Origin of the sequence: Woronichinia naegeliana WA131, from assembly GCA_025370055.1 — a bacterium.
GTDB classification, from domain to species: Bacteria; Cyanobacteriota; Cyanobacteriia; order Cyanobacteriales; family Microcystaceae; genus Woronichinia; species Woronichinia naegeliana.
On sequence record CP073041.1, the window covers coordinates 865,074 to 980,416 of the forward strand.

Annotated in this window: 101 protein-coding genes, 1 tRNA gene and 23 pseudogenes (1 of these 125 only partly in view); 74 read left to right on the top strand and 51 right to left on the bottom strand. The window is 41.7% G+C overall.

Going from position 1 to position 115,343, the window contains the following annotated elements; all coding sequences use genetic code 11:
* A protein-coding gene (locus tag KA717_04570; GenBank protein UXE62134.1) for a SpoIID/LytB domain-containing protein crosses the window boundary here: on the bottom strand, positions 1-275 show its beginning. 961 nt of this gene lie to the left of the window's left edge; the window shows 275 of its 1,236 coding nt (coding positions 1-275); it begins with the start codon at positions 273-275; the stop codon falls past the left edge of the window.
* Between the two features lie 239 nt (positions 276-514).
* Here KA717_04570 and KA717_04575 point away from each other — a divergent pair, with 239 nt between their 5' ends.
* From KA717_04575 to KA717_04595, 5 genes are all read left to right on the top strand, one after another.
* Positions 515-916 (top strand): DUF3119 family protein, encoded by a 402-nt coding sequence (locus KA717_04575; protein UXE62135.1) that lies wholly within the window; start codon positions 515-517, stop codon positions 914-916.
* Positions 917-949: 33 nt separating this feature from the next.
* Positions 950-2,236 (top strand): DUF3086 domain-containing protein, encoded by a 1,287-nt coding sequence (locus KA717_04580; protein UXE62136.1) that lies wholly within the window; start codon positions 950-952, stop codon positions 2,234-2,236.
* A 25-nt stretch (positions 2,237-2,261) separates the two neighbouring features.
* The gene (plsY, locus tag KA717_04585) at positions 2,262-2,909 is read left to right on the top strand and encodes a glycerol-3-phosphate 1-O-acyltransferase PlsY (GenBank protein ID UXE62137.1); all 648 of its coding nucleotides are present in this window, start codon (positions 2,262-2,264) and stop codon (positions 2,907-2,909) included.
* A 364-nt stretch (positions 2,910-3,273) separates the two neighbouring features.
* On the top strand, positions 3,274-4,269 hold the full coding sequence (locus KA717_04590; protein UXE62138.1) for a hypothetical protein: 996 nt from the start codon (positions 3,274-3,276) through the stop codon (positions 4,267-4,269).
* Positions 4,270-4,468: 199 nt separating this feature from the next.
* Positions 4,469-4,807 carry a hypothetical protein gene (locus tag KA717_04595; GenBank protein UXE62139.1) on the top strand — a complete coding sequence of 113 codons (339 nt, stop codon included), beginning with the start codon at positions 4,469-4,471 and terminating at the stop codon, positions 4,805-4,807.
* Here the strand turns inward: KA717_04595 and KA717_04600 are convergent.
* Positions 4,799-6,124, bottom strand: a pseudogene (locus tag KA717_04600) (IS4 family transposase). The gene KA717_04595 and the pseudogene KA717_04600 overlap by 9 nt on opposite strands.
* Positions 6,125-6,278: 154 nt before the next feature.
* A pseudogene (locus KA717_04605) lies at positions 6,279-6,476 on the bottom strand (hypothetical protein).
* 146 nt (positions 6,477-6,622) lie between these two features.
* Between KA717_04605 and KA717_04610 the strand changes: the two are divergent.
* Positions 6,623-6,763 carry a hypothetical protein gene (locus tag KA717_04610; GenBank protein UXE62140.1) on the top strand — a complete coding sequence of 47 codons (141 nt, stop codon included), beginning with the start codon at positions 6,623-6,625 and terminating at the stop codon, positions 6,761-6,763.
* Positions 6,764-6,767: 4 nt separating this feature from the next.
* Complete coding sequence (locus tag KA717_04615) at positions 6,768-7,625, top strand: serine/threonine protein kinase (GenBank protein ID UXE62141.1); 858 nt, start codon at positions 6,768-6,770, stop codon at positions 7,623-7,625.
* Between the two features lie 17 nt (positions 7,626-7,642).
* Here the strand turns inward: KA717_04615 and KA717_04620 are convergent.
* A pseudogene (locus tag KA717_04620) lies at positions 7,643-7,840 on the bottom strand (ISKra4 family transposase).
* Between the two features lie 134 nt (positions 7,841-7,974).
* On the opposite strand from KA717_04620, the gene KA717_04625 reads away from it, so the two are divergent.
* Positions 7,975-9,054: an IS1 family transposase gene (locus tag KA717_04625; protein UXE62142.1), complete on the top strand. Its 1,080-nt coding sequence runs from the start codon at positions 7,975-7,977 to the stop codon at positions 9,052-9,054.
* A 50-nt stretch (positions 9,055-9,104) separates the two neighbouring features.
* On the opposite strand, the pseudogene KA717_04630 reads toward KA717_04625, so the two are convergent.
* Positions 9,105-9,377: pseudogene (locus KA717_04630) on the bottom strand (ISKra4 family transposase).
* Between the two features lie 250 nt (positions 9,378-9,627).
* On the opposite strand from KA717_04630, the gene KA717_04635 reads away from it, so the two are divergent.
* The 8 genes from KA717_04635 (at position 9,628) to KA717_04670 (ending at position 14,457) form a co-directional block, all read left to right on the top strand.
* Complete coding sequence (locus KA717_04635) at positions 9,628-9,783, top strand: hypothetical protein (GenBank protein UXE62143.1); 156 nt, start codon at positions 9,628-9,630, stop codon at positions 9,781-9,783.
* A gap of 129 nt (positions 9,784-9,912) precedes the next feature.
* Positions 9,913-10,296 (top strand): hypothetical protein, encoded by a 384-nt coding sequence (locus tag KA717_04640; protein ID UXE62144.1) that lies wholly within the window; start codon positions 9,913-9,915, stop codon positions 10,294-10,296.
* Positions 10,297-10,373: 77 nt separating this feature from the next.
* A complete protein-coding gene (locus KA717_04645) occupies positions 10,374-11,417 on the top strand; it encodes an IS630 family transposase (protein ID UXE62145.1) in 1,044 nt (347 codons plus the stop codon).
* A 283-nt stretch (positions 11,418-11,700) separates the two neighbouring features.
* The gene (locus KA717_04650; protein ID UXE62146.1) at positions 11,701-11,856 is read left to right on the top strand and encodes a hypothetical protein; all 156 of its coding nucleotides are present in this window, start codon (positions 11,701-11,703) and stop codon (positions 11,854-11,856) included.
* Between the two features lie 129 nt (positions 11,857-11,985).
* Positions 11,986-13,128 (top strand): transposase, encoded by a 1,143-nt coding sequence (locus KA717_04655; GenBank protein ID UXE62147.1) that lies wholly within the window; start codon positions 11,986-11,988, stop codon positions 13,126-13,128.
* Between the two features lie 112 nt (positions 13,129-13,240).
* Positions 13,241-13,768 carry a hypothetical protein gene (locus KA717_04660; GenBank protein ID UXE62148.1) on the top strand — a complete coding sequence of 176 codons (528 nt, stop codon included), beginning with the start codon at positions 13,241-13,243 and terminating at the stop codon, positions 13,766-13,768.
* Positions 13,769-13,796: 28 nt separating this feature from the next.
* Positions 13,797-14,225, top strand: coding sequence for a hypothetical protein (locus KA717_04665; protein UXE62149.1), 429 nt, complete (start codon positions 13,797-13,799; stop codon positions 14,223-14,225).
* Complete coding sequence (locus tag KA717_04670) at positions 14,191-14,457, top strand: hypothetical protein (GenBank protein UXE62150.1); 267 nt, start codon at positions 14,191-14,193, stop codon at positions 14,455-14,457. Before KA717_04665 ends, KA717_04670 begins: the two co-directional genes overlap by 35 nt.
* Positions 14,458-14,496: 39 nt before the next feature.
* Here KA717_04670 and KA717_04675 read toward each other — a convergent pair.
* A protein-coding gene (locus KA717_04675; protein UXE62151.1) for an IS630 family transposase occupies positions 14,497-15,629 on the bottom strand; the annotation gives its coding sequence in 2 pieces (ribosomal slippage) (positions 14,497-15,209 and positions 15,209-15,629; 1,134 coding nt in all).
* Between the two features lie 176 nt (positions 15,630-15,805).
* Here KA717_04675 and KA717_04680 point away from each other — a divergent pair.
* Positions 15,806-16,339: a hypothetical protein gene (locus tag KA717_04680; protein UXE62152.1), complete on the top strand. Its 534-nt coding sequence runs from the start codon at positions 15,806-15,808 to the stop codon at positions 16,337-16,339.
* A 50-nt stretch (positions 16,340-16,389) separates the two neighbouring features.
* Positions 16,390-17,235 carry a hypothetical protein gene (locus KA717_04685; protein ID UXE62153.1) on the top strand — a complete coding sequence of 282 codons (846 nt, stop codon included), beginning with the start codon at positions 16,390-16,392 and terminating at the stop codon, positions 17,233-17,235.
* A gap of 98 nt (positions 17,236-17,333) precedes the next feature.
* Here the strand turns inward: KA717_04685 and KA717_04690 are convergent.
* Together KA717_04690 and KA717_04695 are read right to left on the bottom strand one after the other, a co-directional pair.
* Positions 17,334-17,672: pseudogene (locus KA717_04690) on the bottom strand (IS1634 family transposase).
* Positions 17,673-17,924: 252 nt separating this feature from the next.
* Positions 17,925-19,049: an IS1634 family transposase gene (locus KA717_04695; GenBank protein UXE62154.1), complete on the bottom strand. Its 1,125-nt coding sequence runs from the start codon at positions 19,047-19,049 to the stop codon at positions 17,925-17,927.
* A gap of 254 nt (positions 19,050-19,303) precedes the next feature.
* On the opposite strand from KA717_04695, the pseudogene KA717_04700 reads away from it, so the two are divergent.
* From KA717_04700 to KA717_04715, 4 genes and pseudogenes are all read left to right on the top strand, one after another.
* Positions 19,304-19,591: pseudogene (locus tag KA717_04700) on the top strand (ISNCY family transposase).
* Positions 19,592-19,787: 196 nt separating this feature from the next.
* Positions 19,788-20,414 carry a ParA family protein gene (locus tag KA717_04705; protein UXE62155.1) on the top strand — a complete coding sequence of 209 codons (627 nt, stop codon included), beginning with the start codon at positions 19,788-19,790 and terminating at the stop codon, positions 20,412-20,414.
* A 538-nt stretch (positions 20,415-20,952) separates the two neighbouring features.
* Positions 20,953-21,105 carry a hypothetical protein gene (locus tag KA717_04710; protein UXE62156.1) on the top strand — a complete coding sequence of 51 codons (153 nt, stop codon included), beginning with the start codon at positions 20,953-20,955 and terminating at the stop codon, positions 21,103-21,105.
* 223 nt (positions 21,106-21,328) lie between these two features.
* Positions 21,329-21,544 (top strand): hypothetical protein, encoded by a 216-nt coding sequence (locus KA717_04715; protein ID UXE62157.1) that lies wholly within the window; start codon positions 21,329-21,331, stop codon positions 21,542-21,544.
* A gap of 325 nt (positions 21,545-21,869) precedes the next feature.
* Here KA717_04715 and KA717_04720 read toward each other — a convergent pair whose 3' ends face one another.
* Positions 21,870-22,157 carry a hypothetical protein gene (locus KA717_04720; GenBank protein ID UXE62158.1) on the bottom strand — a complete coding sequence of 96 codons (288 nt, stop codon included), beginning with the start codon at positions 22,155-22,157 and terminating at the stop codon, positions 21,870-21,872.
* 134 nt (positions 22,158-22,291) lie between these two features.
* On the opposite strand from KA717_04720, the pseudogene KA717_04725 reads away from it, so the two are divergent.
* A pseudogene (locus tag KA717_04725) lies at positions 22,292-23,629 on the top strand (IS5 family transposase).
* Positions 23,630-23,994: 365 nt separating this feature from the next.
* Here KA717_04725 and KA717_04730 read toward each other — a convergent pair.
* The 4 genes and pseudogenes from KA717_04730 to KA717_04745 form a co-directional block, all read right to left on the bottom strand.
* Positions 23,995-24,846: pseudogene (locus KA717_04730) on the bottom strand (ISKra4 family transposase).
* Between the two features lie 49 nt (positions 24,847-24,895).
* Positions 24,896-26,299 (bottom strand): annotated as a pseudogene (locus tag KA717_04735) (IS66 family transposase).
* A 246-nt stretch (positions 26,300-26,545) separates the two neighbouring features.
* Entirely contained in the window at positions 26,546-27,154 is a 609-nt protein-coding gene (locus tag KA717_04740; protein ID UXE62159.1) for an IS1634 family transposase, read from the bottom strand.
* Between the two features lie 616 nt (positions 27,155-27,770).
* A complete protein-coding gene (locus tag KA717_04745) occupies positions 27,771-29,009 on the bottom strand; it encodes a glycosyltransferase family 4 protein (protein ID UXE62160.1) in 1,239 nt (412 codons plus the stop codon).
* A 454-nt stretch (positions 29,010-29,463) separates the two neighbouring features.
* Between KA717_04745 and KA717_04750 the strand changes: the two genes are divergently transcribed.
* The 3 genes from KA717_04750 to KA717_04760 all read left to right on the top strand — a co-directional run bounded on the left by KA717_04750 (position 29,464) and on the right by KA717_04760 (position 32,310).
* Positions 29,464-30,192 (top strand): Bax inhibitor-1 family protein, encoded by a 729-nt coding sequence (locus KA717_04750; GenBank protein UXE62161.1) that lies wholly within the window; start codon positions 29,464-29,466, stop codon positions 30,190-30,192.
* 202 nt (positions 30,193-30,394) lie between these two features.
* A complete protein-coding gene (gene hemJ, locus KA717_04755; protein ID UXE62162.1) occupies positions 30,395-30,973 on the top strand; it encodes a protoporphyrinogen oxidase HemJ in 579 nt (192 codons plus the stop codon).
* Between the two features lie 14 nt (positions 30,974-30,987).
* Positions 30,988-32,310 (top strand): O-antigen ligase family protein, encoded by a 1,323-nt coding sequence (locus KA717_04760; protein ID UXE62163.1) that lies wholly within the window; start codon positions 30,988-30,990, stop codon positions 32,308-32,310.
* On the opposite strand, the gene clpX is transcribed toward KA717_04760, so the two are convergent.
* From clpX to tig, 3 genes are all read right to left on the bottom strand, one after another.
* Positions 32,287-33,624, bottom strand: coding sequence for an ATP-dependent protease ATP-binding subunit ClpX (clpX, locus tag KA717_04765; protein ID UXE62164.1), 1,338 nt, complete (start codon positions 33,622-33,624; stop codon positions 32,287-32,289). The two genes, KA717_04760 and clpX, sit on opposite strands and share 24 nt — an antisense overlap.
* A 4-nt stretch (positions 33,625-33,628) precedes the next feature.
* Positions 33,629-34,306 carry an ATP-dependent Clp endopeptidase proteolytic subunit ClpP gene (gene clpP / locus KA717_04770; protein UXE62165.1) on the bottom strand — a complete coding sequence of 226 codons (678 nt, stop codon included), beginning with the start codon at positions 34,304-34,306 and terminating at the stop codon, positions 33,629-33,631.
* A gap of 177 nt (positions 34,307-34,483) precedes the next feature.
* The gene (gene tig, locus KA717_04775; protein UXE62166.1) at positions 34,484-35,947 is read right to left on the bottom strand and encodes a trigger factor; all 1,464 of its coding nucleotides are present in this window, start codon (positions 35,945-35,947) and stop codon (positions 34,484-34,486) included.
* Positions 35,948-36,618: 671 nt separating this feature from the next.
* Here tig and KA717_04780 point away from each other — a divergent pair.
* The 6 genes from KA717_04780 to KA717_04805 all read left to right on the top strand — a co-directional run bounded on the left by KA717_04780 (position 36,619) and on the right by KA717_04805 (position 44,285).
* A complete protein-coding gene (locus KA717_04780; protein UXE62167.1) occupies positions 36,619-37,656 on the top strand; it encodes an aspartate-semialdehyde dehydrogenase in 1,038 nt (345 codons plus the stop codon).
* A 50-nt stretch (positions 37,657-37,706) separates the two neighbouring features.
* Positions 37,707-38,597 carry a 4-hydroxy-tetrahydrodipicolinate synthase gene (dapA, locus tag KA717_04785; GenBank protein UXE62168.1) on the top strand — a complete coding sequence of 297 codons (891 nt, stop codon included), beginning with the start codon at positions 37,707-37,709 and terminating at the stop codon, positions 38,595-38,597.
* 757 nt (positions 38,598-39,354) lie between these two features.
* The gene (locus KA717_04790) at positions 39,355-41,247 is read left to right on the top strand and encodes a ribonuclease J (protein UXE62169.1); all 1,893 of its coding nucleotides are present in this window, start codon (positions 39,355-39,357) and stop codon (positions 41,245-41,247) included.
* Positions 41,248-41,355: 108 nt separating this feature from the next.
* Positions 41,356-42,084 carry a hypothetical protein gene (locus KA717_04795; protein UXE62170.1) on the top strand — a complete coding sequence of 243 codons (729 nt, stop codon included), beginning with the start codon at positions 41,356-41,358 and terminating at the stop codon, positions 42,082-42,084.
* A 435-nt stretch (positions 42,085-42,519) separates the two neighbouring features.
* The gene (bchI, locus tag KA717_04800) at positions 42,520-43,584 is read left to right on the top strand and encodes a magnesium chelatase ATPase subunit I (protein UXE62171.1); all 1,065 of its coding nucleotides are present in this window, start codon (positions 42,520-42,522) and stop codon (positions 43,582-43,584) included.
* Between the two features lie 32 nt (positions 43,585-43,616).
* On the top strand, positions 43,617-44,285 hold the full coding sequence (locus KA717_04805; GenBank protein UXE62172.1) for an ATP-binding cassette domain-containing protein: 669 nt from the start codon (positions 43,617-43,619) through the stop codon (positions 44,283-44,285).
* 226 nt (positions 44,286-44,511) lie between these two features.
* On the opposite strand, the gene KA717_04810 is transcribed toward KA717_04805, so the two are convergent.
* Positions 44,512-44,613: a cytochrome B6 gene (locus KA717_04810; GenBank protein UXE62173.1), complete on the bottom strand. Its 102-nt coding sequence runs from the start codon at positions 44,611-44,613 to the stop codon at positions 44,512-44,514.
* A 76-nt stretch (positions 44,614-44,689) separates the two neighbouring features.
* Here KA717_04810 and aroB point away from each other — a divergent pair, with 76 nt between their 5' ends.
* Positions 44,690-45,790 (top strand): 3-dehydroquinate synthase, encoded by a 1,101-nt coding sequence (gene aroB, locus KA717_04815; GenBank protein ID UXE64551.1) that lies wholly within the window; start codon positions 44,690-44,692, stop codon positions 45,788-45,790.
* Between the two features lie 109 nt (positions 45,791-45,899).
* On the opposite strand, the gene KA717_04820 is transcribed toward aroB, so the two are convergent.
* Genes KA717_04820 through KA717_04830 form a run of 3 tightly spaced genes read right to left on the bottom strand, consistent with a single transcriptional unit; the run spans position 45,900 to position 49,188 of the window.
* Positions 45,900-46,301 (bottom strand): DUF1818 family protein, encoded by a 402-nt coding sequence (locus KA717_04820; protein UXE62174.1) that lies wholly within the window; start codon positions 46,299-46,301, stop codon positions 45,900-45,902.
* Complete coding sequence (locus KA717_04825) at positions 46,298-47,086, bottom strand: tetratricopeptide repeat protein (protein ID UXE62175.1); 789 nt, start codon at positions 47,084-47,086, stop codon at positions 46,298-46,300. The genes KA717_04820 and KA717_04825 overlap by 4 nt, the downstream gene beginning before the upstream one ends.
* Positions 47,083-49,188 (bottom strand): polysaccharide deacetylase family protein, encoded by a 2,106-nt coding sequence (locus KA717_04830; GenBank protein UXE62176.1) that lies wholly within the window; start codon positions 49,186-49,188, stop codon positions 47,083-47,085. Before KA717_04830 ends, KA717_04825 begins: the two co-directional genes overlap by 4 nt.
* 246 nt (positions 49,189-49,434) lie before the next feature.
* Here KA717_04830 and lepB point away from each other — a divergent pair, with 246 nt between their 5' ends.
* Both lepB and larB read left to right on the top strand, forming a co-directional pair.
* Positions 49,435-50,559 carry a signal peptidase I gene (lepB, locus tag KA717_04835; protein ID UXE62177.1) on the top strand — a complete coding sequence of 375 codons (1,125 nt, stop codon included), beginning with the start codon at positions 49,435-49,437 and terminating at the stop codon, positions 50,557-50,559.
* 41 nt (positions 50,560-50,600) lie between these two features.
* Positions 50,601-51,380 (top strand): nickel pincer cofactor biosynthesis protein LarB, encoded by a 780-nt coding sequence (larB, locus tag KA717_04840; GenBank protein ID UXE62178.1) that lies wholly within the window; start codon positions 50,601-50,603, stop codon positions 51,378-51,380.
* Between the two features lie 72 nt (positions 51,381-51,452).
* Here the strand turns inward: larB and rpsJ are convergent, their stop codons facing one another.
* The 5 genes from rpsJ to rpsL form a co-directional block, all read right to left on the bottom strand.
* Complete coding sequence (rpsJ, locus tag KA717_04845) at positions 51,453-51,773, bottom strand: 30S ribosomal protein S10 (protein UXE64552.1); 321 nt, start codon at positions 51,771-51,773, stop codon at positions 51,453-51,455.
* Between the two features lie 168 nt (positions 51,774-51,941).
* Positions 51,942-53,177, bottom strand: coding sequence for an elongation factor Tu (tuf, locus tag KA717_04850; protein ID UXE62179.1), 1,236 nt, complete (start codon positions 53,175-53,177; stop codon positions 51,942-51,944).
* 91 nt (positions 53,178-53,268) lie between these two features.
* Positions 53,269-55,347, bottom strand: a complete 2,079-nt coding sequence (gene fusA, locus KA717_04855) for an elongation factor G (GenBank protein UXE62180.1) — start codon at positions 55,345-55,347, stop codon at positions 53,269-53,271.
* 130 nt (positions 55,348-55,477) lie between these two features.
* The gene (gene rpsG / locus KA717_04860; protein UXE62181.1) at positions 55,478-55,948 is read right to left on the bottom strand and encodes a 30S ribosomal protein S7; all 471 of its coding nucleotides are present in this window, start codon (positions 55,946-55,948) and stop codon (positions 55,478-55,480) included.
* Between the two features lie 152 nt (positions 55,949-56,100).
* A complete protein-coding gene (gene rpsL / locus KA717_04865) occupies positions 56,101-56,478 on the bottom strand; it encodes a 30S ribosomal protein S12 (GenBank protein ID UXE62182.1) in 378 nt (125 codons plus the stop codon).
* A 225-nt stretch (positions 56,479-56,703) separates the two neighbouring features.
* Between rpsL and cobU the strand changes: the two genes are divergently transcribed.
* From cobU to KA717_04885, 4 genes are all read left to right on the top strand, one after another.
* Positions 56,704-57,285 (top strand): bifunctional adenosylcobinamide kinase/adenosylcobinamide-phosphate guanylyltransferase, encoded by a 582-nt coding sequence (gene cobU / locus KA717_04870; GenBank protein UXE62183.1) that lies wholly within the window; start codon positions 56,704-56,706, stop codon positions 57,283-57,285.
* Positions 57,286-57,536: 251 nt separating this feature from the next.
* Positions 57,537-58,001, top strand: coding sequence for a hypothetical protein (locus tag KA717_04875; protein UXE62184.1), 465 nt, complete (start codon positions 57,537-57,539; stop codon positions 57,999-58,001).
* A 278-nt stretch (positions 58,002-58,279) separates the two neighbouring features.
* Positions 58,280-58,978, top strand: coding sequence for a Crp/Fnr family transcriptional regulator (locus tag KA717_04880; protein UXE62185.1), 699 nt, complete (start codon positions 58,280-58,282; stop codon positions 58,976-58,978).
* A gap of 42 nt (positions 58,979-59,020) precedes the next feature.
* On the top strand, positions 59,021-59,788 hold the full coding sequence (locus KA717_04885) for a DUF2232 domain-containing protein (GenBank protein UXE62186.1): 768 nt from the start codon (positions 59,021-59,023) through the stop codon (positions 59,786-59,788).
* A gap of 22 nt (positions 59,789-59,810) precedes the next feature.
* On the opposite strand, the gene ccsB is transcribed toward KA717_04885, so the two are convergent.
* Positions 59,811-60,800: a c-type cytochrome biogenesis protein CcsB gene (gene ccsB, locus KA717_04890; protein ID UXE62187.1), complete on the bottom strand. Its 990-nt coding sequence runs from the start codon at positions 60,798-60,800 to the stop codon at positions 59,811-59,813.
* Entirely contained in the window at positions 60,787-60,945 is a 159-nt protein-coding gene (locus tag KA717_04895) for a hypothetical protein (protein ID UXE62188.1), read from the bottom strand. Before KA717_04895 ends, ccsB begins: the two co-directional genes overlap by 14 nt.
* Before the next feature lie 119 nt (positions 60,946-61,064).
* Here KA717_04895 and KA717_04900 point away from each other — a divergent pair, with 119 nt between their 5' ends.
* From KA717_04900 to KA717_04910, 3 genes are all read left to right on the top strand, one after another.
* Positions 61,065-61,475, top strand: a complete 411-nt coding sequence (locus KA717_04900) for a hypothetical protein (GenBank protein UXE62189.1) — start codon at positions 61,065-61,067, stop codon at positions 61,473-61,475.
* A gap of 237 nt (positions 61,476-61,712) precedes the next feature.
* The gene (locus KA717_04905; protein UXE62190.1) at positions 61,713-62,348 is read left to right on the top strand and encodes an FHA domain-containing protein; all 636 of its coding nucleotides are present in this window, start codon (positions 61,713-61,715) and stop codon (positions 62,346-62,348) included.
* A gap of 93 nt (positions 62,349-62,441) precedes the next feature.
* On the top strand, positions 62,442-63,581 hold the full coding sequence (locus tag KA717_04910; protein ID UXE62191.1) for a site-2 protease family protein: 1,140 nt from the start codon (positions 62,442-62,444) through the stop codon (positions 63,579-63,581).
* 95 nt (positions 63,582-63,676) lie between these two features.
* Here KA717_04910 and infC read toward each other — a convergent pair whose 3' ends face one another.
* Positions 63,677-64,213, bottom strand: a complete 537-nt coding sequence (infC, locus tag KA717_04915) for a translation initiation factor IF-3 (protein ID UXE62192.1) — start codon at positions 64,211-64,213, stop codon at positions 63,677-63,679.
* Positions 64,214-64,598: 385 nt separating this feature from the next.
* Here infC and KA717_04920 point away from each other — a divergent pair, with 385 nt between their 5' ends.
* Positions 64,599-65,519: an alpha/beta fold hydrolase gene (locus KA717_04920; GenBank protein UXE62193.1), complete on the top strand. Its 921-nt coding sequence runs from the start codon at positions 64,599-64,601 to the stop codon at positions 65,517-65,519.
* Here KA717_04920 and radA read toward each other — a convergent pair.
* On the bottom strand, positions 65,476-67,002 hold the full coding sequence (gene radA / locus KA717_04925; protein ID UXE62194.1) for a DNA repair protein RadA: 1,527 nt from the start codon (positions 67,000-67,002) through the stop codon (positions 65,476-65,478). The genes KA717_04920 and radA overlap by 44 nt on opposite strands.
* A 243-nt stretch (positions 67,003-67,245) precedes the next feature.
* Between radA and KA717_04930 the strand changes: the two genes are divergently transcribed.
* The 5 genes and pseudogenes from KA717_04930 (at position 67,246) to KA717_04950 (ending at position 71,561) form a co-directional block, all read left to right on the top strand.
* Complete coding sequence (locus KA717_04930) at positions 67,246-67,977, top strand: response regulator transcription factor (protein UXE64553.1); 732 nt, start codon at positions 67,246-67,248, stop codon at positions 67,975-67,977.
* A 17-nt stretch (positions 67,978-67,994) separates the two neighbouring features.
* Positions 67,995-68,639, top strand: coding sequence for a cofactor assembly of complex C subunit B (locus KA717_04935; GenBank protein UXE62195.1), 645 nt, complete (start codon positions 67,995-67,997; stop codon positions 68,637-68,639).
* Positions 68,640-68,753: 114 nt separating this feature from the next.
* Complete coding sequence (locus tag KA717_04940) at positions 68,754-69,836, top strand: site-specific DNA-methyltransferase (protein UXE62196.1); 1,083 nt, start codon at positions 68,754-68,756, stop codon at positions 69,834-69,836.
* Between the two features lie 73 nt (positions 69,837-69,909).
* Positions 69,910-70,978, top strand: a pseudogene (locus tag KA717_04945) (IS4 family transposase).
* Entirely contained in the window at positions 70,884-71,561 is a 678-nt protein-coding gene (locus KA717_04950) for a hypothetical protein (protein UXE64945.1), read from the top strand. The pseudogene KA717_04945 and the gene KA717_04950 overlap by 95 nt, the downstream one beginning before the upstream one ends.
* Positions 71,562-71,683: 122 nt before the next feature.
* On the opposite strand, the pseudogene KA717_04955 reads toward KA717_04950, so the two are convergent.
* Positions 71,684-72,118, bottom strand: a pseudogene (locus KA717_04955) (transposase).
* Positions 72,119-72,241: 123 nt separating this feature from the next.
* On the opposite strand from KA717_04955, the pseudogene KA717_04960 reads away from it, so the two are divergent.
* The 3 pseudogenes from KA717_04960 to KA717_04970 all read left to right on the top strand — a co-directional run bounded on the left by KA717_04960 (position 72,242) and on the right by KA717_04970 (position 75,293).
* Positions 72,242-72,445, top strand: a pseudogene (locus KA717_04960) (IS5/IS1182 family transposase).
* A gap of 126 nt (positions 72,446-72,571) precedes the next feature.
* A pseudogene (locus KA717_04965) lies at positions 72,572-73,914 on the top strand (IS5 family transposase).
* Between the two features lie 239 nt (positions 73,915-74,153).
* Positions 74,154-75,293: pseudogene (locus tag KA717_04970) on the top strand (IS5 family transposase).
* A gap of 155 nt (positions 75,294-75,448) precedes the next feature.
* Here KA717_04970 and KA717_04975 read toward each other — a convergent pair.
* The gene (locus KA717_04975; GenBank protein ID UXE62197.1) at positions 75,449-75,922 is read right to left on the bottom strand and encodes a hypothetical protein; all 474 of its coding nucleotides are present in this window, start codon (positions 75,920-75,922) and stop codon (positions 75,449-75,451) included.
* A 24-nt stretch (positions 75,923-75,946) separates the two neighbouring features.
* The gene (locus KA717_04980; GenBank protein UXE62198.1) at positions 75,947-76,432 is read right to left on the bottom strand and encodes a hypothetical protein; all 486 of its coding nucleotides are present in this window, start codon (positions 76,430-76,432) and stop codon (positions 75,947-75,949) included.
* Positions 76,433-76,712: 280 nt separating this feature from the next.
* Here KA717_04980 and KA717_04985 point away from each other — a divergent pair, with 280 nt between their 5' ends.
* The 10 genes from KA717_04985 to KA717_05030 all read left to right on the top strand — a co-directional run bounded on the left by KA717_04985 (position 76,713) and on the right by KA717_05030 (position 83,453).
* Complete coding sequence (locus KA717_04985; protein ID UXE62199.1) at positions 76,713-78,353, top strand: DEAD/DEAH box helicase family protein; 1,641 nt, start codon at positions 76,713-76,715, stop codon at positions 78,351-78,353.
* 186 nt (positions 78,354-78,539) lie between these two features.
* Entirely contained in the window at positions 78,540-79,430 is an 891-nt protein-coding gene (locus KA717_04990; protein ID UXE62200.1) for a hypothetical protein, read from the top strand.
* A 91-nt stretch (positions 79,431-79,521) separates the two neighbouring features.
* Complete coding sequence (locus KA717_04995; protein UXE62201.1) at positions 79,522-79,728, top strand: hypothetical protein; 207 nt, start codon at positions 79,522-79,524, stop codon at positions 79,726-79,728.
* The gene (locus KA717_05000) at positions 79,688-80,059 is read left to right on the top strand and encodes a type II toxin-antitoxin system PemK/MazF family toxin (GenBank protein ID UXE62202.1); all 372 of its coding nucleotides are present in this window, start codon (positions 79,688-79,690) and stop codon (positions 80,057-80,059) included. Before KA717_04995 ends, KA717_05000 begins: the two co-directional genes overlap by 41 nt.
* Positions 80,060-80,234: 175 nt before the next feature.
* Positions 80,235-81,110, top strand: coding sequence for an ATP-binding protein (locus KA717_05005; GenBank protein ID UXE62203.1), 876 nt, complete (start codon positions 80,235-80,237; stop codon positions 81,108-81,110).
* Positions 81,111-81,194: 84 nt separating this feature from the next.
* Complete coding sequence (locus KA717_05010) at positions 81,195-81,605, top strand: hypothetical protein (protein UXE62204.1); 411 nt, start codon at positions 81,195-81,197, stop codon at positions 81,603-81,605.
* Positions 81,606-81,955: 350 nt separating this feature from the next.
* Positions 81,956-82,237: a hypothetical protein gene (locus KA717_05015; GenBank protein UXE62205.1), complete on the top strand. Its 282-nt coding sequence runs from the start codon at positions 81,956-81,958 to the stop codon at positions 82,235-82,237.
* Complete coding sequence (locus tag KA717_05020) at positions 82,237-82,422, top strand: type II toxin-antitoxin system HicA family toxin (protein UXE62206.1); 186 nt, start codon at positions 82,237-82,239, stop codon at positions 82,420-82,422. The genes KA717_05015 and KA717_05020 overlap by 1 nt, the downstream gene beginning before the upstream one ends.
* Before the next feature lie 473 nt (positions 82,423-82,895).
* Positions 82,896-83,051 (top strand): tetratricopeptide repeat protein, encoded by a 156-nt coding sequence (locus KA717_05025; GenBank protein ID UXE62207.1) that lies wholly within the window; start codon positions 82,896-82,898, stop codon positions 83,049-83,051.
* A gap of 90 nt (positions 83,052-83,141) precedes the next feature.
* The gene (locus tag KA717_05030; protein ID UXE62208.1) at positions 83,142-83,453 is read left to right on the top strand and encodes a hypothetical protein; all 312 of its coding nucleotides are present in this window, start codon (positions 83,142-83,144) and stop codon (positions 83,451-83,453) included.
* 123 nt (positions 83,454-83,576) lie between these two features.
* Here the strand turns inward: KA717_05030 and KA717_05035 are convergent, their stop codons facing one another.
* From KA717_05035 to KA717_05045, 3 genes are all read right to left on the bottom strand, one after another.
* The gene (locus KA717_05035; GenBank protein ID UXE62209.1) at positions 83,577-84,896 is read right to left on the bottom strand and encodes a flotillin family protein; all 1,320 of its coding nucleotides are present in this window, start codon (positions 84,894-84,896) and stop codon (positions 83,577-83,579) included.
* 106 nt (positions 84,897-85,002) lie between these two features.
* Positions 85,003-86,388: a flotillin family protein gene (locus KA717_05040; GenBank protein UXE62210.1), complete on the bottom strand. Its 1,386-nt coding sequence runs from the start codon at positions 86,386-86,388 to the stop codon at positions 85,003-85,005.
* A 61-nt stretch (positions 86,389-86,449) separates the two neighbouring features.
* A complete protein-coding gene (locus tag KA717_05045; GenBank protein UXE62211.1) occupies positions 86,450-86,764 on the bottom strand; it encodes a hypothetical protein in 315 nt (104 codons plus the stop codon).
* A 181-nt stretch (positions 86,765-86,945) separates the two neighbouring features.
* On the opposite strand from KA717_05045, the gene KA717_05050 reads away from it, so the two are divergent.
* Positions 86,946-87,902, top strand: a complete 957-nt coding sequence (locus KA717_05050; GenBank protein UXE62212.1) for an RluA family pseudouridine synthase — start codon at positions 86,946-86,948, stop codon at positions 87,900-87,902.
* A 10-nt stretch (positions 87,903-87,912) separates the two neighbouring features.
* Here the strand turns inward: KA717_05050 and KA717_05055 are convergent, their stop codons facing one another.
* Both KA717_05055 and KA717_05060 read right to left on the bottom strand, forming a co-directional pair.
* On the bottom strand, positions 87,913-88,398 hold the full coding sequence (locus KA717_05055) for a hypothetical protein (GenBank protein UXE62213.1): 486 nt from the start codon (positions 88,396-88,398) through the stop codon (positions 87,913-87,915).
* Positions 88,399-88,705: 307 nt separating this feature from the next.
* Complete coding sequence (locus KA717_05060) at positions 88,706-89,833, bottom strand: ISAs1 family transposase (protein UXE62214.1); 1,128 nt, start codon at positions 89,831-89,833, stop codon at positions 88,706-88,708.
* Positions 89,834-90,499: 666 nt separating this feature from the next.
* Here KA717_05060 and KA717_05065 point away from each other — a divergent pair.
* Positions 90,500-91,632 (top strand): IS630 family transposase gene (locus KA717_05065; protein ID UXE62215.1). Its coding sequence is split into 2 segments (ribosomal slippage): positions 90,500-90,920 and positions 90,920-91,632, totalling 1,134 coding nucleotides; the frame shifts between segments, so codons are not numbered across the junction.
* Here the strand turns inward: KA717_05065 and KA717_05070 are convergent.
* Positions 91,611-92,261 (bottom strand): DUF6444 domain-containing protein, encoded by a 651-nt coding sequence (locus KA717_05070; protein UXE62216.1) that lies wholly within the window; start codon positions 92,259-92,261, stop codon positions 91,611-91,613. The genes KA717_05065 and KA717_05070 overlap by 22 nt on opposite strands.
* Here KA717_05070 and KA717_05075 point away from each other — a divergent pair.
* The 3 pseudogenes from KA717_05075 (at position 92,253) to KA717_05085 (ending at position 95,032) form a co-directional block, all read left to right on the top strand.
* Positions 92,253-92,525: pseudogene (locus KA717_05075) on the top strand (IS4 family transposase). The gene KA717_05070 and the pseudogene KA717_05075 sit on opposite strands and share 9 nt — an antisense overlap.
* 124 nt (positions 92,526-92,649) lie before the next feature.
* A pseudogene (locus KA717_05080) lies at positions 92,650-93,987 on the top strand (IS5 family transposase).
* A 238-nt stretch (positions 93,988-94,225) separates the two neighbouring features.
* Positions 94,226-95,032: pseudogene (locus tag KA717_05085) on the top strand (IS4 family transposase).
* 80 nt (positions 95,033-95,112) lie between these two features.
* Here the strand turns inward: KA717_05085 and KA717_05090 are convergent.
* The gene (locus KA717_05090; GenBank protein ID UXE62217.1) at positions 95,113-96,156 is read right to left on the bottom strand and encodes an IS630 family transposase; all 1,044 of its coding nucleotides are present in this window, start codon (positions 96,154-96,156) and stop codon (positions 95,113-95,115) included.
* A 201-nt stretch (positions 96,157-96,357) separates the two neighbouring features.
* Positions 96,358-97,437 (bottom strand): IS1 family transposase, encoded by a 1,080-nt coding sequence (locus KA717_05095; GenBank protein ID UXE62218.1) that lies wholly within the window; start codon positions 97,435-97,437, stop codon positions 96,358-96,360.
* A gap of 388 nt (positions 97,438-97,825) precedes the next feature.
* On the opposite strand from KA717_05095, the gene KA717_05100 reads away from it, so the two are divergent.
* Positions 97,826-98,545, top strand: coding sequence for an IS1634 family transposase (locus KA717_05100; GenBank protein UXE62219.1), 720 nt, complete (start codon positions 97,826-97,828; stop codon positions 98,543-98,545).
* On the opposite strand, the pseudogene KA717_05105 reads toward KA717_05100, so the two are convergent.
* Positions 98,518-99,799 (bottom strand): annotated as a pseudogene (locus KA717_05105) (ISKra4 family transposase). The gene KA717_05100 and the pseudogene KA717_05105 overlap by 28 nt on opposite strands.
* A gap of 456 nt (positions 99,800-100,255) precedes the next feature.
* Between KA717_05105 and KA717_05110 the strand changes: the two are divergent.
* Both KA717_05110 and KA717_05115 read left to right on the top strand, forming a co-directional pair.
* The gene (locus KA717_05110) at positions 100,256-101,215 is read left to right on the top strand and encodes an IS630 family transposase (protein UXE62220.1); all 960 of its coding nucleotides are present in this window, start codon (positions 100,256-100,258) and stop codon (positions 101,213-101,215) included.
* Between the two features lie 159 nt (positions 101,216-101,374).
* Positions 101,375-101,560: pseudogene (locus tag KA717_05115) on the top strand (IS630 family transposase).
* Here the strand turns inward: KA717_05115 and KA717_05120 are convergent.
* From KA717_05120 to KA717_05140, 5 genes are all read right to left on the bottom strand, one after another.
* Entirely contained in the window at positions 101,547-102,419 is an 873-nt protein-coding gene (locus KA717_05120; protein UXE62221.1) for a hypothetical protein, read from the bottom strand. The pseudogene KA717_05115 and the gene KA717_05120 sit on opposite strands and share 14 nt — an antisense overlap.
* The gene (locus tag KA717_05125) at positions 102,385-102,813 is read right to left on the bottom strand and encodes a hypothetical protein (GenBank protein ID UXE62222.1); all 429 of its coding nucleotides are present in this window, start codon (positions 102,811-102,813) and stop codon (positions 102,385-102,387) included. The genes KA717_05120 and KA717_05125 overlap by 35 nt, the downstream gene beginning before the upstream one ends.
* Positions 102,814-102,880: 67 nt before the next feature.
* Entirely contained in the window at positions 102,881-103,060 is a 180-nt protein-coding gene (locus KA717_05130) for a hypothetical protein (protein UXE62223.1), read from the bottom strand.
* A gap of 501 nt (positions 103,061-103,561) precedes the next feature.
* Complete coding sequence (locus KA717_05135; protein ID UXE62224.1) at positions 103,562-103,936, bottom strand: hypothetical protein; 375 nt, start codon at positions 103,934-103,936, stop codon at positions 103,562-103,564.
* 211 nt (positions 103,937-104,147) lie between these two features.
* Positions 104,148-105,428: an ISKra4 family transposase gene (locus KA717_05140; GenBank protein ID UXE64554.1), complete on the bottom strand. Its 1,281-nt coding sequence runs from the start codon at positions 105,426-105,428 to the stop codon at positions 104,148-104,150.
* 222 nt (positions 105,429-105,650) lie between these two features.
* Between KA717_05140 and KA717_05145 the strand changes: the two genes are divergently transcribed.
* Positions 105,651-105,890 (top strand): hypothetical protein, encoded by a 240-nt coding sequence (locus KA717_05145; protein UXE62225.1) that lies wholly within the window; start codon positions 105,651-105,653, stop codon positions 105,888-105,890.
* Here the strand turns inward: KA717_05145 and KA717_05150 are convergent.
* A pseudogene (locus KA717_05150) lies at positions 105,863-107,144 on the bottom strand (ISKra4 family transposase). The gene KA717_05145 and the pseudogene KA717_05150 sit on opposite strands and share 28 nt — an antisense overlap.
* Positions 107,145-107,653: 509 nt before the next feature.
* On the opposite strand from KA717_05150, the gene KA717_05155 reads away from it, so the two are divergent.
* Positions 107,654-108,868 carry a type IV pilus twitching motility protein PilT gene (locus KA717_05155; protein UXE62226.1) on the top strand — a complete coding sequence of 405 codons (1,215 nt, stop codon included), beginning with the start codon at positions 107,654-107,656 and terminating at the stop codon, positions 108,866-108,868.
* Between the two features lie 183 nt (positions 108,869-109,051).
* On the opposite strand, the pseudogene KA717_05160 reads toward KA717_05155, so the two are convergent.
* Both KA717_05160 and KA717_05165 read right to left on the bottom strand, forming a co-directional pair.
* Positions 109,052-109,911, bottom strand: a pseudogene (locus tag KA717_05160) (IS630 family transposase).
* 197 nt (positions 109,912-110,108) lie between these two features.
* A pseudogene (locus KA717_05165) lies at positions 110,109-110,297 on the bottom strand (transposase).
* A gap of 160 nt (positions 110,298-110,457) precedes the next feature.
* Here KA717_05165 and KA717_05170 point away from each other — a divergent pair.
* The 3 genes and pseudogenes from KA717_05170 to KA717_05180 all read left to right on the top strand — a co-directional run bounded on the left by KA717_05170 (position 110,458) and on the right by KA717_05180 (position 113,379).
* Positions 110,458-111,515 (top strand): annotated as a pseudogene (locus tag KA717_05170) (ISKra4 family transposase).
* Positions 111,516-112,186: 671 nt separating this feature from the next.
* Entirely contained in the window at positions 112,187-113,296 is a 1,110-nt protein-coding gene (locus tag KA717_05175) for a pentapeptide repeat-containing protein (GenBank protein ID UXE62227.1), read from the top strand.
* A gap of 10 nt (positions 113,297-113,306) precedes the next feature.
* Positions 113,307-113,379 (top strand) — tRNA-Arg (locus KA717_05180).
* 29 nt (positions 113,380-113,408) lie between these two features.
* On the opposite strand, the gene KA717_05185 is transcribed toward KA717_05180, so the two are convergent.
* Both KA717_05185 and gloB read right to left on the bottom strand, forming a co-directional pair.
* Positions 113,409-114,266 carry an ion transporter gene (locus KA717_05185; protein ID UXE62228.1) on the bottom strand — a complete coding sequence of 286 codons (858 nt, stop codon included), beginning with the start codon at positions 114,264-114,266 and terminating at the stop codon, positions 113,409-113,411.
* A 55-nt stretch (positions 114,267-114,321) separates the two neighbouring features.
* The gene (gloB, locus tag KA717_05190; protein ID UXE64555.1) at positions 114,322-115,095 is read right to left on the bottom strand and encodes a hydroxyacylglutathione hydrolase; all 774 of its coding nucleotides are present in this window, start codon (positions 115,093-115,095) and stop codon (positions 114,322-114,324) included.
* Positions 115,096-115,343 lie beyond the last annotated feature (248 nt).

The window sequence follows — 115,343 nt, forward strand, 5'->3', positions numbered from 1 at the left end:
TTGTTTGCTGAAGGAGAAGCATTGGTCTTGGGGGTGAGGGGGATTGGGTTCAGCAGAGAGGGCGAATTAGGAACCGGATTAGGCAGTTGGCTAAGGGGGGGAAGAGTTAGGGTTTCAACAGCTGGAGCAGTGGCTTCGGGGTTGGAATGATTGGCTAACCAGTAGGAAAGCGTCAACGGAATTGAGGTTACGGAAAGGAGCGGCACCATCCATAGTCCTAGGGGCTTTAATTGACCCAACCATTGCTTAAGAGAAACTAACTGCGATCGCATCATTACTGTTTGTTTTGTGAACCAGAGGAGACTAAACTCCCGACAACGACAAAATAATAAAAATCAAAACTAGATTTTATGTATTGAAAACATCTGTCTGGACGCTAAACAGACAATTCTCAAGCATTATAGCTTTCAGCATGATAGTTTTCATTGTCAAGGTAAGAAAGCTTCCGAAAAAACAGTCTATGATTTAAGGCATCAGGAATTAGTAAACTAATTTTCGCTTTATCGTTTTATCCATGACTTCTACTTCCCCTCTCCCCCTGCAAATCCCATCTTCTCAAACGATTGAACTGGCCCCTAGTTATCGTATTCCTCTCGTGCTCATCGCTTCGGCCATTCCTATACTACTCGTTCAAGTTTGGGTTAGTTTAGCGATCACGGTTTTTGGTCTCTTTTTAATGATCCAAGCTGTCACCCTACGTTTACAGTTCACTGACACAGCCTTGGATATTACCCGCTCTAGTAAGTTAATTAGACGATTTCCCTACTCAGAGTGGCAAAACTGGCGAATCTATTGGCAAACTGTTCCCATTTTGTTTTATTTTAAGGAAGTTAAGAGTATCCATTTTCTACCGATTCTCTTTGACCCGAAAATGCTCAAAAGTGCCTTGGAAAGTCGTTGTCCTTACCTTCCCTAATGGTTTACCTAATTGTCTTTTCCCTGTTCTTGAATGACTTCAGAAATTTCCAATCCTCTCCCCAATGACTCGGCCACCAGGGTTGAGCCAGAATCTTTGTTGCCGGAACTCATCCCTGAATCTTCGGAAATGGAGCTTGGGCAAGCCCCTGGCCCCCTTGAAATTGAGACAACATTGCCCACCGCGTCCAGTGGGTTAGACAGCCTATTAACAGGAACAATGGATCTGCCCTTAGAACAGGAAACACAACCACTAGATAAACCAAGGCTTGAAACAGTAGCAGCGTCAGGATCACTATCCCCTCTGGATTTGCCACCAGCTTCTGAGTCATCCTCTGCCATTCTTAGTCTAGAAGAGACAAAACAGCAATTAACCGCAGAAATCCTAACCTTGCAAACTCAGAAAGCAACTTTGCTGTCAGAACAGTTAAGTACTGTACAAGCGGCGATGGAAAAATTGGTTACGGAAAATATCCGTAGTTTGGAACAACGTAAACAGTCCCTAGAAGTGGAAATTGAGCGTTTAGAACGGCGACAGGAGAGAATTCAACAGGAAATGCGGACAACTTTTGCTGGAGTATCCCAGGAATTAGCCATTCGAGTACAAGGTTTTAAAGATTATTTGGTGGGGAGCCTTCAGGATTTGGTGACGGCTGCGGAAGAATTAGAGTTAACCAATTCCGATCCCTGGACTGTTTCGACGGCCTCCCCTGAACCCATTGTTAATCAGACTGACAACAATCCTAAGGTGACGTTTGCCGAACAAAGTTTTGAAGAACAACGTCGTCAAATTCAAAGGCTATTAGAACAATATCGGACTCGTCCTGATTACTATGGCCCTCCTTGGCAATTACGCCGTACTTTTGAGCCAGTGCATCTAGAGCGGGTGCAGTCCTGGTTTTTTTCCCAGGGCGGTCGCGGAGTCATTAAAAGCATGGGCAGTCGTTTACAAAATATCCTCATGGGTTCGGCGGTGATTTCCGTACTGGCTAATCTTTACGGAGGAAAGGAAGGACTTTCCCCTCGCAGTCGAGCTTTAATTTTGGCCAATAGTCCTGAACGATTAGGAGAATGGCGTAGAGGTTTGCAGGATTGCTTAGGAATTTCCCGCACTGACTTTGGGCCGGAGCGAGGAATCGTTTTATTTGAATCCCCTGATGCCCTAATCCAAAAGGCTGAACGTTTAGTAGAAGAGCGTTTGCTTCCCCTGGTGCTGATTGATGATACCCAGGAACAGGTGGATTTGGCTCTCTTACAATTTCCCCTTTGGTTAGCCTTTGCTCCTGATTCTTCCCAACCTACTTCCAATTATTTTTATTAATGTTCTCTGATCTCTAAAATCTGCTATGACAACTTCCCTGACCATTGCTGGCTTACTTATCGTGTTAGCCTACCTTTTGGGTTCTATTCCCACCGGCTATTGGGCTGGAAAATGGCTCAAGGGTATTGATATTCGTCAAGAAGGTTCAGGTTCAACCGGTGCAACCAATGTGCTGCGTACCCTCGGTAAATCGGCGGCGATCGCGGTTTTAGGGATTGATATTGCTAAGGGAATGATGGCAGTGGGCCTGGTGCGAGGTTTTTATCAGTGGATTTCCGCCGATCTTCTGCCAGAGCAATGGCAATACTGGTTAATAATCTTGACAGCGACGGCCGCCGTATTAGGACACAGCAAATCTATTTTACTGAACTTCACTGGCGGAAAATCCGTAGCCACTAGTTTAGGGGTTTTATTGGTGATGAACCCCTTAGTTGCCTTGGGAACGTTAGGTAGTTTCCTGTTGATGTTGGCTATCTCTCGCATTGTTTCTCTCAGTTCCATTACAGGCGCGATCGCTGTTAACCTATTAATGATTGGCTTTAATCAACCTTTACCCTACCTATTATTTTCGGGGGTCGTCGGTTTATATGTTATAGTCCGTCATCGGAGTAATATTGAACGTTTACTAGCCGGAAACGAACCTAAATTGGGGCAGAAATTACAGAACGAATAATTCTCTGATTTTTTCATTAAAGTTTGTAATTTCTTGTTTAGCATTGCGTTAATAGAACGGATATATTGTTTGCACGTTTGAATGAAATTGAGGACTTAGCATGGAATTTTTTTCTAATCTACTAACTTATTTTCTCCTACTTCTTGTTCCTATTTATTGTGTATATAGAATTTCGAGAAACAAATATATTGCTTTGCTAAATCCCTCTTTACATCTCGTTTTCTGGGCATACATTTACTTTACTGTACCTGTCTTGTTCATGAAGTCATACTCTTTATACAATTTTTTTGATTTTTCCGATCATATCTATACTTCAACCGATTTTTTGTGTAATTGGTATGTCATTGTTTTCTTGATATTTTATATGATTTCTACCGATCATAATATTGAAGTCGTTAATTACAGACCAAAAATAACAACTTATCATCTTGCCTTATTCTTTAGTTTTGCTATTAGTGTTTTCTTTATATTTTTGATCGGTAAATTTGGTCAAACCTTGCTCTCTCTTTTGGATCGTGGCAGCGCACTTTCATTTTTTTCAGACAAGATTTTCTTTGGCTATAAATTCGGACTATTCTTTAATATTTTCCTGGGGGCTGTTGCGGTAATTCTATGGCGAACAAGAAACCCTTTATGGCTTTTAATGTTTTTACTGCCGATCTCAATAGATCTACTGGCGAAAGGAAGAACGATTGCCTGGTCTTGTATGCTTTTTGCCTACTTAAACTATGTAGTTATCTTTAGGAAGACGGCTTTTAAGATTGCCATTCCCTTATTTTTAGGACTGGTTTTTGGGGGCTTTTTACGATATCAAGAATATAATTGGAATCAGGGGATAGACAAAATTTTTATTGATCTATTTAGTGATCCAATTGTGAATCGATTTAGTACGCCTCTGGTTTATAAGGATCATTTTGGTGAAGGTAATTTGTTCTCCTACTTTATTTTTTCCTTTTTTAAGATCTTACCTGAGAGTTTTACACGTAGTCTGTTCGACTACAACAATAGTGCTCAAGTCTCATTAGGACACATTCTAACCCAGGACTATGGCAGAAAATTAGGATATAGCATATCTGTAAATATTGTGGGTGAAGCACTTTATTATGGTGGTATCACTTTTGCCATTATTAGCCCTTTGCTGATTGGCTTAATTATTTATTCATTATATGACTTCCGTATTTACAGAAATTTTCCTGGATTCATTTTCGTTTGTATTGTCATCTCTGGTTTAAGAGGAACAATGAGAGGGACTTTTTACGATACATTTATGCCAGCCGTTTACCTAATGTTTAGTTATTTAATTTGGATTACTATCTTAGAATGGAAGAGTGTCGTTTTTCGGTTTAAAAACAATAGTTAAACCTTTTTTTAATTAACTGGACAGTGGAAAGTTCTCGATGCGGGTAAGTGGAGAAAAGAAAATCGGACATCCGATACCAAAGAGTGCCGTTATGTCCGAAACTGGCTGATATAAGAAAATCGATAGCCAGTGCTATCTATCAATTATGCAACGGGTGTGACCTTTAGTTGATGAAGGAAAAGAAAAGTGTTAACATGAGATGAAAAGTGACAAAGAGGAAACAATGATGACAGCAAAACTAATTAATGTAGAGGGTTCAAAGATAAAAATAGAACTAACATTAGAACTCAGTCGTTCAATGTTGGATACAGAAATAAATATTCAAAAAGGCTTAAACGAAGTAGGTTGCATCGCCAGCAAAGAAGCCTTGAAATATTTAGATACAGATGGTTCACCCTTAAAAATCGGTGAAGAAATCTGGAAGAGTAAGGGAGAGCAACCGAAAGAATATCAAACACCTTATGGTGAGGTTATAGTGAATCGTCATGTATATCAGCGTTCAGTAGGAGGAAAAACGTATTCATCCGTGTCAACTTAAAGGAATGGGTTCCCAAATTTGTTGATTGAGAGCGGCCTTTTCTCGATGTCGCTTTCTCTCAGCTTTGACCAAACCAAATAACTTAGCACGTTCAGCCAGATAGGTTACTGTATCAGGCTTTTCTCCTCTAGCAATAGCCTTCGCTACATAGTATAGACTCCGAAACACCATCTCTACTGAGATTTTTTCTTTCGGTTGATTTAGAGCAATCGCCACTTCCCCTACCAATTGATTTAAGACCGTATAGAAAATCAAAGTGCAAATAATCTGGATTTGGACACCATTCTTATTCCCTACCCATAAATAGGCTAGTCCTAAAAGTCTTTTCGTTAATAAAAAGGCTTCTTCGATTGTCCATCGTCTTCGATATAAATCACAGACCTCTTCGGCGGACAGTTGTTCGGGAGACAACACATTTGTTAAATACTGATACCAGATTGTTCCCCATAATACTGAGACTAATCTCACCGGATGCTTGCAAGGATTAGAACGGTAATTTCCCATAATGATAATCTCATCTCTGTAATGACTACCTTGAGACAATACTTGTTTGGTTTTGTAAGATGTACCCGCTCTAAATCTGGTTAGAAAAAACTTTTTAGCTTCTGTTAACAAATCAAATCACACAAAGCTAAAAAATCCCATATCTACGAGAATTAAACCATTTTCTGGTAATTTAGCTGCCAATTCTTCACACCATATTTTATCATTTGATTTATCATTTTCTGTGTACCATAAAGTAACGGGTCTTTGGGTAAAGGCTTCCACTACCATCATTATTTTACCCCCCAATTTACTCTTTTCTTCTTTACTTATTTTCATATTTTTCCTTATCTGCTCTAGCGTTGAGCCATCTGCTATCCACACTGCACTAAACTTTTCTCTTATTTTTTCCCATTTTTCTCCTACTTGGAGCTTCTTCCCTTTTTCGGCTGCTTTTTCTAACACTCCTTTTAGTAATATTGCAAATATTTCGGCTGGCACATTCATCATTCTTTTTGATACTGCCTGTTTGCTTACTTTTAATGATGCTACCCATAGCAATCCCTCTTCCTCTAACAGTCTTACCGCTTCACTTATACCCGCTATTTGACGATACACTATACTTAACACTAATGCCACCATTACTGGTAAATTTAGCACCCTATCTCTCATCATTTTCTCATGAGTTCCCTGTAAATATTTTAATGGTGTAAACATTGTGGGTTCTAGTAATTCAAACAACTCTTTTGTTATTTCAGGGATTTCTACCCCTGGCTGATTTGTCTTACGACGTAAGTCTGGGTTTCCTTTTCTCCGAGGATGTTGTCTTGCCATTTGTTTTTTGCTCACTTTTTTATATACTAACCTTTTTTTCAGCCTACTCTTACTTCCGCCTGCTTTTAGGCTAATCTTTTGTGAGTAGGCATTTTGGCTTAAGTTGACACCAATGACTACGGCTGCGACCATCTATGAATGCTTGACCACTCGTTAATTCTTCTGTTCCTTTGCGGATTGTTCGTCTATTCCACCCTAATTCGCGTTCTGCGAAGGTTTGTCCCCCTATTCCCAAACCTTGTACAACCTGTGCCATGAATTGTCTCCTGTCGCTACCTTTTAGTTTTTTGGCTGTTTCGATGTACAGCGATTTTAGGTCTTCACTGATTTCCGTTACTGATTTTTTCAGCATACAATTTACCTTTTTGTTAAAACTGTCTTTTGCTATCGGATCATTTATTTTATGGCTATCTCTAAATTAAATGATAGTGAAACTGCCAAAACTGACCTCCCTAGTTTCCCTCTCTCCCAGTCCCCTAGTCTCCCCCCATCTCCCCTATGTACCCTACAAGTTATTGGAAAAAATCTGTCGGTCAATGGTTTGGCTCTAAATATTTGCTCAAAGCCTTTTTGGGTTGTGGAGCCTATGGAGCCGTTTTTCAAGCTGATGAGATGATCGATTCAAACGGTGGCGATTAAGATTGTGATCGTGGATCTGGAGCGGTTAGATCAACAAATTGAGGAATTACAGTTAGCGGTACGGCTCAGACATCCTCATTTAATTAATGGCATTACCTGTGAGCAGGGAGAGCTAAATGGGGATTTATGTATTGGGTTAGTGATGGAATTAGCGGATGATTCTTTGGAGAGTTATCTTAAGGTGAATAAGCCTCCTTTAGCAGTAAAATTTGTTAGCACTTTGGCTCAACATTTAGCGGAGGGGTTGGCTTATATTCACGATCAGGGAATTATTCATCGAGATTTAAAACCTGCCAATATTTTACGGGTGGGAGAAAATTGGAAATTGGCAGATTTTGGTATTTCTCGATCCTTACAGAATGGAACCAGTACTTATACAACTAAACAAATTGGGAGTCCTGCCTATATGTCTCCTGAGTCCTATTATGGAAAAATTTCTTCTGCCTGGGATGTATGGTCATTGGGAGTAATAATCCATGATTTATTGAGTAATCAGCATCCTTTTCCGACTCAAATTGAACCTGAGTTAATGAGAATGGTTTTAAATGAGGAGCCAACTTTATCGGCAAATTTAGGTTCACCCTTTCGGGAAATTGTGACAGGTTGTTTAGTTAAGGAACCAAAAGATCGCTGGACAGCCCAGCAGGTTTTAACAACCTTAAAACCCCCAGTTATCCAATTTGCTACTCCCCAATCTTCCCCCTCTCCCCGTCCTCCCAATCCCCCCGTCCTCATCCTAGATTTGCCTAACAACATCAAATTAGAGATGATCAAAATTCCTGCGGGTAGTTTTTTGATGGGAAGCAGTAAAGCAGAAGTTAAACGGGAGCATCTCACCTTTGCAATAAGTAGAAATACTTAACGAGGTAAATGAAAGAGTCAAAAAAGGTAATCATTTAAATAGGAACAGCGATGACGAAGTACTTGTGGTACATTGTCAGAATTCCAACTCGCACCAGTAATTTTAAGACGATGACCAATTTGTTTAACTTGAGATTCGACAGAGCCAGAGCCAATAGAAATGCCCTCTGCCTGCAAATAACCATAATTGACAATCCGATGTTGGAACTGGTATCGTCTGATCAAAGTTGGAAAAAGTTATGGTGTAAGGCTTTGAGAAAATAGAAAAATAGTTTAAGACTAGACATCGGCCCGTTTTTATTATACTATTATTATTGTCATTATATCAAAGAAAAAGGAAACAGAAAACAATGTCAATATTAAAGAAAAGCTCTATGAAAATCCTGAATGATGTTGGCTTGTGCCAAGAGAAAGAGGATGCCTTATTCAAGAAAAACTGTCCTCATTGCTATAGTGAAAATGTAAAAATACATTCTCATTATCAAACGAAAGGTAACGGGGAACGTAAAATGTTCATTTGTCAAGAATGTAGTTCTTGTTTTGCTGAGACTTATGGTAGCGTAATCGCTGGCTTAGAAACCCCATTAAGTGAAATTGTAAAAGTATTAAAAGCCAGAATGGAAGGAATAGGATTGAATGCAGCAGCCCGAGTATTCGGCTACGCGAAAACAACAATATTGAATTGGGAAAAGAAATTATCAGGATTACAAGAGACATTATTTTTATACGCATTAGTGAATGAATTTGTTAAATTAGTAATAGAAGGGGATGAACTATACACAAAAGTTGGAAAAAATAAAGAAGCAAGTGCCTCTGAGGGGTGGACAATCGTGCTCATGGACAGGGCTAGCCGCTTTATTTGGCATTTAAAATGTGGTCGAAAAGAGCAGAAATTATTTCTAGAAGCAATGATGACGGTAGCGGAATTATTTGAAAGGAGTGCAGAATCTCTCCAGTTATTTACAGATGGAGAAAAGCGATATAGTCAACTGCTATTTAATATTTGTCACGAAGTATTAAGGACTGGAAAGCGAGGTCGTCCCACCAAAGTATTACCGAAGGGTCTTGTAGTAAGACTAAAAAATAAGAGTAGTAAACGTCGAGATTCTGAGGGTAAACTAAAGAAAGTAGAAACTCCGAAACCAGAACATCCAGAGACAACAGAAAAACCAGAAGAAAAGGACGTCCATGCCAACCACGTTGAGGCATTTAATAGTGCTATCCGACGCTATTTAGCTGCCTTTCGTCGTCGTACAAATACTTATGCTAAATCTGTTGTGGGATTACAGCGAGTCCTAGATATTTTCTGGATGGTTCATAACTTTGTTTGCAGCCATTTTACTACTAGAGAAGTTCCTGCTGTAGCTCTCGGTATAATTGAAAAGGGGTTAACTTGGGAGGACTTACTCCAAATTCGCCTGATTTCTTGAACCTCTTGTATTGCAACGTTTGTAGCTTCTAGCTAGACGATACCAGTGCCCCGATGTTTATGCTTGTTTAAATAAATGATAAAATTCTCAGCTTGAGGCTCTGACCATCCCTCAAAACAGGAGATAGCGGCATCCACTTCACCCGTCCAAAGAAAAGACTTGACCTCCTCAATTCGCTGGAATGACCCCCCAACTTTATAGAGGTTTTCAATTAAGTGATACCAGTCCAAAATTTCAATTCGCTCATGTTTCTGTCCTATCTCACGAAATAAGTTCCAGATACCATCATGTCCATCTCCCAAACAAATTAAAGGCTTAGCCAACTGGACAGTGAGAAGTTCTCGAGGCGTGTAAGTGGAGAAAAGAAAATCGGACATCCGATACAAAAGAGTGCCGTTATGTCCGAAACTGGCTGATATAAGAAAATCGGCGTTGCTTAATCAGGGTATGAAATAGAATTTTGCATACATCTAGAAACCAGTGTGAGTCAATGTTTTAAAAATTGCATCTTTAGAGATTCATACCTCAAGTCAGCAACGCCAGAAAATCGATAGCCAGTGCTATCTATCAATTATGCAACTATGTCAGCGACTAGAGCAAATCCTCAATAATCTCCGTCCAGCCTTTAGCCGAGAAGCAACGTTCCAATGGTTTATCCTGTTAGTCTGGGGAGTAGTGCTCAACAGCCAACCCAGCGCAATAACTAGCTATGTCAATGCCATTGGCTGAACAGAGAGCTACTACAATCAGGCTCTACATTGGTTTGATTCCAAGGCGTTTAGGGTCGAAGGACTAACTTTACAATGGTCAAAGTGGCTAAGTCAGCATGAAAGTCTATACAGAATTAAAGGGAAACGGGTGTATGTGGGTGATGGCATCAAAGTGGGGAAAGAAGGACGCAAGATGCCAGGTGTAAAACGACTACACCAAGAATCGGAAGATGTGTCCAAGCCAGAGTGGATAAGGGGTCATTACTTCAATGCCTTGAGTATTTTGGTGGGAGTAGGGAAAGCCTGCTTTGCCTTGCCCTTAGTGTTGCGGCTAGACGATGGCATCAAGTCCAAAGCAACCGAGAAGGGGGAGGGAAAAGGCAAAAAAAAGGTGAAGACGAGCCTGGTGACAAAAATGGCTGACCTTTGTGTTACTTACGCAGAGGCAGGGAGTTATGTAATTTTGGATGCTTATTTTGCTTGCGAACCAGTGCTCAAAAGTTTTCGCCAGAACGCCTTGCATCTATACTGAACACGGTCACAAGTTGCGAATTTTAAAAATAAGAGATAATATAGTAAAAATAGAAAAAGTAGTCAAGAGGCTGAGAAATGATTAAGTTAGAATTTACGGAAGAAGACAAAAGACTGTTGTCTTACGGTCGGTTTAATCACCCGCATCCTAGAGTACAGCTAAAGATGGAAGTTTTATGGTTAAAAAGTCAGGGATTATCTCATCAAAAAATTGCTCAATTCGCAGGAGTTTCAGTAAATACGGTGACAAGCTATATCCGTGATTATCAAGAGGGCGGGATAGAAAAACTAAAAGAAATAAAATTTAATCGCCCGAAAAGCGAGTTAACAGAGCATCAAGGGACAATTGAGGCATATTTTGAGTCAAATCCACCAGCAAGAATAAATGAAGCAGTAAAAAGAATAGAAGAATTAACGGGAATAAAAAGAAGTCCAACGCAAGTCAGAAAATTTTTAAAGTCAATAGGAATGAGGTGTCTAAAGGTGGGAACAATTCCATCAAAAGCAGATGTAGAAGCTCAGGATAGCTATAGAGAAAAAGAGCTAGAACCAAGGCTAGAAGAGGCAAAAGCAGGAAAAAGGGCAGTTTTCTTTGTAGATGCCTCTCATTTTGTAATGGGAGCATTTGTAAATTTTATATGGTGCTTCAAAAGGATTTTTATTAAGTCACCATCAGGGAGAAAACGTTTTAATGTGTTAGGAGCATTAAATGCAATTACCCATGAAGTAATTATGGTAACGAACAGTTCTTATATTACGGGAACTCAGGTTTGTGAACTCCTAGAAAAGATAGCAGAATTAGGACTATTAATACCGATTACGTTGGTATTAGACAATGCTCGTTATCAAAAATGCCGAATTGTGCAGGAGTTGGCAGAATCATTAGGAATAGAGTTACTGTACTTACCTCCTTATTCTCCTAACTTGAATTTAATTGAAAGACTGTGGAAGTTTGTGAAGAAGAAGTGTTTATACGCAAAATATTATGAAGATTTTACGCAGTTTTCTGCAGCAATTTCAGGATGTCTTGAAGATGCTAACGCAAAATATAAGGAGGAGCTTGATTCTTTGCTCACCTTACGATTTCAACGCTTTGATAAATCTCAGATTATGAACGTTTGAAGTATAACCCACATTCCGCAGGTAAGTCAAGAGACAAAGTAGTACTTTTGACATGAAGAGCCAAGAAAGGAAAGAATATGTTTGTGTTTGGAGGTCAAATTAACGATAGTTTGAATGCCGTCAATCTCTAACCAACGGATACAGCAATTCCAAACTGGACAGTGGGAAGTTCTCGAGGCGTGTAAGTGGAGAAAAGAAAATCGGACATCCGATACAAAAGAGTGCCGTTATGTCCGAAACTGGCTGATATAAGAAAATCGATAGCCAGTGCTATCTATCAATTATGCAACTATGTCAGCGACTAGAGCAAATCCTCAATAATCTCCGTCCAGCCTTTAGCCGAGAAGCAACGTTCCAATGGTTTATCCTGTTAGTCTGGGGAGTAGTGCTCAACAGCCAACCCAGCGCAATAACTAGCTATGTCAATGCCATTGGCTGAACAGAGAGCTACTACAATCAGGCTCTACATTGGTTTGATTCCAAGGCGTTTAGGGTCGAAGGACTAACTTTACAATGGTCAAAGTGGCTAAGTCAGCATGAAAGTCTATACAGAATTAAAGGGAAACGGGTGTATGTGGGTGATGGCATCAAAGTGGGGAAAGAAGGACGCAAGATGCCAGGTGTAAAACGACTACACCAAGAATCGGAAGATGTGTCCAAGCCAGAGTGGATAAGGGGTCATTACTTCAATGCCTTGAGTATTTTGGTGGGAGTAGGGAAAGCCTGCTTTGCCTTGCCCTTAGTGTTGCGGCTAGACGATGGCATCAAGTCCAAAGCAACCGAGAAGGGGGAGGGAAAAGGCAAAAAAAAGGTGAAGACGAGCCTGGTGACAAAAATGGCTGACCTTTGTGTTACTTACGCAGAGGCAGGGAGTTATGTAATTTTGGATGCTTATTTTGCTTGCGAACCAGTGCTCAAAAGTTTTCGCCAGAACGCCTTGCATCTAATCACAAGAGTGCGTTGCTCCACCGTCGCCTATGCCCCCTTTTGTTCCGTGCCGACGCTGACGGGGAGAGGACGACCACGGATTTGGGGGAGTTCGATAAAACTAGAAAAGCTGTTCGCTCTGGCGGCGGACTTTCCGACAGCTAAAGTCTGGCTCTATGGTCAACAAGTCACGGTTTCTTATCAGTGCTTTGAGTTCCACTGGGATAGTCCCCATCAGCTCGTCAAGTTTGTTCTGACCCAATTGCCTAACGGACGACGACTGATTCTGCTTTCTACTGATCTCTGTTTGACTGGACCTGAGATTATTGCCGCTTACGGTCTCCGATTTAAGATTGAAGTCACTTTTCGTCAATTAGTCCATCTTTTGGGCAGCTTTGCCTATCGTTTTTGGCTTAAGAGTCTTCCTACTTTACCTACCTGGCCCAGCAATCTTATCCTCAGTGACTATCCACAAGCTGTTCAGACTCAGATTTTAAACAAGGTAGAAGCCTTTGAGCGTTTTGTTAACCTTAATGCCATTGCTTTAGGGCTACTTCAAATTCTCGCCTTAGAGTTACCCCAGGGGATTTGGGCTAATTTTCCTCGATGGTTTCGGACATTACCATCCCATGGCTACCCTAGTGAACGGATTGCTCAACTAGCCCTTCAACATCAAGCCCAAATGATTTTTCCTCAAAGTCCACCCAGTCTGCTTTTGCCTAAATTCCTTACCGCTAAACTTGCCTCTTCCCCAAGCCCTGATATGCTTACTTTCGTCGCATAGTCATTACCTTATCTGGCATCCATAAACTTCCCACTGTCCAGTTCCAAATTCAAATGGTATAAATAGAGACAGAAAAACTTTGACCTATAGGAAGTTATGAATAAAGAGAAAAGTGTCTACTGATTTTGCAGAGAGAAAGATGGAAGTAAACGACCTAAGTTTTGACGGAATCGTTCACTGTTTAAACGAGGTCATTGGGAAGATAGATGACCCCCGTTCGGTTAGTAATGCAACGAAATATAGTCTAAGAGAGGCGATACTGGGGGCATTTGCCGCCTTTTTTATGCAAAATGAGTCATTTTTAGAGTACCAACGTCAGCTTAACAGCCGTTGTGGGCGAGATAATGCTCAGAGCTTGTTTGGACTAGAAAAAATACCAACAGTAGAACAGATTCGCAACATTGTGGATGGGGTAGCAGCGAGTAGTCTATTCCCTTTGTTTGGGTTAATTTACCAAGCATTGAGGAGCATGGGATTCTTGAAAGCCTATGAAATATTGAGGGGAAATCTTCTAGTAGCAATGGATGGGACAAATTACTACAGTTCGGAAAAAGTAAATTGTCCATGCTGTTCAACCAAAACGTCAAAACAGGGAAAAGTCACCTACTTCCATCTTCCATCGGGTGTGACCTTTAGTTGATGAAGGAAAAGAAAAGTGTTAACATGAGATGAAAAGTGACAAAGAGGAAACAATGATGACAGCAAAACTAATTAATGTAGAGGGTTCAAAGATAAAAATAGAACTAACATTAGAACTCAGTCGTTCAATGTTGGATACAGAAATAAATATTCAAAAAGGCTTAAACGAAGTAGGTTGCATCGCCAGCAAAGAAGCCTTGAAATATTTAGATACAGATGGTTCACCCTTAAAAATCGGTGAAGAAATCTGGAAGAGTAAGGGAGAGCAACCGAAAGAATATCAAACACCTTATGGTGAGGTTATAGTGAATCGTCATGTATATCAGCGTTCACCTTTGAGGAAAAACGTATTGCCCCTTAGAAAGAGAAGCAAGGATAATCATAACATCAACGCCATTATTGGCAAAACAGGTATCCTCAAAAATGTCAGGGATGGCAGGCAAAGAGGTGAAAAATGATTTATTAGAAAATCATGGTAGAAAAGTAGCGCTATCCTATATCCAAAGATTGAGTGAAGCAGTAGGAAGTGTGGTACAGGCAAAAGAAGAAGCGTGGAGTTATGCCCCGCCCAAGGAGGATAGCCAAATTGCAACAGTGGGAATAGGATTAGATGGAACCTGTATGCTGATGTGTGAGGATGGCTACCGTGAAGCAATGGTGGGAACCGTTAACCGTTTCCCTATACGATAGTGAAGGCGAACGTCAACATACAATCTATCTAGTGGTCTGTCAATTTTCTATTTGTGGATAAAGACGCTTGAGACGGATACGAGCCTCAGCCGTCGTGAATTGCCAATCTACCGACTTTTGGGAATGATTGCGCTGAGTGTACCAAGCCGTTGTTTCTTGCTCTAAAGTTTCCCGATCTGGAATTCGACGAGCTAGGCATTGCCGAGTCATTGCGGACAGCTCGTTTTCAGCAATATTAAGCCAACTGCCATGTTTTGGGGTATGGTGAATTTCCAACCGTTCGACTAGACGACGAGCCGTGGAAGGCTCAAATGCTTCATATAGTGAGGCAAGTTTGTGAGTATTTAGCTGATCACATACTAAAATGACTTTGTCGTTATCAGCATAGTCGTTATCGAGTAAATTCTTAATTTCTGTTGCCCAGTCAACCGATGTTCTACGTTCACTGACAACTGTCTTTCGCCACCCAGACAAGGGTTCTGTAAACATAAAGATATTGGCTGTTCCATTGCGTTCATATTCGTAATCATGCGCCTCTGGCTGTCCAGGTTTGGCTGGTAGAGGAAGGCGGGTTTCTTTGACCAATTGTATAGGTTGCTCATCCATGCAAATCACTGGACAATTGGGGTCATAGGGTCGGTGATAAATTTCTAGAACATCTTCCATGTTAGACACAAATTCGGCACTCTTTTCTGGTGGAATCACGTACATCTGTCGCAGATGAGGTTTTAGTTCGTTTTTTTTAACACTTGACGCACGGTTTCGTGACTAATTGCTGGCACAATTTCTAACTCGACCGCCTTGTCGGCTAGTAACCTCAATGTCCAACGGGCTTGACCAGCAGGCGGTTCTCCACAACGTAAGGCGATTAGTTTTGCTTCTACCTCTCCATCAATAATCGGTTGACGAGGCGGCGTTTTGCGGGGCTTGCGGCTTAATGCTGACTCCACACCTTCATTGACCAATCGCTCCCTGAGATTGGCGACTGTGTTACGGTGACAACTAAAGGCGGCGGCAGCTTCCTCATCCGTCCATCCTTGTCCATTCACATCAATGTTTAACAGAATATTGGCGTGCTTAATTTTGTAAGCCGCTCCTTTGCCGATGGATACCAAATCTTTTAGGGTCTGACGTTCTTCTTGACTTAATCGGACAATATAGGTCTTGAGCATGGTTACTTATTACGATATCTGTTGAGGTAATGAATAGCCTCTCCATTTTCCCTCAAATTCACAATCTTTAGCTTGACAGACCACTAGGTGCGGCACCAGAGTATGGAAAAAAGAGTTTTCTAGAAAGATTAGAAAGAGAAATTGAGCGAGCGAAAAACCGTTATCCAGAGGCAACATTGGTCGGGATAGCAGACGGGGCAGAATCAAATTGGAAGTTTTTAGAAAAGCAAACGGAAGAACAGATATTAGATTTCTATCATGCCTCTGGTTACTTAGGTGCCTTGGCAGAAGCGTTGCATCCGAATACCGTGTCAAAACAAAAAGAATGGTTGACTGAAAATTGTCGAGAACTCAAGCATGAAAAAGGAAAAGCAGGAGAACTGCTAAATCTGATGAAAGAAGTCAAAGAAGAAAAAAGTCATTCTAAGAATCTTACCGAGAAACTACAAGCGGCGATTACTTATTACGAGAATCATCAGCATCAAATGGATTATGCTGAATACATAGAGAAAAAGTATCCGATTGGTTCAGGTGTTACGGAAGCAGCTTGTAAGACGTTGGTCAAACAACGATTATGTTGTTCAGGGATGCGATGGAAGGAAAAAGGAGCAGGAATTATTTTGAGCCTACGAGCTTTGGTATTGACCAAGGAACGATGGAGTCAATTTTGGGCAAAACTTGATCAATATGGGTTCCCTGTAGAACCCTGATTACAACAGCTTTTATCAACTAAAGGTCGCACCCCTTCCATCAGGCATTATTGCCCGTGATTGTTTCCCCAGACCATGAATCAGTTTTTTCCTTACCCCCTGAATTTATTACCCCTCAAGACGGTCCTGAAAAGCAAGATTGTGAGCAAAATGCGGCGAAACGTTGGATAAGTAACCATGCTAGTCTGTTTGCGGGACAGAAGATAACTCTGCTAGGGGATGACTTGTACAGTCGTCAGCCCACTTGTCAGCACTGTCTCGACCACGATTTCAACTTTATCTTCGTCTGTTTACCGACTTCTCATCCCACACTCTATGAATGGTTAAACTATTTAGAAGCTAATGGAGAAGTCAAAACCACTCAACACCGACGTTGGAATGGGAAGTATTTCGAGATTTGGCACTGCCGTTATCTCAATCAGATTCCCCTGCGAGACCAACAGCCTGCTTTGTTGGTTAACTGGTGTGAGCTAAAAATCCACCGCGAATCCGATGCTCAACTTCTTTATCACAATAGTTGGATTACCAATCATTTTCTCACCCCTCACATCGTTCTTGATGTCTGTCGTGCTGGACGGACTCGTTGGCGTACTGAGAACGAGAATCACAATATTCTCAAAAATCGAGGCTATCACTTAGAGCATAATTTTGGGCATGGTAAACAACACCTCGCCTCTGTTTTGCTTACCCTGAATTTGCTAGCTTTTCTCTTGCACACGGTTTTAGGTTTGGTTGATGAACGTTACCAGAGAATTCGCGTCCAACGCGGCACTCGTAAGGGATTCTTTCAAGATATTCTCTCTTTGACCAAATATCTGTTCTTTGAAAGCTGGCATCATCTTTTAGATTTTATGCTTGATGACTCAGTTTCTCTCGCTGTCTCGAATTCTTCCTAGTTGATTAATTGGCAATTTTCATAGCAAAACCCTTGCCAGTAAATACATCGAGCCTTTTGTATCTTTGACTACATTCTGAATTTGGAATTGCTGCAACGGATAAACAGAAAAGACTGAAAGACCCAAAGCAGAGTGGGAATGGCGGTCGGTTTACCCTTTTGATTAGGAATAGTCTGATGGGCAAGAGCCAAAGCCTGTCGTAGGCGACGTTGTGCCAAAGTATAAACCAATAAAGAGACAACCATAATCATCATCAAAGCCATAATGCGTTGAGGATTCTTGAGAAAAAGAGCAGAGGCAAAAAAGAAAGGGTCTTTGAGAAAGCGAAAGCCGCGCTCGGTGTTTTGTTGAGCCTTATATTCAGCCAACATCTGGTCGGGACTCAAAACCTGAGAATCAAGAACATTAGTAGCTAAAATAAAACGTCCAGCCCGTTTAGATGCGGCTTCCAAGCAAGAGGAATCAAGGCTTAATTAGGGTCTGCTGAAAAAGTCCACAAAACGAACCTAGATGCCACAGGAGGCGAAAAATGGTGACTTCAGAGAGTAGTTTCCAATTTCAACCCCCAGTTTTCCAACGACGTGCATGGGCTTTGAGCCTCCAAAGGCCATAACCTTGCACCTGATCGTTTTTAAAATGCTTGAAAGCATTATCTGGCAAGGGTTCTATACTTATTCAGCAAGCCCTAATTACCCAGTTAAGCGGTAATGAAAACCGAGAGGGGTAGCCCCTTGTTTCGGTCTTCCTCCCTTGGCATAGTAAGGAATAGTCTGAACCTCAACTTGACTGAGTTGATGATAAGTCAAGGTTTTTGGCCAGAGTTGAGCCTCAGTAAGAGCATCGGCCTCACAAGCAAAATTCTGTCCACAAAGTTTCTGCCATTCTTTTTTGACAACTTTATCGGCTTTCTCAATTTTTTGACTTATAGCTTTATTATCGGACTGGAGACGTTGAGCACTTTCGACCACAAGCCATCGTTGCTGTTCACCCCCATATTCCGAAGCCCTCACTTGCCAACGATAACCGTCCTGTTCACCCTGCTGCCATTGGTCTTCTGATATATTTGCCAAAGTCTCAGTGGCTTCTTTCAGAGGGACACGACTTAACCATTGAATTAACCTCGCCATGCCCACATTTTCCGCCGTATAAAAAGCTCCATCAATCACCGATAAACCTTCCATATTCAACCTTTCTTGACAGTCTTTGATTATCTGGGGAAACACCTTTTTATCCGATTCATTGCCATCTCCTAATTGCATAAAGAGAGGGACACCACCATCTCCACTACATATCATATTTAACATAAACTGTTTTAGGTCTGGTCGTTTATCTCTGGAATAACCAAATTTTATTTTTATGGCTTTTGTCTGCTCGTCTTCCTCATCTTCTATCCTTTCCTTATACTTCCCTTGTACAGACATTGAGGTTGAGTCTAAATGCTTTGACTTTTGTTCTATTCCAAAGATTGCTGCCGCTTTTAGGACTATTTTCGTGAACCGGTTTTTTACCCCCACTCCAAATACCTTATCCAATGACCTTCCTAGCTTGTCATCATTTAAATCTTCTGCTTTTATTCCTTCTCCTAATAGGTGTTCTAATGCTTTTCCTTTAAAAAACTCACTCAACAAATATAACGGAGCATTGATACATCCTAAGCAGTTTAATATCATTGCTTTTACTATTGTACCTACACTGAGCTTTTCTTGAGGATGAGTTCCCACTTCCTCATCGATAATTTCTACTAAACCCATTTCATCTATAATTCCCGCTACGATTCCTAAGTGGTCGAGGTCTTTAATATTTAGGTTATTCATTTTTACTGTTGATTCTATCTAAGACAAGACTCCATTTTAGAACTTTATTGACATTTTTTATCCTTGCCCGAAATCAATGCACAAGTACCGATACTAGCTCGCGTGAACTAGTGCTCCTCTTCGACAACCTGCGGAATGTGGGTTCTAAGGCGACTTTGGCTTTGAACTGGGCTCCATACTGTTTTTTCTTGTTGCTCATAGCTCTCCTGATTTCGATTTAGAGCTTACACTACTGTCCAGTTTTGGGGGCCACCTCAGTTCTCAAAACTCGGGGCTATCATTTAGAGCATAATTTTGGACATGGTAAGCAACATTTGTCCTCTTTTCTGCTGACCCTCAACCTTCTGGCTTTCTTATGACCTACTGTTCTCCATCTGGTCGATGAACGCTATCAACGGGCTCGGATTCAGCGAGGGACTCGCCGGGGCTTTTTTCAAGATGTTATTTGTCTGACCAAGTATCTGTTGTTTGAAAGCTGGCATCACCTTCTAGACTTTATGCTCGATGATGCCATCCCTATGGCTCTCGTTAATTCTTCTTGATGTTGGATTGGGATGTATAGGGCAAAAGTGTTTGATGTTCCGTATCATTTGCTACATTCTGAATTTGGAATTGCTGAGCCGTGCTAGAAGCACGGGGTTTTAAACCCATTTTTCTGATAATGTTTAACGAGGAGGTCTGGCGCGAAAATGCCTTGGGCCGTCGGTTATTCAAGATCTTGAAAAATGCTCAGAAATCATGATTATTGCAATTACGGCCTTAAAAGGAGGTGTGGGCAAAACCACTACTGCCATTCATTTAGCTGCTTTCTTCCAGCAAAAAGCCCCTACCTTGCTGATTGATGCTGATCGCAACCGTTCAGCCCTGATTTGGTCACGGGAAGAAAAATTACCCTTTTATGTCGCCTCTCAAGCAGGGGCAACCAGTCTAATTCGTAAATATCCCCACATTATTGTTGATACCAGAGCAAGACCTGAAGCCGATGAGTTCAAGGACTTAGCTGATGGTAGCGATTTACTGATTATTCCTACCACCCCCAACCATTTAGACCTGGATGCGACTTTTAAAGCCGTCGAACAGCTAAAGCCGTTGAATGTGCGCTATAAAATTCTCCTCACTAAAGTAGATGCCCGCACCAAAGGAGGCGATCAGGCTAGACAACGGTTAGAAACTGCCCAGTTACCTCTCTTTAAATCAGAAATTCCCCTACTGGTTGCCTTTGAACGTGCTTCTCAAAAAGGAGTGATTATTCGAGATTACTCTGATCCACGTTCGACAATGGCCTGGTTACGCTACAAGGCAGTGGGACAGGAAATTGTATCCTTACTTAATCAAGAGTTAAGTGTCAAGGAAACAAGTCGGTAACAGCAATTCTCAGTTTTAGATACAGCAAGCCTTTTAGGGATTTAAAGAACATTTCAAAGGGGGTTTTTGGGGCAATTCTATGTGTACTACCATGCCTGAAAGCCTGAAGACTCGTAAAATGAACTTGTTAATCCCGTTGAATTTTACCCCGTATTACGCGAACTAAAACCTGAAACCCTTGCTACAGGGCAAATTTAGAATTGCTGAGTCGGTAATCAGCAATTCCAAATTCAAACAGTAGTGTAGGATACAGAAGTGATTTTGCTTCTGTCTTTCACAATAGAGTGAACGAGTTGGTCGTCCCACCAAAGTATTACCGAAGGGTCTTGTAGTAAGACTAAAAAATAAGAGTAGTAAACGTCGAGATTCTGAGGGTAAACTAAAGAAAGTAGAAACTCCGAAACCAGAACATCCAGAGACAACAGAAAAACCAGAAGAAAAGGACGTCCATGCCAACCACGTTGAGGCATTTAATAGTGCTATCCGACGCTATTTAGCCGCCTTTCGTCGTCGTACAAATACTTATGCTAAATCTGTTGTGGGATTACAGCGAGTCCTAGATATTTTCTGGATGGTTCATAACTTTGTTCGCAGCCATTTTACGACGAGAAAAGTCTCGGCTGTAGCTCTCGGTATCCTTCAAAAAGGGTTAACTTGGGAGGACTTACTTCAAATTCGTGGGCTTTGTTGAACCCCTCTAACTGTAAGTCTTTTCGTCTCCCGCTAGACAACACGCTCTTTGGAAATTTCTCGGTTGGCCTCTTTTTGGAACTGGTATCGTCTGATCAAAGTTGGAAAAATTTATGGTGTAAGGCTTTGAGAAAATAGGAAAATAGTTTAAGACTAGGCATCGGCCCGTTTTTATTATACTATTATTATTGTCATTATATCAAAGAAGAAGGAAACAAAAAACAATGTCAATATCAAAGAAAAGCTCTATGGAAATCCTGAATGATGTTGGCTTGTGCCAAGAGAAAGAGGATGCCTTATTCAAGAAAAACTGTCCTCATTGCTATAGTGAAAACGTAAAAATACATTCTCATTATCAAACGAAAGGTAACGGGGAACGTAAAATGTTCATTTGTCAAGAATGTAGTTCTTGTTTCAGCAATTCCAAATTCAAAACTTGATAGCTCTGAAAACCTTACACCAAGAGGACTTTACAATTCTTGACAATTTGGTGAATCGCTGAAACGACGCAAAATCGTTCTGAATTTATTTTTGCTGTTCTTGTTTTGCTGAGACTTATGGTAGCGTAATCGCTGGCTTAGAAACCCCATTAAGTGAAATTGTAAAAGTATTAAAAGCCAGAATGGAAGGAATAGGATTAAATGCAGCAGCCCGAGTATTCGACTACGCGAAAACAACAATATTGAATTGGGAAAAGAAATTATCAGGATTACAAGAGACATTAGTAATTAGTCAGAGAACACCAGAAAAAAGATGATCCAATGATTATAGCGGTTTGGCAAAGATTTCCACAAACCATTTTTTGAGGCTAGGAAGGCGATTAATCCGTGCTTCAACCTTTTCCATCCCAGCCTTGCTCAGCTTCACTCCTGTCTCATAAACTTTTTCTATCAGTTTCACTACAGGATTTTGACCCCTGAATGTTAGCGTTTTAGCAAAATTAAGCACGGTTTCAACCGTATCCAGTAAACTCCCATTCCAATGTTTTTCTAACCAACCAAAACAACGCTCTATCGGATTATACTTGCTGTGATACGGCGGATAATAAGCCAATTGTATATCTAGGGCTTGCTGAAAAAAGCTGAAACCTTTACGGAGAAAAATAGTAGGCGAATTAAGAACCGCTAGAATGCACGAAAATAGGGTAGAATGCCTCAAAACCATTGCATTAAGAAGAGAGAAAGCAGATGTACCGAAAGCAACAGTACTCAATTGAAACACCAGAAAACTTGAAAAATCTGTTCGGCGGGCAGTTAGACGAAGAAAATCGTTGGATAGAAATGTCAAAAATGATTCCCTGGGAAGAATATGAGGAAGAATATGCAAAAAACTTCACAGAAAAAAAAGGAGCCCCAGCCAAATCATTTAGAATGGCATTAGGAGCATTAATTATCAAAGAAATTTCAGGAAAAAGTGACAGAGAAACAGTAGAACAAATAAAAGAGAACCCTTATTTACAGTACTTTATAGGAATGGAAAGCTATAGTAGCAAAGAAGCATTTAATGCGTCAATGATGGTTCATTTTCGTAAAAAAATAGGAATGGAATTAATAAATAAAATTAATAAAGAAATAGAAAAAAAAGCGACGGTTGTAGCGTCAGAAAAAAAAGAAAATGAAGGAAAGTTATTGTTAGATGCGACTTGTACACCAGCAGATATAAAATATCCAACGGATATAGGAATATTGAATGATGCCAGAGAAAAAACAGAAAAAATAATAGATAAGCTGTATGAAGAAATAAAAGAGAAAAGGAAAGAAAAGCCGAGGACTTATAGGGAAGTGGCAAGAAAAGAGTACTTAGCCATAGCAAAAAAACGTCGTGTGTCAAAAAAAGAAAGAAGAAAAGGAACAAAAAAACAACTAGGATATATAAAAAGAAACTTGTCTCATATAGAAAAAATGATAGAAGAGGGAGCAAAGTTAGAAAAACTAACGAAAAAAGAGCAAGAAGAGCTTGTAACGATAGGAAAAGTGTATGAGCAACAGTTAGAAATGTATGAAAAAAAGACAAATAAAGTAGAAAACAGAATTGTGAGTGTAAGCCAACCTCACGTGCGTCCAATAGTGCGTGGAAAAGCGGGAAAAGCAGTAGAGTTTGGAGCTAAAATATCGGCAAGTAATGTGAATGGCTTTGTCTTCTTAGACAAATTAAGTTGGGATAATTACAACGAATCGGGAGATTTACAAGCGCGAATAGAAGAATATAAAAGGGAAACAGGATGTTATCCGGAATCGGTTCATGTGGATAAAATCTATCGAACAAAAGCGAATCGAGCTTATTGTAAAGAAAGGGATATAAGAATGAGTGGTCCCCGATTGGGAAGACCGCCGAAAGAGGTGAGCAAAGAAAAAAAGAAAGAGGCACGCTCAGATGAAAGAGTGCGTAATGCCATTGAGGGTAAATTCGGACAGGGAAAGAGGAAATTTAGTCTTGGTCGAGTGATGGCCAAACTACCTGAGACCTCGGAAACGGTAATTGCGATGAACTTTTTGGTAATGAATCTTTCTACTCTACTTCAGAAGACAAAAAGTAAAAAGTTGTAGAGTCGTTTTTCTTGTGAAAAATGGTGTTAATTTTCCTCTCTTTTGTGAGGAGTGATTTGTGTTGACCTTTTTAGACAGAAAGGAACAATAGATTAAACAAAATCTGTATTTTGATTTGTTTCCATAAGGATAAGTTATCTATGCTTTTTCAGTCCATACTTCCCTAACCCACATTTCTTTCGTTTTTTGACTTTTTCAGCAAGCCCTATCTAGCTTTGACGATTCTGTAAAATCAATCATACGCCGCATGAATTGACTACGACGCGAATGATTTTCAGGTCCATTATCAGGGAGCATCTCACCTTTGCAATAAGTAGAAATACTTAACGAGGTAAATGAAAGAGTCAAAAAAGGTAATCATTTAAATAGGAACAGCGATGACGAAGGACTTGTGGTACATTGTCAGAATTCCAACTCGCACCAGTAATTTTAAGACGATGACCAATTTGTTTAACTTGAGATTCGACAGAGCCAGAGCCAATAGAAATGCCCTCTGCCTGCAAATAACCATAATTGACAATCCGATGTTTATGCTTGTTTAAATAAATGATAAAATTCTCAGCTTGAGGCTCTGACCATCCCTCAAAACAGGAGATAGCGGCATCCACTTCACCCGTCCAAAGAAAAGACTTGACCTCCTCAATTCGCTGGAATGACCCCCCAACTTTATAGAGGTTTTCAATTAAGTGATACCAGTCCAAAATTTCAATTCGCTCATGTTTCTGTCCTATCTCACGAAATAAGTTCCAGATACCATCATGTCCATCTCCCAAACAAATTAAAGGCTTAGCCAAAATTTGAGAATTAACCAAATCTAATAAAGCCGAGTTATCTTGAAAAAAGGTAGCTACCCCCAATTGATGAAAACTGACTCCTTTATAATCACGCCAAATTAAGGGTTATCCCTTGGGAGTTCTGAGTCGTACCTTCCCACCATCTATGCTAATTTCTTCGACTTCTGTGTTAGAGGGTAATTCTTCAAAATGATAGCGATGTACAAGGCGTTGTTGCGTACTGTGAGAAATAGCAATTCCCGTCAATGATTGGATTTTCTTAGCTGCTTTTTCATAAGACTCATCGCCACTCAGTAGCAAACAGTTCTTCTCTAACATTGGACTCATCTGAGTTCGAGGCTTTAGTTCTAATTTCTTCGCTTGTTTTTCTGTAATGGGCAATTCCCCCAAAATACTTTGTAATTAGTCACAGCAATAAGTGGGGCTTAATTCTCATTAAGCCCCAAAAATACTAGAGAGGAAGAAAGTCATCAATGGAAGGAGGAGAAAGACCAGAGGAAGATAAAATAAGAGATAACTGTTCGACCGCACTTTTACCTTGAAGTCTCATGGTTTCAAGAAAACTAAACATCATGGCAACAAGTTGTCCGCCCCAATGACTTCTAGCACCGCCACTAACCTTACGATGAATAACAACAGGACGCAAGGCTCTCTCGGCATCATTGTTATCAGGTTTAACTTCAGGAAAAGTAAGAAAAGTAAACCAATCATGCCAATAACGTCGAAAGCGATTAGATAACAATTGGGAATCACTTGCCCATCCCGTGGGCGGCGGATTATCCAGAACCTCTTGAAGTTGAGCTTCAACTAGGGGTCGCTGTTGTTGTAAAGCTTCTAAGCTCAGTTTGCCTTGATGATAATCTCGATGGGATTGACGAGCTTGCTCTAGAATAGGAAAAACTCTCTGAGCAAAAAGTTTATTTTCAGAAAAGTGGGAAGTTTCCAAGGCCTTCAATTCCCGCCCAATATGAGCCAGACATTTCTGTTTATGCTGGGCATTTTGGCGATGGTAAGCCCCCCAACAGTCCGTACTGAGAAGCCCATGAAAATCTTTACCTAATAGGGAATGAACCTCATCGGAACTCCGGCTGGGAGCCAGAAACAAAACACAAACAGAGGAGGAAGTAGCCACCCACATCCAATAGTTAACCCCATTGACGCGATAGCTGGTTTCGTCCACACAACGGACTCCAGGCTCCTGTATGTAAGTCCACCACTGTTCATAACTAGGATACAAGCTTTCGCAAAACCATCGGTGCATTTTAGCTAAACTCCCTTGAGACAGAGGAATGCCAAAGACCGTTTCTACCAAGTATCGTTGTTTTAGCCAAGTCAAATTTCCCCCATATCCCAGCCATCCCACTAAGCTGGATAAGGTTGCACCGTAGCTAAAATCTTCACGACATCCCAAAGGAAGTGGGGCATAACCTTCCCAATCACATTTTGAGCATTGATACTTTTCCCTAACATATTCCCTTACCTCTACTGGTTTACTGACTAATTCAGCTATTTGATTTTTTTTGATGATAGTCTCCTTTTGCTTTTCCACTGACGCACCACATTTTGGGCATTTTTCCATCCTTAAATCTACTATTTCATCTACCCGACCAAACCCGTTTCTGGTTTTACCCACATGGTCGTACTTTGGACCTCTTTTTTTTCCTTTTTGACCGAAGGTTTTGGCGACTTTCTTTTTGTAACCGTCACTGCTTGGGGGCTGAGAGCTATTTTCACTCGTTCTTTGGTTAAGCTTTTTCAGCTTTTCTTTCAACTTTTCTATCTCTTTCTTTAACTCTACCAATTCTTTTCTCAGCTTTTCGTTCTCTTCTTTTTCTTTCTGATAATCTTCATACCAATCTTTTGCCACTTCTTTTTGCCATGGCATTTTCACTTCTTCTTGGTTTAAGTCTGGAACTGGGTCTAGTTTTTTCATAGTCTCCCTATTCTAACCTATCTCTTTAACCGCCTTTCCTTTCTTCATTATTCTTTACTTTTTTCATTTGCTTCTCATTCTCAATAATTTCCTTCTTTATTGCGGTGACTAATTACCCTTTTTGTTAAAACTGTCTTTTGCTATTCTATCGGATCATTTATTTTATGGCTATCTCTGGGGAAACACCTTTTTATCCGATTCATTGCCATCTCCTAATTGCATAAAGAGAGGGACACCACCATCTCCACTACATATCATATTTAACATAAACTGTTTTAGGTCTGGTCGTTTATCTCTGGAATAACCAAATTTTATTTTTATGGCTTTTGTCTGCTCGTCTTCCTCATCTTCTATCCTTTCCTTATACTTCCCTTGTACAGACATTGAGGTTGAGTCTAAATGCTTTGACTTTTGTTCTATTCCAAAGATTGCTGCCGCTTTTAGGACTATTTTCGTGAACAGTTTTTTTACCCCCACTCCAAATACCTTATCCAATGACCTTCCTAGCTTGTCATCATTTAAATCTTCTGCTTTTATTCCTTCTCCTAATAGGTGTTCTAATGCTTTTCCTTTAAAAAATTCACTCAACAAATATAACGGAGCATTAATACATCCTAAGCAGTTTAATATCATTGCTTTTACTATTGTACCTACACTGAGCTTTTCTTGAGGATGAGTTCCCACTTCCTCATCGATAATTTCTACTAAACCCATTTCATCTATAATTCCCGCTACGATTCCTAAGTGGTCGAGGTCTTTAATATTTAGGTTATTCATTTTTACTGTTGATTCTATCTAAGACAAGACTCCATTTTAGAACTTTATTGACATTTTTTATCCTTGCCCGAAATCAATGCACAAGTACCGATACTAGCTCGCGTGAACTAGTGTTCCTCTTCGACAACCTGCGGAATGTGGGTTAAATGCAAAGCCGTTCTGAATTTTTGCGAGAGCCCAGTCATAAAATTGTCTTCCACTTCACCCCCAAGCATTGCTCTTGGCTCAATCAAATTGAGATGTGGTTCAGTATGCTGATGAGTAAGTTACTCAGACGAGGCAATTTCATGAGCAGAGAACAGCTCAAAACTCGCATCCTTGACTTCATTGATTACTTTAATCGCACTATGGCTAAACCCTTCAAATGGACTTATCAAGGCAAGGCATTAAAGCAATGATAAACGGTCGCTCTATTCCCGCCCAAGCCTACTAGCCCTCCAACATCAAGCCCAAATGATTTTTCCTCAAAGTCCACCCAGTCTGCTTTTGCCTAAATTCCTTGCCTCTTCCCCAAGCCCTGATATGCTTACTTTGGCCGCATAGTTATTACCTTATCTGGCATCCATAAACTTCGCACTGTCCAGTTAATTAAAAGATTACGATTTAATTTATGTGTTTACAAACTCTCAAATATATTTTTGTAAACTTTAGCCTGTTGTTCCTGTCTGAAAGTTGCTTCAATCTGATAATCAGAGAGTGTACTAAATGTTAATTTTTTTTGGTGGTGGAGACAAAAACAGATAATTCCAGTCACAAAATCATCAATATCAAAAGGTTCTGCTAAATAACCATTTTTCTGATGCTGAATTAAATCGGGCATTCCTCCTATGTTAAAGGCAACGCAGGGCGTTCCACAGGTTAGGGCTTCTAGCACAGTATTAGGCAAATTATCCTCTAAGGAAGGGGCTAAAAAGACATCAGCAGCAGAGTACACAAGGCGAAGAGATAAGTGATCATGCAATTGCCCAAGATACTGAGTTGGCAGGCCAAAATCTGGCGCGTTTTCTGGTTCACTGGCTCCAAAAATAAGGATTTGTAGTTTATCTTGCCATTCTGTTTGACTAAGTTTGGTTAAGGCTTGCTGTAGAAGCGAAAATCCTTTCCGTCGATCGCTGGTAGCTTGCATGGCCCCAAACAGAATAATGATTTTATCCGAGGGTAATCCTAACAGATTTTTGGCGATCGCCTGATCAACAGGATGATATTGCTTAGGATCCAGACCATTGGGAATAATTTTGAGCGGATAATGTTGCAGTAGGGGACTTTTCCGGACACAATCTGCTAACCAATGACTGAGGGCCACCACCGTTAGATCCAAATTTTTCCAGGCCTTAGCCTTCCGTTGCCAAATCCAATGGGAGAGATCTTTTTGGGTTTGACTACCCAGTTGGGGACATTGACCGCAGCCCCTTTGATAGCGATCGCAGCCATTGGTATAGTGACAACCGCCGGTCAGGGCCCATTGATCGTGCAGTGTCCAGACAATTGGTTTGTGAAACTGGGCTAAACTTTCGATCTGCATAAAGCCCGCCTGAGTCCAATGAACATTAATAACATCGGGGTTGAGATCTCGAATTTTCTTTGCCAGGCGATCAGGAAGCCACTGAGGCGAAAAATAAGTCTCTTCCCGTTGGGGATAAAACTTAAGAGGAAACTGGTCAATTCTGGCCCTGGTTTGGGCGATCGCCATTTCTAGGGGAGTAGTCGGAGACAATACAGAGGAATCATCCGCAGACTTTTTATGAACGAGAATTTGAGCATCGATCCCTGCTTGTCGCAGACCTTGGTAGAGTCGATAGGCTGCCCGTCCTGCCCCTTGTCCAATATCGTAGGTACTGAGTAGCAATACTTTCATGTAGTTTTATTGTCTTAGGAATTACTAGGCAATCTTTCTAAAAACTCCCCTTTTTAAAGAAATTTGAGACAAGGCTCAAAAGGGGGCGGTAAATAGGAAGAGATAAAAATGCTAGGCAGTTGGTACGATTTGAACCTTAATTTTGACCTGTTCCTGAGTATAGGGCAGGTTAACCGTCAGCCTCAACGCATCAAAGTCATTATAGGGTTGGCCATCAATTTCTACATCGGCAATTTTGATAGTTAGAAAAATTTAGACAAATATCTCAGATCTTACTTTGCAGGTGTAACCCTGACTGGGTGAACTATAAAACCCTCTATCCCATTTCTAAAAGCGTTTGAGACTGCTTTGCGAATAATATTGAGGGAGCTTCGGTAATCCTGACTAGCGCGATCGCCCCTCTTTTCGTTATAAAACGAGATAGGTCTCTCATCTGTATTTGGAGAAAATCTTTATGAGCAATACCAGTAACTTCCGTCAGGCCATGCAGGAAGCTCGCTCCCAGTCCCTCATTGGCCCCAACGTCATCCCCAAAGCACTTCCCTACCTTGGTGGAGCCTTAATGCTAACGGCGGTGGGAACCTATGGTGGCTTAGGCATGATGCAGACCAATCCGGCTCTCTTTATGCCCACTTTTTGGGGCGCAATGATTACGTCTCTCATCCTCTTTTTTGTTGCCCGCAATGTGGCGGAAAATGGCAATAATGGGGTGGCTTTACCCCTGTTAGCGTTATACAGCCTATTGTCGGGCTATACCCTGAGTGGAATTGTGGCTCTAGCTCTCGGAACTACTGGAGTCGGACTACAAGGGGTTGGGATCGCGGCCTTAGGCTGTGGGATTACCTTTGTCATTGCCCGTAGTGTGGGTTCTAATCTCTCGGATAAAGATGGACTGGCTCTGACCCAAACCGTTCAACTGGGCATTATGGCTTTGGTTGTGGTGGTTTTTCTGCAAGTCATTCTTTCCTTTTTCCACGTTTATACCCCCAGTTGGTTAGAAATTGGGATTTCTGGGATCGGGGTTTTTCTGTTTGCTGGGGCTTCGGTGGTCGATTTTTATATTTTGCCCCGCACCTACTCTGATAATCAATATCTTTCGGCCGCGCTCTCGATGTACTTAACCTACATCAATCTATTCGTTTTCATTTTGCGCCTCTTAATCTCCCTCAATGGTCGAGACTAAGACTGACAAGACTTGATCAAGCCAGATTGAGCTTGAACGATTTTCCCTCACCAGTTTGCGTGGGGGAGTTTTTTTGAGTTTAAGGAGAATTTAAGGAGTGCGATCGCCGTAGAACCGCCAAGATTGTCCAGACGACCCAGATATAGATAAACTTTTACAGCAGAGACGCATCAGCAACAAGTAAATTATTACTCACTCGACTATGGCATATTATTGGTTTAAAGCCCTTCACCTCATCGGCATTGTGGTTTGGTTTGCGGGATTATTCTATTTAGTACGGCTCTTTGTCTATCATGCCGAAGCCAGGGAACAGCCGGAACCAGCCCAAACCATTCTCAAAAAACAATATGAGTTAATGGAAAAACGCCTTTACAACATCATTACGACCCCTGGCATGGCGGTAACGGTGGCGATGGCCCTGGGATTGATCTATACAGAACCAGGCATTTTAAAATCTGGCTGGCTACACATTAAACTCAGCTTTGTCGCCTTGCTCCTGATTTATCACTTTTACTGTGGTCGCATTATGAAACAGTTGGCCAAGGGAGAGTGTCAATGGACAGGCCAGCAATTTCGAGCCTTAAATGAGGCTCCCACCATTCTCTTAGTGATCATTGTTCTTTTAGCTGTTTTTAAGAATAATTTGCCCCTAGATGCAACCACCTGGTTAATTGTCGCCTTAGTCATTGCCATGGCTGCTTCAATCCAACTCTATGCCAAAAAACGTCGTCGAGATCAGGAAAAGTTAGAACAGAGTTTATCCGTCCAAGAAGAATACTAAAAAAGGATAACGTTTTGTCTAATTTCAAATCCTCTTCCCAGGCTGCTTTACGCCGTGAGTGGCAAGCTCTACAGTGGGGCGTTATTTTACTCCCCCTCAATCCGATTTTGTCTTTATTGGGCTTTCTGTTCGCGCTCTTTAGCACCTGGAAGTCTCAATTTCGCTCGATTATTAACTCTCAATGGGGCCAGGCCTGGGGAATATTGACCCTATGGCTATTATTGACGACGCTACTGGCTCAGTATAAAGGAGAATCCTTACTCGGATTAGCCAATTTTGTTCCCTATTTTGGGGTATTTCTTGCCTATCGCTTAATTTTGCAGGATTTTACCCGTTTACGAAGATTAGCCTGGTATCTGGTTTTGCCCTCTTTTCTTTTAATTGGGTTGGGATTTGGTCAATTGTATGGGGGCTGGGCCACACCAGGCTGGTTAGGGGGACTGGGAACCAATTTAATCCCCTATGGCCGGCCAGAGGGACGAATCTCATCCTTACTGATGTATGCCAACATTTTTTCGGCCTATCTTTTGATGGTCTTGCCTCTGAATGTCGGTTTAGGCATTGAGGGTTTTCGCCAATGGCAACGAGACAAGAGTCAGCGTACCCTTTTTCTCTGGCTGGCTTTGGGATTTTTGGCAATTTTAAATCTTGGCTCCACTTTTCTGACGGATTCTCGCAGTGCCTGGGGAATTAGTTTTGTTGTGGCTGTGGCTTTTGCTTTTTATCTGACCTGGTATTGGTTAATTGGCCTTGGTTTCAGTCTAGCGGCGATCGTGATGTGGGCTTCCTGGGGCCCATTTGGCAAAGAGCCTCTGCGTCAAATTGTACCGAGTTATCTTTGGGCTAGACTTTCAGACGAACTCTATCCCGATCGCTATAAGACGGCATTTCGTAGTACTCAGTGGAATTTTGCCTGGGGAATGATGCAGGATCGGCCTATCTTTGGTTGGGGATTACGCAATTTTACGCCCCTCTATCAAGCCAAAATGAATGTTTGGTTGGGCCATCCCCATAATTTACCACTCATGCTGCTGGGAGAAATTGGCATTCCGGGTACGCTTTTATTTTTGGGAATTGTGGGTATGGGACTATACCAGGCCACCCGTTTGCTATGGGCTCTAGGAAAACCCCAAGGATCAAGGCGGCGACAAAGCCAACATCTCTTGCTAATGTCCTACCTGTTGTCCTTTGCCAGTGTGATGGGCTACAACCTCTTAGATGTCACGATTTTTGATATTCGGGTTAACCTGATGGGCTGGATTATCCTAGCCGCGATCGCCGGAGTTAGCCAACGATATCAACGACTCTGGCAATCAAGCCGATTCCGGTTTCGGTAAGGAGGACGGATGAAGTAAAAGCTCGGCAGTAGAACGTTTTTCCACCATTTCGCGGGTAATCATACAATTCTTGAGATCTTTGCGGGAGGGTAGTTCGTACATGACATCCAGCATTAACTCTTCCACAATACCTCGTAGGGCCCTCGCTCCCGTTTTACGTCGATAAGCTTCCTTGGCGATCGCCTGAATGGCATCCACTTTAAACTCCAGTTGCACACTATCCATGTGGAGCAGTTTTTGGTATTGCTTAACGATCGCATTGCGGGGCTGGGTCAAAATAGCAATTAGGGCATCTTCATCTAAGGGTTCAAGGGAAGCTAACACCGGAATTCGTCCTACAAATTCAGGAATCATGCCAAAGCGCACCAAATCATCGGGTTCTACCTGACGCAATAGATCGGCTGCCCGTTTTTCCTTACTTTGAGCATCAATCCCCGGCCGGATAAAGCCCATCGATTTTTTACCTAAGCGTTGGTCAACCACCTTTTCCAAGCCAACAAAGGCCCCGCCACAGATAAAGAGAATATTACTCGTATCAATTTGAATGCAATCTTGATAGGGATGTTTTCTGCCCCCCTGGGGAGGCACATTGGCGATTGTCCCTTCCAGCATTTTTAAGAGAGCTTGCTGTACGCCTTCACCGGAAACATCACGGGTAATGGAAGGATTTTCACTTTTGCGGGCGATTTTATCAATTTCATCAATATAAATAATGCCTCTTTGAGCCTCTTCCACATCCAGATCTGCCACTTGTAGAAGCCGCAGCAAAATGTTTTCCACATCTTCTCCGACATAGCCGGCTTCGGTCAGGGTAGTTGCATCTGCCACCGCAAAGGGAACATCCAGAATTTTAGCTAGGGTTTGGGCTAAGAGCGTTTTGCCCGATCCCGTTGGCCCTACCAATAAGATATTGGATTTTTGGAGTTCAATATTGTCTTCCTTGCCATCCTCTGGATTACCTGGGACAAGGCTCAAACGTTTGTAGTGGTTATAAACAGCTACCGATAAAACCTTCTTGGCATCTTCTTGTCCAATGACATACTCATCCAAGTATTGCTTAATTTCCGTGGGTTTCGGTAGTTTTCCCAGGGTTAGGCGATCTCCATTGGCTTTGCGTTTATGGTTTGAGTTATGGGAGGGAGAATTTGTTGCATTGGGGGCCTGAGCTTCTAGCAACTCCTCATCCAAAATCTCGTTACATAGCTCAACACACTCATCACAGATATAAACCCCTGGCCCAGCGATTAACTTGCGTACCTGTTCTTGAGATTTACCACAAAACGAGCATTTGAGGTGAGAGTCATATTTAGACATATTACTAACTAAGAGAGGTGACAGGGACGGTGGGATCAGGGAGATGGGGACGGAAAATGACACGATCAATCAGCCCATACTCCTGGGCATCCTGAGCCGACATGAAAAAGTCGCGTTCCGTATCTTCCATAATGCGATCCATCGGTTGCCCTGTATGTTCGGCTAACATGGTATTGAGACGTTCCTTGATATAAAGAATTTCTCTTGCCTGAATTTCGATCTCAACCGCTTGACCTTGAGCACCTCCTAGCGGCTGGTGAATCATAATTCGTGAACTGGGTAGAGCCATTCTTTTGCCTTTTGTACCACCCGACAAGAGAAAAGCCCCCATACTGGCCGCTAATCCAAAGCAAATGGTGACCACATCAGGACGGATCTGCTGCATGGTGTCGTAAATCGCTAAGCCAGCATAAACTGAACCACCAGGAGAATTAATATAAATCTGAATATCTTTTTCGGGATCTTCTGCATCTAAAAAGAGCAGTTGGGCCACAATGGAATCGGCCACTTGATCATCGACTGGGGTTCCCAGGAAAATAATTCTTTCTCTGAGTAAGCGCGAATAAATATCAAAGGCTCTTTCTCCTAGCCCTGATTGTTCCACCACCATCGGAACGACGTTCTGCACCTGGGGATGACGATAGCTCTGAATGGGGTATTGGGGCGATCGCGATTGAACCATAGAGGGAGAGAGGTAGGGTTAATTAATCAAAAATAATGAACTGGAAAGTAAGCAGACTCAAGGGAAGGAGAAATCGCTCAGATTATGTCATCGTTTTAAGATTCCCCCCTTATTATGCCCTAGTTAAGCAGAAATGGGGGGAATTTGGGAGAGAGAAACAACGCTGAAGGTAGAGCTTTATTCTGGCTGCGCTGCACTTTCCTCAACGACTTCGCTGACTTCTGCTTCTATCGCTTCAACCACTTCACTGACCTCGGCCTCTATCGCTTCAACCACTTCACTGACCTCGGCCTCCAAAACGTCTTCTTCGTCCGGTGGATTCAGCGTTCCTTTAGGAACCCGTTCAACTTGAATTTGATTCCGCAACAGTTCCAGTACTTTCTTGCTGGTCAATTCTTCCGTGACAACCTCTGTCAACTTTTCTTGGTTAATGGTTTGTCCGGCTAGTTGAGTCCGAATCTCATTGATTCTGGCCGTTAGTGCTTCTGCCTCCGGTTTGAGATCTTCAATTTTGGCAATTTCTTGCACAATCAGAGCTTGTTTTAACCGTTCTACCGCTTCAGGGCGAGCATTTTCTCGAAGCGCAGTAAGATGTTCTGACCCGAACAACTGGCGAATATCTAACCCCATTTGTTCCATCTGAAGAGCCGTCTGTTGAAGAACCCTGGTGATCTCCTCTTGAACCAATGTGTCTGGTAAATCGATTTCACCGACTGTCAGTAAAGCGTCTAAGATGGCATTATCAATACTGTTGTTGGTTTGCTCCTCTGCTTCCTCTTGATATTGTTTCTCCAGAGATTCCCTGAGTTCGGCCAAGGTGGCATATTCACTCACCTCACCGGCAAAGTCATCATCCAGTTCGGGTAATTCTTTGGCTTTAATTTCTTTGAGCGTGATATTAAAGATAACAGACTGACCTGCAACGGTTTCCAAGGGATAATCGTCAGGAAATACAACGGTAATGTCCTTGTTTTCATCTAGGGCAGTACCCACAATTCCCTCTACCATGCCTTCGACAAAACGACCTTCCTCTAGATCAATCTTAAAGTCGGTTCCTTTAATATCGGCGATCGCCTCTCCCTTGCTGCCATCTTCTGAGAGGGCATAGGCTTGATAATCAACAATGGCCACATCTCCCCTTTGGGCTGGACGATCTTCAATTGGGACTAAATCTGCCTGTTGTTCTCGTCGTTGTTGGAGCCAGTCCTCGACCGATTGGGGATCATAGGGGGTTTCCTCGGCTTTGACCGACAGAGCTTTGTAGTCACCGAGGACAACACTGGGCGCAACATCTACCGCCGCCTGAAAGCTGAGGGGAACCCCTGGAATAAATTTCTCCACTAACTCATCAAAGCTAGACCGTAAGTTGTAATTGCCTAGAGCCGTAATCTCTTCCTGTTCCAAGGCCTGTTTGAAACTATCTTGGATTAATTCTTCCAAAGCGGTGGCCTTGATATAGCTGGCTCCTAGCCGTTGTAGCAGAACTTGACGCGGTACTTTCCCTTTCCGAAACCCAGGAATATTCACGGTGCGGGCAAGGTTCTTGACAACTTTTTCGTAGGCTGCCTGAGATTTTTCAGCCGGGATCTCAATTTCTAAACCGATTTGACTGTCAGGGAGTTTTTCCTGGGTGACTTTCATTGATGTCTGAATCTTACTTACTAAACGTTAAACGATAAAAGCCCTTGGGCAGTTTGATTTCCAGATTTTTACTTGTCTAACTGGCTGCTCATGGTATGCTTGGAAAAGCGATCGGGTATCAACCCTACTGGCGTGGTTGTCCAGAATTGCTGAGAACGGAAACAATTTTCCCAATCAGCCTTTCTGATGATATTACATTAGAGGACAGTCGGAGTCGGAAATTTCCGTTTCTGAATCAAAGGTCTCAACCATTAGGTTGTACTCTATCAGTCGAGGCCAAGATCGCGCCATAGAATGTCTAATTAAAATCAACTTTAACCTCTGAACTGCTTTGTTTCCTTGATGTAGATACCCTCTGTTTTTGTCTGCCGATGCTTTTAGATAATATAATTACGACCCTTTTCCGCCTATTGTCTTGAAGTTTAGGGTGACTCGGTTCTACCCTTAATAAATGGCTCAGTCTTCTACCCTAGCTACACTAGAACTAAATCTTAATTTCTAACATTTACTAGAATTAAATCTTAATCTCTAACGTTTTACGGTTACTTGAGCATTATCATTGAATTCCCTTGTCCGCAGAATTTAAGGGCTTCTTAGTCTTTCCCATCGTGATTTTCTGATCTTTAAATTAAACATTTTATCTATCATTCAGTATCAGGAGGTATAAAAATTTGTCTAGAGCAGTACGGGTCGCTATTCTGGGGGCGACAGGAGCCGTTGGCACTGAACTACTAGAACTGCTTGAGAGTCGTCAATTTCCAGTCAGTCAACTGACCTTGCTGGCCTCTCCTCGTTCGGAGGGGAAAAGGATGATGTTTCGAGGGCAATCTTTAGTCGTAGAAGCAGTGAACGAAAACTCGTTTAAAGAAGTTGATCTGGTTTTAGCCTCCGCCGGTGGTTCAAGCTCTAAAGCCTGGGCCGAAACCATTGTGAAGTCTGGGGCGGTGATGATTGACAACTCCAGTGCTTTTCGTATGTTGCCGACGGTGCCATTGGTGGTTCCAGAAATTAACCCCGAAGCGGCTGAAAAACATCAGGGTATTATTGCCAACCCCAACTGTACAACGATTTTATTGGGCGTTGCGGTCTATCCATTGCATCTTGTCCAACCCATTAAGCGCATGGTGATTGCTACCTACCAGTCCGCTAGTGGAGCCGGAGCCAGGGCCATGGAAGAGGTTAAACAGCAAACCCAGGCAATTTTAGCGGGGGAACAGCCCAAGGCGGAAATCTTGCCCTATCCCTTAGCCTTCAATCTTTTTCCCCATAACTCACCCTTAACGGAATCTGGTTATTGTGAGGAGGAGATGAAGATGATTAATGAGACTCGCAAAATTTTTGATGCTCCTCAGATCCAAATTACGGCAACCTGTGTGCGAGTCCCGGTGCTTCGGGCCCATTCGGAGGCGGTTAATTTAGAATTTGAGCGTCCTTTTGCGGTGGCCAAGGCTAGGGAAATTTTGTCCCAAGCTCCTGGAGTTGAACTTTTGGAGGATTGGCAAGCTAATTATTTTCCCATGCCCATTGATGCGACAGGGAAGGATGATGTTTTAGTGGGGCGAATTCGCCAGGATCTTTCCCATGCCAACGGTTTGGAACTCTGGCTCTGTGGGGATCAGATTCGTAAGGGGGCAGCCCTGAATGCGATTCAAATTGCCGAATTGTTGGTAAAAAAAGATCTCTTACGCCCAACTTTAGCGATCGCCTAAGTTCTTTTTCCCAAACGCTTAACTATTCACTCTCAACTATTGACCCCTTTATGAGTTTTCCTCCCTTTGGACGAGTAATCACCGCCATGGTTACTCCCTTTGATGAAGCCGATCACGTCAATTATGCGATCGCCGAAAAATTGGCTGATCATTTGATCACTCATGGAAGTGATGCTTTGGTGGTCTGTGGTACAACGGGGGAATCGCCCACCCTTTCCTGGGAGGAAGAACATCAGTTATTTGAGGTGGTTAAAAATACGATTGGTAATCGCGGTAAGGTTTTGGTGGGAACCGGGTCTAATTGTACCCAAGAGGCGATCGCGGCTACCCAAAAAGCAGCTACATTCAAAGTAGATGGGTCTTTACAGGTGGTTCCTTACTACAATAAACCACCCCAGGAAGGTCTCTATCGACACTTTGAGGCGATCGCTAAAGGCTGTCCTGAATTACCAATGATGCTCTATAACATTCCAGGGCGTACTGGACAAACGCTTTTACCGGAAACCGTTGCTCAACTGGCTCAGATTGACAACATTGTGGCGATCAAAGAGGCCAGTGGTAGTCTCGATCAAGCCGCCCAAATTCGTTCCCTAACTCCTCCTGAATTTGCCATTTATGCCGGCGATGACGTTTTGACCCTGCCCCTATTAGCAACAGGCGGGGCCGGTGTGGTTAGTGTCGCCAGCCATCTAGTGGGCGAACAATTGCAAACCATGATTCAGTCTTTTATAGACGGTCAGATTACCCAGGCGATGGATACGAACTTAAAACTTTTGCCCTTGTTTAAAGTACTTTTCTGTAACACGAACCCGATTCCGATCAAAGCGGCCCTTAAATTGATGGGCTGGCCCGTCGGTGGATTGCGCTTGCCGCTCTGCGAGCTTTCTGATACTCAAACGCAAGCGGTGGCCAAGGTGTTACGGGAGTTAGAACTCCTTTAAGGCTTTAAACGCTTTTTCGAGAGTCAGCCTCGGCGATCGCTCAAGACTAAAACTCATTTCTCTCTTTGATGACAATTCACAAAGACCCATCCAACCGTTTAAAACCCAAACCAAGGAAATGAGATTAACCCTTCCAGCCAGAAATCTTTTGATTTTCAGAAAAGTGGGAAATCCAGACAGTCTTATCATTGACATTTTGTCTTTTGATATAGTATGATTTCGGGGAAGATATTTATTTGGGTTCTGTTAATATTTTGACCCTAAAATTTAAGCAAAAACCATCAATTTTCTAGAAGCTATGTTAATCTAGAAATAGCAGCGAGAAAAGACAGTATAAAACCATAACATCTAGATAAAATTATCTTGAACCAATGGCTATAACTTTGCGCTCCTTCAGGTAAACTTGGTAGAAAATGAAGACAGTGACTCTCAATGAAAGGTCAAAATGAGAACGAGGCGGCCTGCCTGTTATAGGCTAGAAAATCGTTCCACAAGATTGGATCACTGGATTTAGGTTTGCTAAAAGTGTCTTGAAAATCAAATATCCCCTATCAGTCTCACCATTGAGATACTTAATGTTATTGAAGTATTGGTAAAAGAAGTATTTATTTTCTTAACCCGATATTCAGTAAAACACGAAAGCTTTTTCTTCGGGCATTGAGTAGAGCAGAATACTTGAATATTAGCTTGATTTTTGACCGTTGACTTGTTTGACTGCTGACTAATCTTCTATTTACATCGTTCCTTTAGGAGGAAAATGACTAAAACTGAAAATCAACCAACCTTAAAAATTATTCCCCTCGGTGGCTTACATGAAATTGGCAAGAACACCTGTGTTTTTGAATATAATGATGAAATTATTTTATTAGATGCAGGTATTGCCTTTCCTACCGATGAAATGCACGGTATCAATGTGGTTTTACCCGACATGACCTATCTACGGGAAAATCGCCATAAAATCAAGGGGATGATCGTTACTCACGGCCATGAAGATCATATTGGTGGCATTCCCTACCACCTTAAACAATTTGAAATTCCGATTATCTATGGGCCCCGTTTAGCGATGGCCCTACTGCGCGACAAGTTAGAAGAAGCGGGCATGGTTAAGCGCACCACCTTACAGAGTGTATTACCTAGAGAAATTGTCCGTTTAGGAAAATCGTTTGTGGTGGAATTTATTCGCAATACCCATTCCATTGCTGATAGTTTTAGCGTTGCGATCCATACGCCCATTGGCGTAGTTATCCATAGTGGAGACTTTAAAATCGACCATACACCGGTGGATGGAGAACATTTTGACTTACAGAAATTGGCAGAATATGGCGAAAAAGGTGTTTTGTGCCTACTGAGTGATTCAACCAATGCGGAAGTGGCGGGAACAACTCCCTCGGAACGGTCTGTAATCCCCAATCTGGATCGCGTATTTTCCCAGGCAAAAGGGCGGTTAATGATTACTACCTTTGCGTCTTCTGTTCATCGAGTCAATATCATTCTCAATTTAGCTCTCCAACATCACCGTAAGGTCGCAGTGGTGGGCCGTTCTATGTTGAATGTCATTGCCCATGCCCGTCAATTGGGTTACGTCAAATGTCCTGAAGATCTGTTTGTTCCCCTAAAAGCAGCCCGTAATCTTCCCGATGATCAGGTTCTCATTCTGACGACAGGTTCCCAGGGAGAACCATTGGCCGCAATGACCCGTATTTCTAAAGGGGAACATCCTCAAATTAAGGTTCGTCGTGGCGATACGATCATTTTCTCGGCTAATCCCATTCCAGGTAATACGATCGCCGTCGTTAGCACCATTGATCGGTTAATGATGGAGGGAGCCGATGTTATTTACGGGCGAGAAAAAGGAATTCATGTCTCTGGTCATGGTTCCCAGGAAGAGCACAAATTAATGTTAGCTCTGACCAAACCGAAGTTCTTTGTGCCTGTGCATGGTGAGCATCGGATGTTAGTCAAACACGCTCAAATGGCTCAAGCAATGGGGATTCCGGCTGAAAATACGGTCATTGTCAATAACGGCGATATGATCGAGCTTGCGGCAGATCGGATTGGGATTTCAGGCCAGGTTAAGGCCGGTATTGAGTTAGTAGATCAGGCCGGTATTGTCCATGAACACGTCATGCTGGAACGTCAACACTTAGCGGAGGATGGTTTGGTGACAGTCGCCGCTGCGGTTAGTCGTGACGGAAAATTACTGGCTCAACCAGAAGTCCATCTGCGCGGAGTGGTCATGACCGTAGAACGTGCCCTCTTCCACCAATTAATCATTCGCACTATTGAACGCTTTTTGGTAGAACGTTGGAGTGATTTTTGTATCTCGAATGGCACGGAAAAGGTGAATTGGGACTACCTCCAGAAGGAGTTAGAAAATACATTACAGCGTTTAGTCAAGCGTGAACTGCAAAGTAGTCCGATGTTAGTTTTTATCCTGCAAACGGAAACCCCTCTGTTTTCCACCAACGGTTTTACCAATGGCAAGGGGACAGAAAACGGCGATCGCCTGGTTAATAAGATCAAACCCATGCTTGCTTCCGCTCTATCAACAGTAACCACCATAACATTAGAAGAAAAGGAAGTCAGTAAACCTGAAATTGCTTCGACCAAGACCTATCGTCGCAAACGTTCTACTGCCAGCGTTTCTTAAGATAATCTTTATAACAATTTAAGTACAGAGAATGATATCTTAAAGGAAAGCGATCAACTCTGTATTTTTTTGTCGCCTTATTTTTGACCACAATCAACATTCATACTTATGACACTCTCAAGTCTGACGAACCCTGTCACCCTACCCCAAAATATTCAAGAGATCGCGGTGACGATCGCTGCGAAAAATCTAGATCCAACCCTCTTAAGCGAACAGTTTCTCAAATTAAGTGGCATTGTCCCCAACGAATGGGAAGCAGCTCGACAGCCTGTTTTTAGCCCTGGCGGTTCTCAGATCGTCTTTAAAAATGGTTTAGGTATTGTGGCTCAACCTCGTACCGTTACCTTTATGGAAACAATGGGTAATAAGCCGCAGGAAGAGATTCTGGTGGCAAAAATTGCTATTCAGTTTATTGATAAGTTACCCAATGCAGAATACCAAGGTTTAACCATTAGCCCTAAATATCTGATTCCTTTTCCCCAAAATGCAGACGGTGCTCGTCAATATATTACCCGCACGCTCTTAGCCCCTGGCCCCTGGCAAGATTTTGGCCAAGCGCCCGTCCAAGCAGGTGTTAATTTTCTTTATCAATTTGAAGGCTGTCAATTAAGTCTAGGCATTAATCAAGCGACCCTACAACTTCCTGATCAAGGTAATGTTTCTGCGCTACTGTTTGCCGGGAATTTTAATTATCCGATTGAAAATCCCGATCCTCAGGCCAGACTGAAAATGCTTCACCAATATCTTAATGGCTGGCAGTCTGATCTAGATACCTTCCGAGGCATTGTCTATGATCGCTTTTTAGTCCAACGTCAACCGGAAACGGTTTTTGGCTAATTGGCTTAGGCTGTACTTTCCTTACTTAGTAATCAGCAATTCCAAATTCAGAACGATTTTACCCTATTCCGGCGATCGCGGATACCACGTTGGCCAATATTCAGCAATTCTAAATTTGCGCTGTAGCAAGGGTTTCAGGTTTTAGTTCGCGTAATATGGGGTAAAATTCAACGGGATTAACAAGTTCATTTTACGAGTCTTCAGGCTTTTGGGCATAATAGTACACCTGGGATTGCCCCAAAAACCCTCTTTTAAATGTTCTTTAAATCCCTAAAAGGCTTGCTGTGTCTAAAACTGAGAATTGCTGGTTCTAGTATAGAAATAAATTGGGGAGCGCCCTTCCTATGGGAGAATAGAAAACGGTGGCCAAATTTTAGGTCATCTCGATAAACGATTATTTAAAACGTCTTAAACGAGACTTATTCTAGAAATCCGATGACTGCAACCCTTCGCCCAAAAACTCGCCGTGTAGTCTTTCCCTTCACTGCCATTGTGGGCCAGGAAGAAATGAAACTGGCCTTGCTGTTAAATGTGATCGATCCCAAAATTGGAGGGGTGATGATCATGGGCGATCGCGGAACGGGAAAATCCACAACCATTCGTGCCTTGGCTGACCTTTTACCGGAAATTGAAGTCGTCGCCAATGATCCTTTTAATTCCCACCCCACTGATCCCGATTTAATGAGTGATCAGATTCGCAACCTGGTGGACAATCAAATGCCTCTGACCATTGCGAAAAAGAAAGTAACGATGGTTGATTTACCGTTAGGAGCCACCGAGGATCGGGTTTGCGGCACTATTGATATTGAAAAAGCCCTTTCGGAAGGGGTTAAGGCCTTTGAACCAGGTTTATTGGCCAAGGCCAATCGCGGCATTCTTTATGTGGATGAAGTTAATCTGCTGGATGATCATTTAGTAGATGTACTGCTAGATTCGGCGGCAGGGGGTTGGAATACCGTTGAGCGGGAAGGTATTTCCATTCGTCACCCGGCTCGTTTTGTCTTGGTGGGTTCCGGCAACCCCGAAGAAGGCGAATTGCGTCCCCAGTTGCTAGACCGTTTTGGAATGCACGCCGAAATTCACACGGTACGTGAGCCTAGTCTGCGGGTTCAAATTGTTGAGCAGCGATCAGATTTTGACCAAAACCCTTTGCCTTTTTGTGATCAATATCAATCTGAGCAGGATCAACTACAAGCCAAGTTAGTCACGGCTCAAAACCTATTACCCCAGGTGGCGATCGACTATGAGTTACGGGTTAAAATCTCAGAGGTTTGTTCGGAACTGGATGTGGATGGCTTACGAGGCGATATTGTTTCCAATCGAGCGGCCAAGGCTTTAACTGCTTTTGAGGGACGTACAGAGGTGACAGTGGATGATATTCGTCGAGTCATTGTTCTCTGTTTGCGTCATCGTTTACGCAAAGATCCTTTGGAGTCAATCGATTCGGGTTATAAAGTGGAAAAAACTTTTAATCGGGTTTTTGGTCTAGAGGCAGTTTAGGGATCAAAACACTGCGATTTTGTTACTGAATCATGGATAATTCCCTTGGGCAAGAAATTTTACGATTATCCGAGGTCAGTTTAACGGATGCTAATGGTTTTGAGACGATTTTAAATAATATTTCCTTTTCCCTGAATCGCGGCGATCGCTGGGGAATGATGGGGCCATCGGGGGCGGGTAAAACTTCTTTATTACGTCTCTTAAATCGTCTTCTAGAACCGAGTCAGGGAAGTTGTTTTTTTGAAGGCAAACCCTTTCAGGAGATTCCCATTGTTAGTTTGCGTCGTCAAATTGTTCTTGTACCCCAGGAACCCAAATTACTGGGGATGACGGTTCAAGAAAGTTTGGCCTATCCTCTCACATTACAACAACTTAAACCCCAGGAAATTCAAAGCAAAATTCAACAGAGTTGCGATCGCTTTCACATTCCGGCGGCTTGGTTAGATCGCAATGAATTGCAATTATCCTTGGGACAACGACAGTTAGTGACGATTGTGCGGGGCATTCTGATGGAGCCGAAAATTTTACTCCTAGATGAACCCACCTCTGCCCTAGACGGCGATTGGGCGGAAGATTTGCTGAAAGAGCTTTGTCTGTTGAATGAACAAGGAATGACAATCATAATGGTCAATCATCAAGCCCATTTAATTGAACGTTTTACAACCCAGGTATTATCTTTGCAAGCAGGACAATTGGTTTAGGTTCAAAGAAAGATTAAACTCCTTAGATGACGCGATCGCACTCCCCGCAATGGTCAAAAAATAGATCATCTACTTTCTCTGATAGCGTTATTCCTATGCAATGCTTTTAACAGATTCTACCTTGTTCTAGCTAATTTCTAACTCACTTTGCCCTTCAAAAAAAGAGATAGTTAACCAGCAGACTAACCATGCGATTAACCATCTCTAGCAATACAGATGACGCTTTTCAAATCAGCTTAACGGCACGCAGACCGTAGAGTAAACCGAGAGTTAAACTCGTAAAAACCACAAAATAACCAATAAAAATAGCAACACCGGCGGTGGACATTGTTTCTAACCTCTTTTAAGTAAACTCGATTATTTGCTATTGTACTTCCCATAGTCTCTCATTGATCACCGAATTTATGGCCACCCTGATTCCTGTCCCTTTGCCCCAGAATCCCTACCAGATTGTTATTGCAGCCAATTCCCTAGCTAATGTGGGTCAACATCTCAAGCCACTACAATTAGGAAAAGAAATACTACTGGTCTCCAATCCTGAAATCTTTGACTTCTACGGGCAGATCGTACAGGAATCTCTACTGCAAGCTGGATACAGCGTTATAGTTCATTTTATTCCGGCTGGCGAATCCTACAAAACCCTGGATTCCATTGCTCAAATTTATGACAAGGCAGTAAAAAATCGTCTAGAGCGGTCTTCCACCTTTGTGGCTCTCGGCGGGGGAGTTATTGGCGATATGACGGGCTTTGCGGCGGCGACCTGGTTGCGAGGAGTTCATTTTGTCCAAATTCCCACGACGCTTTTGGCTATGGTTGATGCGGCCATTGGTGGTAAAACAGGGGTTAATCATCCTCAAGGCAAGAATTTGATCGGAGCTTTCTATCAACCTCGTTTGGTCTATATCGATCCTTTGGTGCTAAAAACCTTACCAGAACGGGAGTTTCGAGCCGGTATGGCCGAGGTCATTAAATATGGCGTAATTTGGGATCAGGATTTATTTGAACAGTTAGAGACAACAGCCGATCTCTCCTATTTGGAGGCCTTACCCGATCGCCTGTTGGAAACGATCATTACCCGTTCCTGTCAAGCCAAGGTGGATGTGGTCACTCAAGACGAAAAAGAAGCCGGATTACGCGCTATTTTGAACTATGGTCATACATTGGGCCATGCCGTAGAAAGTTTGACGGGCTATAGTCAAATTAATCATGGGGAAGCGGTGGGCATTGGCATGGTTGCGGCTGGAGAAATTGCAGTCAAGATGGGACTTTGGAGCCAAACCGATTGCGATCGCACGTTGTCCCTGATTGAAAAAACGGGCTTACCCACTAAAATTCCCGCCGAATTAAAGCTAGAAGCGATTTTAAATACTTTACAAACCGACAAAAAGGTTAAGGCCGGTAAGGTACGCTTTATTTTACCAACGGCGATCGGGGAAGTTATCGTCAGTGATGATGTTACTTCAGAGATTTTAGAAGCAGTTTTAGGCTCCAAGGATAATGGATAATGATCTCTCCCTAAAAAGGAAGAGGATTGAAAGAAATGAATTTTTTTGCTTTTTTCTCCCTGAAGGAACAGGCTTTTAACCAAATTAATTATCAATTATCCATTGTCAATTATCCATTGGGAAAGGCTTCTAGGGCTTGGATCAATTCTGTCACCGCGATCGCCGACCAACCGCCCTCACCACAGCGTCCTTGCAGAAGAATTAAGCGTAATGAAAAAGCCTGGGGATAACCTTCAGCCTCTAGCCAAAGTAACTCACTTTCCGCTTCACAAGTAATCTTTTCCTCCTCCATTAATTCCGTTGCAATGACGGTGATCGTTGTTTTTAATTGACTGAGCAAACGACAAAAATCTTGAAATTCAGCCTCGGTTAATTCCAATGCCCAATTTTCTCCACCCACTAAACCTCGATAGATGTCCCGATCTGGATCAAAACCCAAACGCCATCCTTTTCCTTCTTTCAAAAGGCGTGCAGAAAAGATATTATTATGCTCACTTATCTGCTCACTCATTGACTATCCCGTTGAATTTGACGAACCAGGGTAATTTGATCGGGACTTAAACCAGCTAACTTTAATTGGGCTAAAAAATCCGGTTGTCGATAACGAGCATCTAAATTAAGGGCACGGCGATACATTTGTCTGGCTTTAAGGCGATCGCCTTGATCCCAATAGATTAAAGCCAGGGCAATCCAGGTGTGGGGATTATGGGGTTCTAACTTAGCCGCCTTTTGTCCTGGTGGCAGAGCTAAATCGAATTGTTTTAAACGCTGATAGGCCAGAGCCAGATTATAGTAGGCAATTTCATTGTTTGAATCTAAGGCCACCGCCTGTTGATGGGTTTGAACCGCCGCCGAGAGATCGCCACTGACCAAATAAACAATGCCGAGAGCATTTAAAGCTGGTACTAATTTTGGATTTTGCTGAAGAGCCTTTTGCAATATCTGGGCGGCTTCTGTTTCCTGGCCGGCCAGATGTAATGTCCATCCCAATAATACGTAGCCCGAAGTTTCATCAGGATTAAGCGCGACGGCCTTTTTAAAGGCTTGAATGGCTTGGGGATAATCGCCTTGATTGCGGTATTTCAGTCCTAATTGACGATATTTTTGGGCTGCCTGGGGATCTTTGGGAGAAGGTGAGGGGGAGAGAGAGGGACTGGGGGGAAGGGGAGAGGGGGGGAGAGGGGGACTAGGGGGAGATTGGCAACCGTTAAGTAGAAAAGCGATCGCCGCTATCAAGAACCAACTCGATGGACAATGGAAGTAAACGGTTTTAAACGATAAGTTATTTAAGATCATTGGGACTGGGGCGTTGGCTCAGGAGTTACCAGCCGGTTTGATGAGGTCTTGGGGTACAGGGCTATTACATGGGGTACAGGACGGGGCTGATAGGTAACGAGGGATTTGCCTTCGTAGGCAAGGGATGTACTGGCTCCTGAATCGACCATAATGGCATCTCGGAAACCTAATTGAGCTAGGGTTTGTCCTAGAGAAACCGCATCCACTAGATTTTGGGTGACACCAAGTACAGGCTGCCCTGCTTGATTAATGCCCCAAAAGGCCCGATTCCGTCGCGCATCAAAGCCGTATAGATTGCCAAACGATTCTGGAGTACTAGCTTTTCCGTCTTTGACTAACCAGGCTCCAGCGACAAAAGCATCGGTAATCGGGTTGGGATTTTGAGTTGTTTCAGCGTCTGACGAAACTGGTGGACTTTCGCTATTTTGAGGAGTTTGGCTATTGGCGGTCGGGTTGGCTTCGGCTTGAATACCGGCCAACGTATTATGACGTTCGGGATCAAAGGGGATAAATTTAATCCAATTGGTGGTAATCAAAACTAAAGGCCGTCCAGTCAGTTTCGGATTTTCACTCTTATTACCAGGGACAAAACCCCGATTAGAGCTAAGAGCCGGGCCAATGAGAATATTAGAATTTAAAGATTTGAGCGAAAAGAAGGTTCCATCCAATCCCGCCACTGCACCGGTTCCCTTGAGGATTTCTGGGACTTGATAGCGACTATCGGCATGAATGGTACGGGGAGTGCCGCCACTGACTAAAATAATGTCGTTACCGTTTAGCTTAAATTCTCGATGTTCAATAGGGGTAGTTAAGTTAAATTGATCTGCTGGTACGGGAGCCGGATATCCTCCCCAAGCTGAGGCGATCGCTGTTTTTAAATTGGACTGTCCAAAGCGGCCAATACTGAACAGATCGGGGGAAGCCCCTGCATATTTTTCATCGTTATCATCCATCGAAAAGGCCAGTTGATAACCAGCAGCAATCACCCATTGTTTGACCCGTGCATCATATTTGCCTTCAGGGTAGGTAAAGTAATGGATGGGAATCCCTAAACGTTCTTCTAGTAGGCGTTTGGAAATAATAATTTCCTGGTTGAGTTGATCATCGGTTAGGGGACGTAAATCGGAAGGATGGCTAATAGAATGGGCTGAAATAGTCACTAACGGATCCGCCGCCATTGCCTGTAATTGTTCCCAGGTTAGGCTACTGCGTTTGGTGGTTCCTTCCATTTTTTTGAGATAGATGGAGAAAACAGCTGGATAACCATATTTCTTTAATAGCGGATAAACATATTCATAGTGACCGCCATAGCCATCATCAAAGCTCAGAAGAACGGGTTTATTGGGTAGGGGAATGCCCGTGCGGAGGTGGGCTAACAGCATATCAGGACTAATGGGAGTTAAGCCCTGTTGTTTAATTTCTTGAAAATGGGCTTCTAATTCCTCTGGTGTCACATCCCAGGAAACCTCCTTTTTCGGGAGAATATCATGGTACATAATAATCGGAACAGAGGCTAATTTTGCCTGGGCATTAATTTGTGGGAAAGGGGCAACCGGTGGAAGAACAATTTTGTTTTCGTCAGATGCTGGGGTTATTTGAGCCGCTAATTTACCAAGGAAAGAGGGAGATTGATGGTTGGCTTCAGAGCTTGAGTTCGCATTAGGGAAAAGACTGATAGAGGCAGCTAAATTCTGGCAGAGCGATCGCGGAGTTTCTTGAGTCTTATCTGTAGAGCTTTCTGTCGTTTGAGGCGATGTCGTATTCTGGGGCGATGCAGGTTCTAGAGGGGATACCAGGGGAGAGGGAGCGGTTGCCAGATTCTGAGAAGGTTGGGCTGGCTGAGAGGCTGAGATTTCTCCGGTTTGAGCAGTTTGAGCGGTTTCAGTGCTTTCAGTGCCTTGGGCTGCGACTGGCTTCGGAAAACAGACGCTCAGGATTTCGTTAACCCCTTTCTGGATCAAGCTATCGTCCAAACTATTCGGCAGGGGACTGGCTAACGTCTTTGGCTCAGAGGACTGAGATGTCTCAGAATGGCGAGCAGGCAAAATCATCAAAGAGGCAGCGATCGCTGAACTTCCTACTAATCCAAGGGACAACAGCAACAAGGGAATTTTCCACTTCATGGCGATCTAGCAGACAGAACTTTTGGCATACGTATATATAACATAATTCTTAACATTTGGAGCAATTAGAAATTTTCTTTAGGGATTTTCAGGGCAATTTCCTTTAAGTCACCCTGGTTAATGAGGGTTGAATATCATAAATTAGGGCTTCATCCTTTGTTAGAATTTAAAATAAGGAAAAATTAATGCACTATTCCTTTGATTTTTCGATTTAATGAGCATTACTTGCTGTCACTTAATTGCGAAGGTGTTACTTTGTCGCTCCATGCTTCTCCTCACCAGTCTTATCCTAACGCCTCTGCTCCCATCACGAAAGATCCCTGGTTAGCCGTCAATCTCTCCATGTTTTATCCCGGACTAGGACAGATCTATGCCGGATATGGGGTGCGAGGATTAGGTTTTTTTGCACTGCAAAGCCTGTGTCTAGGGATTGGTTTCTGGTCAATTTTAAGTCCAGAGGGAGATATTATTAGTGGACTGATTTATTTATTGATGTCCCTAGGAATTTATTTAGGAAATATGATTGATGCTTTATTATTAGTGTTTAATCAAAATCCCCAATTTTATCGAGAAAAAATTCCTCGTCAATGGAAAAATCCTTGGTTTGCTGTTTTTGCCTCTCGAATTTTGCCCGGTTTGGGACATTTTTATAATCATCAATTTATTATTGGCTTAATCTTTTTTACTTTAGGGATTGTTTGTCTGCGCCTCCAGGTTTTTTACACTCCTCTTTTATGGCTTGGCCCTAGTTTAACGGCGATCGCCGCCTGTCATGTCTATCGTAGTTTTCCGGCTGCAAAATCTCTGCAACGAACCCTGATCAGTATTCTGGTCGGATTCATTTTTTTGGTGGGATTAGCCCTGAATGTTTTGCCCCAATGGTTAGCCCGTTCTCTCGATACCTTTGTTATTCCCAGTCCTTCGATGGTTCCAACTCTACAGGTCGGCGATCGCATTTTTGTGCAAGAAAACCCCGATTACCAACCGCAACGAGGTGATATTGTGGTTTTTAAACCGGCTGAAGAGCTACAACGTCTTGATCCTCAGCCCTCAGAATTTTATACCAAACGTGTGATTGGTTTACCGGGAGAAACGATTAATATTAGTCAAGGTCAGGTTTTTATTAATGGGCAACCCTTGGCAGAGGATTATTTAGCCGAAACACCGACCTATGATTTGCCTAGCAAAGCAATTCCGATGGAACATTATTTTCTGCTAGGAGATAATCGCAATAATAGTTTTGATTCCCACCTTTGGGGCGTATTACCGAGACAAGCAATTGTTGGCAAAGCCTACAAAATTTATTGGCCTCTAGATCGGGTGCGATCGCTGCTTAACGTAACTCGTTGATTTTCTTAATTTCTCTCTAACTATTCCAAAATTTTATCGCTATGAATCCTGATAGCCTTCAGCAACTTCTCGAAGCCGTTGCCCAGGGAAAAACAAGTCCCAGTACTGCCCTTGAAAAACTCAAATATCTAGGTTTTGAATCCTTAGATCATTTTGCCAAAATAGATCACCATCGCCATCTACGGACGGGTTTTCCTGAAATCATTTGGGGACAAGATAAAACACCAGAACAAATTATTCAAATTATGCAAGCAATGGGTCGCTATCATCCCATCGTCATGGCAACTCGCATCGAAGCGGCGATCGCTGAAATATTGATGCTAGAAATTCCCCAACTCAGTTATTATCCCGTTGCCCGCATTTGTGCTTTAATTCAACAGGAATTAACCGTAAAATATACGGGTGTGATTAGTATTTTGACCGCCGGCACCGCCGATTTACCCGTCGCCGAAGAAGCTGCCATCACCGCCACTCTCTGTGGATTTGCAGTACAACGTCTTTGGGATGTGGGAGTCGCAGGCATTCATCGTTTGCTCAGTCATCAATCCTTAATTAACGAGGCTGATGTTTTAATTGTTGTTGCAGGCATGGAAGGAGCTTTACCCAGTGTAGTTGCTGGACTGGCCAACTGTCCTGTCATTGCCGTTCCCACCAGTATTGGTTATGGAGCGAGTTTTGGTGGTCTGGCTTCCCTCTTAACCATGCTCAACTCTTGTGCAACGGGAATCGGTGTGGTGAATATTGATAATGGCTTTGGGGCAGCTATGTTAGCTGGGCAAATCCTACGAACAGCCCAACGATTAAGCAACTCAAACCAATGATCACAAAAAGTCCTGCTAGAAAAAATCCCCGTTATCTTAACGAGGACTGATCTAACAATATTATTTTTAAACCTATAGTTTCACTTCAATATCTACTCCAGCCGGTAAATCCAACTTCATCAAAGCATCAATTGTTTTAGAAGAGGGTTGGTAAATGTCAATAATACGTCGGTGTGTACGGGTCTCAAAATGCTCACGGGCATCTTTGTCAACGTGGGGCGATCGCAATACACAATAAATCTTGCGTTTAGTCGGTAAGGGGATCGGGCCCACCGCCGTTGCGCTAGTACGATTGGCGGTATCTACAATTTTGTCGCAGGATGTATCGAGAAGACGACGGTCAAAAGCTTTCAATCTGATGCGAATTTTCTGTTGTTGGAGAGCAGCCATGATTTTACCTATTTTAAATTTTCAAGGTTCGAGGTTGTTGTACAAACGGAACTTCAGACGATTAAGTACTTGAAGTATAGACATTAAATATCAGTGACCAAGCAGAGCGTTCGTTAAAGCATTGCTTAATCACTGAACATTCACTGAAATTGTTGCACCCTTAGCATCGGGTTATTTCTTCTTACCACCCTTGGTATCGGTTTTGGGTTCGTCAAGGATTTTAGAAACCACACCGGCTCCGACGGTACGACCACCTTCACGGATAGCAAAACGCATCCCCTGTTCGATCGCGATTGGGCAGATCAACTCCACCGTCATTTTAATGCGATCGCCTGGCATCACCATTTCCACCGCCTTACCATCATCAGAAGTAAAAGCGATAATTGTGCCAGTTACATCAGTAGTACGAGCAAAAAATTGAGGACGGTAATTGGTAAAGAAGGGTGTATGACGACCTCCTTCATCCTTGCTTAAAATGTAAACCTCACCTTCAAACTTGGTATGGGGAGTAATAGACTTGGGTTTAGCAATTACCATACCGCGTTCAATCTCTTCCTTTTTGACACCCCGTAACAGCAAGCCCACATTGTCCCCAGCCAGACCTTCATCCAGACTCTTTTGGAACATTTCTACGCCGGTAACAGTAGTTGTTTGCGTGTCGCGGATACCAATAATTTCAACGGTTTCACCGACCTTGACCTTACCACGTTCAATCCGACCCGTAGCAACCGTTCCACGACCAGAGATGGAGAATACATCCTCTACAGCCATTAAGAAGTCTTTATCCACAGGGCGATCAGGGGTCGGAATGTAACTGTCAACAGCATCCATTAACGCCAATACTGTTGCTTCCCATTCGGGATCACCCTCTAGCCCTTTCAGACCTGAGCAGCGAATAATCGGAACATCATCGCCAGGAAAATCATATGAACTTAAAAGGTCTCGAACTTCCATTTCCACTAGCTCAAGCATTTCTTCGTCATCTACCATATCAGACTTATTCAGGGCAACAACGAGTTGAGGAACCCCAACCTGTTTCGCCAAAAGAATATGCTCACGAGTTTGAGGCATAACACTGTCAGTTGCTGCCACCACCAAGATCGCTCCATCCATTTGAGCGGCCCCTGTAATCATGTTCTTTACATAGTCAGCGTGACCAGGGCAGTCAACGTGAGCATAGTGGCGATTTGCCGTTTCATATTCAACGTGAGCTGTATTGATTGTGATCCCACGAGCCTTTTCTTCAGGAGCTGCATCAATCTGATCAAAGGCTTTAGCTGCACCACCAAATTTCTTAGTCAAAATGCTAGAGATAGCAGCAGTTAACGTTGTTTTGCCATGATCAACGTGGCCGATTGTACCAATGTTGATGTGGGGTTTGTTACGTTCAAATTTTGCGCGTGCCATGAATAATAAATTCCTTTGCTTGATTCTTCATAGTTAGCTTCAGTCCCAAGGCTTAAATATTATAACCTAAAAGGACTGAAACTAAAGTTAACTAGGCGTTCCCTTTGCTTTTAGCGATAATCGCTTCAGCGACATTTTTGGGGACTTCTTGATAATGGCTAAATTCCATTGAGAAGATACCCCGACCCTGGGTTTTTGACCGAATATCGGTCGCGTAACCAAACATTTCTGCCAAGGGAATCTTAGCAGCGATCTTGGCTACTCCTTGCTCCGTATCCTGACCTTCAATTTGTCCACGACGGGAGTTGAGATCGCCGATGACGTTGCCCATGAAGTCCTCTGGAACTTCCACTTCGACCTTCATCATCGGTTCTAGGATACAGGGGGAAGCTTTGAGTACAGCAGCCTTGATTGCCATTGAACCGGCAATCTTAAAGGCCATTTCCGATGAATCCACATCGTGGAAGGAACCATCAATCAGGGTAGCTTTCACATCAATTAGGGGATAACCCGCTAAAACACCAGATTCGCAGGCTTCTTTCATCCCTTGTTCTGAGGGGCCAATATATTCCTTTGGAACCGTTCCCCCAACAATTTTAGAGACAAAAACAAAACCGGTACCAGGTTCTCCGGGTTCGAGATCAATAACGACGTGGCCGTACTGTCCCTTACCGCCACTCTGACGGATGAACTTGCCATCTACTTTGTTGACAGATTTACGAACGGTTTCACGGTAGGCCACCTGGGGCGCACCCACATTAGCTTCTACCTTGAATTCCCGCAACATCCGATCCACTAGAATTTCGAGGTGTAATTCTCCCATGCCCGCAATCACGGTTTGGTTGGTTTCAGGATCAACGTTAACGCGGAAAGTTGGGTCCTCTTCCGAAAGAGATTGCAGTGCCTTGGATAGTTTTTCCATGTCCTGCTTGGTTTTTGGCTCTACCGCGACTGAAATCACTGGTTCGGGAATAAACAAGGATTCCAGAATGATGGGTTGGTCATCGTCACAGAGGGTATCCCCTGTTAGAGTATCTTTTAGCCCTAATACCGCGCCTAAATCCCCTGCCCGAAGTTCATCCACTTCAATGCGATCGTCTGCTTTGAGAATGATTAAACGGGAAATACGTTCTTTTTTGTCCTTGGTCGAGTTGAGTACATAACTGCCTTTCTTAAGAATGCCTGAATAAACCCTCACAAAGGTCAAACGACCGTAGGGATCAGCCATCACTTTGAATGCCAGGGCGGACATCGGAGCCTGATCGTCGGCTTTCCGTTCTTCGGTTTCGCCGTTAGGCAGGGTTCCCTGAATAGCTTGTACTTCTATAGGAGAAGGTAAATAGTCAATCACCGCATCCAGCATTAACTGGACTCCCTTATTTTTGAATGCAGAACCACAAAGCACTGGCACAATTAAACCGGCGATTGTTCCTTGACGAAGCCCGGCTTTAATTTCATCCTCAGTTAGCTCTTCACCTTCGAGGTATTTCTCCATTAGGGCATCATCCGCTTCAGCCACGGCCTCTACCATGATGGTTCGATATTCTTGGGCTTGGGAGAGGATGTCGTCAGGAATATCTGTTTCTAGAATATCTGTACCGAGATCGTTGGTGTAGATGTAGGCCTTCATCTTCACCAGGTCAACAATTCCTTTCAATTCGCTTTCACTGCCAATGGGAATTTGGACCGGAACGGCATTAGCTCTCAGGCGATCGCGCATCTGTCCATAGACCTTGAAAAAGTTTGCCCCTGTACGATCCATCTTATTAATAAAAGCAATCCGAGGCACCTTATAGCGATCGGCTTGCCGCCAAACAGTTTCGGATTGAGGTTGAACTCCACCTACCGAGCAAAACACTGCAATGACACCATCTAGAACCCGCATGGAGCGTTCGACTTCGATGGTAAAGTCCACATGGCCAGGGGTATCAATAATATTGATCCGATGGTCTTTCCAGCTTGTGCTGATTGCTGCGGCGGTAATGGTAATACCCCGTTCCCGTTCCTGATCCATCCAGTCGGTGACAGCAGTTCCTTCATGAACTTCACCAATTTTGTGAACGACTCCTGAATAAAAGAGAATTCGTTCCGTTGTTGTTGTCTTGCCCGCATCAATGTGGGCCGCGATGCCGATGTTCCGCACTCGCTCTAGCGGGATAGTACGTGCCACAGCTACCTCCTTAAAATTTGCCCGGCTAGTGTTCGCTAAATCTTTGGTATTCGTTTACACTATTTACAATTCTATACTTTTCTTTGCAAAAAAAATGCTGAGAAATCAAGGCGGATAACCGCCCCGTTTTCTAGTAGCGGTAATGAGCAAAGGCTTTGTTGGCTTCAGCCATACGATGGGTTTCTTCCCGTTTTTTGATGGCGGCTCCTGTTTCATTAGCAGCATCCATAATTTCGTTAGCAAGCTTGCTGGCCATCGTACGTCCACCACGAATACGAGAGTAGTGTACTAGCCAGCGAAGAGCTAAAGCTGTTCCTCTAGCGGAACGAACTTCCATCGGGACTTGGTAGGTTGCCCCACCGACGCGACGGGCTTTGACTTCTACCAGGGGGGTTAAGTTTTTAATCGCTTTTTCAAAAACTTCCAGCGGTTCATTCCCTGTTTTTTGTCCGATCGCCGTGAGGGCATCATAGACAATGGTGGAAGCTAGGGATTTTTTGCCCGATTTCATTACCCGACGGATGGTCATGCTGATTAAACAACTGTTATAGACCGGATCCGGGGGAACGGGACGTTTTTTGACATTTCCTCGACGAGACATAATGATTTAATTTGAGGTAAACAGACACTTTAATAGTCTCCCCTGAATTCTTTTCCGAATCTGAGGGAGCAGGATAGGGATCGCAAGGTTTGTATTAAAACGATCTTTTTTAGATAGCAAAGAACGAGAAAATAAACTCGCCTAAGAGGATTTTATTTAGCTTTAGCTCGTTTAGTACCGTATTTAGAACGGCCTTGTTTACGATCCTTTACCCCAGTGGCATCCAAGGTTCCCCGAATGATGTGGTATCTCACCCCTGGTAAATCCTTGACCCGACCGCCGCGAATCAAAACAACAGAGTGTTCCTGTAAGTTATGACCAATCCCTGGAATGTAAGCGGTAACTTCAAACCCAGAGGTCAAACGCACCCGTGCTACCTTACGGAGAGCCGAGTTAGGTTTTTTGGGGGTTGTCGTGTAAACACGGGTACAGACACCGCGACGCTGAGGACACTGTTTAAGCGCGGGGGACTTCGTCTTTTTCTGTACTTTGGAGCGTTCGCTACGAATTAGCTGCTGAATAGTGGGCATGTTTTAATTAGGAAGATTCTGACAAACTCCCAATGCTCAAGAGAATCGTTGACAAATTCCCATTGTACCGTTGTGTGAAGAGAACTGTCAACTAATCATTTTAAATTGTGCTCATTTCAGCTTTTAATTATAGATAACCAAGGGGAAATGGTGTTAACTGAGGTTTTAGGTTTACGCCCTGATTGACCAACGTTTAGGATTTTCGGCAAACTACTTTTTCTGGAAATGACAACTCTTTCACCAACCGCCATTATTCTAGTGACCGGCCCAGCGAGATCCGGTAAAAGTGAATGGGCAGAAAATTTGGCGACAAGATGGGGACAAGCATTCGATCAACCCATTATTTATGTGGCGACGGCTCAGGACGCTCCTCAAGATCTGGAATGGCAAGCTCGTTTAGAAAAACATCGTCAACGTCGTCCTCCCCATTGGCAAACTCTGCTGGTTCCCACGGATCTCTCTGCCAACCTTTTAGAGGTGATTCCGCCAGGGATTGTTTTGGTTGATTCCTTGGGAACTTGGGTCGCTAATTTACTAACCCTTGAAGATGATCAATGGCAATGTCAACAACAACAATTGATCTTTACTTTACAAAAATTAACTTTGACCGTTATTTTGGTTGCTGAAGAAACCGGATGGGGGGTTGTTCCTGCTTATCCTCTGGGCCGACTATTCCGCGATCGCCTGGGTCATTTAACCCGTCAAGTGGGCGCGATCGCCGATCAAGTTTATTTAGTCACGGGGGGCTATGCGCTGAACCTAAGCCAATTAGGGGAACAGCTAGAGGCTCCTCAACCCCAACCGTAGATCTAAAATCATCTAGAGTAGGACTGCTAAAACCCTCTAAAACTCGCTACGATAGGGAAATAAAAAAATCAAGCGAAGTTAATTTCTAATTAGCTTGATCACTGGACAAGTGGTTAATAGTCCTACGGTCATAGATTCTTTGTGCAGTACACCTTGTTTGATTCAACAGCGTTTAAACAGAATGATCTAAACAAATGCAATTTTAGAGATCAACATATTTTCTTCATTATTTTTGAGTAATCCAGACACCTATGGCATCTGAAATCGAAGTTAAAGAATATCTCGCCTATTGGTTGCAATTAGGTAAAGGAATCCTGATGCCAAAATCTCAAGAGCGTCTATTTCCCCAACCAATTTTTGAAGGAACCCAGTTTTCTAAGGACTTTGAGCAAATTTGGCAAAAAATCCTCGTAAATCAGACCAGTTGTTATCTTGAAGGGACTGAACAAACGTTTCAGGAATTGCTTTCGCCTGCCTGGGAAATGGTATCCTGCGCTCGTTGTACTCTTCCCATGCCTCTGAGCCGTGTTCATCCCCCATCCTGTCTTTGTCCCTGTGTCGATCTTTGCCTTTGGCCCAATAACGAGTTGCCCTTACCGAAGCTACCAACCTTAGAAGGGGTTCGCCTACGCCGTGTTCAAATGCGTCTTCAACAAAAAGAGGCAGTTGAGCAGTTTCCAGACAGCCAGGACAAGGAAAAGAGTCAAGCAAGATAGTCACTGGTCTCTCTGTTGATAATATTCAAGCGCGATCGCTGTATGGATGTCATCATCAAGGTTATGGTCATTAAAAGTTGATTACCCTGGTTAGTTAATGACGAAATGATAAGATAGTGTAGTATCTTTATTTACGTTGCCCTAGCTTAAAAATCTCTTGTTAACTGCGGCCCTTTTTAAATTACTTAGGTATATACAGAATTCGTTGATCCTCCGTGATAACGAGATTGTTTCTTTTTTTGTGTTTAAAAGCCGTTTCTAGAGAAAATTATAGAAAAATGGAAGAAAAGCGTCCTTCTCTCAATGACATTAAACAATTAAGTCTCTCTATTCCTTTTTTTAAAGGGTTAGCAGAAGATAGTCTAGAAAAGGCCATTACCCATATTGTTATTCGCGAGCATCCGGCCAATCAAGTGATTCTACTGGAAAATGATTGGGGCGGTTCAGTCTATTTCATTATGAATGGCTGGGTTAAAATCCGTACTCATAACGCGGATGGCAAGGAAATAACCTTAAATATTGTCGGTACGGGAGAAATTATTGGTGAGATGGCCGCCTTGGAAGAGGCTCCCCGTTCTACGGATGCCATTACCTTAACACCCACTAAGGTTTGTAGTATTCCCGCCCAGGATTTTTGTGCCGTACTGGCAACTGAACCCAGTGCCGGAATTCGGTTGGCCCAATTAATTGCCAAACGCCTACGACAACTGAATCGACGCTTACGACTACGGGAAGCCGAAAGTATTGCCAGAGTAGCAGATGCCCTATTATTTTTAGCGGAAGGCCAAGGCAAAAGTACCAAACAGGGAATTGATATTCCTAATTTTCCCCATCGAGAGTTAAGTAGTATTAGTGGACTGGCGAGAGAGACCGTCACCAGAACATTGACCAAGCTAGAAAAAAAGGGTTTAATTATTCGCGAAACCGATCGGCTCTGTATCCCTGATCTCTACGCCCTAGAAGAAGTAATTACCTGATATTCATCAGTATTTTTGACTCGTGATTTTTTCCCTGATCCTATGCCAACCGAATTAAATTCAGAAACACCTTGCTTTGATGATGATGAGACTAACTGGGTTGATCAGGGTTGGGATACTTTGCCCACAAATACAGCTATGCCTGATTTAGGGAGAGTAGAAACGGTAAAACATCAGCGATCGCCGTTAAAATCCCTCAAAACCTTAGCAATGGTGGAGAGTGCCTTTTTAGCGAGTACGGCTAGTTTAATCTGGCTCATTAATTATTATTTTCCCCTTGGCCCCGTTTTAACCATTTTTTTCCCGATCCCTTTGGCCCTGGTTTATTTACGTTGGGGGCCGAAGACAGCAATTAAGGGGGTGATTGCGGCAGTTTTACTGCTATCGGTGTTGATGGGGCCGACCCGTAGCATTGTCTTTTTAATGCCCTACGGCTTAATGAGTTTACAGCTAGGTTTTTGTTGGCAGCGCAATGCGCCCTGGTTTTTTTCCATCCTATCGGGAGGATTAATTGGGGCTTTTGGTTTTTTCTTTCGCTTCTGGTTATTTTCAATCCTGTTAGGGGAAGATCTTTGGCGGTACGTGATTACGCAAATTACCAATCTTTTAGACTGGGTTTTTCTGAAACTGAACCTCTTAGCGCAACCTGATTTTATGCTCGTTCAGGCGATCGCGGTAGGTATGATTTTGCTCAACAGTCTGTTTTATCTGGTCGCTGTTCACCTAATGGCTCTTTTAATTTTGGATCGGATCGGCAATCGGATTCCCCGTCCCCCCCGTTGGGTCTCAGTGATTTTAGATTACGAGTAAGGAGGGGAAAGTTTTTAGAACCTTAGAAAAACCAGCCGTAGGAATGGAGTCCTTTGCCCAGTAAATTTACGCCGAGATAGCAAATCCAAACCACCATAAAACCACTGGCAGCCAGAATAGCCGGTTTACGACCTTGCCAACCTTTGGTAATCCGGGCGTGGAGATAGGCGGCAAACACGAGCCAGGTAATCAAGGCCCAGGTTTCTTTGGGATCCCAACTCCAGTACGATCCCCAAGCTTCGTTGGCCCAAACGGCTCCAGCAATAATGCCAATGGTCAGGAGGGGAAAACCTAAGCCAATAATGCGGTAACTAATGTTGTCCAAGGTATCCGCTAAGTTAAGCAGTTGAGGAGCAAGAGTCACATTTTCTGATTGGGGTTTTTCTAAAACGGCAACTCCTCCGCTATCGGCCATTAAGGCAGGTTTGGCATTAACTAAATTGGCCATTGCTGTCAGTTTTTGACCGGGACGATAACTCCCTGTCCCCACAGAACTGCCCCGCAACTCAACCGTTTGTCCCCTGGTTACAACTAAAAAGGCGATCGCTAGTAAGGAACCGACCATTAGAGCAGAATAACTAATCATCATGACGCTAACGTGCATCATCAACCAATTTGATTTCAGAGCCGGTACCAGGGGAGCCGAAAGTCGCATATCAGAAGGCAAAGTGAGGGCTGCAAAAGCTGTAATGGCCATGGCCACAGGGGTTGTAACCACGCCGACTAAATGACTGCGACTCATGTTTTCCGCAATCAGGTGAACGGTTGTCAGGCCCCAAGCCAGGAAAAAGAGGGATTCGTAGAGGTTACTAATGGGAAAATAGCCCGCTTCCAACCATCTGGCTCCTAACAGGGCGGCCATACATAAATTGGCGATCGCGACTCCAATGCTTCCGAGGGTTGCTAACCAGGGTTGGGGAAAGGCTGCACCGGCCCAATAGACCAGCATGGTGACAAAAAGAATTAAAAAAGAAAGATTATCGAGCAGATTTTCGAGACTAACTAAATTCATCGCTATTTTTTAACCGCAGACCATTCTCAAACCATTCTATCGGCTCTCGGTTCCAGGCAACGGCGATCGCGGTAGATTCCCTCCGTTTAGGTTGTCGCTCTGACGGCGATCGCTCAGTTTTCTCGGCTAATTCACAGCTGAACAATGATCTAGATCACCTTGAGCAGGAAAATATGACTTTATAATGTGGAAAAGATAAAAGGAAAGTCTTCCCAATCGGGGAAATTCAGGACGATAAAATCCATACCCTAGGAGAAATGAGTTATGTCTGAGTCATCTATCAATTTATCGAGTGAAGAACGAACTGAGTCAGAGCTAGAATTTTTAATGCAAGAAAGACGCTCTCAGCCACGTATTCCTGCCTTTTGTCAGGTACTAGACGAAGGAGGCAACTTTATCGGAGTTTCTTTTGACCTGACCTGCATTGGTATTTGTCTGAGCCTACCGAAAAGCTGGACTCAAGATAAAACCTTTTCCATCGTCCTCAAACGGGCTGATCAAGAATTAATACCTCCGGTTGCCGTCACGGTAGAACCCTTGTGGCGTAGAGCTCGTAACCATGATTTTGATGAAATTGGTGGCAGAATTATCAGTAAAGTTTCAGAGGAATACTTTCAACAACTTTTAGAGTATTGTCAACTTTTTGGCCCCAGTGGTTTATTTGCAGATAATTGATCTCTCTTCAGTCTTCCTTTGATTCATTTTTCTTACGCCTGATTTCCCCGTTGATTGAACACGGGGTTTTTCTTTGTCTCACCGTTTGACGATCAAGCATTTCTTTCGTTTAGTTGGTCTTGTTTGAGAGTTTGTCCTGGTGCTTGAAGATCAGTGAGATACATTCAGTAAGCGATAATAATTAATAGAATAGTCGTTAGCCTCAAATTTATCGCCTCATCACAACATTTTTTGTTTATGCTTGTCTGTCCTAACTGTAACCATACTAATCCAGAGGGGGCGAGTCAGTGTGAAGCCTGTTTTACACCCCTGCCTCAGCTCATCCCCTGTCCCCATTGTGCTGCTCCAGTACAAAATGATGCTACTTTTTGTGGTAGTTGTGGCAACAGTATTACTCCTGTGGCCGCGATCGCCGAACCAAAAGTAGAACTGAAAGTCGAACCTGAAGCAAAATTGGCAAGTGCTATACCTGTAAACCCAATTGCTGCTGTTCCTGTGGCCGTTAATCCCCTACCTCCGATCCAAGCCGCCACCCAACTTCAAGTACAAAAAGCCGGTCTGCTCCATATCGGTAGTCAAACGTTCCTAGAACTCCCCCAGGGATTAGCTGTGATTCACATTGGTAAACCCAACGAACAGATTCCCCCCGATCTCGATGTTTCGGGCTTTCCCCATTCCGATATTGTTTCCCGTATCCATGCAGATGTGCGCGTAGAAGGGGATGCCTATTATATTGAAGATGTCGGTAGTGCCAATGGAACCTATATTAATCACGCTCCTTTAATGAAGGGCAATCGTCATCGTTTACGAGCCGGCGATCGCATCTCCCTCGGTAAAGGGGATGTCATGACCTTTCTTTTTCAGCTTTCCTAAATCCATTGATCGGGAGGACTCATGCGCGGACAATGGCAAATTGGCTCATTCTTTGGGATTCCCTTTTACCTGGACACGTCCTGGTTCATCATTGTGGGCTTGGTCTCGTTAGCAAATGCCACTGAAATTAATCAACAGATTCTAGGGAATAATCAGGTCTGGTTAGGTGGGGTTTTGGGGTTACTACTAGCCCTATTGCTCTTTGCCTCTGTCCTATTACATGAGTTAGGTCATAGTCTGGCCGCCCGTACCCAGGGCATCACGGTGAATTCCATTACGCTTTTCTTGTTTGGGGGGGTTGCTGCCATTGAACGGGAATCTAAGACCCCTTTAGGTGCGTTTTGGGTGGCGATCGCGGGCCCACTGGTTAGTTTTGCCCTTTTTATCATTTTTTGGACGATGGGCAATCTGGGTCAACAGTGGCTAATTGTTCGCTATTTCGGTCAAAATTTAGGACAAATTAATCTCTTTTTAGGGCTGTTTAATTTAATTCCAGGACTACCCCTGGATGGTGGTCAGATTCTCAAAGCCTTGGTCTGGAAATTGAGTGGCGATCGCCTGGTGGGGGTTAGGTGGGCGGCCCGCAGTGGTCAAGGAATTGGATTAATTGGGGTGGCACTAGGATTAATCTCTTTGTTCGTGATCGGCGATGCGGGGGGAGCCTGGTTGGCCCTAGTGGGTTGGTTTGTCTGGCGCAATGCCAATGCCTACGAACGCACCAGCAATTTACAGAGCGGCTTGAAAATGATTCGAGCTACGGAGGTCATGACCAGAGAGTTTCGGGTCGTCAATGCGAATCTAACCCTCAGAGAGTTTGCTGAAACTTATCTTCTGCAAGGGAATCAAAATCCAATACCCTATTATGCTGCCTCTGACGGACGTTACCGAGGACTGGTGCGGGTCAATTTATTACAGGACATTGAACGGAGCGAATGGGATTGGTTAACCCTTCAAGATATTGCCATTCCCTTAACTGAATCTCCCCATGTCGGTGAAAATAGCAATCTAGTCGAAATTATTAATCAATTGGAAAGGAGTGGCGATCGCTCCCTTACCGTTTTGTCGCCAGCATCAGCAGTGGCCGGTGTTATTGATCGAGGGGATGTGGTCAAAGCGATCGTGACTCAACAGGGTTTACCGATCCCAGAAGCAGAAATTAAACGCATCAAACAAGAAGCCGTTTATCCCTCCTATCTTCCCCTCGTCAATTTAGCCAAATCCCTAGAAAATTGACCAGGTGAGAGCCGAAGCATTGTTAGCAAACACCAGAAAAAAGACACGATCACCGTGTCTTACCCATCAGATATAGATGCAAAAGCAGTGCAAAATTAGGGCTGTTTTTTAGGAGAAAGCAACATCATCATATTACGTCCTTCTTTTTTAGGAGCCTGCTGAAGTTCGGCAACTTCTTGTAAGTCGATCGCCATCCGTTTTAGCAGATCCTCGGCCAGATGGGAATGTTGAATTTCCCGACCACGAAAAGTAATAGTTGCTTTTACCTTATCGCCTGCCTTGAGGAAACGTTGAGCTTGATTGATCCGCACCTGGTAATCATGTTCATCAATCTTATAGCGCATCTTCACCTCTTTAACATCGGCAGTATGCTGTTTCTTCTTGGCCTCTCTGGCCTTTTTTTCTTGCTCAAATTTGTATTTGCCGTAATCCATAATCCGACAGACGGGAGGTACAGCAGTCTCACTAACCAGAACCAGATCGAGTTCTCTTTCTTCGGCAACTTTTAAGGCGGCATCTGGGGTGAGAATCCCTAGTTGGGAGCCATCGCTATCGATGACACGAATTTCAGGGAAGCGAATTCTTTCGTTAATTTTGGGTAAATCGCGTTGAGGTCGTTTTTTATCGATCACAGGTGTATTTTTCTAGAATAGGAATCGAAATAGTTGAGGAAAGAACTAAAGGACAACGAGAAGTTAATACTCACTTGTCATTTTACCGACTCTTTAGAAATTTCGGCCTTAATTCTTTTGAAATTTTTATTGTATTAATTTCCCCACTGATTTTGTATTAAGCTCTTCTGCCTAAAGATTATCTACTAATCGATGCTCGACATCTCACTGCCAGGGATTGAATGCTTTTGCCCGTATGGGTTTGAGAGGATGAGCCGCTTACTGACAATGCCCTACAAACTTTGTCCCGACCGCCGGCTTCCTCTGCTCAGAAAAAATCTACTGTTGACGGCGATCGCCTAGGATAGGAAATATTGTAACGATTTGCAAAGAATTGTTTTCTTTTATGGCAAGGGTTATCGAATCTCCCACCTGGCAAGAGCGCATTGGTCATCAACGGGAATGGAGTTGGCGTGGTTGGCAATTACGCTACAGTTTCCAGTTTCCCTCAGAGGCCATTAGCCCAGACCGTCCACCCTTGATCCTGCTACATGGTTTTGGCGCGGCGATCGAACATTGGCGACAGAATATTCCCGTTTTAAGTCACGATTTTCCCGTCTATGCCCTAGATCTACTGGGTTTTGGTGGCTCCAGAAAAGCCGATACTGACTATAGCGTTTACCTTTGGGCCAATCAGGTCTATGATTTCTGGCGAACCTTTATTAATCGTCCAACTGTCCTGGTGGGCAACTCCATTGGCTCCTTGGTTTGTCTAACGGCTGCCCAAGCCTATCCTGAGATGGTCGCAGGAATCGTGATGCTGAGTTTACCAGATGTATCCCTTCGCCAAGACGCTATCCCTCCCAGATTGCAACCCTGGCTCACCAAAATAGAAAATTTGTTTGCGGCTCCCTGGTTACTGAAGGGTTTATTTAACATTCTGCGTCGTCCAGGAGTCATTCAGCGTTGGGCCGGTGTGGCCTACAGTCAACCAGGCTTCGTGCAGGAAGAATTGGTACAAATTATTTGCCGTCCCCCCCAGGATTCAGGAGCGGCTCAAGCTTTTTGTTGTTTATCGGCGGCGGTTCGTCAACCCCATTTTGCTCCTGCGGCTAAACAAGTCTTGCCTTTACTGGATATGCCCATTCTATTGATTTGGGGTTTAGATGATCGCATGGTTCCACCAATTTTAGCCAAGGTGTTTGCTCCCTTAAATCCCCGTCTGCAATTGCTGGAGTGGGAAGGTGTGGGTCACTGTCCCCAGGATGAATGTCCCGATCGCTTTAATCAGGCTTTGACTGACTGGCTACAGACTCAGTTTGGGTAGGACTCGTTTCTGGTTCGGCTTTAGCTTGACTGGGTAAGGCTGCAACGATCGCCTCAATGACCTTACCAACGGCAATAATCTCCAGTCCAAAGGTTTCGGATGTACTGGCTCCCTTGGGAATAATGGCCCGTTGGAAGCCCAATTTAGCCGCCTCTTTCAAACGTAAATCCATCTGCGAAACCGATCGCACCTGACCGCCTAAACCTACTTCCCCAATTAAGACGGTGCGGGGATCGACAATGCGATCGCGGAAACTAGCCACTAGAGCTACAGCAATTCCTAAATCGGCGGCGGGTTCTTCCACTTCAATTCCGCCGGCTGCCGCCACATAGGCATCCAGTTTAGATAGGGGAATGCCAACCCGTTTTTCGAGAACGGCTAAAATTTGTTGCAAACGATTGTAATCCACTCCTGTGGTTGAGCGACGCGGCGAAGGATAACTGGTGGGACTGACTAGAGCCTGTAATTCAACCACCAGGGGACGGGTTCCTTCACAAGCCACTACGGTCGCCGTACCTGGACTGGCATCTTCTCGATTACCCAAAAATAACTGGGAAGGATTGGCCACTTCCTGCAAACCGGACTCCACCATTTCAAAAATGCCAATTTCTTGAGTGGCTCCAAAGCGATTTTTCACTGATCGCAGTAATCGATGGGAGGCATAGCGATCGCCCTGAAAATAGAGCACCGTATCCACTAAATGTTCTAAAACCTTTGGCCCGGCGATCGCCCCTTCTTTGGTGACATGACCCACAATAAACAAACTAATATTGTCCCGTTTTGCGACTTGCATTAGGGTTCCCGTACATTCACGCACCTGGGCCACTGACCCTGGAGCCGAATTAAGAATGGGAAAATAGAGATTTTGAATACTATCAATCACAGCCACCTGGGGCCGCAAGGAATCCAATTCCCGCAAAATTTCCTCTAGATTAGTTTCCGGCAACACATAAAGCTGGGAATCCGTATCGATTTTAGGGGAAAGTATAGAGGGCTGGCCTGAAATTTGGGTCGGTTGGGTAATGCCTAGACGAGTGGCGCGTAATTTAATTTGTTGGGCCGACTCTTCGGCTGAAACGTAAAGAATACGGGGTAAACGTTGGGCCAACTGAAAGGCCACCTGGAGCAACAGTGTCGATTTACCAATCCCCGGATCGCCACCAATTAAAATTAGAGCTCCTGGGACAATCCCCCCCCCTAGCACCCGATCTAACTCACCATAGCCAGAGGGAAAGCGGCCCTGATCTTCCTCGGTGATCTGAGAAAATCTCAGCGCAGTATGGGGTGTGGGTTCCTTGGTGGGTTTTTTGGCAGTTCGCAGACTGGCTTGCACAGCTTGCCGACTATTACTGGTAGCGGCTGGAGCCTCTAGAATTTGTTCCTGTAGGGTTCCATAGGTTCCACAGCCTGGACATTTACCGAGCCACTGAAGAGAATCAGCCCCGCAAGCATGACAAACATAGCTGGTCTTAGGTTTGGCCATGATAAAATTTGTGTCGCTCCGTAAAGAAATTCAAAGCAATGACAGGGAATAAACTTGAGAAATGTAACGTTTTTGAGAACAACAGTTCAGCTAACCGCGATCGCTAAATCCAGATTGAGTCAGTCTTTCAGTGCAAATACAGGCTAAATAGTAGCAATAAAGCGATATTCTAGAAACATAGCTACTCATCATTAAACTTAACGATTAGCAATTCTACTTAACTTATAAGGAGCGTTGAGTAAATTGGAGACTCATAAAGAGAGAATTTTGGTTGTCGATGACGAAGCCAGTATCCGGCGTATTTTGGAAACTCGGCTATCGATGATTGGTTACGAGGTGGTCACGGCTGCGGATGGGGAGGAGGCGATCGAAATTTTTCATCAAACCGATCCCGATCTAGTAGTTTTGGATGTCATGATGCCGAAACTAGATGGTTACGGTGTTTGTCAGGAGCTACGCAAGGAATCTGATATTCCCATTATCATGCTAACGGCGTTAGGAGATGTGGCCGATCGCATTACCGGCTTAGAACTAGGAGCCGACGATTATGTCGTTAAACCCTTTTCTCCCAAGGAACTAGAGGCGAGAATTCGGTCGGTGCTACGTCGTGTCGATAAAGATGGGGTGCCAGGGATTCCCAGTTCTGGGGTTATTCAAATTACTTCGATTCGGATTGATACTAATAAACGTCAGGTTTATAAAGGCGATGAACGGATTCGACTCACAGGCATGGAATTTAGCTTGCTAGAACTATTGGTCAGTCGTTCCGGTGAACCCTTTTCCCGTTCCGAAATTCTGCAAGAGGTTTGGGGCTATACTCCCGAACGTCATGTGGATACTAGGGTGGTAGATGTGCATATCTCGCGGCTGCGGGCCAAACTGGAAGATGATCCCAGTAATCCTGAGTTAATTCTGACTGCCAGAGGAACGGGTTATCTTTTTCAACGCATCCATGAACCCGGCGAGGAATCGTAACGCTCTTTCCTATAGCGATGAACCAAGACTCTAATCGTGTTTTAAGGCAGTTACCCCTGTTTGCTGGTGCAGTCGGGGGCATTTTACTGCTCATTAATCGACTAAGCACCATTGCTCTCACACCGTCCCAATCCCGTTCTGATGTGGTAGGGGTGATTCTGGCTGGTACGCTACTCCTGATTTGGCTGATTTGGCAACAGATCCAACCGCGATCGCCGGAAGCCGTCACTTTAATTGGACAAGAGGGGCTAGAATTCGCGCCGGATTTATCGGATTCGATTAAAACGGAATTGGCCTGGGCTTCCCATTTACTCTTAACCAATACGGTGACCAAATCCTTAGTGGCTTTGCATCGAGGGAAAGTATTAATGCGACGGGGTATTCTGGGCAAAACCGCCGAGGTTAAGGTGGGAACGATTTTAGAAAGGGTTCTCAAAACTCAAAAACCGATTTATCTCGTCAATTTAACGCTGTATCCTGGTCGAATTGAATTTGACTATTTACCGGAAAATACCCAGGGTTTAATCTGTCAACCAATGGGAAAAGAGGGGGTTTTGATTTTGGGAGCAAATATTCCCCGCAGTTATACCAAACAAGATGAGATTTGGATAGAAGGTATTGCTGATAAGTTAGGCTATAGTTTAGATCAAGCTTTCAGTTAAAGGACTGGAAGGGCGATCGCTGTTAATATTCCTATTGCCGTAGGGACGCAATGCTTGTGACAAAAATCAACTAAAGTAGTATAAAATTGGGTTACAGATTAGAACGAATTGGCAATGAGTCGCAAGCAACGCTTAGAGTTAACTTGGATTGGCAAGGATGAACGGCCAAGGTTAGAGCCGCGTATTTTATTGGAAGATACGGAAAAGTCTTTTCATGCACCCTATCGAGTTACGGATCACGATATTTTTGATAATCGTTTAATTTTTGGGGATAATTTGTTGGCATTGAAGGCGTTGGAGCAGGATTTTACGGGAAAAGTTAAATGTATTTTTATTGATCCGCCTTACAATACGGGATCAGCTTTTGAACATTATGACGATGGGGTTGAGCATTCGATTTGGTTAGGTTTGATGAGGGATCGCCTAGAGATTTTACGGAATTTATTAGCAGAAAATGGTTCAATTTGGATCACGATTGATGATCATGAGGCGCATTATTTAAAGGTGATGTGTGATGAGATTTTTGGGAGAAGTAACTACAAATCAACAATAACTTGGCAGCGAAAGTATAGTGTTAGTAATAACTTTCAAGGAATTGCAACTATTTGTGATTTTATTTTAGTCTATGCCAAAAATGATAAGTTTAAAAATAACTTATTGCCTAGAACAGAGGAGTCAAGTGCAAGATATTCAAACCCTGATAATGATCCGCGAGGGCCTTGGAAGGCAGTTGACTATCTTAATCAGGCAACACCAGAAAAGCGACCAAATTTATGTTATAAAATTATTAATCCAAATACTGGAAGCATGATTAAAAACACCAAAAAAGCGTGGAAATATGATCTACAGACACATCAAAAACACGTTAGTGAAAATAGAATTTGGTGGGGAAAAGATGGAAATAATACAGTTCCAGCATTAAAACTTTTTCTTGCGGAAGTGCGTGATGGTATGACTCCTCATAATTGGTGGCCCTATGATGAAGTTGGTCACACAGATGAAGCCAAAAAAGAGGTTATCCGTTTATATGGAAATGAAAATGTATTTGATACTCCTAAACCTGAAAGATTGATTAAAAGAATTTTAGAAATTGCCACCAATCCAGGTGATTTAGTCTTAGACTCCTTTGCAGGTTCAGGAACCACTGGAGCCGTAGCCCAGAAAATGGGTCGCCGTTGGATCATGATTGAATTCTAAGTACAGGACAAAAGGCTTGAAAAGTATACGAGAAAGGGGTTTCATGGAAGATGAACGTAATGTAAGAAAACCCATGAACCAATATAACGCATTGAAACAAGCCCTAAAACCCCATTTGGGATGGCATGGTGCCAGACTCTCCTTCCTAGCCTTGTTCTTACTCGCCCTCCTCAAAGTGAAAACGGTTAACCTTAAAGAATTGGCTCTGGGTTTTGAAGGTCGGGCATTGGTGGATTCTCATTACAAACGCTTACAACGCTTTTTCTCAGGATTTGAGCTGGATTACCATCACATTGCCCGTATTGTAGTCAGTTGGCTGGATATCCCTCAACCTTGGGTATTAAGTATTGACCGCACAACCTGGGAGTTTGGCAGTCATGGTTATAATATCCTCACTGTCGGCATTGTCCATGAAGGAGTAGCCATTCCCATCTTGTGGTGGATGCTTAGCAAGAAAAAGGGCAATTCTAACAGTGATGAACGAATGCGTTTTATCGAGGAGATGCTCAAGATTTTTCCCACCGCCCTGATTCGTTGTTTATGTGGCGACCGTGAGTTTATTGGTCAGGCTTGGCTTCGCTATCTTCTGCTCGAACCGCTACTGGCTTTCTGTCTGAGAATTCGGGCTACGGACAAGATTGAGCACAATGGCAAGCTTTTGGCCGCCAAAGTCATTTTTGCCCATCTTGCAAAAGAGTGAATCTCAACGTCTTCAAGGGAGTTGTCGGGTTTGGGGATATCCTGTTTCTGTAGAGGCTCTTCGCTTGCCTGATAATTCTCTACTCATCGTCATTGGACATCCCGATTCCCAAGGTCTTATTCACGATTATGCCCTGCGTTGGGGCATTGAAACCCTTTTTGGCATCTTTAAGACTCGTGGCTTTTGCTTGGAATCTACTCACTTTACTGACCCCAAGCGTCTTCGTAAGCTTTTGGCTTTACTGACTTTAGCTTTGGCTTGGTCTCTCAAAACTGGTCTAGCAATTCATCATCTTCATCCCATTCCCCTCAAGAAACATGGTCGCCTAGCGCAGAGTCTTTTTCGTCTTGGTTTTGACCATCTTCGTCATCTTGTTCTTAATCCTTCTCTACCCAATTTTTCTCTTTTTCTCGACTCCCTACATTTTTTGTCCTGTACTTAGGATTGAATTAGGAGAACATTGTCATACTCACATCATTCCACGACTGCAAAAAGTCATTAATAATCAAGACCCTGGCGGCATTACTAAAACTGTCAATTGGCAAGGTGGCGGCGGTTTTCGTTACTATAAACTAGCTCCTTCTCTCCTCGAAAAAGATAAATATGATAACTGGATTATCTCACCCAAATATAACGCTGCTATGCTAACAGAAGCCATGTGTAAACTAATGGGATTTACCTACTTTCCCAGTCAAACTCACTACTGGAATCAAGGTTACTCCTCTGAATCCGACCATATTTACGTCACCACTAATCACCTCAATTATGATCAATTAAATGCCATTAACCAAGAATTAAGGGAAGACCAAAGCCTGCTCATTTGTTGCAAAGCCTATCATGTTGATCCCGATCAATTTCCCAAAATTACCATCACAAAAATTCCCCAAGCCGTTCTCCATCAATGCGAATGGGGTCACGATGACTACAGTTTAAATGTAGCAAATCTTAAAACCCTTGAAAAACCACCCCAGCCGATACAAATTCAACAACTTTCATTATTAGGAGACAATGAACCTAAATCTTAATTAACAAACTTTTAAAATTTCCCCGTAGGGGTTTGGTTCCCAAATCCGTAACCAATTAATTCACCCTCACAAAATCTCTCAATCCAGACCCCTCCGTAGGGGCTTAACACTGTTCATCCGTGTCAACTTAAAGGAATGGGTTCCCAAATTTGTTGATTGAGAGCGGCCTTTTCTCGATGTCGCTTTCTCTCAGCTTTGACCAAACCAAATAACTTAGCACGTTCAGCCAGATAGGTTACTGTATTAGGCTTTTCTCCTCTAGCAATAGCCTTCGCTACATAGTATAGACTCCGAAACACCATCTCTACTGAGATTTTTTCTTTCGGTTGATTTAGAGCAATCGCCACTTCCCCTACCAATTGATTTAAGACCGTATAGAAAATCAAAGTGCAAATAATCTGGATTTGGACACCATTCTTATTCCCTACCCATAAATAGGCTAGTCCTAAAAGTCTTTTCGTTAATAAAAAGGCTTCTTCGATTGTCCATCGTCTTCGATATAAATCACAGACCTCTTCGGCGGACAGTTGTTCGGGAGACAACACATTTGTTAAATAGGGCTTGCTGAAAAAAGCTGAAACCTTTACGGAGAAAAATAGTAGGCGAATTAAGAACCGCTAGAATGCACGAAAATAGGGTAGAATGCCTCAAAACCATTGCATTAAGAAGAGAGAAAGCAGATGTACCGAAAGCAACAGTACTCAATTGAAACACCAGAAAACTTGAAAAATCTGTTCGGCGGGCAGTTAGACGAAGAAAATCGTTGGATAGAAATGTCAAAAATGATTCCCTGGGAAGAATATGAGGAAGAATATGCAAAAAACTTCACAGAAAAAAAAGGAGCCCCAGCCAAATCATTTAGAATGGCATTAGGAGCATTAATTAGGGCTTGCCGAAAAAAAGCTGAAACTCTTACGGAGAAAAGATAGTAGCCGAATTAAGGACAGGCAGAATACAGGGAAATAGGTTAAAATGGCTTGAAAACCTTGCCGGAAAAGGAGGCAAAACATATGTACGGAAGACAACAGTACGAAACTAAGACACCAGAAAACTTCAAAAATCCGTTCGATGGGCAGTTAGACGCAGAAAATCGTTGGGTAAAAATGTCAAAAATGATTCCCTGGGAAGAATATGAGGAAGAATATGCAAAAAACTTCACAGAGGAAAAAGGAGCACCAGCGAAATCATTTAGAATGGCGTTGGGGGCATTAATCATCAAAGAAATGTTAGGAATAAGTGATAGAGAAACAGTGGAACAAATTAAAGAAAATCCTTATTTACAGTATTTTATAGGAATGGAAAGCTATAGTAGCGAAGAAGCATTTAATGCGTCAATGATGGTTCATTTTCGTAAAAGAATAGGAATGGAATTAATCAATAAAATTAATAAAGAAATGGTAAAGAAGTTCGAGGGAGTAGTGTCAGAAAAAAAAGAAAATGAAGGACAGCTATTGTTAGATGCAACTTGTACACCAGCAGATATAAAATATCCAACGGATATAGAAATATTGAATGAAGCAAGAGAAAAAACAGAAGAAACAATAGATGAGCTTTATAAACAAATACAAGGAAAAGAGAAAAAAAAGCCAAGAACGTATAGAGTAGCAGCAAGAAAAGACTACCTAGAGATAGTCAAAAAACGTCGTGTGTCAAAAAAAGAAAGAAGAAAAGGAATAAAAAAACAACTACAATATGTAAAAAGAAACTTGTCTCATATAGAAAAAATGATAGAAGAGGGAGCCAAGTTAGAAAAACTAACGAAAAAGGAGCAAGAAGAGCTTGTAACGATAAGAAAAGTGTATGAGCAACAGTTAGAGATGTATGCAAAAAAGACGAATAAAGTAGAAAACAGAATTGTGAGTATAACCCAACCTCACATCCGTCCAATAGTGCGTGGCAAAGTAGGAAAAGCAGTAGAGTTTGGAGCTAAAATATCGGCAAGTAGTGTGAATGGCTTTGTCTTCTTAGACAAATTGAGTTGGAATAATTATAACGAATCGGGAGATTTACAAGAGCGAATAGAAGAATATAAAAAGGAAAGGAGAGAGGATGTTATCCCGAATCGGTTCATGTGGATAAAATATATCGAACAAAAGCGAATCGAGCTTATTGTAAAGAGAGGGGAATAAGAATGAGTGGTCCCCGCTTGGGAAGACCACCGAAAGAGGTGAGCAAAGAAAAAAAGGAAGAGGCCCGCTCAGATGAAAGAGTGCGTAATGCCATAGAGGGTAAATTCGGACAGGGAAAGAGAAGATTTAGTCTGGGTCGAGTGATGGCCAAACTTCCTGAAACCTCTGAGACTGTGATAGCGATGAATTTTTTGCTAATGAATCTTTCTACTCTACTTCAGAAGACAAAGAAGAAAACAAAAAGTAAGAAGTTGTAGAGTCGTTTTTCTTCTGAAAAATGGTGTTAATTTTCCTCTCTTTTGTGAGGAGTGATTTTTGTTGACTTTTTGTAGAAAGAAAGGGACAATAGATTAAACAAAATCTGTATTGTGACTTCTTTCCATAAGGAAAAGTTATCTGTGCTTTTTCCGTCCATACTTCCCTAACCCACATTTCTTTCGTTTTTTGACTTTTTCAGCAAGCCCTAATTATCAAAGAAATTTCAGGAAAAAGTGACAGAGAAACAGTAGAACAAATAAAAGAGAACCCTTATTTACAGTACTTTATAGGAATGGAAAGCTATAGTAGCAAAGAAGCATTTAATGCGTCAATGATGGTTCATTTTCGTAAAAAAATAGGAATAGAATTAATAAATAAAATTAATAAAGAAATAGAAAAAAAAGCGACGGGTGTAGCGTCAGAAAAAAAAGAAAATGAAGGAAAGTTATTGTTAGATGCGACTTGTACACCAGCAGATATAAAATATCCAACGGATATAGGAATATTGAATGATGCCAGAGAAAAAACAGAAAAAATAATAGATAAGCTGTATGAAGAAATAAAAGAGAAAAGGAAAGAAAAGCCGAGGACTTATAGGGAAGTGGCAAGAAAAGAGTACTTAGCCATAGCAAAAAAACGTCGTGTGTCAAAAAAAGAAAGAAGAAAAGGAACAAAAAAACAACTAGGATATATAAAAAGAAACTTGTCTCATATAGAAAAAATGATAGAAGAGGGAGCAAAGTTAGAAAAACTAACGAAAAAAGAGCAAGAAGAGCTTGTAACGATAGGAAAAGTGTATGAGCAACAGTTAGAAATGTATGAAAAAAAGACAAATAAAGTAGAAAACAGAATTGTGAGTGTAAGCCAACCTCACGTGCGTCCAATAGTGCGTGGAAAAGCGGGAAAAGCAGTAGAGTTTGGAGCTAAAATATCGGCAAGTAATGTGAATGGCTTTGTCTTCTTAGACAAATTAAGTTGGGATAATTACAACGAATCGGGAGATTTACAAGCGCGAATAGAAGAATATAAAAGGGAAACAGGATGTTATCCGGAATCGGTTCATGTGGATAAAATCTATCGAACAAAAGCGAATCGAGCTTATTGTAAAGAAAGGGATATAAGAATGAGTGGTCCCCGATTGGGAAGACCGCCGAAAGAGGTGAGCAAAGAAAAAAAGAAAGAGGCACGCTCAGATGAAAGAGTGCGTAATGCCATTGAGGGTAAATTCGGACAGGGAAAGAGGAAATTTAGTCTTGGTCGAGTGATGGCCAAACTACCTGAGACCTCGGAAACGGTAATTGCGATGAACTTTTTGGTAATGAATCTTTCTACTCTACTTCAGAAGACAAAAAGTAAAAAGTTGTAGAGTCGTTTTTCTTGTGAAAAATGGTGTTAATTTTCCTCTCTTTTGTGAGGAGTGATTTGTGTTGACCTTTTTAGACAGAAAGGAACAATAGATTAAACAAAATCTGTATTTTGATTTGTTTCCATAAGGATAAGTTATCTATGCTTTTTCAGTCCATACTTCCCTAACCCACATTTCTTTCGTTTTTTGACTTTTTCAGCAAGCCCTAAATACTGATACCAGATTGTTCCCCATAATACTGAGACTAATCTCACCGGATGCTTGCAAGGATTAGAACGGTAATTTCCCATAATGATAATCTCATCTCTGTAATGACTACCTTGAGACAATACTTGTTTGGTTTTGTAAGATGTACCCGCTCTAAATCTGGTTAGAAAAAACTTTTTAGCTTCTGTTAACAAATCAAACCACACAAAGCTAAAAAATCCCATATCTACGAGAATTAAACCATTTTCTGGTAATTTAGCTGCCAATTCTTCACACCATATTTTATCATTTGATTTATCATTTTCTGTGTACCATAAAGTAACGGGTCTTTGGGTAAAGGCTTCCACTACCATCATTATTTTACCCCCCAATTTACTCTTTTCTTCTTTACTTATTTTCATATTTTTCCTTATCTGCTCTAGCGTTTAGCCATCTGCTATCCACACTGCACTAAACTTTTCTCTTATTTTTTCCCATTTTTCTCCTACTTGGAGCTTCTTCCCTTTTTCGGCTGCTTTTTCTAACACTCCTTTTAGTAATATTGCAAATATTTCGGCTGGCACATTCATCATTCTTTTTGATACTGCCTGTTTGCTTACTTTTAATGATGCTACCCATAGCAATCCCTCTTCCTCTAACAGTCTTACCGCTTCACTTATACCCGCTATTTGACGATACACTATACTTAACACTAATGCCACCATTACTGGTAAATTTAATACCCTATCTCTCATCATTTTCTCATGAGTTCCCTGTAAATATTTTAATGGTGTAAACATTGTGGGTTCTAGTAATTCAAACAACTCTTTTGTTATTTCAGGGATTTCTACCCCTGGCTGATTTGTCTTACGACGTAAGTCTGGGTTTCCTTTTCTCCGAGGATGTTGTCTTGCCATTTGTTTTTTGCTCACTTTTTTATATACTAACCTTTTTTTCAGCCTACTCTTACTTCCGCCTGCTTTTAGGCTAATCTTTTGTGAGTAGGCATTTTGGCTTAAGTTGACACCAATGAACACTGTTAAGCCCTTTTACGCGATCTACCAAGCAATACATTGTCTGTTAACCATTGAGATTAAGGACATAATGGTATTATGTCCCTACAGAAATCAGCATCTTGAATGCACAACTTCTTAAATTATTGTTCCTAACTGGACTTGGAGACCAAGCCCCTACCGACATTAAATTAAACCAATGAACAGAGAAATAAATCTTATTACCAATCGCCTTAGCCTCAGAAAACCTCAACGAGAATCCTTAGAAATTCTGGCTGATATTCTTGATCAAATTATCCTAGGAGAAAACAACGATCTGCTACAATCCCTAGAAATCATTAAAAATCTTTATCCCACCATCCAAGAATTTGAAAGAAACTTTCCTTCCCTTTGCTTTGCCCTGGCCACTGGAGTCGGTAAAACCCGCTTAATGGGAGCCTTTATCACCTATCTTTATCTGATAGGTAAAAGCCGCCATTTCTTCGTTTTAGCCCCCAACCTAACCATTTATAACAAACTCATTCAAGACTTTACTGCTAATACTCCAAAATACGTTTTTAAAGGTATTCCCGAATTTAACCTAAACTCTCCCATTGTTATTACAGGAGAAAATTATGAAGATGGTCGCGGCGTTCGTGTAGAAGTTTTAGGTCAAGGTCGCCTTTTTGAAAACGAAAAAACAGTCCATATTAATATCTTTAACATCTCTAAAATTAACTCAGAAGTTCGAGGTGGAAAAGAACCCAAAATTAAACGCCTACAGGAATATATTGGCCAAAGTTATTTTGAATATCTATCGGAACTAAAAGACCTCGTTTTATTAATGGATGAAGCCCATCGCTATCGAGCTAGTGCAGGTATTAAGGCTATTGAAGAACTTAAACCCATTTTAGGCTTAGAACTCACCGCTACCCCTAAAACCGTCGGCTCTAAATCCGTCGAATTTAAAAATATTATCTATAGCTATTCCCTCGCTTATGCCCTACAAGACGGCTTTGTTAAAGAACCTGCTGTTGCCACTCGTAAAAACTTTCGCCCCGAAAATTATAGCTCCGAACAAATTCAAACAATTAAACTGGAAGATGGCATCACGAACCATGAATACGTTAAAAAGACATTAGAAGAATATGCAGAAACTAATAATGTCGCTAAAGTTAAACCCTTTATTTTAGTCGTTGCTCAAGACACTAATCATGCCAAAGAAATTCGCACAATCATTGAATCTACAGACTTTTTTGCAGGTGCTTATATCGGTAAAGTTATCGAAATTTATACCAATCAAAGTGGAACAGAATCCGAAGAAGCAACTCAAAAATTATTAGAAGTTGAAACCAGTGAAGAAATTGAAATTGTTATTCATGTTAACAAACTTAAAGAAGGCTGGGATGTTACCAATTTATACACGATTATTCCTCTGCGTGCCTCCGCTTCTGAAATTTTAACTGAGCAAACTATTGGCCGAGGTCTGCGCTTACCCTATGGCAAACGAACAGGCAATGAAACCTGCGATCGCCTAACTATTATTGCCCACGATAAATTTCAAGAAATTGTTGATCAAGCGAATAATCCTAATTCCATTATTCGCAAACAAATTACCATCGGTATTGACGGTGATATTTCCCCCGAAAAAACTCAATCCTTAACCGTTCCTTCCGTTGTAGAATCTCTTTTAACAGGTAATTTTTCCACCTTTCAACAATCTCCCGATCAGCCCTTAAAACCTGTTAATGCGAATATTCCTCAGCCCGAACCCTTATTTAAAACTCCTCAAGCCCAAAATATTGCTTTAGCAGTAATGGAAGTTACTAAAAAATATGAGTATTTAGCAAACTCAGAATAATTAAAAAGCCCTGAAATTCAAGCCAAAATTGTCGAAGAAGTTAAAACCCTATTACCCCCAACACAAATACCGATCCCTACTCTAGGCAAAGAACCCGATTTAGCCAAAATTGTCGAAATTGCCACTAATACCTTAGTCGAGAAAACGATTGATATTCCTAACATTGTCTTAATACCAAAAGAGCAAGTGAACTTTGGTTATTCTGACTTTAATTTAGAAAATTTAGACACAATTGATTATCAACCTGTTGCTCAAGAAATCCTCATTAAATATCTCAGAACACCCGATAAAAGCTATATTTTAGGCAATGAAACTCAACAAAAACAAATCCGCTTAGAAAACTATCTCGTGAACATTCTGATCCAGAAAGGTGAAATTGACTACGACAGTAATGCTGATTTACTTTATAAATTGACAGCCCAAGTCGTCAATCATCTTAAATCCTATTTACCTAATGATGATGCAGTCGAAAACGTTCTACTTTATCACCAAAAAATTCTTAGTGACTTTATTTTCAAACAAATGTTGCAACACTATTGGGAAACGGCAACTGATTACACCGCCAAAATAATCAAAGGATTTACCCTTTTAAAAACCAATAAATTTAATACTCCCGATCAGCATAACCTTAAATATTTTCGAGATACCTTAACCAATATTTCTGTCATTCAAAAAATGATTTTTGGCGGCTTTGAAAAGTGCTGTTATCCTTACCAAAAATTTGATAGGGATACCGAACGTCAATTTGCTGTACTAATTGAAGATGATGATTTAGTTTTGCGCTGGCTTAAACCTGCTTCAGGTCAATTTCAAATTGAATATCTCAACGGAGCAAAATATGAACCTGATTTTATAATTGAAAGAGTCAACGATAAATTAATTTGTGAAACCAAAATGGCCAAAGAAATTAACGATGAAGACGTTCAGCAAAAGAAACTAGCCGCCGTGCGTTGGTGTCAATTTGCAACTCAACACGCGATCGCCAATAACGGAAAACCCTGGCATTATTTACTGATTCCCCATGATCAAATTGCCTCTAATCTTTCTCTGGATTATCTCAAGACTGAATTTGTATAAATGGAGTGCGGTAGTAGATTGACCTAGCAAAAGAGGATGGAGTATAATATCAAGGCAGGGGAGAAGTCCTTTTAGTGAGCTAATTCGACAGGTGACAAAAATGAAAGTAGCTAGGTTTGATGAAATTAAAGAAAAATTTGAGATTAAAAATGATGAACTCTTCATTTATATTGAAGAACCTGATCAAACGTTAAAATTAATCAGATTAAATGAGTATGCAATCTTAGCAGAGGAAGGATTAAGAGACGTTTACGATCATGAACCTGATGGAGTATGGGAGAAATGCCTTGAAAGTTAGACAAAGAGAGATTATTCTGATTAATTTTCCTTTTTCCGATTTGACGGGAATGAAAGTTAGACCCGCATTGGTCGTTTCCAGTAACCGATACAACAAAAACAATCTAGATGCTGTTGTCTTGGCAATTACCTCAAATTTATCTCCTCATGCTTACAAAATCCCGATTGAGATGCACGATTTAGACAACGGTAGCTTGCCCCTAAAAAGTGCGATTAGAGTTGATAAACCCTTTTCAGTTCTTCAAAGTAAAGTATTAAAAATTCAGGCAAAAGTAACAATTGCAAAGTTGAAAGAAGCCAAATTACTCATTAATGAACTAACTGACGAATAAGCTGAAGATGGTCTTGCCTTTCTGATCATGGTTTTACCCCAAGGTTGATCAGCCCCAAAATCTGTAACCCTATATTTTTCTCCCTTGCCTAAAAATCTTCAAAGTGTTGTCAAAAATAGGAAAACATAGGATAATACACCGTTAAGATAAGTAAACTCATTCGATTAACGCTGTTATGGAACTTAAAGAAGTCTTAAGATTTGCCGATAATGTGGTCTTGACTAAGACGGGTAAGCATTTAAACGACCTACAAAGAGATATTTTGGAAGAGACTCTACAGGGTAGTAAATACAATGTGATTGCTGATAAACACGAATGCACAGTTAATTATGTCAGAGAAGTCGCTGCAACCCTTTGGAAAATTTTATCTGAGGAAGTAGGAGAAAAAATAACCCAGTCCAATATTCGTACTACCTTAGAAAGAGCAAGTTATTCAATCATTTCATCAAACTTTTATCCTAACTCCCAAACCCATATTAATATCTGTAGTAGTGACTTAAAATCTCTCAAAAATTCCCATACAAAATCAGCAGAAAAACCCTATCTTGACCTAGATGATGCTCCTCACCGTACCCTTTTTCATGGTCGTACTAAAGAATTAGATACTCTGCAAAATTGGATATTACAACAACACTATCATCTGATTATGATTACGGGTATGGCTGGTATTGGTAAAACGGCCTTAACCCTCGAATTAATTGAACAAATTAAAAATCATTTTGATATTATTATCTGGCGGGACTTACATGACTTTCCCGATCCCGAAAATTTAGAACATGAATTAGTTGAAATTCTCGCCGATGGGCCATTTACATCTGCGAGCCAAAATGAAAAAAATATAAATAATCCTCTTCGTTACCTGGCTAAACTACTCCGAAAACATCGCTGCTTAATTGTCTTAGATAGTCTGCAATCGCTTTTACAGGATGGACAACTAGCGGGTAATTATCAAAACCCTAACTATCAGACATTTTTCAAATTCCTCAGTAAAATAAAACAAAATAGTTGCTTTATTGTTAATAGTTGGGAAACACCTCAAGATATAGTTTAACTAGCCGAGAAATCCCCTGGCGTTTGTATTTTCCCCCTTAAAGGTTTAGGTAAAGATGCTCAAAGTATTCTCAAAGAAAAAGACTTGAATAACCAAGAAAATTGGGAAAAGCTTATTTATCTTTATCAAGGTAATCCTCTCTATCTAAAATTAGTTGCCACTTTACTTAATCAACTATTTAATAGTCAAATTACCATTTCTCAAACCGAAAATTGCTTATTACCTGAAGAATTACAAATGATTCTCAATACCCAAATTGGAAGATTATCACCTCTAGAAAAAGAAATTTTAACCTATTTAGCAATTAACGATAACCAGTATTCTCTGAATCAATTACTAGATATATTTAACTTACCCAAAAACCAAATTATTAATACTTTTCAATCTTTAATGAGAAGAACCTTAATTGAGCAAAATTCTGCAACTTCGGAAATAGAAAATAATTATACTGTCGCACCTATTTTCAAGGAATACCTTAAAAATGTAGATAATTAGGGCTTGCTGAAAAAATTAGATTTTTTATTGTACTTTTCCTGTGGGTTAATATGAGGGTATTAATCAAGGCAAATAAACAGCGATCGCCCTTTGTATTCTTATCCCAAGTGATCCCAATTTTAAAATTTAATCAATAAGATAAAGGCGATTGCACTTCACATCCCAAACAGCGATCGCCCTCCACGTGCTTATCCCAAAAAGCGATCGCACTTTCATCAACTTAACCGACATTTGCCTGATTACCCTTTCAACAGTTAAAGCGATCGCCTCTCATCTCACCCAAAAAGACCATCACGATTGCCTGTGTTATATAATAGAGGAGTTGTTTCTTGCTCTAGGATAAATCAATTATGCTTACCTATAAGGCAATGTATAAATTTTTAGATAAGGGAGTTCATGGGGAAGTATTAGACTTTCCTGGAGCGATTTCTTGGGGAGAGGACTTATCTATAGTACGTCGCTCATTGGCAAGTTCATTAGTTGATATGGCAGAGGTTTATTTATCTAAGGGAGAATCTTTACCGTTGCCGAATGAACAATTAACGGAACCTGAAGCGGATTTAGAGGAGCCGATTTATTTGATTTTCTCAGCAGCAAATTATGTTCAAGTTGTTCCTCGTTTGGTGGCTTAATGAAACGTCGAGATTTGTTACGTCACCTCAGTCAAAATGGTTGTTATTTATTAAGAGAAGGAAGCGAACATTCTGTTTGGGAAAACCCTATTAACAGTCGTCGTACAGCGATTTCTCGTCATAGAGAGATTGTTGACTTTACGGCTCTTAGAATTTGTCGTCAGTTGGAGATACCTGCACCTTAATCGCCTCTTCATCTCCATAAAAAGCGATCGCCTTTCCAAATCTCATCATCACAAAAAATGATCGCATTTTAAAAAATTAATCAGCAAGATGACAGCGATTACACTTTCATCACCTCAATCTACATTTACTTGATCGCACTTTCAAAATCCAAAGCGATCGCGGTTTTAAAGTTTAATCAACAGGACGGTGGCGATCGCATTATTTTTTTAGATATTTTGAGAAAAGGCCGTTCTCTCTGCAAAAAAATAGATTAAAATGAGTGTATCAGCCTGATTAACAAAATGAATTATGCAAACACCGACTATCATCAAAACGGATTTGCGCGAAGTTCTAGCAGAAATGAATAAGAAGCTAGATACAATTTCTAAAGATGTGAATTAAGTACAGATTCGATTGGCTACTGTAGAAACCAAAGTTGATAATGTAGAGAAACGATTGGATTCAATGGATAAGCGATAAGCGATTTGATAAAATGGAATTACAGATAGAAAAGAAAATAGAAGATTATCAAGGGGCGATCACTGATTATGATCAGGCCATTAAACTCAATCCTAGCGATGCTGATGCCTACATAAGTCGCAGGCTTGCCAAGAAAAACTTAGGAGACAACCAAGGTGCGATCACCTAATCCTTGGATCAATTACCATAGAAAGCAGAAAAGAAGAAGCGACCAACTTGTCCCAACCCAGGCAAACAAAATCTAAAGGAGTTATAACCTATGTCACCGACTATCGTTGAAACCGACATTAAAGACATCTTAAGTAAAATTGACAACCGCTTAGAACGTATCGAGAATGACCTTACCGACCTTAAGATCAATCAGGCCAGAATGGAAGAAAAGCTATCAGGACAAATCAGCCTAGTAGAAGAAAAGCTATCAGGACAAATCAGCCTAGTAGATGAGAAAGTCTCTGGACTAGGTAAGCGATTGGAATTTCAGGAATTTATTAACCGAAGCATCCTGGTGGGTCTAATCATTATTGTTCTGGGCGGGGCTGCTAAGTATTTTTGGTCTATGCCAAAACCCTAACCCGCGATCGCAGTTTTTGGGGTAAAAGTTTCAGCCAAATCAAGAGCGATCGCCAATAATATGACCGACTTAGTTAGCAAAACAGGAATCGAACTCAAACTTCCTTTTTAAATAGCCCAGCCTCTAAGACTTCTTCGGCAGATCAACCATCGGCGTATTGGCATAGGGAATATCCTTAACCGTTTTGGGAGCGATTGCGGTTGTCGGAGAATGGGTTAAATGGTTAATTACCTCTGGGACATCTAAGCCCGTTGTTTGTTTTAACTGTTCCAAAAAGCTGGCTAATTTAGGGATACTTCCCCCGGAATTATCGTTATTACTATCAATAACTGTAACGGTTTCTACGGTGACATCCGGTACACTACTCGCCATCATCCGCAATAACGGTTCTAACTTTTGATATAAAAAGATCTCTTTAGCATGACTCCCTGCGGCTAACCATGATTGAGCCAAGGCTTGAATCCCTTCCGTTTGGGCTTTTCCCTCTTCCACAATCGTTGCCGCCTTACCCTGAGCCTGGGCAATCTCCTGTTTACAACGCGCTTCGGCGGGGGCAATGACATCAGCTTGTAATTGTCGCTCAACCTGTTTAATGCGTTCCGTTTCTACCGCTACTTCAGCCTGAACCTTGGCCAATTGGGACATAACCACCGATTCCACTTCCGCAATCATGGCTATCCGCTTACTTTGGGCATCTCGCACCCGTTTTTCCGCATCTACTTTGGCAATTTCTAAATCCCGTTGAATGCGTCGTAGGGCGGTAATTCGTTGATTCTCAGAATCCTTAATAATAGACTCGGCACGAGCTTTAGCTTCGGCAATACGAGCATCCCGTTTTAAATCTGCCTGTTGTTTACGACCGATGGAATCCAAATAGCGTACTTCATCGGAAATAGTTTGAATTTGTAAACTATCCAAAATCAAACCTAATTTAGCCAGATCATCTTCCGCTTCTAATAAAAGATTTTTAGCGAAAGCAATTTGATCATCATTGGCTTCTTCTGGGGTCAAACTGGCTAACACACCGCGCAGATTTCCTTCTAACGTATCCTTAGCTAATTGTTCAATTTCCGATCGCTTTTTACCCAGTAAACGTTCGATCGCATTGTGAATAGTCGGTTCTTCCCCCGCAATTTTAATATTCGCAACTCCCGCCAAAATCAAGGGAATTCCCCCTTTAGAATAGGCATTGACCACTTTTAGATCAATGATCATATTGGTTAAATCCATGCGAAAAACCTGTTCCAAGGCCGGAATCTTAATACTGCTACCACCTTTAACTAGACGATAACCCACACTTTTATTATCGGAAACCGAGCGTCTGCTACCGGCAAAAATCAAAACTTCACTGGGTTGACAAATAAAATATAAACGTCGCAGAACGAACAGTCCAGAGCCGATTCCCATGCCAAAAATGGCTAATAGCGTGATGATTGTACCCATGATGATTGCCTGTTGCAAAAGTAAATAAAGTTAAAAGTCTTTAAATTCTTCCTTTCCCTTTCTTCAATCCCTCAATAGAGAGAATGTTTCTGAGAATTCTGAGAAATTAAGAGTGCTCGGATTCTTCTGATGTGACCGAACTGGATTTCGTGAGAGTGCCAACCACATCCACACCGAGGGTTTGTTTAATGTTTTCGAGGAATTGACCCACAATTTCAGGATAAACTTTAATAATACTGGCCAAGGATTTCCCATCTCCATTATCGACAATATTAATTTTATCCAGTTGTAAATGTTGGGGAATTTTGACTGACTCTTTTAAAATTGTTTCGAGTTGTTGAATTAAAAAGACTTCCGATGCTTCTTTCCCTGTCTCGATCCAAACTTTGGCTAACATATCGTTCACTAGGGCTGTTGCTTTGGCATTTTCAGCAGAAATGGCGGCTTTACCCTGAGCAAAGAAAGTTTGAGCCTCCCGATCTGCGATCGCCGGTAACACCTGGTCAGCTTGCAGTCGTAAACGTTCCCGTTCTGCCCGAACCTCTTGCAGTTTTTGTTCCACTTTTGCCCGTTTTTCGGCGGCGGCGGCGATCGTAATTTCTTCTTCCGATTTGGCCTGTTGTTCTAACTTGGCTCTGATTTTGCGTAGCTCATTATTTTTTTCTAAAACAATAATCTCATCCTGGGTTTTTGCCACCTGGGCTTCCTCTTCACATTGGGCTTCAATTTGTTCCGCTTCACTGAGCGCATTCGATTCAGCAATTTCCGCATCCCGAATAATCAGAGCAATCCGTTCTCGACTTAAGGAATTGAGATAATCCACTTCATCGGCAACATTTTGCACTTTCAGGGTATCAATTTCTAAACCCAATTTGATTAGATCTCGACTGACATCGGAGGTAATACTTTCGGCAAATCTGAGACGATCTTCATTGACTTGTTCTGGGGTTAAAGTGGCTACCACACCGCGTAAATTCCCTTCCAAGGTTTCCTTGGCTACCCGCACAATTTCACTGCGATCGCGGTCTAAAAACCGTTCAATGGCATTGCCCACAATATCCGGATCACTAGAAATTTTCACATTGGCGATCGCCTGAATATTAATCGGTGTCCCCCCTTTGGCGTAGGCATTGCGAACTTCGACCCGAATCGGCATCGTGGTCACATCCATGCGTTTAACCGTTTCTAAGAGAGGAATACTAATCGCTCGTCCTCCCGATAAAACGCGATAACCGACATCATGCCCCTCCTTGGTTTGGCGTTTTCGCCCTGTTAAAATCACCACCTCATTGGGCTTACAAATACAGAGGAAAGAATTGACAAACCAAACAAACGCCAGCACTCCAATGATAAATAGTGCAATGGGAGCACCTGCTAAGAAAAGGCCATTATAGCCATTACTATCATCGCGATAACTGGGGTTAACGCCCTCCGTTTGGGTTTGGGCCAGGGGGCCAGAAGCAGTGGGTTTAAAAGTGTTATAGTTTAACATGATCAGTTATTAGCAATAAATTTAAAAAGTAGTTAACTGGAATGAAAAATTAAATCCGTTTTTATGCAGATAAATCTTGTTTCAGGTTATCCTTGGGAATGACCCAAACCTGATTATTGTGAGCTTCAATGACAAAGACCTGATCCCCTACAAAAAAAGATTCATCAGAATGGGTGCAAGCAACTATGTCAATCATGGAGCCTTGAATATTGACACGAATTTTGCCTTTCGTTTTTTGATCGAAGGGGATTTGCACTTCTCCAAAAACGCCTACCAAATTGCTAGAATTAACCAAACTATTAACGGTTTCTCGTTTGCCTCGAAAAATTTTTATCCCAATGACAAAGATAAGACCGACTAAAATGCCAATGATCACGGAGATTGTGACCATTTTTAGCAAGACTGGCAATAGGACACTCATCTCCCTCAACCATGTGTTATTTCCTCTACTATAATCTTCTTCAATATTTTTGGAATTTTCTTTAGTTGTTATAAAACTTTACAGTTGAGCACTACTTCCTGCCGCGATCGCGGTTGATCCTGCTAAGGTTATTAGTATGCCAAATTTTTCCCCGCCAGAAATTCCAGAAATTCTCGAATTGCCCGTAGAGTTACCGACAGAAAACCCTGCTGTTAGATTAGATAGCTGGTTAGCCGCCCAATTGTCGGGCTTATCACGATCACGGCTGCAAAAGTTAATTGAACAGGGACAGGTCAAGGTTAATACTCAGATTTGTCTTGAAAAACAACGGCTGATTAAAAACGGCGATCGCTTGGTGGTGACGATTCCTCTGGTGCAGCCCTTAGAAGTCAAGGCCGAAGCTATTCCCCTGGATATTCTTTATGAAGACAGTAGTTTAATTATTATTAATAAACCGGCTGGTTTGGTGGTGCATCCCGCCCCAGGTCATAGCCAGGGAACCCTCGTTAACGCGCTTTTGGCCCATTGTCCTGATCTAACGGGTATTGGTGGCATACAACGGCCAGGCATTGTGCATCGTTTGGATAAGGACACCACGGGAGCGATGGTGATTGCCAAGACCGATCACGCTTTTCAGCATCTTCAGGCCCAACTCAAAGCAAAAACTGCCCGTCGAGAATATTGGGGATTGATTTACGGTACGCCTAAAACCCAATCTGGAACGGTTGATTTGCCTATTGGTCGCCATCCCCGCGATCGCCAAAAGATGGCCATTATTACAATGGAAAAAGGGGGAAGGGAAGCTGTCACCCATTGGCAGATTTTAGAAAGATTGGGTAACTATACCCTGATGGAATTCCAATTAGAAACGGGACGCACCCATCAAATTCGAGTTCATAGTAAAGAGTTAGGCCATCCCATTGTCGGTGATCCGGTCTATAGTGCTGGCCATTCCCCAGTCAATTTACCTGGTCAAGCCCTCCATGCCCGTCGTTTAACCTTGATTCATCCCCTTACCGAAACTCTCCTAGAAGCGATCGCACCTTTACCCGTATCGTTTGAAAAACTATTAAGAATAGTCCGTCAGAGATAAACTCTACGCCTTATGTGAGTTGTCCAAAAGATTGAACAGGAGTCTGCTCAAAAGTGAGAACATCAGTGCCAAAAAGCTGGCGCAACAATATACGTAGCGTATGACTTGCCATTTTAGCGGCAACATGGACACAGAGTCCCTCAACTTTCTTTCTGAGCAATCGCTCCAAGTTGCGTCCTGTATTTTGCACCTCATTGAAAACTCCCTCAATCCATTCTCGAAAATGCTGAAGAAGCCGCTCAAAGACAGGAGGAGTTTGTTGATGTTGATTGACTCTCTTAGCTGTAGAGACTCGATTACCTGTAGTTCTCGATATCTCGAACTGCCAATCAGTACTAATAAATCCCTTGTCCGCCAAGATGTCGCAGCCTTGAATGAACTGCAATACGGATTCTGCTGCTTCCCGTTCGTCACTATGAGCAGGGACGAGAGAATAAACCAAAGGGACACCCTCAAGGCTGCTCACGACGACTAACTTGTCGCCAAAATACTTCATCTGGCGACTAGCACAATACAGCAATTCCAAATTCAGAATGTAGCTAAAGATACAAAATCCCTGAAGTGCTTATGGTCAAGGGGTTTAATGCCAATATTTAGAATCAATGTAATGCTCTATTTAGTGATTGATCAAGTTTGTTTGCAGGTTACTGACTCTCTAAGAGACCGAGATTCGAGGAGGGAATGCAAAAAAAACTCAGAGATTAGGTTAATATCTCTTATACTCATAAAAACAAGATCATGTCTGTATCCTATGTTACCGTTTGAATTCGGAATTGCTGTTTTTGAGGCAGGGCAAACGCATCTTATCCGAGTAAAACCTTAAGGAGATAGTCCTCGTCCCAACCAGCGCGTAGCCGTTTATTCTTGATACCAAGTTTCAGAGTATTTTCCTTTGTGAGCAAGTTAAGAGCGATATGGCGTAAGACGGCTAAATTCTCAGGAGCAAAATCCTTACGAATGCGACAAGCATCCTCGTTGAAGGCCAAGTCTAGAACCCAATGTAAAGAGTTTTCTATCAACCAATGACTACGAACAGATTGGGATAATTTTTGAGCATTACTCGGCAGGCTACTGATATAGTAGCGAGTCTCATACTCTGTTTTGTCTTTCAATCGTCTCTCCGCTTTAATCATACAGATGCTCGTCAACTTTGCCCATTTCTCCCCACCCAGCAAAAATTCTGTTTGTTCCATCGTCCAGCAACGGCGAATTTCAATCCGTCCATGTCCCTTGTCTATTGTTTGATGAAAATCATGCTTAATTCCCACAAAATTAACCGATTGAGCATGAGCAAATAATTGTTCAACATCCTCACATAAATTACCTTGATTGCCTTTCAATGCCAAAACATAATCTCCCCCTCGCCCTACTATCTGTTGGGCAATCTTTGTCTGAGTTCCCATGGCATCAATCGTTACGATACAACCTTTGACCTCTAGCATTTTCAGGAGTTTAGGAATCGCCGTGATTTCATTCGATTTGCTTTCCACCTTGCACTGTCCTAGTACTAGACGATTTGCTGTTGCCCATGCACTTACCATCTGAATTGCGCCCTTTCCGTTGGCATTGTCATAGGAGTGGCGAAGGGTTTTGCCGTCAATCGCTATCACTTCTCCTTCACTTACCTCCGCTATACTTTTGACCCAATGCAGAAAACAGTCTTGAAATTGCTCTGGATTCAGACTAGCAAATACACGCGCAAACGTATCGTCGGAGGGGATGCCATTCGGCAATTCCAAAATTTTTTTTAGCCATTGATGTTTAGCCTTGCCGAAACTTTCCATGGCTACCCAACCTTCTGCTCCACAAATGACGGCTAAGATGGCAATCGTTAGAATATCAATGAGTTTATGCCGTTTTGTTCGTTCGATGCGAGGGTCATCTATTTCGGCAAAGTGTTCTACCAGTCTATATTTGGGTCGGAGTTTCATCGCTTTTGTTTTCTATGCACTTTCCCTTATTTTCCCTTATCCATCCCTCTATAATGTTCTTGTATCTGTATCATTTTTAGATGCGTTCGCCCTGCATAGTTGCATAATTGATAGATAGCACTGGCTATCGATTTTCTTATATCAGCAGCAATTCTAAATTTGCGCTGTAGCAAGGGTTTCAGGTTTTAGTTCGCGTAATACGGGGGAAAATTCAACGGGATTAACAAGTTCATTTTACGAGTCTTCAAGCTTTTAGGCACAATAGTACATCTAGGATTGCCCCAAAAACCCCTTTAAAATGTTCTTTAAATCCCTAAAAGGCTTGCTGTGTCTAAAACTGAGAATTGCTGTTATATCAGCCAGTTTCGGACATAACGGCACTCTTTGGTATCGGATGTCCGATTTTCTTTTCTCCACTTACCCGCATCGAGAACTTCCCACTGTCCAGAAATAAAAGTACAATAGATTAAACAAAATCTGTATTTTGACTTCTTTCTATAAAGATAAGTTATCTGTGCTTTTTCAGTCCATACTTCCCTAACCCACATTTCCTTCGTTTTTTGACTTTTTCAGCAAGCCCTAGTGGTCTGTCAAGCTAAAGATTGTGAATTTGAGGGAAAATGGAGAGGCTATTCATTACCTCAACAGATATCGTAATAAGTAACCATGCTCAAGACCTATATTGTCCGATTAAGTCAAGAAGAACGTCAGACCCTAAAAGATTTGGTATCCATCGGCAAAGGAGCGGCTTACAAAATTAAGCACGCCAATATTCTGTTAAACATTGATGTGAATGGACAAGGATGGACGGATGAGGAAGCTGCCGCCGCCTTTAGTTGTCACCGTAACACAGTCGCCAATCTCAGGGAGCGATTGGTCAATGAAGGTGTGGAGTCAGCATTAAGCCGCAAGCCCCGCAAAACGCCGCCTCGTCAACCGATTATTGATGGAGAGGTAGAAGCAAAACTAATCGCCTTACGTTGTGGAGAACCGCCTGCTGGTCAAGCCCGTTGGACATTGAGGTTACTAGCCGACAAGGCGGTCGAGTTAGAAATTGTGCCAGCAATTAGTCACGAAACCGTGCGTCAAGTGTTAAAAAAAACGAACTAAAACCTCATCTGCGACAGATGTACGTGATTCCACCAGAAAAGAGTGCCGAATTTGTGTCTAACATGGAAGATGTTCTAGAAATTTATCACCGACCCTATGACCCCAATTGTCCAGTGATTTGCATGGATGAGCAACCTATACAATTGGTCAAAGAAACCCGCCTTCCTCTACCAGCCAAACCTGGACAGCCAGAGGCGCATGATTACGAATATGAACGCAATGGAACAGCCAATATCTTTATGTTTACAGAACCCTTGTCTGGGTGGCGAAAGACAGTTGTCAGTGAACGTAGAACATCGGTTGACTGGGCAACAGAAATTAAGAATTTACTCGATAACGACTATGCTGATAACGACAAAGTCATTTTAGTATGTGATCAGCTAAATACTCACAAACTTGCCTCACTATATGAAGCATTTGAGCCTTCCACGGCTCGTCGTCTAGTCGAACGGTTGGAAATTCACCATACCCCAAAACATGGCAGTTGGCTTAATATTGCTGAAAACGAGCTGTCCGCAATGACTCGGCAATGCCTAGCTCGTCGAATTCCAGATCGGGAAACTTTAGAGCAAGAAACAACGGCTTGGTACACTCAGCGCAATCATTCCCAAAAGTCGGTAGATTGGCAATTCACGACGGCTGAGGCTCGTATCCGTCTCAAGCGTCTTTATCCACAAATAGAAAATTGACAGACCACTAGGGCTACTACTCTTTCCCCATAACCACTCCTTTCTACTTCTGGGGGTAATATCGCTCTCGTTTTTTGTCCACAATTATCACAAACTCTTTCATGTACCCTATGTTCTACTATTTCTAGAACGATGGGCGGTATCTCTACTATTTGATGACGATAGGGGTTTGGGTCTATTCCCCTTAGTTTTTCACCGCAACACTTACAGCTATCAGGATGGTGTTCGATAATTTCCTTACACTTTTCTTCTGAATACAAAAAGCGGCTATGACCTTTATGACCTATTTGCCCTCCTCTCTTTTTTCCACCCAGTTTCTTTTTTTTCTTGGGAATTTCAACATTTAGCGGCTCTGACGTAGGAGGGTTATTTGAGTTTTGAGAATTCTGATTGACTTTTTCGCTAATCTTTTCGTTTGTTTCCTGCAATTCTTTGAGGTGTTTTTCTAGTTGCTCTATCTTATCGAATAATTTTACCACCAGATTTCTGACGCTGACTGGGGTTTGCTCCCAATCATTTTCGTCAATTTCGGCTGTCTCTAGTCTAAGTACAGGACAAAAGGCTTGAAAAGTATAAGAGAAAGGGGTTTCATGGAAGATGAACGTAATGTAAGAAAACCCATGAACCAATATAACGCATTGAAACAAGCCCTAAAACCCCATTTGGGATGGCATGGTGCCAGACTCTCCTTCCTAGCCTTGTTCTTACTCGCCCTCCTCAAAGTGAAAACGGTTAACCTTAAAGAATTGGCCCTGGGTTTTGAAGGTCGGGCATTGGTGGATTCTCATTACAAACGCTTACAACGCTTTTTCTCAGGATTTGAGCTGGATTACCATCACATTGCCCGTATTGTAGTCAGTTGGCTGGATATCCCTCAACCTTGGGTATTAAGTAGGGCTTGCTGAAAAAAGCTGAAACCTTTACGGAGAAAAATAGTAGGCGAATTAAGAACCGCTAGAATGCACGAAAATAGGGTAGAATGCCTCAAAACCATTGCATTAAGAAGAGAGAAAGCAGATGTACCGAAAGCAACAGTACTCAATTGAAACACCAGAAAACTTGAAAAATCTGTTCGGCGGGCAGTTAGACGAAGAAAATCGTTGGATAGAAATGTCAAAAATGATTCCCTGGGAAGAATATGAGGAAGAATATGCAAAAAACTTCACAGAAAAAAAAGGAGCCCCAGCCAAATCATTTAGAATGGCATTAGGAGCATTAATTATCAAAGAAATTTCAGGAAAAAGTGACAGAGAAACAGTAGAACAAATAAAAGAGAACCCTTATTTACAGTACTTTATAGGAATGGAAAGCTATAGTAGCAAAGAAGCATTTAATGCGTCAATGATGGTTCATTTTCGTAAAAAAATAGGAATGGAATTAATAAATAAAATTAATAAAGAAATAGAAAAAAAAGCGACGGGTGTAGCGTCAGAAAAAAAAGAAAATGAAGGAAAGTTATTGTTAGATGCGACTTGTACACCAGCAGATATAAAATATCCAACGGATATAGGAATATTGAATGATGCAAGAGAAAAAACAGAAAAAATAATAGATAAGCTGTATGAAGAAATAAAAGAGAAAAGGAAAGAAAAGCCGAGGACTTATAGGGAAGTGGCAAGAAAAGAGTACTTAGCCATAGCAAAAAAACGTCGTGTGTCAAAAAAAGAAAGAAGAAAAGGAACAAAAAAACAACTAGGATATATAAAAAGAAACTTGTCTGATATAGAAAAAATGATAGAAGAGGGAGCAAAGTTAGAAAAACTAACGAAAAAAGAGCAAGAAGAGCTTGTAACGATAGGAAAAGTGTATGAGCAACAGTTAGAAATGTATGAAAAAAAGACAAATAAAGTAGAAAACAGAATTGTGAGTGTAAGCCAACCTCACGTGCGTCCAATAGTGCGTGGAAAAGCGGGAAAAGCAGTAGAGTTTGGAGCTAAAATATCGGCAAGTAATGTGAATGGCTTTGTCTTCTTAGACAAATTAAGTTGGGATAATTACAACGAATCGGGAGATTTACAAGCGCGAATAGAAGAATATAAAAGGGAAACAGGATGTTATCCGGAATCGGTTCATGTGGATAAAATCTATCGAACAAAAGCGAATCGAGCTTATTGTAAAGAAAGGGATATAAGAATGAGTGGTCCCCGATTGGGAAGACCGCCGAAAGAGGTGAGCAAAGAAAAAAAGAAAGAGGCACGCTCAGATGAAAGAGTGCGTAATGCCATTGAGGGTAAATTCGGACAGGGAAAGAGGAAATTTAGTCTTGGTCGAGTGATGGCCAAACTACCTGAGACCTCGGAAACGGTAATTGCGATGAACTTTTTGGTAATGAATCTTTCTACTCTACTTCAGAAGACAAAAAAGAAAACAAAAAGTAAAAAGTTGTAGAGTCGTTTTTCTTGTGAAAAATGGTGTTAATTTTCCTCTCTTTTGTGAGGAGTGATTTGTGTTGACCTTTTTAGGCAGAAAGGAACAATAGATTAAACAAAATCTGTATTTTGATTTGTTTCCATAAGGATAAGTTATCTATGCTTTTTCAGTCCATACTTCCCTAACCCACATTTCTTTCGTTTTTTGACTTTTTCAGCAAGCCCTAAGTATTGACCGCACAACCTGGGAGTTTGGCAGTCATGGTTATAATATCCTCACTGTCGGCATTGTCCATGAAGGAGTAGCCATTCCCATCTTGTGGTGGATGCTTAGCAAGAAAAAGGGCAATTCTAACAGTGATGAACGAATGCGTTTTATCGAGGAGATGCTCAAGATTTTTCCCACCGCCCTGATTCGTTGTTTATGTGGCGACCGTGAGTTTATTGGTCAGGCTTGGCTTGGCTTCGCTATCTTCTGCTCGAACCGCTACTGGCTTTCTGTCTGAGAATTCGGGCTACGGACAAGATTGAGCACAATGGCAAGCTTTTGGCCGCCAAAGTCATTTTTGCCCATCTTGCAAAAGAGTGAATCTCAACGTCTTCAAGGGAGTTGTCGGGTTTGGGGATATCCTGTTTCTGTAGAGGCTCTTCGCTTGCCTGATAATTCTCTACTCATCGTCATTGGACATCCCGATTCCCAAGGTCTTATTCACGATTATGCCCTGCGTTGGGGCATTGAAACCCTTTTTGGCATCTTTAAGACTCGTGGCTTTTGCTTGGAATCTACTCACTTTACTGACCCCAAGCGTCTTCGTAAGCTTTTGGCTTTACTGACTTTAGCTTTGGCTTGGTCTCTCAAAACTGGTCTAGCAATTCATCATCTTCATCCCATTCCCCTCAAGAAACATGGTCGCCTAGCGCAGAGTCTTTTTCGTCTTGGTTTTGACCATCTTCGTCATCTTGTTCTTAATCCTTCTCTACCCAATTTTTCTCTTTTTCTCGACTCCCTACATTTTTTGTCCTGTACTTAGGTCTCTAGTAGCTGTTTTTCTTCCATGACTTTTAGATTATCAGATTTTGTCCCCCTGAACGATTACAAACGAAGTATACTTCAAACGTTCATAATCTGAGATTTATCAAAGCGTTGAAATCGTAAGGTGAGCAAAGAATCAAGCTCCTCCTTATATTTTACGTTAGCATCTTCAAGACATCCTGAAATTGCTGCAGAAAACTGCGTAAAATCTTCATAATATTTTGCGTATAAACACTTCTTTTTCACAAACTTCCACAGTCTTTCAATTAAATTCAAGTTAGGAGAATAAGGAGGTAAGTACAGTAACTCTATTCCTAATGATTCTGCCAACTCCTGCACAATTCGGCATTTTTGATAACGAGCATTGTCTAATACCAACGTAATCGGTATTAATAGTCCTAATTCTGCTATCTTTTCTAGGAGTTCACAAACCTGAGTTCCCGTAATATAAGAACTGTTCGTTACCATAATTACTTCATGGGTAATTGCATTTAATGCTCCTAACACATTAAAACGTTTTCTCCCTGATGGTGACTTAATAAAAATCCTTTTGAAGCACCATATAAAATTTACAAATTCTCCCATTACAAAATGAGAGGCATCTACAAAGAAAACTGCCCTTTTTCCTGCTTTTGCCTCTTCTAGCCTTGGTTCTAGCTCTTTTTCTCTATAGCTATCCTGAGCTTCTACATCTGCTTTTGATGGAATTGTTCCCACCTTTAGACACCTCATTCCTATTGACTTTAAAAATTTTCTGACTTGCGTTGGACTTCTTTTTATTCCCGTTAATTCTTCTATTCTTTTTACTGCTTCATTTATTCTTGCTGGTGGATTTGACTCAAAATATGCCTCAATTGTCCCTTGATGCTCTGTTAACTCGCTTTTCGGGCGATTAAATTTTATTTCTTTTAGTTTTTCTATCCCGCCCTCTTGATAATCACGGATATAGCTTGTCACCGTATTTACTGAAACTCCTGCGAATTGAGCAATTTTTTGATGAGATAATCCCTGACTTTTTAACCATAAAACTTCCATCTTTAGCTGTACTCTAGGATGCGGGTGATTAAACCGACCGTAAGACAACAGTCTTTTGTCTTCTTCCGTAAATTCTAACTTAATCATTTCTCAGCCTCTTGACTACTTTTTCTATTTTTACTATATTATCTCTTATTTTTAAAATTCGCAACTTGTGACCGTGTTCAGTATAGGTTGTATCGCCAGCAAAGAAGCCTTGAAATATTTCTACCTGTAAATAATTAGTTGAGGATTAACAGGCACTGGTATCGTCTAGCTAGAAGCTACAAACGTTGCAATACGGGAGGTTCAAGAAATCAGGCGAATTTGGAGTAAGTCCTCCCAAGTAAACCCTTTTTCAATTATACCGAGAGCTACAGCAGGAACTTTTCTCGTAGTAAAATGGCTGCGAACAAAGTTATGAACCATCCAGAAAATATCTAGGACTCGCTGTAATCCCACAACAGATTTAGCATAAGTATTTGTACGACGACGAAAGGCAGATAAATAGCGTCGGATAGCACTATTAAATGCCTCAACGTGGTTGGCATGGACGTCCTTTTCTTCTGGTTTTTCTGTTGTCTCAGGATGTTCTGGTTTCGGAGTTTCTACTTTCTTGAGTTTACCCTCAGAATCTCGACGTTTACTACTCTTATTTTTTAGTCTTACCACCATACCCTTCGGTAATACTTTGGTGGGACGACCTCGCTTTCCAGTCCTTAATACTTCGTGACAAATATCAAATAGCAGTTGACTATATCGCTTTTCTCCATCTGTAAATAACTGGAGAGATTCTGCACTCCTTTCAAATAATTCCGCTACCGTCATCATTGCTTCTAGAAATAATTTCTGCTCTTTTCGACCACATTTTAAATGCCAAATAAAGCGGCTTGCTCTGTCCATGAGAACGATTGTCCACCCCTCAGAGGCACTTGCTTCTTTATTTTTTCCAACTTTTGTGTATAGTTCATCCCCTTCTATTACTAATTTAACAAATTCATTCACTAAGGCGTATAAAAATAATGTCTCTTGTAATCCTGATAATTTCTTTTCCCAATTCAATATTGTTGTTTTCGCGTAGCCGAATGCTCGGGCTGCTGCATTTAATCCTATTCCTTCCATTCTGGCTTTTAATACTTTTACAATTTCACTTAATGGGGTTTCTAAGCCAGCGATTACGCTACCATAAGTCTCAGCAAAACAAGAACTACATTCTTGACAAATGAACATTTTACGTTCCCCGTTACCTTTCGTTTGATAATGAGAATGTATTTTTACGTTTTCACTATAGCAATGAGGACAGTTTTTCTTGAATAAGGCATCCTCTTTCTCTTGGCACAAGCCAACATCATTCAGGATTTTCATAGAGCTTTTCTTTAATATTGACATTGTTTTCTATTTCCTTCTTCTTTGATATAATGACAATAATAATAGTATAATAAAAACGGGCCGATGTCTAGTCTTAAACTATTTTTCTATTTTCTCAAAGCCTTACGCCATAACTTTTTCCAACTTTGATCAGACGATACCAGTTCCGATTAACAAGATTGAACAGGAAACCAAAGGGAAGTCCAGCAATGATTAAGTTCAGCGACCTTGAGCAAGCTTAAAGCCTTACTACTGTTAATGCTCCAACCCACATTCCGCAGGTTATCGAAGAGGAGCACTAGTTCACGCGAGCTAGTATCGGTACTTGTGCATTGATTTCGGGCAAGGATAAAAAATGTTAATAAAGTTCTAAAATGGAGTCTTGTCTTAGATAGAATCAACAGTAAAAATGAATAACCTAAATATTAAAGACCTCGACCACTTAGGAATCGTAGCGGGAATTATAGATGAAATGGGTTTAGTAGAAATTATCGATGAGGAAGTGGGAACTCATCCTCAAGAAAAGCTCAGTGTAGGTACAATAGTAAAAGCAATGATATTAAACTGCTTAGGATGTATCAATGCTCCGTTATATTTGTTGAGTGAATTTTTTAAAGGAAAAGCATTAGAACACCTATTAGGAGAAGGAATAAAAGCAGAAGATTTAAATGATGACAAGCTAGGAAGGTCATTGGATAAGGTATTTGGAGTGGGGGTAAAAAAACTGTTCACGAAAATAGTCCTAAAAGCGGCAGCAATCTTTGGAATAGAACAAAAGTCAAAGCATTTAGACTCAACCTCAATGTCTGTACAAGGGAAGTATAAGGAAAGGATAGAAGATGAGGAAGACGAGCAGACAAAAGCCATAAAAATAAAATTTGGTTATTCCAGAGATAAACGACCAGACCTAAAACAGTTTATGTTAAATATGATATGTAGTGGAGATGGTGGTGTCCCTCTCTTTATGCAATTAGGAGATGGCAATGAATCGGATAAAAAGGTGTTTCCCCAGATAATCAAAGACTGTCAAGAAACGTTGAATATGGAAGGTTTATCGGTGATTGCTGGGGTACGACCTTTAGTTGATAAAAGCTGTTGTAATCAGGGTTCTACAGGGAACCCATATTGATCAAGTTTTGCCCAAAATTGACTCCATCGTTCCTTGGTCAATACCAAAGCTCGTAGGCTCAAAATAATTCCTGCTCCTTTTTCCTTCCATCGCATCCCTGAACAACATAATCGTTGTTTGACCAACGTCTTACAAGCTGCTTCCGTAACACCTGAACCAATCGGATACTTTTTCTCTATGTATTCAGCATAATCCATTTGATGCTGATGATTCTCGTAATAAGTAATCGCCGCTTGTAGTTTCTCGGTAAGATTCTTAGAATGACTTTTTTCTTCTTTGACTTCTTTCATCAGATTTAGCAGTTCTCCTGCTTTTCCTTTTTCATGCTTGAGTTCTCGACAATTTTCAGTCAACCATTCTTTTTGTTTTGACACGGTATTCGGATGCAACGCTTCTGCCAAGGCACCTAAGTAACCAGAGGCATGATAGAAATCTAATATCTGTTCTTCCGTTTGCTTTTCTAAAAACTTCCAATTTGATTCTGCCCCGTCTGCTATCCCGACCAATGTTGCCTCTGGATAACGGTTTTTCGCTCGCTCAATTTCTCTTTCTAATCTTTCTAGAAAACTCTTTTTTCCATACTCTGGTGCCGCACCTAGATAGATTGTAGGTTGACGTTCGCCTTCACTATCGTATAGGGAAACGGTTCCCACCATTGCTTCACGGTAGCCATCCTCACACATCAGCATACAGGTTCCATCTAATCCTATTCCCACTGTTGCAATTTGGCTATCCTCCTTGGGCGGGGCATAACTCCACGCTTCTTCTTTTGCCTGTACCACACTTCCTACTGCTTCACTCAATCTTTGGATATAGGATAGCGCTACTTTTCTACCATGATTTTCTAATAAATCATTTTTCACCTCTTTGCCTGCCATCCCTGACATTTTTGAGGATACCTGTTTTGCCAATAATGGCGTTGATGTTATGATTATCCTTGCTTCTCTTTCTAAGGGGCAATACGTTTTTCCTCAAAGGTGAACGCTGATATACATGACGATTCACTATAACCTCACCATAAGGTGTTTGATATTCTTTCGGTTGCTCTCCCTTACTCTTCCAGATTTCTTCACCGATTTTTAAGGGTGAACCATCTGTATCTAAATATTTCAAGGCTTCTTTGCTGGCGATGCAACCTACTTCGTTTAAGCCTTTTTGAATATTTATTTCTGTATCCAACATTGAACGACTGAGTTCTAATGTTAGTTCTATTTTTATCTTTGAACCCTCTACATTAATTAGTTTTGCTGTCATCATTGTTTCCTCTTTGTCACTTTTCATCCCATGTTAACACTTTTCTTTTCCTTCATCAACTAAAGGTCACACCCCTTTGTTAGGGTGCGACCTTTAGTTGATAAAAGCTGTTGTAATCAGGGTTCTACAGGGAACCCATATTGATCAAGTTTTGCCCAAAATTGACTCCATCGTTCCTTCGTCAATCAGCAATTCTAAATTTGCGCTGTAGCAAGGGTTTCAGGTTTTAGTTCGCGTAATACGGGGGAAAATTCAACGGGATTAACAAGTTCATTTTACGAGTCTTCAAGCTTTTAGGCACAATAGTACATCTAGGATTGCCCCAAAAACCCCTTTAAAATGTTCTTTAAATCCCTAAAAGGCTTGCTGTGTCTAAAACTGAGAATTGCTGTTCGTCAATAAGCTGTCATCACTCTAAGTGGATATAAGGTAGGATATATAGACTTACTTTTTTGTATGACTATGCTGACGTTAAACTTCTTAGACCAAAAGACCAAGAAAGAGCTACAAAAAGCCCTTAAAACGGAAGAGCACGCAGTTACAAGAGAGAGAATATTGATTATGTTACTGAGAAATGAAGGAAAAACGTATGATGAAATATCAGGATTATTAGGATGTTGCAAACGACAAGTGTGGTACTGGTATAATAATGGAAATCCGAAAGAGATAGAAAGCTTAAGAGACAAAAGAAAAAAAGGAAATCACAGGAAAGTAACAGAAGAATACATAGAGAAATTGACGGAGATAATAATCAAAGAGCCTGAAGAGTTTGGATATGAATTTGGACGTTGGACAGTAGCAAGACTATCAACTCATATGGAAAAAGAAACGGGTATATTGTTAGGAAATACACAACTTAGAAATATGCTTAAAAAAAAGCGATTTGTCTACATCTGGGCAAAATATAGTCTAGAAGATAAACAAGATGAGCAAAAAAGAGAGGAATTTAGAAAGAAAGTTGAAGAGTACAAGAAGCTTTTGAAAGAAAAGCCAGAATCAATCCAGATATGGTTTTGGGATGAAAGTGGCTTCAGCTTAAGAATAATACGGAGAAAACATTGGACAAAAAAAGGAAAGCGTAAAAAAGTGAGGGGAGATAGAAGAAAAGGAAGAGTCAATGTAATGGGTGGTATTAGATATACTGACAAAAAACGGTGGGTTGATTTGATTCCCACTGGTAACTCTCAGAACTTCAAGAGTGTATTATTAAAATTTTACAAAGACATACAAAGAGAATGGATAGAACAAGGAAATAAAAAAGAAGACTTTGAAAAGAATGGTCTGAAGATTGTGATTATTTTAGATAATGCGAGCTTCCACAAAAAGCAAGAAATTCTAGACGAGAGCACGGAAGAAATGCCAAACATTATTTTGGAGTTTTTACCCCCCTATAGTCCTAGGGCTGATTCATTCTAACAAATCTCAATCAATCAAATCCTTATCTGGCAAGGTTTTAAGGCGATTTCTCAGAATAAATATCTGAAAATTTTTAAAAATACCTTACTTTGCTTACCCCATAAGCGATTGAAGAGAGACAAAAAAGGAATCAAACCAGAGAATGAATCAGCCCTACCCTATAGTCCCGATTATAATTTAATGGAATTGGTATGGCATTCAGCAAAAGAATATATTGCAAATAAATTATTCAAATCAATTGAAGAATTAGAATCTCTCATCCATAAACTTCTTAATGAAGGTGGATTGACAATATGTTGGGGACGTAAAATCAAAAACAAGGGCTCAAGTATTATTGCAAGTTAAACTGATGACAGCTTACCAAAGCTCGTAGGCTCAAAATAATTCCTGCTCCTTTTTCCTTCCATCGCATCCCTGAACAACATAATCGTTGTTTGACCAACGTCTTACAAGCTGCTTCCGTAACACCTGAACCAATCGGATACTTTTTCTCTAAGTATTCAGCATAATCCATTTGATGCTGATGATTCTCGTAATAAGTAATCGCTGCTTGTAGTTTCTCGGTAAGATTCTTAGAATGACTTTTTTCTTCTTTGACTTCTTTCATCAGATTTAGCAGTTCTCCTGCTTTTCCTTTTTCATGCTTGAGTTCTCGACAATTTTCAGTCAACCATTCTTTTTGTTTTGACACGGTATTCGGATGCAACGCTTCTGCCAAGGCACCTAAGTAACCAGAGGCATGATAGAAATCTAATATCTGTTCTTCCGTTTGCTTTTCTAAAAACTTCCAATTTGATTCTGCCCCGTCTGCTATCCCGACCAATGTTGCCTCTGGATAACGGTTTTTCGCTCGCTCAATTTCTCTTTCCAATCTTTCTAGAAAACTCTTTTTTCCATACTCTGGTGCCGCACCTAGATAGATTGTATGTTGACGTTCGCCTTCACTATCGTATAGGGAAACGGTTCCCACCATTGCTTCACGGTAGCCATCCTCACACATCAGCATACAGGTTCCATCTAATCCTATTCCCACTGTTGCAATTTGGCTATCCTCCTTGGGCGGGGCATAACTCCACGCTTCTTCTTTTGCCTGTACCACACTTCCTACTGCTTCACTCAATCTTTGGATATAGGATAGCGCTACTTTTCTACCATGATTTTCTAATAAATCATTTTTCACCTCTTTGCCTGCCATCCCTGACATTTTTGAGGATACCTGTTTTGCCAATAATGGCGTTGATGTTATGATTATCCTTGCTTCTCTTTCTAAGGGGCAATACGTTTTTCCTCAAAGGTGAACGCTGATATACATGACGATTCACTATAACCTCACCATAAGGTGTTTGATATTCTTTCGGTTGCTCTCCCTTACTCTTCCAGATTTCTTCACCGATTTTTAAGGGTGAACCATCTGTATCTAAATATTTCAAGGCTTCTTTGCTGGCGATGCAACCTACTTCGTTTAAGCCTTTTTGAATATTTATTTCTGTATCCAACATTGAACGACTGAGTTCTAATGTTAGTTCTATTTTTATCTTTGAACCCTCTACATTAATTAGTTTTGCTGTCATCATTGTTTCCTCTTTGTCACTTTTCATCTCATGTTAACACTTTTCTTTTCCTTCATCAACTAAAGGTCACACCCCTTTGTTACCTCAGTAGCTGTTACACTCCCTCCGAACGATTACCTTCGTTTAAGCCTTTTTGAATATTTATTTCTGTATCCAACATTGAACGACTGAGTTCTAATGCTGGTTGACTGACAAAACATGGCTCACTAACCCCTGAAACCCTTAGCTGACAAGGATTACAGGCGAGACAAAGCCATAAAACGATCTTGATCACCTAAAACCCTTGCTAGAAGGGGCTTTGAGTGGCATCAAGGCAAACTTTTGTCAGTCAATCAGGTTCTAATGTTAGTTCTATTTTTACCTTTGAATCCTCTACATTAATTAGTTTTGCTGTCATCATTGTTTCCTCTTTTTCACTTTTCATCTCATGTTAACACTTTTTTCTCCCTTCATCAAATAAAGGTCACACCCTGCCAAATTTAGGAAGTTGTTTTCCCCCTAAAAGGATAATTCCATCAAGTTTCAATAAAAAACCCGGCACGGGCCGGGGATACTAGCTTAGCAAAAATAAATTTGGAACGATTTTGCGTCGTTTCAGCGATCACTGTAATTGTTAAGAGCCGAAAAACATCATTCTTTAATTAAATACGCCTGATGTGAGTTGGAGCATGGAATGGCGTAAACTCGTTTAATTGATGCTTTCTCTAATTAAAGGGGGGGCTAAAACCCTTGCTGACTACTAGGTTATTTTAACTCACATCAGACGTTAAATAGATTATTGAATCAATCCGCAGGTCAGAGGACAAGCCGCATATACCGTCGTATGTTTAGGGCTAGATTGGCCATGTAGCCAGCTAAGCCAACGGACTTCTTGAGGATTAATTCCTTTTGCCGTTAGAATACCTGCTCCGACTAGAACAGCCAGAATATTACCGCCAAATAAGCTTCCAGAGACTAAAAGAACGGCACTTATGGGTAGAACAGATTGCAAAACCACTGTGGCTAAAACACCAACAGTTGCCATCAAAACTACCAACGGAAAGCCAACCACTAACCAACAAACGGTTAGGGTAAATGTCCAAACAAGGAAACTTCTCAAAACAACCCAGGAATGGATATTTCCCAAACCGTCTCTAGAGGACAGTTCCATCAGATTTTCTCCAGCAATAACAACAACATAACAACCGCTTCCCCCACAACTCTCTCGGAATTGGAGTGCGTAAAAACAAGTATAGGCAATCTGCAAGGAAAAATGAGCGAATTGTAATATAAATTAATATTTTGGGCTTGACAATTGGGGATAGCTTAAGCGTAACTCCGTTCTATCGGGTGCGACCTTTAGTTGATAAAAGCTGTTGTAATCAGGGTTCTACAGGGAACCCATATTGATCAAGTTTTGCCCAAAATTGACTCCATCGTTCCTTGGTCAATACCAAAGCTCGTAGGCTCAAAATAATTCCTGCTCCTTTTTCCTTCCATCGCATCCCTGAACAACATAATCGTTGTTTGACCAACGTCTTACAAGCTGCTTCCGTAACACCTGAACCAATCGGATACTTTTTCTCTAAGTATTCAGCATAATCCATTTGATGCTGATGATTCTCGTAATAAGTAATCGCCGCTTGTAGTTTCTCGGTAAGATTCTTAGAATGACTTTTTTCTTCTTTGACTTCTTTCATCAGATTTAGCAGTTCTCCTGCTTTTCCTTTTTCATGCTTGAGTTCTCGACAATTTTCAGTCAACCATTCTTTTTGTTTTGACACTGTATTCGGATGCAACGCTTCTGCCAAGGCACCTAAGTAACCAGAGGCATGATAGAAATCTAATATCTGTTCTTCCGTTTGCTTTTCTAAAAACTTCCAATTTGATTCTGCCCCGTCTGCTATCCCGACCAATGTTGCCTCTGGATAACGTTTTTTCGCTCGCTCAATTTCTCTTTCTAATCTTTCTAGAAAACTCTTTTTTCCATACTCTGGTGCCGCACCTAGATAGATTGTATGTTGACGTTCTCCCTCACTATCGTATAGGGAAACGGTTCCCACCATTGCTTCACGGTAGCCATCCTCACACATCAGCATACAGGTTCCATCTAATCCTATTCCCACTGTTGCAATTTGGCTATCCTCCTTGGGCGGGGCATAACTCCACGCTTCTTCTTTTGCCTGTACCACACTTCCTACTGCTTCACTCAATCTTTGGATATAGGATAGCGCTACTTTTCTACCATGATTTTCTAATAAATCATTTTTCACCTCTTTGCCTGCCATCCCTGACATTTTTGAGGATACCTGTTTTGCCAATAATGGCGTTGATGTTATGATTATCCTTGCTTCTCTTTCTAAGGGGCAATACGTTTTTCCTCCTACTGAACGCTGATATACATGACGATTCACTATAACCTCACCATAAGGTGTTTGATATTCTTTCGGTTGCTCTCCCTTACTCTTCCAGATTTCTTCACCGATTTTTAAGGGTGAACCATCTGTATCTAAATATTTCAAGGCTTCTTTGCTGGCGATGCAACCTACTTCGTTTAAGCCTTTTTGAATATTTATTTCTGTATCCAACATTGAACGACTGAGTTCTAATGTTAGTTCTATTTTTATCTTTGAACCCTCTACATTAATTAGTTTTGCTGTCATCATTGTTTCCTCTTTGTCACTTTTCATCTCATGTTAACACTTTTCTTTTCCTTCATCAACTAAAAGTCGCACCCATGTGAATCATTCCTAGAACATCAAAGACAACTGCATAGTCGCAACGGTAGGGATAATCTTCAAACTCTATTCGGTGCCATCAAAATACCTAGTGACAATCAAATCCGCAATATCCTGGATAAAATCAAAGCCAATTCGTTATTTGTGGTGTTTAGTGACATTTATCAACTACTAAAGACCAGAGGAATATTGACTCGGTATGAGGTGTTAGACAAGCAATTACTAATTCCGCTAGATGGCACAGAGTATTTCTCCTCCCAAAATATCCACTGTGAGCAATGTTCCCATCGAACCCATAAAAACGGGACAGTGACTTACTTTCATTGGGTGCGACCTTTAGTTGATAAAAGCTGTTGTAATCAGGGTTCTACAGGGAACCCATATTGATCAAGTTTTGCCCAAAATTGACTCCATCGTTCCTTGGTCAATACCAAAGCTCGTAGGCTCAAAATAATTCCTGCTCCTTTTTCCTTCCATCGCATTCCTGAACAACATAATCGTTGTTTGACCAACGTCTTACAAGCTGCTTCCGTAACACCTGAACCAATCGGATACTTTTTCTCTAAGTATTCAGCATAATCCATTTGATGCTGATGATTCTCGTAATAAGTAATCGCCGCTTGTAGTTTCTCGGTAAGATTCTTAGAATGACTTTTTTCTTCTTTGACTTCTTTCATCAGATTTAGCAGTTCTCCTGCTTTTCCTTTTTCATGCTTGAGTTCTCGACAATTTTCAGTCAACCATTCTTTTTGTTTTGACACGGTATTCGGATGCAACGCTTCTGCCAACGCTCCTAAGTAACCAGAGGCATGATAGAAATCTAATATCTGTTCTTCCGTCTGCTTTTCTAAAAACTTCCAATTTGATTCTGCACCATCTGCTATACCGACAAATTTTGCCTCTGGATAACGGTTTTTCGCTCGCTCAATTTCTCTTTCCAATCTTTCTAGAAAACTCTTTTTTCCGTACTCTGGTGCCGCACCTAGATAGATTGTCTGTTGACGTTCTCCCTCACTATCGTATAGGGAAACGGTTCCCACCATTGCTTCACGGTAGCCATCCTCACACATCAGCATACAGGTTCCATCTAATCCTATTCCCACTGTTGCAATTTGGCTATCCTCCTTGGGCGGGGCATAACTCCACGCTTCTTCTTTTGCCTGTACCACACTTCCTACTGCTTCACTCAATCTTTGGATATAGGATAGCGCTACTTTTCTACCATGATTTTCTAATAAATCATTTTTCACCTCTTTGCCTGCCATCCCTGACATTTTTGAGGATACCTGTTTTGCCAATAATGGCGTTGATGTTATGATTATCCTTGCTTCTCTTTCTAAGGGGCAATACGTTTTTCCTCAAAGGTGAACGCTGATATACATGACGATTCACTATAACCTCACCATAAGGTGTTTGATATTCTTTCGGTTGCTCTCCCTTACTCTTCCAGATTTCTTCACCGATTTTTAAGGGTGAACCATCTGTATCTAAATATTTCAAGGCTTCTTTGCTGGCGATGCAACCTACTTCGTTTAAGCCTTTTTGAATATTTATTTCTGTATCCAACATTGAACGACTGAGTTCTAATGTTAGTTCTATTTTTATCTTTGAACCCTCTACATTAATTAGTTTTGCTGTCATCATTGTTTCCTCTTTGTCACTTTTCATCTCATGTTAACACTTTTCTTTTCCTTCATCAACTAAAGGTCACACCCGTTCTATCTTTAAGCTGTGTTAAAAGGCGTTAAAGCACATTCAAGACCATTTTAACTAAAAACCTATCTATTAGGGATTATGTATTCCTTGATCCCCGTGGCCAAACAGAAAAGTTTTTTCTCTCGTTTGGGTTGTGTCCTGTATTTTCTGTGAGCAAGGTTAACATTTCTTTACAATATGCTGAGAACTTCTCATTTCAGAGCCAGAAAATTTGGGCTGTTAGACTTCGATAGAGGAAAGATCCAGGGTTAACCCGCATAAAATTAAGTTTTTCGGCTGATTGCCAACGAACGTTAGTTATATTTCAAGATTTGGGAATATTAGCTTCGAGAAGAGGAAAGTTCCCTTATCCTAAAGTTTAAGGAGAATTTTGATGTTCTTTCCCAGAATAATACGTAAACTCCTGCCTTGTATCAAAATTTGGTGCTTGTCCTATGGTTCAATCTCCTCGTCCTGCTGCTCCGCCTCTGCCACCCTTACCGATGGTGGAAAATATCCCCAAGGCTCCTCCCATGCCACCGCCAGTTGCTCCACCGGCAGTATCAAATGTCTCAACAGGAACACCTCGTTCTACGGGACGCGCTGCCGGACAGCCTAGTTTAGCGGAATTAATTCGCATGGCCTTTGATGAAGGATATTCGGATGTGCATTTGGGCGTAGGGGAAATTCCTCGGATGCGCGATCGCGGTGAAATGTTGGCGTTGGCCTATCCTGAGGTTGATCTACCGACCTTTATGAGTTGGTTGCGGGAAATTCTGAGTGAAGATGAGATCCAAAAATTTCAGCGAGAATTGGAATTTGATGGCGCGACTCAGTATGATTTTGCCCGGGTCCGGATCAATGTCTTTGGCAGTTTGCGAGGCCCAGCAATGGTATTGCGACTCATTCCGCTCAAAATTCTGACGATGGAGCAGTTGAGGCTTCCTGAAATACTAAGAACGGTGTCTGATTCCCATAAAGGACTGATTCTTGTCACCGGGCCAACGGGTTCAGGGAAATCCACAACCATGGCCGCAATGGTGGATTACATCAATAAGGAACACTCGAAACATATTATTACCATTGAAGATCCGGTGGAATTTGTGCATCAAAGTCGGCGATCGCTGGTCAAACAACGGGAAGTGGGGATGCACACCCATAAATTTGACAATGCCCTCAAAGCGGCTTTACGGGAAGACCCCGATATTATTCTGGTGGGGGAAATGCGGGACAAGGAAACGGTCAATACGGCCCTGAAAGCAGCCCAAACGGGCCACTTGGTCATGGGAACGCTCCATACGAATAGTGCGATTAAAACGCTAGAACGGGTTTTAACCCTCTATACAGCAGAAGAACAACCGGCGATGCGAACGGCTCTTGCAGAATCTTTAGTCGCCATTATTGCCCAGGGACTATGTTGCACAACCGATGGTAAACGGGCTGGTTTCCATGACATTCTGATCAATACAGAAACGGTGAAAGATTATGTTCGTCAAGGTAAGTACGAAGAAATGGCCGAGTTAATGAAAGATGGGGAATACGACGGCATGATCACAGCCAACCAATCTCTTTTTAACTTATACAAAGAAGGACGAATCACCGAAGAAACGGCTTTGGAATTGGCCCCTACTCCCAATGAAATCGCTATGATGCTCCGAGGCCGAATCTAACACCCTTAACTTCACTAACTGCTATATAAACTGGCACGAAGCAACAGATTATACCTACCTGTAAATAATTCGTTGATAGATTATCCTGTGAAACGGTACGACAGCAGCAATTCCAAATTCAAACAGTAGTGTAGGATACAGAAGTGATTTTGCTTCTGTCTTTCACAATAAGTTGTCATCAGTTTAACTTGTAATAGTACTTGATCCCTTGTTTTTGATTTTGCGCCCCCAACGGATTGTCAATCCGCCTTCATTAAGAAGTTTTTTGATGAGAGATTCTAATTCCTCAAGTGACTTGAACAATTTTTCGCAATATACTCTTTTGCTGAATGCCATACTAATTCCATTAAATTATAGTCTGGACTGTAAGGTGGTAAAAACTCCAAAATAATGTTTGGCATTTCTTCCCTAATCTCGTCTAGAATTTCTTGCTTTTTGTGAAAGCTTGCATTGTCTAAAATGATCACAATTTTCGGACCATTTTTATGAAAATCTTCCTCTTTATTTCCTTGCTCTATCCATTCTCTTTGTATGTCTTTGTAAAATATCAATAACACACTCTTAAAGTTTTGAGAGTTACCAGTTGTAATAAAATCAACCCACCGTTTTTTGTCAGAATATCTAACGCCGCCTATTACATTGACTCTTCCTTTTCGTCTATCTCCTCTAACTTTTTTTTGCTTTCCTTTTTTTGTCCATTGTTTTCTCCGTATTACTCTTAAACTAAACCCACTTTCATCCCAAAACCATATCTGGATTGACTCCGGCTTTTCTCTCACAAGCTTTTTATACTCATCAAACTTCTTTTTAAACTCCTCTCTTGCTTGCTCATCTTGTTTATCTTCTAGACTATACTTTGCCCAAATATAGACAAATTTCTTTTTTTTTAGAATATTTCTCAGTTGTGTATTGCCTAGTAATATACCTGTTTCTTTTTCCATATGTGTTGCTAATCTTGCTACTGTCCAACGCCCAAATTCATAACCTAACTCTTCCGGCTCTTTGATTATTATTTCGGTCAATTTCTCTATATAGGGCTTGCTGAAAAAGTCAAAAAACGAAAGAAATGTGGGTTAGGGAAGTATGGACTGAAAAAGCATAGATAACTTATCCTTATAGAAACAAATCAAAATACAGATTTTGTTTAATCTATTGTTCCTTTCTGCCTAAAAAGGTCAACACAAATCACTCCTCACAAAAGAGAGGAAAATTAACACCATTTTTCACAAGAAAAACGACTCTACAACTTTTTACTTTTTGTTTTCTTTTTTGTCTTCTGAAGTAGAGTAGAAAGATTCATTACCAAAAAGTTCATCGCAATTACCGTTTCCGAGGTCTCAGGTAGTTTGGCCATCACTCGACCAAGACTAAATTTCCTCTTTCCCTGTCCGAATTTACCCTCAATGGCATTACGCACTCTTTCATCTGAGCGGGGAGCATCTCACTTATGCAATAAGTATTAATACTTATGGGCAGAAAAATAAGACTTTGAACTTTATCGAACTTTATCAAAAAAAGAAATGAGAGTATAATAGTCGAGATCCACTTTCCAAAATCTATCCCAATTGAGGAACAATCTCATGTTATCAGTGTTATCAGAAAATGAAAAAAGGATTCAAGAGTTATGTCAAGAGTTGGGAGAATGTCTCTATCAACAATCTCAAGTTAAAACATTTAATAATTTGGGCGAAATAGAGGAGACTGTCAGAGACTTAATGATTCAGTATGTCAACCCAGAAATAGGTATTTTTTTGTCAAAACAAGTACCGAGGAAACCACAGGTCGGATACGAACAGTAAAAAGTATTTTGGGGGAATTGCCCATTACAGAAAAACAAGCGAAGAAATTAGAACTAAAGCCTCGAACTCAGATGAGTCCAATGTTAGAGAAGAACTGTTTGCTACTGAGTGGCGATGAGTCTTATGAAAAAGCAGCTAAGAAAATCCAATCATTGACGGGAATTGCTGTTTCTCACAGTACGCAACAACGCCTTGTACATCGCTATCATTTTGAAGAATTACCCTCTAACACAGAAGTCGAAGAAATTAGCATAGATGGTGGGAAGGTACGACTCAGAACTCCCAAGGGATAACCCTTAATTTGGCGTGATTATAAAGGAGTCAGTTTTCATCAATTGGGGGTAGCTGCCTTTTTTCAAGATAACTCGGCTTTATTAGATTTGGTTAATTCTCAAATTTTGGCTAAGCCTTTAATTTGTTTGGGAGATGGACATGATGGTATCTGGAACTTATTTCGTGAGATAGGACAGAAACATGAGCGAATTGAAATTTTGGACTGGTATCACTTAATTGAAAACCTCTATAAAGTTGGGGGGTCATTCCAGCGAATTGAGGAGGTCAAGTCTTTTCTTTGGACGGGTGAAGTGGATGCCGCTATCTCCTGTTTTGAGGGATGGTCAGAGCCTCAAGCTGAGAATTTTATCATTTATTTAAACAAGCATAAACATCGGATTGTCAATTATGGTTATTTGCAGGCAGAGGTCATTTCTATTGGCTCTGGCTCTGTCGAATCTCAAGTTAAACAAATTGGTCATCGTCTTAAAATTACTGGTGCGAGTTGGAATTCTGACAATGTACCACAAGTCCTTCGTCATCGCTGTTCCTATTTAAATGATTACCTTTTTTGACTCTTTCATTTACCTCGTTAAGTATTTCTACTTATTGCAAAGGTGAGATGCTCCCGAATGATAATACTCTTCTCCCTCTTTTTCACCATATCTTTCAACTTTAATATAACTTTTTATATGTTCCCAAAAGGAAGCAAACATCACAAAATTCTGGGTTGCTTCATCGTGATTTATCACAGTGTTTCTCAGACATTTACCATCAACGGCTATCCATTCTAATCCCTCCTTGTTGAATAAGATGGCATTTTTTCACTAGGTAGCTTAAAATATTTTGTTAACAAAGCTTGGTTATATTTAGCAAAGTCGCCGATAGCTCTATAGCCAACATAGGACTGCATAATTCCCAGAATAATAATTAAGAGTACAGTCCATAGTTGGTGCCTTCTTCCTTAAGGGTTGCGAAAGTCCTTGACTTTTTTTAATTTTTCGATTAGTCTCAGCATAGAATAAAAAAGATAAGGTAAGCATCTCTCATTTTATATGAGTTTGTTAACCTCACTTTTTTTCTTAGCTGTCGAGAATGAAACAGCCCTAGGTCTAACGGGGGGGGTTTGCCCCTGATGGCGACGTAAAACCAAAAGAATTACGGAGTTCTGGAGGCCGCTGTCAATAAATGATCCGTACTGTACCGAGAGTCAATATTGGGTAGTTCACATTTATTTATGCGAGAAATGCACCTACTGGAAATTCAAAATCCCTATCCAGATTGTGTCTTGATGAATTTGGAGGCATTCCCCCATCCCACTGAAGCCGCCTTGACTTTGGTGTTAAATATTAGTTTTCATGAACAGTGGAAGACGCTATTGGGGGGAAGAATTAAGTTTGGACTGAAAAGAGGGATCTTTAAATTACAGGTAAGAGACTGTGAATTTTTTCCTCAAGCCTCAGAACTGGAGACGGTTTTACAATTTCCCAGTGGCACGGTTAAGGATTTTTCCTGGCAGTTTTCTCCCTTACCTCAAACAGCTTTACTCAAGGCCTCTTCCCAACGTTTGACCCTTGGAACCCTTAAACTTCAAGAACAGCCCTGTCACTTGATTGCGACTTTTGAAATTCGTCCCTCAGGTCTAACAATCACGGATGCGGAGGGATTATGGCGACCAGATATTAGTCCTAATAAACACGCAATTATTGATCGTCTTCTAGCTCGTTATCTTGTTCAGCATTACTTCAGTCCGGCCATAAGTTGGCTTCAGTTGGCGGTTGGTAATTTAGAAAATTGGGATGATTTATTCAGCGATCGCCCTAAAACGAGAGATGAGTCATCCTTAAGCCAGCTTGAAGCGTTAATCCACAAGATTTATGATGCCCCCACCCAGAAGCTTAAAGAACTTTGTCAATTGGCCGGTTTAGAATCCAAACTGGATTTAGCGGGGGGGAATTTTCTCGGTGCGACCCTGAGTGGAGAAGAGTTGAGTCATACGGAATTAGTCGGCTGTAATTTTCGGGGGGCAATTTTAACCGATGCTGATTTTAGTGAATCAGATTTAGACTACGCGATTTTGACTGGGGCCGATCTGAGTGGAGCCTATTTAGAATCGGCTCGATTGCGTTATGCGGATTTTCGCAAAGGAAGTTTGGCTTTGGCGAATCTGATCAGTAGTGATTTAAGCAGGGCCAATCTGCAAGGTACGATTGTCAATAATGCTAATTTTAGTGGCGCGATCGTGACCGATGCCCTATTTGGGGATAATCCTGGGATGACCGTGGAAATGCGTCAAAGTCTGATGGCCAGAGGAGCAAAATTTTTAGCCGATCTTGACTCAGAGGTGTTATCCTAAAGATCGTTGTGGACACGTAGCTCAGTGGATAGAGCATCAGGTTCCGGTCCTGAGGGTCGGGGGTTCGAATCCCTCCGTGTTCGTTTTGTTAGAAAGGGATAAAATAAAATTATCAGTCTTGGGAGATTTTGGCGATCGCTGCCGAATAATCCTCAGTATATTTATTCAGACTAACCGATAATTTTAGCCCACAAATTTTACAGAAATTAGCATCAGCATCGTGGGTTAACAAACCACAGCCACTACAAAACAGGGAAGTTGTGCTACTTGCCTTTAATAACTGTTTAACCAGGTCTCCAATTTGCCAAGGAATCAGAATAATTCCGGTTAAAATCATCATCACCGTTAACAGACGACCGCTTTCAGAGAGCGGGATAATATCACCAAATCCCACTGTCGTCATGGTGACAATCGAATAGTAAAGCGCGTCAAAAAAATTACGGAAAAGGTCTGGATTATGGGGATGTTCAAGCTGATAAATTAAACCTGAATAGATAAAAACGGTCGAGAATAAGACTAGATAAATACGAACAAAGATAATTTGATCTTTAAATTTTAGCTTGACAGCAAAGAGATCACTGTTAGCCAAGCGAATCAGTTTAAGCAGCCGAAACCAGCGAAAAATTCTTAAAAAGCGGATATCAAACCAGCCCAAAAAGAGGGGAATAATGGAAATAAGATCAATGATTGAAAAAAAATCAAAGAAGAATTTCCATCGAGATTTTGCCGCCCACAGTCTTAAACTATATTCTATAGTAAATAAAATCAAAATAATGGTATCTAAGTCATTTAAAAGATCTCGTAGGTTGGGCGAAATAGGATAGGTTTGAATGACAAAGATAATTAGGGAGAAAACTGTTAGTCCTAAAATCGCTAAGTTAATACCGATACTGGTGGGCGTATCGATTTCCTCAAGATAGTTGGCAATTTTATCCCGCAGGTTAGGAGAAAAAAGATTGGGAGTACGCATAGAAAAATAGTTTTAGCCCGACAAATACCAACCATTGGATTCTCAAAACGGGATCTTAAAAATTATCCTTCATGCCTCGCAACTTGCCGAAGACCCGTGTGGCTGGCTCTAGTCCCATCGCTTGTTTAATGGCATCACTATCCCAACGCAAAAAGGGATTGGTTTGTTTTTCTTCTCCTAATAGAGACGGAATGGTGGCTTCTCCCCGCGATCGCTGGGCTGTTACTCTTTGATAACGTTGTTGTAGAAGGGTATTATTTGGTTCAACAGTAAGGGCAAATTTTAGATTCCCCAAGGTATATTCATGGGCGCACCAAACCCTTGTATTATCTGGTAATTCTCGTAATTTACCAATCGAATCAACCATCTGGGCTGGTGTTCCTTCAAATAAGCGACCACAGCCACCGGCAAAAATGGTATCTCCACAAAATAATTCTCCCGTTTCTCCCGACTGAGCGGGGGCAAAATAGTAGGCAATATGGGCGCGAGTATGACCTGGAATAAAATAGATCACGGCTTCTCGATCGCCAAAGGAAACGCGATCGCCCTCTTGAAGATAAACCTGTTGTCCTGGGATGCGTCCTCGATCTTCGGCTCCTCCATAAACAATCAGTTCGGGAAATTGCCTCAAAAGAGCCTGATTTGCACCCACATGATCACCATGATGATGAGTATTAAAAATTGCCACTAATTGCGCGTCTAAACTCTGCAAACAATCTAGAACGGGTTGCGGTTCCGCCGGATCAACCACTGCGGCAGTTTTGCTTTGCGGATCGTGGAGTAGGAAAATATAATTATCTGATAGGGCAGGGAGGCGTTTAATGTCCATCGTTAAATAGGAGGCAATGATTAATCGAGAAAAAAGATAACACAATTCTAATCGGCATTTTCAAGATAAGTAGCTGATTGTAATTAAATAGAAGAATATAGATTTTGCACTTGATCCCCCCTGCCCCCCTTGATAAGGGCTACTGTGTACACACATCTATTGGCAAACCTCATTTTGCCCCCCCCAGCCCCCCAACTTTGGAGGGAGAACGGTCTCTTGAACTGGTTCAAAGTCCCCCAGCATTGGGG

Coding starts and splice junctions, on each gene's coding strand:
- KA717_04575 (UXE62135.1), top strand. CDS start 515: ATGACTTCTACTTCCCCTCTCCCCCTGCAAATCCCATCTTCTCAAACG.
- KA717_04580 (UXE62136.1), top strand. CDS start 950: ATGACTTCAGAAATTTCCAATCCTCTCCCCAATGACTCGGCCACCAGG.
- plsY (UXE62137.1), top strand. CDS start 2,262: ATGACAACTTCCCTGACCATTGCTGGCTTACTTATCGTGTTAGCCTAC.
- KA717_04590 (UXE62138.1), top strand. CDS start 3,274: ATGATTTCTACCGATCATAATATTGAAGTCGTTAATTACAGACCAAAA.
- KA717_04595 (UXE62139.1), top strand. CDS start 4,469: ATGAAAAGTGACAAAGAGGAAACAATGATGACAGCAAAACTAATTAAT.
- KA717_04610 (UXE62140.1), top strand. CDS start 6,623: ATGTACCCTACAAGTTATTGGAAAAAATCTGTCGGTCAATGGTTTGGC.
- KA717_04625 (UXE62142.1), top strand. CDS start 7,975: ATGTCAATATTAAAGAAAAGCTCTATGAAAATCCTGAATGATGTTGGC.
- KA717_04635 (UXE62143.1), top strand. CDS start 9,628: ATGCAACTATGTCAGCGACTAGAGCAAATCCTCAATAATCTCCGTCCA.
- KA717_04645 (UXE62145.1), top strand. CDS start 10,374: ATGATTAAGTTAGAATTTACGGAAGAAGACAAAAGACTGTTGTCTTAC.
- KA717_04650 (UXE62146.1), top strand. CDS start 11,701: ATGCAACTATGTCAGCGACTAGAGCAAATCCTCAATAATCTCCGTCCA.
- KA717_04665 (UXE62149.1), top strand. CDS start 13,797: ATGAAAAGTGACAAAGAGGAAACAATGATGACAGCAAAACTAATTAAT.
- KA717_04670 (UXE62150.1), top strand. CDS start 14,191: ATGTCAGGGATGGCAGGCAAAGAGGTGAAAAATGATTTATTAGAAAAT.
- KA717_04695 (UXE62154.1), bottom strand. CDS start 19,049: ATGAATAACCTAAATATTAAAGACCTCGACCACTTAGGAATCGTAGCG.
- KA717_04705 (UXE62155.1), top strand. CDS start 19,788: ATGATTATTGCAATTACGGCCTTAAAAGGAGGTGTGGGCAAAACCACT.
- KA717_04715 (UXE62157.1), top strand. CDS start 21,329: ATGTCAATATCAAAGAAAAGCTCTATGGAAATCCTGAATGATGTTGGC.
- KA717_04740 (UXE62159.1), bottom strand. CDS start 27,154: ATGAATAACCTAAATATTAAAGACCTCGACCACTTAGGAATCGTAGCG.
- KA717_04745 (UXE62160.1), bottom strand. CDS start 29,009: ATGAAAGTATTGCTACTCAGTACCTACGATATTGGACAAGGGGCAGGA.
- KA717_04750 (UXE62161.1), top strand. CDS start 29,464: ATGAGCAATACCAGTAACTTCCGTCAGGCCATGCAGGAAGCTCGCTCC.
- hemJ (UXE62162.1), top strand. CDS start 30,395: ATGGCATATTATTGGTTTAAAGCCCTTCACCTCATCGGCATTGTGGTT.
- clpX (UXE62164.1), bottom strand. CDS start 33,624: ATGTCTAAATATGACTCTCACCTCAAATGCTCGTTTTGTGGTAAATCT.
- clpP (UXE62165.1), bottom strand. CDS start 34,306: ATGGTTCAATCGCGATCGCCCCAATACCCCATTCAGAGCTATCGTCAT.
- tig (UXE62166.1), bottom strand. CDS start 35,947: ATGAAAGTCACCCAGGAAAAACTCCCTGACAGTCAAATCGGTTTAGAA.
- dapA (UXE62168.1), top strand. CDS start 37,707: ATGAGTTTTCCTCCCTTTGGACGAGTAATCACCGCCATGGTTACTCCC.
- KA717_04790 (UXE62169.1), top strand. CDS start 39,355: ATGACTAAAACTGAAAATCAACCAACCTTAAAAATTATTCCCCTCGGT.
- KA717_04795 (UXE62170.1), top strand. CDS start 41,356: ATGACACTCTCAAGTCTGACGAACCCTGTCACCCTACCCCAAAATATT.
- bchI (UXE62171.1), top strand. CDS start 42,520: ATGACTGCAACCCTTCGCCCAAAAACTCGCCGTGTAGTCTTTCCCTTC.
- KA717_04805 (UXE62172.1), top strand. CDS start 43,617: ATGGATAATTCCCTTGGGCAAGAAATTTTACGATTATCCGAGGTCAGT.
- KA717_04810 (UXE62173.1), bottom strand. CDS start 44,613: ATGTCCACCGCCGGTGTTGCTATTTTTATTGGTTATTTTGTGGTTTTT.
- aroB (UXE64551.1), top strand. CDS start 44,690: ATGGCCACCCTGATTCCTGTCCCTTTGCCCCAGAATCCCTACCAGATT.
- KA717_04820 (UXE62174.1), bottom strand. CDS start 46,301: ATGAGTGAGCAGATAAGTGAGCATAATAATATCTTTTCTGCACGCCTT.
- KA717_04825 (UXE62175.1), bottom strand. CDS start 47,086: ATGATCTTAAATAACTTATCGTTTAAAACCGTTTACTTCCATTGTCCA.
- larB (UXE62178.1), top strand. CDS start 50,601: ATGAATCCTGATAGCCTTCAGCAACTTCTCGAAGCCGTTGCCCAGGGA.
- tuf (UXE62179.1), bottom strand. CDS start 53,177: ATGGCACGCGCAAAATTTGAACGTAACAAACCCCACATCAACATTGGT.
- rpsG (UXE62181.1), bottom strand. CDS start 55,948: ATGTCTCGTCGAGGAAATGTCAAAAAACGTCCCGTTCCCCCGGATCCG.
- rpsL (UXE62182.1), bottom strand. CDS start 56,478: ATGCCCACTATTCAGCAGCTAATTCGTAGCGAACGCTCCAAAGTACAG.
- cobU (UXE62183.1), top strand. CDS start 56,704: ATGACAACTCTTTCACCAACCGCCATTATTCTAGTGACCGGCCCAGCG.
- KA717_04875 (UXE62184.1), top strand. CDS start 57,537: ATGGCATCTGAAATCGAAGTTAAAGAATATCTCGCCTATTGGTTGCAA.
- KA717_04880 (UXE62185.1), top strand. CDS start 58,280: ATGGAAGAAAAGCGTCCTTCTCTCAATGACATTAAACAATTAAGTCTC.
- KA717_04885 (UXE62186.1), top strand. CDS start 59,021: ATGCCAACCGAATTAAATTCAGAAACACCTTGCTTTGATGATGATGAG.
- ccsB (UXE62187.1), bottom strand. CDS start 60,800: ATGAATTTAGTTAGTCTCGAAAATCTGCTCGATAATCTTTCTTTTTTA.
- KA717_04900 (UXE62189.1), top strand. CDS start 61,065: ATGTCTGAGTCATCTATCAATTTATCGAGTGAAGAACGAACTGAGTCA.
- KA717_04905 (UXE62190.1), top strand. CDS start 61,713: ATGCTTGTCTGTCCTAACTGTAACCATACTAATCCAGAGGGGGCGAGT.
- KA717_04920 (UXE62193.1), top strand. CDS start 64,599: ATGGCAAGGGTTATCGAATCTCCCACCTGGCAAGAGCGCATTGGTCAT.
- radA (UXE62194.1), bottom strand. CDS start 67,002: ATGGCCAAACCTAAGACCAGCTATGTTTGTCATGCTTGCGGGGCTGAT.
- KA717_04935 (UXE62195.1), top strand. CDS start 67,995: ATGAACCAAGACTCTAATCGTGTTTTAAGGCAGTTACCCCTGTTTGCT.
- KA717_04940 (UXE62196.1), top strand. CDS start 68,754: ATGAGTCGCAAGCAACGCTTAGAGTTAACTTGGATTGGCAAGGATGAA.
- KA717_04975 (UXE62197.1), bottom strand. CDS start 75,922: ATGAAAATAAGTAAAGAAGAAAAGAGTAAATTGGGGGGTAAAATAATG.
- KA717_04985 (UXE62199.1), top strand. CDS start 76,713: ATGAACAGAGAAATAAATCTTATTACCAATCGCCTTAGCCTCAGAAAA.
- KA717_05000 (UXE62202.1), top strand. CDS start 79,688: ATGAACCTGATGGAGTATGGGAGAAATGCCTTGAAAGTTAGACAAAGA.
- KA717_05005 (UXE62203.1), top strand. CDS start 80,235: ATGGAACTTAAAGAAGTCTTAAGATTTGCCGATAATGTGGTCTTGACT.
- KA717_05015 (UXE62205.1), top strand. CDS start 81,956: ATGCTTACCTATAAGGCAATGTATAAATTTTTAGATAAGGGAGTTCAT.
- KA717_05020 (UXE62206.1), top strand. CDS start 82,237: ATGAAACGTCGAGATTTGTTACGTCACCTCAGTCAAAATGGTTGTTAT.
- KA717_05025 (UXE62207.1), top strand. CDS start 82,896: ATGGAATTACAGATAGAAAAGAAAATAGAAGATTATCAAGGGGCGATC.
- KA717_05030 (UXE62208.1), top strand. CDS start 83,142: ATGTCACCGACTATCGTTGAAACCGACATTAAAGACATCTTAAGTAAA.
- KA717_05035 (UXE62209.1), bottom strand. CDS start 84,896: ATGGGTACAATCATCACGCTATTAGCCATTTTTGGCATGGGAATCGGC.
- KA717_05040 (UXE62210.1), bottom strand. CDS start 86,388: ATGTTAAACTATAACACTTTTAAACCCACTGCTTCTGGCCCCCTGGCC.
- KA717_05050 (UXE62212.1), top strand. CDS start 86,946: ATGCCAAATTTTTCCCCGCCAGAAATTCCAGAAATTCTCGAATTGCCC.
- KA717_05055 (UXE62213.1), bottom strand. CDS start 88,398: ATGAAGTATTTTGGCGACAAGTTAGTCGTCGTGAGCAGCCTTGAGGGT.
- KA717_05060 (UXE62214.1), bottom strand. CDS start 89,833: ATGAAACTCCGACCCAAATATAGACTGGTAGAACACTTTGCCGAAATA.
- KA717_05090 (UXE62217.1), bottom strand. CDS start 96,156: ATGATTAAGTTAGAATTTACGGAAGAAGACAAAAGACTGTTGTCTTAC.
- KA717_05095 (UXE62218.1), bottom strand. CDS start 97,437: ATGTCAATATTAAAGAAAAGCTCTATGAAAATCCTGAATGATGTTGGC.
- KA717_05100 (UXE62219.1), top strand. CDS start 97,826: ATGAATAACCTAAATATTAAAGACCTCGACCACTTAGGAATCGTAGCG.
- KA717_05110 (UXE62220.1), top strand. CDS start 100,256: ATGACTATGCTGACGTTAAACTTCTTAGACCAAAAGACCAAGAAAGAG.
- KA717_05120 (UXE62221.1), bottom strand. CDS start 102,419: ATGTCAGGGATGGCAGGCAAAGAGGTGAAAAATGATTTATTAGAAAAT.
- KA717_05125 (UXE62222.1), bottom strand. CDS start 102,813: ATGAAAAGTGACAAAGAGGAAACAATGATGACAGCAAAACTAATTAAT.
- KA717_05135 (UXE62224.1), bottom strand. CDS start 103,936: ATGGAACTGTCCTCTAGAGACGGTTTGGGAAATATCCATTCCTGGGTT.
- KA717_05140 (UXE64554.1), bottom strand. CDS start 105,428: ATGACAGCAAAACTAATTAATGTAGAGGGTTCAAAGATAAAAATAGAA.
- KA717_05155 (UXE62226.1), top strand. CDS start 107,654: ATGGTTCAATCTCCTCGTCCTGCTGCTCCGCCTCTGCCACCCTTACCG.
- KA717_05175 (UXE62227.1), top strand. CDS start 112,187: ATGCACCTACTGGAAATTCAAAATCCCTATCCAGATTGTGTCTTGATG.
- KA717_05185 (UXE62228.1), bottom strand. CDS start 114,266: ATGCGTACTCCCAATCTTTTTTCTCCTAACCTGCGGGATAAAATTGCC.
- gloB (UXE64555.1), bottom strand. CDS start 115,095: ATGGACATTAAACGCCTCCCTGCCCTATCAGATAATTATATTTTCCTA.